99 protein-coding genes, 4 tRNA genes and 2 pseudogenes are annotated in these 99,926 nt (G+C 58.1%); 24 read left to right on the forward strand and 81 right to left on the reverse strand.

Annotation, left to right across the window (positions count from 1 at the left end):
• Positions 1–509: 509 nt before the first annotated feature.
• The 7 genes and pseudogenes from KRR23_RS24750 to KRR23_RS24780 form a co-directional block, all read right to left on the reverse strand.
• Entirely contained in the window at positions 510–1,790 is a 1,281-nt protein-coding gene (locus KRR23_RS24750; RefSeq protein WP_216744629.1) for a glycoside hydrolase family 68 protein, read from the reverse strand.
• A gap of 241 nt (positions 1,791–2,031) precedes the next feature.
• A pseudogene (locus KRR23_RS24755) lies at positions 2,032–2,202 on the reverse strand (DUF1016 N-terminal domain-containing protein); the annotation flags it as partial.
• A gap of 208 nt (positions 2,203–2,410) precedes the next feature.
• Entirely contained in the window at positions 2,411–5,515 is a 3,105-nt protein-coding gene (locus tag KRR23_RS24760; protein WP_216744631.1) for a type I restriction endonuclease subunit R, read from the reverse strand.
• The gene (locus KRR23_RS24765; protein WP_216744632.1) at positions 5,512–6,564 is read right to left on the reverse strand and encodes a YhcG family protein; all 1,053 of its coding nucleotides are present in this window, start codon (positions 6,562–6,564) and stop codon (positions 5,512–5,514) included. The genes KRR23_RS24760 and KRR23_RS24765 overlap by 4 nt, the downstream gene beginning before the upstream one ends.
• Positions 6,561–7,892 carry a restriction endonuclease subunit S gene (locus tag KRR23_RS24770; protein WP_216744633.1) on the reverse strand — a complete coding sequence of 444 codons (1,332 nt, stop codon included), beginning with the start codon at positions 7,890–7,892 and terminating at the stop codon, positions 6,561–6,563. Before KRR23_RS24770 ends, KRR23_RS24765 begins: the two co-directional genes overlap by 4 nt.
• A complete protein-coding gene (locus KRR23_RS24775; RefSeq protein ID WP_216744634.1) occupies positions 7,882–9,603 on the reverse strand; it encodes a class I SAM-dependent DNA methyltransferase in 1,722 nt (573 codons plus the stop codon). The genes KRR23_RS24770 and KRR23_RS24775 overlap by 11 nt, the downstream gene beginning before the upstream one ends.
• Before the next feature lie 161 nt (positions 9,604–9,764).
• Positions 9,765–10,588 (reverse strand): annotated as a pseudogene (locus tag KRR23_RS24780) (nuclease); the annotation flags it as partial.
• Between the two features lie 431 nt (positions 10,589–11,019).
• Between KRR23_RS24780 and KRR23_RS24785 the strand changes: the two are divergent.
• Complete coding sequence (locus KRR23_RS24785) at positions 11,020–11,469, forward strand: DUF3828 domain-containing protein (RefSeq protein WP_216744635.1); 450 nt, start codon at positions 11,020–11,022, stop codon at positions 11,467–11,469.
• A gap of 138 nt (positions 11,470–11,607) precedes the next feature.
• Positions 11,608–12,756: a Fic family protein gene (locus KRR23_RS24790; protein ID WP_216744636.1), complete on the forward strand. Its 1,149-nt coding sequence runs from the start codon at positions 11,608–11,610 to the stop codon at positions 12,754–12,756.
• On the opposite strand, the gene KRR23_RS24795 is transcribed toward KRR23_RS24790, so the two are convergent.
• The 6 genes from KRR23_RS24795 to KRR23_RS24820 are packed head-to-tail and all read right to left on the reverse strand — an operon-like array spanning position 12,743 to position 22,965.
• A complete protein-coding gene (locus KRR23_RS24795) occupies positions 12,743–13,555 on the reverse strand; it encodes a YfaP family protein (protein WP_216744637.1) in 813 nt (270 codons plus the stop codon). The two genes, KRR23_RS24790 and KRR23_RS24795, sit on opposite strands and share 14 nt — an antisense overlap.
• A gap of 3 nt (positions 13,556–13,558) precedes the next feature.
• The gene (locus KRR23_RS24800) at positions 13,559–15,190 is read right to left on the reverse strand and encodes a DUF2300 domain-containing protein (protein ID WP_216744638.1); all 1,632 of its coding nucleotides are present in this window, start codon (positions 15,188–15,190) and stop codon (positions 13,559–13,561) included.
• A 1-nt stretch (position 15,191) separates the two neighbouring features.
• The gene (locus tag KRR23_RS24805) at positions 15,192–19,766 is read right to left on the reverse strand and encodes an alpha-2-macroglobulin (protein WP_216744639.1); all 4,575 of its coding nucleotides are present in this window, start codon (positions 19,764–19,766) and stop codon (positions 15,192–15,194) included.
• Positions 19,763–20,413 (reverse strand): DUF1175 domain-containing protein, encoded by a 651-nt coding sequence (locus KRR23_RS24810; protein ID WP_216744674.1) that lies wholly within the window; start codon positions 20,411–20,413, stop codon positions 19,763–19,765. Before KRR23_RS24810 ends, KRR23_RS24805 begins: the two co-directional genes overlap by 4 nt.
• A complete protein-coding gene (locus KRR23_RS24815) occupies positions 20,398–22,122 on the reverse strand; it encodes a DUF2138 domain-containing protein (protein ID WP_216744640.1) in 1,725 nt (574 codons plus the stop codon). The genes KRR23_RS24810 and KRR23_RS24815 overlap by 16 nt, the downstream gene beginning before the upstream one ends.
• Before the next feature lie 51 nt (positions 22,123–22,173).
• Positions 22,174–22,965 (reverse strand): YfaP family protein, encoded by a 792-nt coding sequence (locus KRR23_RS24820; protein ID WP_054594235.1) that lies wholly within the window; start codon positions 22,963–22,965, stop codon positions 22,174–22,176.
• 342 nt (positions 22,966–23,307) lie between these two features.
• On the opposite strand from KRR23_RS24820, the gene KRR23_RS24825 reads away from it, so the two are divergent.
• From KRR23_RS24825 to KRR23_RS24840, 4 genes are all read left to right on the forward strand, one after another.
• On the forward strand, positions 23,308–23,550 hold the full coding sequence (locus KRR23_RS24825; RefSeq protein ID WP_216744641.1) for an exodeoxyribonuclease VII small subunit: 243 nt from the start codon (positions 23,308–23,310) through the stop codon (positions 23,548–23,550).
• Positions 23,547–24,434: a (2E,6E)-farnesyl diphosphate synthase gene (ispA, locus tag KRR23_RS24830; RefSeq protein WP_216744642.1), complete on the forward strand. Its 888-nt coding sequence runs from the start codon at positions 23,547–23,549 to the stop codon at positions 24,432–24,434. The genes KRR23_RS24825 and ispA overlap by 4 nt, the downstream gene beginning before the upstream one ends.
• Positions 24,435–24,544: 110 nt before the next feature.
• Positions 24,545–26,443 carry a 1-deoxy-D-xylulose-5-phosphate synthase gene (gene dxs, locus KRR23_RS24835; protein ID WP_216744643.1) on the forward strand — a complete coding sequence of 633 codons (1,899 nt, stop codon included), beginning with the start codon at positions 24,545–24,547 and terminating at the stop codon, positions 26,441–26,443.
• A gap of 169 nt (positions 26,444–26,612) precedes the next feature.
• Entirely contained in the window at positions 26,613–28,496 is a 1,884-nt protein-coding gene (locus tag KRR23_RS24840) for a TonB-dependent receptor (RefSeq protein WP_216744644.1), read from the forward strand.
• Between the two features lie 151 nt (positions 28,497–28,647).
• Here the strand turns inward: KRR23_RS24840 and KRR23_RS24845 are convergent, their stop codons facing one another.
• The 12 genes from KRR23_RS24845 to nrdR form a co-directional block, all read right to left on the reverse strand.
• Positions 28,648–29,445 carry a cobalamin-binding protein gene (locus KRR23_RS24845; RefSeq protein ID WP_216744645.1) on the reverse strand — a complete coding sequence of 266 codons (798 nt, stop codon included), beginning with the start codon at positions 29,443–29,445 and terminating at the stop codon, positions 28,648–28,650.
• Positions 29,445–29,864 carry an MFS transporter gene (locus KRR23_RS24850; protein WP_216744646.1) on the reverse strand — a complete coding sequence of 140 codons (420 nt, stop codon included), beginning with the start codon at positions 29,862–29,864 and terminating at the stop codon, positions 29,445–29,447. Before KRR23_RS24850 ends, KRR23_RS24845 begins: the two co-directional genes overlap by 1 nt.
• Entirely contained in the window at positions 29,861–30,478 is a 618-nt protein-coding gene (ribA, locus tag KRR23_RS24855) for a GTP cyclohydrolase II (protein WP_019693842.1), read from the reverse strand. The genes KRR23_RS24850 and ribA overlap by 4 nt, the downstream gene beginning before the upstream one ends.
• A 111-nt stretch (positions 30,479–30,589) precedes the next feature.
• A complete protein-coding gene (locus tag KRR23_RS24860) occupies positions 30,590–31,345 on the reverse strand; it encodes an ABC transporter substrate-binding protein (protein WP_216744647.1) in 756 nt (251 codons plus the stop codon).
• A 39-nt stretch (positions 31,346–31,384) separates the two neighbouring features.
• Positions 31,385–31,888: a phosphatidylglycerophosphatase A gene (locus KRR23_RS24865; RefSeq protein WP_216744648.1), complete on the reverse strand. Its 504-nt coding sequence runs from the start codon at positions 31,886–31,888 to the stop codon at positions 31,385–31,387.
• Positions 31,885–32,850 carry a thiamine-phosphate kinase gene (thiL, locus tag KRR23_RS24870; RefSeq protein ID WP_216744649.1) on the reverse strand — a complete coding sequence of 322 codons (966 nt, stop codon included), beginning with the start codon at positions 32,848–32,850 and terminating at the stop codon, positions 31,885–31,887. Before thiL ends, KRR23_RS24865 begins: the two co-directional genes overlap by 4 nt.
• A 23-nt stretch (positions 32,851–32,873) precedes the next feature.
• Entirely contained in the window at positions 32,874–33,374 is a 501-nt protein-coding gene (gene nusB, locus KRR23_RS24875) for a transcription antitermination factor NusB (RefSeq protein ID WP_019693846.1), read from the reverse strand.
• Positions 33,371–33,847 (reverse strand): 6,7-dimethyl-8-ribityllumazine synthase, encoded by a 477-nt coding sequence (gene ribE / locus KRR23_RS24880; protein ID WP_003228649.1) that lies wholly within the window; start codon positions 33,845–33,847, stop codon positions 33,371–33,373. Before ribE ends, nusB begins: the two co-directional genes overlap by 4 nt.
• A gap of 90 nt (positions 33,848–33,937) precedes the next feature.
• The gene (gene ribBA, locus KRR23_RS24885) at positions 33,938–35,029 is read right to left on the reverse strand and encodes a bifunctional 3,4-dihydroxy-2-butanone-4-phosphate synthase/GTP cyclohydrolase II (protein WP_054594246.1); all 1,092 of its coding nucleotides are present in this window, start codon (positions 35,027–35,029) and stop codon (positions 33,938–33,940) included.
• Between the two features lie 31 nt (positions 35,030–35,060).
• Positions 35,061–35,723 carry a riboflavin synthase gene (locus KRR23_RS24890; RefSeq protein ID WP_216744650.1) on the reverse strand — a complete coding sequence of 221 codons (663 nt, stop codon included), beginning with the start codon at positions 35,721–35,723 and terminating at the stop codon, positions 35,061–35,063.
• 47 nt (positions 35,724–35,770) lie between these two features.
• Entirely contained in the window at positions 35,771–36,904 is a 1,134-nt protein-coding gene (ribD, locus tag KRR23_RS24895) for a bifunctional diaminohydroxyphosphoribosylaminopyrimidine deaminase/5-amino-6-(5-phosphoribosylamino)uracil reductase RibD (RefSeq protein WP_216744651.1), read from the reverse strand.
• A complete protein-coding gene (gene nrdR / locus KRR23_RS24900) occupies positions 36,901–37,365 on the reverse strand; it encodes a transcriptional regulator NrdR (protein ID WP_003228656.1) in 465 nt (154 codons plus the stop codon). The genes ribD and nrdR overlap by 4 nt, the downstream gene beginning before the upstream one ends.
• Positions 37,366–37,493: 128 nt before the next feature.
• Between nrdR and KRR23_RS24905 the strand changes: the two genes are divergently transcribed.
• The 3 genes from KRR23_RS24905 to trxA all read left to right on the forward strand — a co-directional run bounded on the left by KRR23_RS24905 (position 37,494) and on the right by trxA (position 39,667).
• Complete coding sequence (locus tag KRR23_RS24905; RefSeq protein WP_216744652.1) at positions 37,494–37,958, forward strand: hypothetical protein; 465 nt, start codon at positions 37,494–37,496, stop codon at positions 37,956–37,958.
• The gene (locus KRR23_RS24910) at positions 37,955–38,611 is read left to right on the forward strand and encodes a methyltransferase (protein WP_216744653.1); all 657 of its coding nucleotides are present in this window, start codon (positions 37,955–37,957) and stop codon (positions 38,609–38,611) included. Before KRR23_RS24905 ends, KRR23_RS24910 begins: the two co-directional genes overlap by 4 nt.
• 183 nt (positions 38,612–38,794) lie before the next feature.
• Positions 38,795–39,667, forward strand: coding sequence for a thioredoxin (trxA, locus tag KRR23_RS24915; RefSeq protein WP_216744654.1), 873 nt, complete (start codon positions 38,795–38,797; stop codon positions 39,665–39,667).
• On the opposite strand, the gene KRR23_RS24920 is transcribed toward trxA, so the two are convergent.
• Positions 39,664–40,023: a hypothetical protein gene (locus tag KRR23_RS24920; RefSeq protein ID WP_216744655.1), complete on the reverse strand. Its 360-nt coding sequence runs from the start codon at positions 40,021–40,023 to the stop codon at positions 39,664–39,666. The two genes, trxA and KRR23_RS24920, sit on opposite strands and share 4 nt — an antisense overlap.
• Before the next feature lie 133 nt (positions 40,024–40,156).
• Between KRR23_RS24920 and KRR23_RS24925 the strand changes: the two genes are divergently transcribed.
• The 5 genes from KRR23_RS24925 to KRR23_RS24945 all read left to right on the forward strand — a co-directional run bounded on the left by KRR23_RS24925 (position 40,157) and on the right by KRR23_RS24945 (position 44,277).
• Complete coding sequence (locus KRR23_RS24925; protein ID WP_216744656.1) at positions 40,157–40,768, forward strand: DUF2796 domain-containing protein; 612 nt, start codon at positions 40,157–40,159, stop codon at positions 40,766–40,768.
• Positions 40,769–40,917: 149 nt separating this feature from the next.
• Positions 40,918–41,628, forward strand: coding sequence for an ABC transporter ATP-binding protein (locus tag KRR23_RS24930; RefSeq protein WP_216744657.1), 711 nt, complete (start codon positions 40,918–40,920; stop codon positions 41,626–41,628).
• A 1-nt stretch (position 41,629) separates the two neighbouring features.
• Positions 41,630–42,895, forward strand: a complete 1,266-nt coding sequence (locus KRR23_RS24935; protein ID WP_216744658.1) for an ABC transporter permease — start codon at positions 41,630–41,632, stop codon at positions 42,893–42,895.
• A gap of 11 nt (positions 42,896–42,906) precedes the next feature.
• Entirely contained in the window at positions 42,907–43,425 is a 519-nt protein-coding gene (locus KRR23_RS24940; protein ID WP_216744659.1) for a DUF3299 domain-containing protein, read from the forward strand.
• Between the two features lie 153 nt (positions 43,426–43,578).
• Positions 43,579–44,277: an OmpW family protein gene (locus KRR23_RS24945; RefSeq protein WP_123584559.1), complete on the forward strand. Its 699-nt coding sequence runs from the start codon at positions 43,579–43,581 to the stop codon at positions 44,275–44,277.
• Between the two features lie 56 nt (positions 44,278–44,333).
• Here the strand turns inward: KRR23_RS24945 and KRR23_RS24950 are convergent, their stop codons facing one another.
• Both KRR23_RS24950 and KRR23_RS24955 read right to left on the reverse strand, forming a co-directional pair.
• Positions 44,334–45,263, reverse strand: a complete 930-nt coding sequence (locus KRR23_RS24950; protein WP_216744660.1) for an NAD-dependent epimerase/dehydratase family protein — start codon at positions 45,261–45,263, stop codon at positions 44,334–44,336.
• A complete protein-coding gene (locus KRR23_RS24955; protein WP_054594260.1) occupies positions 45,256–46,140 on the reverse strand; it encodes a sugar nucleotide-binding protein in 885 nt (294 codons plus the stop codon). Before KRR23_RS24955 ends, KRR23_RS24950 begins: the two co-directional genes overlap by 8 nt.
• A 343-nt stretch (positions 46,141–46,483) precedes the next feature.
• Here KRR23_RS24955 and KRR23_RS24960 point away from each other — a divergent pair, with 343 nt between their 5' ends.
• Positions 46,484–50,791: a DEAD/DEAH box helicase gene (locus KRR23_RS24960; protein WP_216744661.1), complete on the forward strand. Its 4,308-nt coding sequence runs from the start codon at positions 46,484–46,486 to the stop codon at positions 50,789–50,791.
• A 149-nt stretch (positions 50,792–50,940) separates the two neighbouring features.
• Here the strand turns inward: KRR23_RS24960 and KRR23_RS24965 are convergent, their stop codons facing one another.
• On the reverse strand, positions 50,941–51,930 hold the full coding sequence (locus tag KRR23_RS24965) for a GlxA family transcriptional regulator (protein WP_216744662.1): 990 nt from the start codon (positions 51,928–51,930) through the stop codon (positions 50,941–50,943).
• 98 nt (positions 51,931–52,028) lie between these two features.
• Between KRR23_RS24965 and KRR23_RS24970 the strand changes: the two genes are divergently transcribed.
• The 8 genes from KRR23_RS24970 (at position 52,029) to KRR23_RS25005 (ending at position 58,122) form a co-directional block, all read left to right on the forward strand.
• Positions 52,029–52,583 carry a cysteine hydrolase family protein gene (locus tag KRR23_RS24970; protein ID WP_216744663.1) on the forward strand — a complete coding sequence of 185 codons (555 nt, stop codon included), beginning with the start codon at positions 52,029–52,031 and terminating at the stop codon, positions 52,581–52,583.
• 165 nt (positions 52,584–52,748) lie between these two features.
• A complete protein-coding gene (locus KRR23_RS24975; RefSeq protein ID WP_216744675.1) occupies positions 52,749–53,426 on the forward strand; it encodes a YjfI family protein in 678 nt (225 codons plus the stop codon).
• A gap of 19 nt (positions 53,427–53,445) precedes the next feature.
• Positions 53,446–54,147: a PspA/IM30 family protein gene (locus KRR23_RS24980; protein ID WP_054594266.1), complete on the forward strand. Its 702-nt coding sequence runs from the start codon at positions 53,446–53,448 to the stop codon at positions 54,145–54,147.
• 366 nt (positions 54,148–54,513) lie between these two features.
• Positions 54,514–55,098, forward strand: a complete 585-nt coding sequence (locus KRR23_RS24985) for a rhomboid family intramembrane serine protease (protein WP_216744676.1) — start codon at positions 54,514–54,516, stop codon at positions 55,096–55,098.
• Between the two features lie 13 nt (positions 55,099–55,111).
• The gene (locus tag KRR23_RS24990) at positions 55,112–55,762 is read left to right on the forward strand and encodes a DUF2491 family protein (protein WP_216744664.1); all 651 of its coding nucleotides are present in this window, start codon (positions 55,112–55,114) and stop codon (positions 55,760–55,762) included.
• A 13-nt stretch (positions 55,763–55,775) separates the two neighbouring features.
• Positions 55,776–56,204, forward strand: coding sequence for a DUF350 domain-containing protein (locus KRR23_RS24995; RefSeq protein WP_216744665.1), 429 nt, complete (start codon positions 55,776–55,778; stop codon positions 56,202–56,204).
• Between the two features lie 19 nt (positions 56,205–56,223).
• Positions 56,224–56,952 carry a DUF1190 domain-containing protein gene (locus KRR23_RS25000; RefSeq protein ID WP_216744666.1) on the forward strand — a complete coding sequence of 243 codons (729 nt, stop codon included), beginning with the start codon at positions 56,224–56,226 and terminating at the stop codon, positions 56,950–56,952.
• Positions 56,953–56,964: 12 nt separating this feature from the next.
• Positions 56,965–58,122 (forward strand): glutathionylspermidine synthase family protein, encoded by a 1,158-nt coding sequence (locus tag KRR23_RS25005; RefSeq protein WP_216744667.1) that lies wholly within the window; start codon positions 56,965–56,967, stop codon positions 58,120–58,122.
• An 87-nt stretch (positions 58,123–58,209) separates the two neighbouring features.
• On the opposite strand, the gene KRR23_RS25010 is transcribed toward KRR23_RS25005, so the two are convergent.
• Together KRR23_RS25010 and KRR23_RS25015 are read right to left on the reverse strand one after the other, a co-directional pair.
• Positions 58,210–58,731: a single-stranded DNA-binding protein gene (locus KRR23_RS25010; RefSeq protein ID WP_216744668.1), complete on the reverse strand. Its 522-nt coding sequence runs from the start codon at positions 58,729–58,731 to the stop codon at positions 58,210–58,212.
• A gap of 9 nt (positions 58,732–58,740) precedes the next feature.
• Complete coding sequence (locus KRR23_RS25015; RefSeq protein ID WP_054594273.1) at positions 58,741–60,138, reverse strand: MFS transporter; 1,398 nt, start codon at positions 60,136–60,138, stop codon at positions 58,741–58,743.
• Positions 60,139–60,328: 190 nt separating this feature from the next.
• Here KRR23_RS25015 and uvrA point away from each other — a divergent pair, with 190 nt between their 5' ends.
• Complete coding sequence (gene uvrA, locus KRR23_RS25020) at positions 60,329–63,163, forward strand: excinuclease ABC subunit UvrA (RefSeq protein WP_216744669.1); 2,835 nt, start codon at positions 60,329–60,331, stop codon at positions 63,161–63,163.
• Positions 63,164–63,228: 65 nt separating this feature from the next.
• On the opposite strand, the gene bfr is transcribed toward uvrA, so the two are convergent.
• The 50 genes from bfr to birA all read right to left on the reverse strand — a co-directional run bounded on the left by bfr (position 63,229) and on the right by birA (position 99,786).
• Complete coding sequence (bfr, locus tag KRR23_RS25025; protein ID WP_054594275.1) at positions 63,229–63,693, reverse strand: bacterioferritin; 465 nt, start codon at positions 63,691–63,693, stop codon at positions 63,229–63,231.
• Positions 63,694–63,848: 155 nt separating this feature from the next.
• Entirely contained in the window at positions 63,849–65,297 is a 1,449-nt protein-coding gene (locus tag KRR23_RS25030; protein WP_216744670.1) for a catalase, read from the reverse strand.
• A gap of 228 nt (positions 65,298–65,525) precedes the next feature.
• On the reverse strand, positions 65,526–65,912 hold the full coding sequence (gene rplQ / locus KRR23_RS25035; RefSeq protein ID WP_007924175.1) for a 50S ribosomal protein L17: 387 nt from the start codon (positions 65,910–65,912) through the stop codon (positions 65,526–65,528).
• Positions 65,913–65,954: 42 nt separating this feature from the next.
• Positions 65,955–66,956 (reverse strand): DNA-directed RNA polymerase subunit alpha, encoded by a 1,002-nt coding sequence (gene rpoA / locus KRR23_RS25040; protein WP_007924176.1) that lies wholly within the window; start codon positions 66,954–66,956, stop codon positions 65,955–65,957.
• Positions 66,957–66,978: 22 nt separating this feature from the next.
• Positions 66,979–67,599: a 30S ribosomal protein S4 gene (gene rpsD, locus KRR23_RS25045; protein ID WP_003210056.1), complete on the reverse strand. Its 621-nt coding sequence runs from the start codon at positions 67,597–67,599 to the stop codon at positions 66,979–66,981.
• Positions 67,600–67,617: 18 nt separating this feature from the next.
• Positions 67,618–68,007: a 30S ribosomal protein S11 gene (rpsK, locus tag KRR23_RS25050; RefSeq protein WP_002555466.1), complete on the reverse strand. Its 390-nt coding sequence runs from the start codon at positions 68,005–68,007 to the stop codon at positions 67,618–67,620.
• 30 nt (positions 68,008–68,037) lie between these two features.
• A complete protein-coding gene (gene rpsM, locus KRR23_RS25055) occupies positions 68,038–68,394 on the reverse strand; it encodes a 30S ribosomal protein S13 (protein ID WP_003186020.1) in 357 nt (118 codons plus the stop codon).
• Between the two features lie 130 nt (positions 68,395–68,524).
• A complete protein-coding gene (rpmJ, locus tag KRR23_RS25060) occupies positions 68,525–68,641 on the reverse strand; it encodes a 50S ribosomal protein L36 (RefSeq protein WP_002555468.1) in 117 nt (38 codons plus the stop codon).
• A gap of 24 nt (positions 68,642–68,665) precedes the next feature.
• Positions 68,666–69,994: a preprotein translocase subunit SecY gene (gene secY, locus KRR23_RS25065; protein ID WP_003228718.1), complete on the reverse strand. Its 1,329-nt coding sequence runs from the start codon at positions 69,992–69,994 to the stop codon at positions 68,666–68,668.
• The gene (rplO, locus tag KRR23_RS25070; RefSeq protein WP_003228720.1) at positions 69,995–70,432 is read right to left on the reverse strand and encodes a 50S ribosomal protein L15; all 438 of its coding nucleotides are present in this window, start codon (positions 70,430–70,432) and stop codon (positions 69,995–69,997) included.
• Positions 70,433–70,435: 3 nt separating this feature from the next.
• Positions 70,436–70,612: a 50S ribosomal protein L30 gene (gene rpmD, locus KRR23_RS25075; RefSeq protein WP_003186033.1), complete on the reverse strand. Its 177-nt coding sequence runs from the start codon at positions 70,610–70,612 to the stop codon at positions 70,436–70,438.
• A gap of 2 nt (positions 70,613–70,614) precedes the next feature.
• Positions 70,615–71,115 carry a 30S ribosomal protein S5 gene (gene rpsE, locus KRR23_RS25080; protein WP_003186035.1) on the reverse strand — a complete coding sequence of 167 codons (501 nt, stop codon included), beginning with the start codon at positions 71,113–71,115 and terminating at the stop codon, positions 70,615–70,617.
• Between the two features lie 3 nt (positions 71,116–71,118).
• Complete coding sequence (rplR, locus tag KRR23_RS25085) at positions 71,119–71,469, reverse strand: 50S ribosomal protein L18 (RefSeq protein WP_003186037.1); 351 nt, start codon at positions 71,467–71,469, stop codon at positions 71,119–71,121.
• 10 nt (positions 71,470–71,479) lie between these two features.
• Entirely contained in the window at positions 71,480–72,013 is a 534-nt protein-coding gene (gene rplF / locus KRR23_RS25090) for a 50S ribosomal protein L6 (protein WP_007896774.1), read from the reverse strand.
• A gap of 12 nt (positions 72,014–72,025) precedes the next feature.
• Positions 72,026–72,418 carry a 30S ribosomal protein S8 gene (rpsH, locus tag KRR23_RS25095; protein ID WP_003186040.1) on the reverse strand — a complete coding sequence of 131 codons (393 nt, stop codon included), beginning with the start codon at positions 72,416–72,418 and terminating at the stop codon, positions 72,026–72,028.
• Positions 72,419–72,626: 208 nt separating this feature from the next.
• Positions 72,627–72,932 (reverse strand): 30S ribosomal protein S14, encoded by a 306-nt coding sequence (rpsN, locus tag KRR23_RS25100; protein WP_003176414.1) that lies wholly within the window; start codon positions 72,930–72,932, stop codon positions 72,627–72,629.
• Between the two features lie 13 nt (positions 72,933–72,945).
• Entirely contained in the window at positions 72,946–73,485 is a 540-nt protein-coding gene (rplE, locus tag KRR23_RS25105) for a 50S ribosomal protein L5 (protein WP_003210069.1), read from the reverse strand.
• A gap of 20 nt (positions 73,486–73,505) precedes the next feature.
• A complete protein-coding gene (gene rplX / locus KRR23_RS25110; protein WP_007896770.1) occupies positions 73,506–73,820 on the reverse strand; it encodes a 50S ribosomal protein L24 in 315 nt (104 codons plus the stop codon).
• Between the two features lie 11 nt (positions 73,821–73,831).
• Complete coding sequence (rplN, locus tag KRR23_RS25115; RefSeq protein ID WP_002555479.1) at positions 73,832–74,200, reverse strand: 50S ribosomal protein L14; 369 nt, start codon at positions 74,198–74,200, stop codon at positions 73,832–73,834.
• A 23-nt stretch (positions 74,201–74,223) separates the two neighbouring features.
• On the reverse strand, positions 74,224–74,490 hold the full coding sequence (rpsQ, locus tag KRR23_RS25120; RefSeq protein WP_003176419.1) for a 30S ribosomal protein S17: 267 nt from the start codon (positions 74,488–74,490) through the stop codon (positions 74,224–74,226).
• A 2-nt stretch (positions 74,491–74,492) separates the two neighbouring features.
• The gene (gene rpmC, locus KRR23_RS25125; RefSeq protein WP_008030901.1) at positions 74,493–74,684 is read right to left on the reverse strand and encodes a 50S ribosomal protein L29; all 192 of its coding nucleotides are present in this window, start codon (positions 74,682–74,684) and stop codon (positions 74,493–74,495) included.
• Entirely contained in the window at positions 74,684–75,097 is a 414-nt protein-coding gene (gene rplP, locus KRR23_RS25130) for a 50S ribosomal protein L16 (protein WP_003186052.1), read from the reverse strand. Before rplP ends, rpmC begins: the two co-directional genes overlap by 1 nt.
• Positions 75,098–75,109: 12 nt before the next feature.
• Positions 75,110–75,796 carry a 30S ribosomal protein S3 gene (gene rpsC / locus KRR23_RS25135; protein WP_003176422.1) on the reverse strand — a complete coding sequence of 229 codons (687 nt, stop codon included), beginning with the start codon at positions 75,794–75,796 and terminating at the stop codon, positions 75,110–75,112.
• A gap of 13 nt (positions 75,797–75,809) precedes the next feature.
• A complete protein-coding gene (gene rplV, locus KRR23_RS25140; protein WP_003103908.1) occupies positions 75,810–76,142 on the reverse strand; it encodes a 50S ribosomal protein L22 in 333 nt (110 codons plus the stop codon).
• An 11-nt stretch (positions 76,143–76,153) separates the two neighbouring features.
• A complete protein-coding gene (gene rpsS / locus KRR23_RS25145; RefSeq protein ID WP_002555486.1) occupies positions 76,154–76,429 on the reverse strand; it encodes a 30S ribosomal protein S19 in 276 nt (91 codons plus the stop codon).
• Positions 76,430–76,445: 16 nt separating this feature from the next.
• Positions 76,446–77,270, reverse strand: a complete 825-nt coding sequence (gene rplB / locus KRR23_RS25150) for a 50S ribosomal protein L2 (RefSeq protein ID WP_003186055.1) — start codon at positions 77,268–77,270, stop codon at positions 76,446–76,448.
• A gap of 14 nt (positions 77,271–77,284) precedes the next feature.
• Complete coding sequence (gene rplW / locus KRR23_RS25155) at positions 77,285–77,584, reverse strand: 50S ribosomal protein L23 (protein WP_002555488.1); 300 nt, start codon at positions 77,582–77,584, stop codon at positions 77,285–77,287.
• Positions 77,581–78,183: a 50S ribosomal protein L4 gene (rplD, locus tag KRR23_RS25160; protein WP_003186057.1), complete on the reverse strand. Its 603-nt coding sequence runs from the start codon at positions 78,181–78,183 to the stop codon at positions 77,581–77,583. Before rplD ends, rplW begins: the two co-directional genes overlap by 4 nt.
• 12 nt (positions 78,184–78,195) lie before the next feature.
• Complete coding sequence (rplC, locus tag KRR23_RS25165; protein WP_003186059.1) at positions 78,196–78,831, reverse strand: 50S ribosomal protein L3; 636 nt, start codon at positions 78,829–78,831, stop codon at positions 78,196–78,198.
• A gap of 80 nt (positions 78,832–78,911) precedes the next feature.
• The gene (gene rpsJ, locus KRR23_RS25170; protein ID WP_003186070.1) at positions 78,912–79,223 is read right to left on the reverse strand and encodes a 30S ribosomal protein S10; all 312 of its coding nucleotides are present in this window, start codon (positions 79,221–79,223) and stop codon (positions 78,912–78,914) included.
• A 139-nt stretch (positions 79,224–79,362) separates the two neighbouring features.
• A complete protein-coding gene (gene tuf, locus KRR23_RS25175; RefSeq protein ID WP_054594277.1) occupies positions 79,363–80,556 on the reverse strand; it encodes an elongation factor Tu in 1,194 nt (397 codons plus the stop codon).
• A 31-nt stretch (positions 80,557–80,587) separates the two neighbouring features.
• Complete coding sequence (fusA, locus tag KRR23_RS25180) at positions 80,588–82,693, reverse strand: elongation factor G (RefSeq protein WP_019693879.1); 2,106 nt, start codon at positions 82,691–82,693, stop codon at positions 80,588–80,590.
• A gap of 30 nt (positions 82,694–82,723) precedes the next feature.
• Positions 82,724–83,194, reverse strand: a complete 471-nt coding sequence (rpsG, locus tag KRR23_RS25185; RefSeq protein WP_002555493.1) for a 30S ribosomal protein S7 — start codon at positions 83,192–83,194, stop codon at positions 82,724–82,726.
• A gap of 118 nt (positions 83,195–83,312) precedes the next feature.
• Positions 83,313–83,684: a 30S ribosomal protein S12 gene (rpsL, locus tag KRR23_RS25190; protein ID WP_002555494.1), complete on the reverse strand. Its 372-nt coding sequence runs from the start codon at positions 83,682–83,684 to the stop codon at positions 83,313–83,315.
• A gap of 216 nt (positions 83,685–83,900) precedes the next feature.
• Positions 83,901–88,100, reverse strand: coding sequence for a DNA-directed RNA polymerase subunit beta' (gene rpoC, locus KRR23_RS25195; RefSeq protein ID WP_054594278.1), 4,200 nt, complete (start codon positions 88,098–88,100; stop codon positions 83,901–83,903).
• Between the two features lie 63 nt (positions 88,101–88,163).
• A complete protein-coding gene (gene rpoB, locus KRR23_RS25200) occupies positions 88,164–92,237 on the reverse strand; it encodes a DNA-directed RNA polymerase subunit beta (protein ID WP_054594279.1) in 4,074 nt (1,357 codons plus the stop codon).
• A 220-nt stretch (positions 92,238–92,457) separates the two neighbouring features.
• Positions 92,458–92,823 carry a 50S ribosomal protein L7/L12 gene (rplL, locus tag KRR23_RS25205; RefSeq protein ID WP_003206098.1) on the reverse strand — a complete coding sequence of 122 codons (366 nt, stop codon included), beginning with the start codon at positions 92,821–92,823 and terminating at the stop codon, positions 92,458–92,460.
• A 75-nt stretch (positions 92,824–92,898) separates the two neighbouring features.
• The gene (gene rplJ / locus KRR23_RS25210; RefSeq protein WP_019693882.1) at positions 92,899–93,399 is read right to left on the reverse strand and encodes a 50S ribosomal protein L10; all 501 of its coding nucleotides are present in this window, start codon (positions 93,397–93,399) and stop codon (positions 92,899–92,901) included.
• Positions 93,400–93,597: 198 nt separating this feature from the next.
• Entirely contained in the window at positions 93,598–94,293 is a 696-nt protein-coding gene (gene rplA / locus KRR23_RS25215; RefSeq protein ID WP_019693883.1) for a 50S ribosomal protein L1, read from the reverse strand.
• Complete coding sequence (gene rplK, locus KRR23_RS25220; protein WP_008008888.1) at positions 94,293–94,724, reverse strand: 50S ribosomal protein L11; 432 nt, start codon at positions 94,722–94,724, stop codon at positions 94,293–94,295. The genes rplA and rplK overlap by 1 nt, the downstream gene beginning before the upstream one ends.
• A 117-nt stretch (positions 94,725–94,841) precedes the next feature.
• The gene (nusG, locus tag KRR23_RS25225) at positions 94,842–95,375 is read right to left on the reverse strand and encodes a transcription termination/antitermination protein NusG (RefSeq protein WP_010443972.1); all 534 of its coding nucleotides are present in this window, start codon (positions 95,373–95,375) and stop codon (positions 94,842–94,844) included.
• 9 nt (positions 95,376–95,384) lie between these two features.
• On the reverse strand, positions 95,385–95,753 hold the full coding sequence (gene secE, locus KRR23_RS25230) for a preprotein translocase subunit SecE (protein WP_019693884.1): 369 nt from the start codon (positions 95,751–95,753) through the stop codon (positions 95,385–95,387).
• A 45-nt stretch (positions 95,754–95,798) separates the two neighbouring features.
• Positions 95,799–95,874, reverse strand: a tRNA-Trp gene (locus tag KRR23_RS25235).
• Positions 95,875–95,927: 53 nt separating this feature from the next.
• A complete protein-coding gene (tuf, locus tag KRR23_RS25240; RefSeq protein ID WP_103318372.1) occupies positions 95,928–97,121 on the reverse strand; it encodes an elongation factor Tu in 1,194 nt (397 codons plus the stop codon).
• An 84-nt stretch (positions 97,122–97,205) separates the two neighbouring features.
• Positions 97,206–97,281 (reverse strand) — tRNA-Thr (locus KRR23_RS25245).
• A gap of 26 nt (positions 97,282–97,307) precedes the next feature.
• A tRNA-Gly gene (locus tag KRR23_RS25250) sits at positions 97,308–97,381 on the reverse strand.
• 25 nt (positions 97,382–97,406) lie between these two features.
• Positions 97,407–97,491: transfer RNA gene (locus KRR23_RS25255), tRNA-Tyr, on the reverse strand.
• Between the two features lie 142 nt (positions 97,492–97,633).
• Positions 97,634–98,080 (reverse strand): hypothetical protein, encoded by a 447-nt coding sequence (locus tag KRR23_RS25260; protein WP_216744671.1) that lies wholly within the window; start codon positions 98,078–98,080, stop codon positions 97,634–97,636.
• A 7-nt stretch (positions 98,081–98,087) separates the two neighbouring features.
• Positions 98,088–98,837: a pantothenate kinase gene (locus tag KRR23_RS25265; RefSeq protein WP_216744672.1), complete on the reverse strand. Its 750-nt coding sequence runs from the start codon at positions 98,835–98,837 to the stop codon at positions 98,088–98,090.
• Positions 98,827–99,786: a bifunctional biotin--[acetyl-CoA-carboxylase] ligase/biotin operon repressor BirA gene (gene birA / locus KRR23_RS25270; protein ID WP_216744673.1), complete on the reverse strand. Its 960-nt coding sequence runs from the start codon at positions 99,784–99,786 to the stop codon at positions 98,827–98,829. The genes KRR23_RS25265 and birA overlap by 11 nt, the downstream gene beginning before the upstream one ends.
• Between the last annotated feature and the right edge of the window lie 140 nt (positions 99,787–99,926).

Consider the following 99,926-nt stretch of genomic DNA (forward strand, 5'->3'; position numbering starts at 1 on the left):
AGTCCAGCGGGAGCAAGCTCCCTCGCCACAGATACTTCTCAGGCCTCCAGACTTCCTTAAGTGAACAGCATTGGCCCACAAGCCGGCTTTTTAATGCCCGGAATAATCCTGCCCCGTCTACAACCTTTCCTGCCTGGATAAAACAAAGGCTACAGCCACATCGAAGAGCCGTTCACCTGGGGTTGTGAATCCGTGCTACATCGCTGGGCTAGCGGTTTGCTGAACCGTTGACGGTATTGTCTGCGTGGGCGGACGAGAATGCGGATGCATTGGATGAGTTGCTGGGGAACAGGGGAAGGGTTGATCGTTAGATAAGCGTTGCGCTTAGGGGGGAGCCCCGTTACTGGCTGCATCCTTGCAGCCAGTTTCGAAGGGTCGATGCTACGCATTGTTCAATGCGGCTCCCGATCAAGTCGCAATGAGTCAGGCGAGGATATCTCGATCATATCCACAACGAGTTTGTTATCGAGTTCAAACCCGGTGCCTGAAGGCCCTGTGTAGCTTCAATACTATTTCAGCGTTACATCAATCATCGGGGGAATGTAACCGTAGTCATACTCGGCCACCACGAAAGTCTGCAGCCCTTTCACCTTGATGCCCACTGTCGGCGCTTCAGTGCCGCCGACCCGGAACTTCATTCCGGTGTCGCTTTCCTTTGTGGGTACGGTGTCGATGAACGAAGTCACCAGGCCGTTAGGCATCACGTAATGTGAATAGGTTTGAAATGGCTGGGAAGAGGGGTTGCCCAGCACCAGACCGGAACCGTTCAGCGGCACGTAAGGGCCGAAGAGCGAATCCGCCACGAAACCGTACACCCCGTCCGGACCGGTCACACCGTCGGCATAAGTAAACTTATGGCTGATGGTGAACAAATAGTATTTACCGTCCTGAAACAGGAAGTGCGGACGTTCGGTCTGGTCATTGACGCCTACTGCAGTCAGCAGTGGCGGCAACATTTCCCAGTCGTCGCCATCTTCGTCATTCGCTACGGCGATACCGACACAGGCGGTTTGGAAGCGCGAGTTACCGACATCTTCATAGCCCGGCGGTACGTCGCCGATTTCAGCTTCGCCGACCTTGTGCGAACCACGCTCACCGGCCACGTTGCCCTCAAACAGCATGTACAACTTGCCGTCTTTCGGATCGCGGAACGGCCATGGATCACGGAAGCCCCAGTACGGATTCTGCGCTTCGGTCTGGTACATCTTGCCGTCAGCTTCAAACAGCGACGTAACCTTTTTGAAGCCCACCATGCTGACGCCATGTTCAGTCGTCACCACGCGGCCACGCACCTTGACGATCGTGGCGCCCGGCGTGACGGCGGTGTAATACAAATCCACATCGCCCTGGTCGTTCAACAGAATCGGGGAGCCAGCCCATTCACGGGCGGTTGGCGAAACCCCTTCGGCCATCACGCGACCACCCCACTGCCAGTCTTTACCGGTGCGGGAAAACCAGTAATACATCTTTGCCCGACCGTGGCGACCGTTCCAGTCGCGGTCGATGTCGTAGTTACCGTTTTTATCGATGTATTCCGGGTCGTTCGAATGACGATCTGCGGTCAAGGTGAAAATGACCGACCAGCCGTCGACAGAAGCCACGTTACCGTCCATATCGCGCAGCGGCATGGTGTCCCAGATGAACACCTCGTTGCTCAATACCGGGAAATCCGCACTGACCAGAGGCTGGGTAGTGGTCGGATCATCCGCATGAACTTTCAGCGCGTCGGCGCGGGTCCACAAGCTGGGTTGACGGGGAAGCTGACCAAGTTTTTCAGTGTTGCTTTTCATAGGGAGTACCTCATCCATGAATATATTTAAATGAATCTTCGTTAGTTACTGTATATCCATACAGTGATTTCACTGTAAGTCAGTGAATTTTCAAGATCAAGTAAAAATTCCAATTTTTTGGATTTATGGGTTTTTTGTTGCTAGCTGATACGTTTCATCAGGTTATTTTTTGCACAAAAAAGGCCTACCCCTCGGCAAGCCTCTTTTCATTCCAATATGAAAGCTGGACAGGCTGATCACAGCTTGGCCACGGCTCCTGAATCGCCATACGCAGGTAAAACTCGCGCTCTTGCGGGCGTTTGCTTCGATTGAGGTTGATCAGGTCTTGGGGCCAGGGTAATTGTGTCGGCACTGCTGACATATTTACGTCATGCGTGTACGCCTCGTAAAACTGGCGCATGCAGAAGAGATTGGGTCAGATAGAAAGTGAATCGGTCCCGAGCCTTCTCGAAAAAAGGGGCCTTGGGTGCAATTGTCCAACAACCTGTTGGACAATCATCTGTCTCTCGGCAAGGGCCCTACCATCCGGTGGGACGCCTCACGAAACAATGCTTGAGCATGCGCATTGCGCGCCTGTGATTGAGCACGGACTACGATTAGAGGGGTTACGAGCCCAGAGCTCACCCCCAAGCTTCGCAGAGCGCCTCTGCCTGCTCCAGAATCAGCTTGGTCGCTTCATCTTGCTGGTCCGGTGGATACTTGTATTTGCGCAGGATCCGCTTGACCAGCAGACGGAGCTTGGCCCTGACGCTTTCGCGATTGTTCCAGTCCACCGTGACGTTTTTACGCAAGCTATCCGTCAGCTCGTGAGCAATATCAGCCAGTACCTTGTCGCCGAGCTCGCGCACTGATGACTCGTTATTTGCCAAAGCATCGTAGAACGCCAGTTCATCATCATTCAGGCCGAGTTCATCGCCACGCTTGCTGGCTACAGCGAATTTCTTTGCCATCTCGATCAGCTCTTCGATGACTTGTGCCGTTTCGATCGAGCGGTTCTGGTAACGCTTGATCACATTGTCGAGCAGCTCGGAGAACTTTTTGTCCTGAGCCAGGTTAGTACTGAAGCGGCTCTTGATTTCACCCTCAAGCAACCGTTCAAGCAGCTCTACCGCGAGGTTTTTTTCTGGCAGGTTACGGACCTCGGCGAGAAAGTCGTCGTCCAGCAAGCCAATGTTGGGTTTATCCAGACCGACCGCCTGGAACACATCAACCACTTCACCCGAGACCACCGCGTTGCCGATGATTTGGCGGATCGCCAACTCACGCTCTTCGTCGGTCTTTTTCTGTTGGCTCACATCGCGCTTGATCAAAATGACTTTGATCGCTTGAAAAAAGGCCACCTCCTCGCGCACCGCCTTGGCCTCGTCCAAAGTGCAGCACAAGGTGAACGCCTTGCTCATGGCCAGCGCCGTATCAGCAAAACGCTTTTTCCCGTCCTTGAGACCCAGCACATGGTTGGCGCCACCCGCCAACAATTTATGACCGCCCTTCAGGAAGTCGCTGTAGTCAAAGCCATGCAGGAAGCTACGAAGCAGGTCGAGCTTTTCCTCAAGCACCGCATAGGCCTCATGAGCATCAACTGTTGGTCGCCCCCTACCCTTACTCGCGGTGTATTCCTTGAGCGCGGCTTTCAACTCGTTGGCGATACCGATGTAATCGACCACCAACCCACCCTGCTTGTCCTTGAACACCCGATTGACCCGTGCAATGGCCTGCATCAGGTTGTGGCCCTTCATCGGTTTATCCACGTACAAGGTATGCACACAAGGGGCGTCGAAACCGGTCAGCCACATGTCGCGCACGATCACCAATTTGAGCGGATCCGCGGGGTCCTTGAATCGCTTCTCCAGGCGCTTTTTCACCTGCGCCGGGTAAATATGCGGACGCAACAGAGCCTTGTCCGAAGCACTGCCGGTCATGACGACCTTGATTGCACCCTTTTCCGGGTCTTCGTCGTGCCATTCCGGGCGTAACGCCACAATCTCGTTGTACAAATGCACGCAGATATCGCGACTCATCGCCACGATCATGGCCTTGCCATTCTGAGCCTGACTCCGTTCTTCGAAGTGGGCCACCAGATCCTTGGCCACACTTCGAATTCGTGGCTCGGCACCCACTACTTTTTCCAGCGCCGCCCAACGGCTCTTAAGGCGTGACTGCTGATCCTCTTCTTCGTCTTCAGCCAACTCGTCGACTTGATCATCAATCGTCGGCAGCTCACTGGCTTTCAGCGACAACTTGGCCAGACGTGACTCGAAGTAAATGGCGACGGTGGCGCCATCGTCCTTAGCCTGTTGCATGTCATAGACGTGGATGTACTCGCCAAACACCGAGCGAGTATCTCGATCCTCACTGGACACCGGCGTACCGGTAAACGCCACGAAGGTAGCGTTCGGCAACGCATTACGCAGATGCTGGGCGTAGCCGACCTGGTAACGGGTTCTGGTATGGGCGATCTTATTGATATCAGGTACTTTCAGCTCGGCATTAAACCCATATTGGGTGCGATGAGCCTCATCAGCGATAACCACGATGTTCGGGCGCAGAGACAGCACGGGAAAGCTGTCTTCATCCACTCCGGGCATGAACTTCTGGATCGTCGCGAACACGATGCCGCCACTGGGGCGGTTGGCCAGTTTGGTTCGCAAGTCACCACGCGTCTCTACCTGCACCGGTTGCTCGCGCAGCAAATCCTGCGAGAGCGAAAATACGCCAAACAACTGACCATCCAGATCATTGCGATCCGTGATCACCACAATGGTCGGGTTCTCCATCGCCGTCTCTTGCATTACCCGAGCGGCGAAACAGGTCATGGTGATGCTTTTGCCTGAGCCCTGGGTATGCCAGACCACGCCTCCCTTGTGGGTTCCACCGGGACGGGACGCGATCACCACTTGCTGAATGGCCGCACGCACCGCATGGAACTGGTGATAACCGGCAATTTTCTTCACCAGGCAACCGTCGTCCTCGAACAGTACGAAGTAACGCAGGTAATCCAGCAGCATCTCCGGGGCGAACACACCGCGGATTAAAGTCTCCAGCTCGTTGAACTGCCCCAGCGGGTCCAGATCCTGGCCGTCGATGGTGCGCCAATTCATGAAGCGTTCAGCGTCCGCTGACAGCGAGCCCATGCGCGCTTCCGTGCCGTCAGTGATAACCAGAATCTCGTTGTACTGAAACAGATCCGGGATCTGTTCCTTATAGGTCTGAATTTGCTCGAAGGCTTTCCAAATGTCAGCGTTCACATCAGCCGGATTTTTCAGCTCCAGCAACACCAGCGGCAATCCGTTGACGAACAGAATGATGTCTGGCCGCCGAGTGTTCTTGGGGCCCTGGACCGGAAATTGATTGACCGCGATCCAGTCGTTGGCCTTCACCTGAGCCCAATCGATCAGACGAACAAAATCGCCCCGGGTCTCGCCGTCCTTCTGGTACTGCACCGGCACACCACCAACCAACAAACGGTGAAATGCTCGATTCGCCGACATCTGCACCGGAACACCCAAGTCCAGTACCTGCTTGAGCGCATCTTCGCGAGCAGCTAAAGGTACCTTGGGATTGAGCCGATCAATTGCGCTACGCAGACGCCCCACCAGCACCACCTCGCGATAGCTGTCACGCTCGGGGCTATCGCCGTCAGGGGCAATCGTAGGTCCATAGACGTGGGTGTAGCCCAGTTCGCCCAACCATCCGAGGGCTTCTTGCTCCAACTGGTCTTCGGTCATTCCAATTCACTTCCTGTGTCCATGTCACCGGCCAGTTCCGCTTCGATCTCAGCGATACTCGGTAGTTTGCCGCCCAGTGTTTCGGGCAGATCACGCAATAGTTGGTATTCAGCCACACCAATCGGTTTATCGATGCCCGACAGTGCGTATTCGGCGACCAACCGGTTCTGTTGTTTGCACAGCAACAGGCCAATGGTGGGATTGTCATCCTCAGCCTTGATCTGTGCGTCGACGGCAGCCAGATAGAAATTCAATTGGCCGGCATGTTCCGGTTTGAATGCAGTCGCCTTGAGTTCCACCACCACATAGCGTTTGAGCCGAATGTGGTAGAACAGCAAGTCGATGAAGAACTCGTCGCCACCCACCTCCAAACGAAACTGTCGACCGACAAACGCGAAACCTGCACCCAGTTCCAGCAGAAAGCGAGTGATGTGGCGGATCAGGCCCTCCTCGATTTCCCGTTCCTGAGCGTCATGCCCCAGACCGAGGAAGTCGAACAGGTAAGGATCCTTCAGTGTTTCATGAGCCAGCGCTGAATCGGCAGCTGGTAAACGAGCGACAAAATTGGTGACCGCCGCGCCTTGACGCTGCTGCAGACGACTCTTGATGTTCAGCTCCAGCGTGCTGCGCGACCAGCCGTGCTGCACGGTTTGTTGTGCATACCACTCGCGCTCGGTGGGGCTGTCCAGCTTGGTCAGCAGGGTTACTACATGGAACCACGGTAATTGGGCAGCAGGCTGCTGCCCAAATTGACCCTCCGGGCAATGCTGCGCGAAGAAGGCCATGTACTTGAGGTTGCGGCTGGAAAAACCACGAACCTCAGGGAACGCATCCGTCAGATCGCTGGCCAGGCGCTCAATGACTTTAGCGCCCCAACCTTGGGACTCCTGCCGCTGCCGAATCTCGCCCCCAATGCGGTGATAGAGCTGAACCAACTCGGCATTGACCGCCAACGCTGCCCGTTGCCGGGCATGGGCGATGTCACCCTTTAACTGGGCCAGCCAGGTGGCGTAGCCCTCGGGTAGTGCGGGGGGCGAATTTTTGGTCATGCACAGGCCTCCTCGACCAGTTCCTCGGCTTCGGGTAGGCGGAGTTGGCCGGAGATTAGACGAGGGAGTAGGGTGTCGCGGAGTTGGGTTAGGGTTTGGGCTTTTTGAATCCCTGCGAGAATACGCTGAAATAGAGGCGCAGCAGCACTTTCAAAGCAAGCCAGTAATATATTTGGAATCAACAAAATTTTTGACGCAGCAAATGTGCTAGTTGTAATCGTATCAAATACAGAGCCATGGGCTTTTTGTGTTAGCGCTTCGATTTCTTTCCTCAAAATCAAATAAAGCGCAATCGGTACTCCACCCTTAGACTCCAACGCATAACAAGTTTGATTCATAGCCATGGCTTTACCAAACATAACCATGCGTCCAGTTGTAGCACCTCGTGCAACAACAACTGAGCTATATGCCGGAATCATCTTTGTAGAGCTTTTCTGAAGTCCAAGGCTCGTAATAGTTCGCTCTGTTCCAGTAAGAATTGAACTAGACGCTTGAGACACATCTTTCGCACTAGCCCACGGAATATTCCCCCCCCAATATTCCGCACGATCAGTCTTAGGTGTGCCTCCGCTGATTATATTTGCCATGTCGAGAATCGATCCAACCTCCCACCCCTTTGGCACGATCCCAAGTTCAGACTCTTGAAAGCCATCCGGAAACAGTGCAGCGGTGGCAGTATCCATACCTTCGGGTTGTCGGTCTTCGGCCTTGGCGCGCACTGGATCAAAATCGACGAACCAGGATTTGAACAACGCTTGGGCAATGGCTTCCAGGGTGGCGTTGGTTTCGCGTAGCAGGGTGATGCGCTCGTCAATTGGTTTCAGGCACTCAACGACATGAAGCTGCTGCTGCATCGAAGGAATAGTCACGGCCATCCGTCGCTGATCTCGTAGGCTGACGTAGTCAGCCATATCTGTTTGACCTTTTAGATAGCTAACCTGATGTAGGAACTCTTGACTGCTCATCCAGTAGTACAGGTACTCAGGAAGGACATTTCCTGAATCAAGGGACCGCCAAAAGCATAACTGGGGTGAGTACACAAAACGTTGGCTATGTTGTTCAACTAAAGCAAAACGGCCAACAGTACCCTTAGACGTAAAGACAACATCGCCGGGGCGACTAACCTTCGCTCCTACTCGTGACAGCTCCGACTCTGGGAAGAAATCAGCGTCATCAAATTTGAACCCATTGTTAATGTTTCCCGCTCGCGCAAACGGGATGCCTGTTTCGGCCAACTCAGAGTTTTTTGCTCGATAGCCATCTCCAATTTCAAGCAGTCCCGCACTGATTAACTCTTCAACGCGATAGGTTCTAGACTCAGAACTCATACCCCAGCCCTCCTAGCTTCTGGCGGATCAACTGATCAAGCTCCGCGCCCTTGACCATCTGCTCTCCCAACAAAACCGTGAGATTCTGCATCTTGTCGGCAAAAGCTTCGTCATCGTCCTCTACCGCCTCGGCACCAACGTAGCGACCCGGAGTCAGTACATGGCCGTGCTCGGCGATTTCGCTGAGGGTCACGCTGCGGCAGAAACCGGCCACGTCAACGTACTCGGCAATATCACCGCCAACGTCCAACGGTTCACCGCGCCAATTGGCCACGGTTTGAGCGATCAATTCGATGTCGCTTTCCAGAAACTCAATCTGCACACGACTAACGCTGGTCCCAAGCTTGCGCGCATCGATAAACAGCACTTCACCGGGACGGGCTGTTTTTTGTTTGGCAAGGAACCACAAACACGCCGGAATCTGCGTGTTTAGAAACAGCTGCCCCGGCAAGGCAATCATCACCTCCACCACATCCGCCTCGACCATGGCACGGCGAATTTCACCTTCAGTGTTCTGGCTCGAACTCATCGAACCATTGGCCAGGACGATCCCCGCCCGCCCAGTCGGTTTAAGGTGGTGAAGCATATGCTGCAACCACGCGTAGTTGGCATTGCCTTGCGGCGGTGTGCCATATACCCAGCGTGGATCACCTTCCAAACTACCGTGCCACCAATCGCTGATATTGAACGGCGGGTTGGCCAACACGAAATCAGCGCGCAGGTCCGGGTGCTGGTTACGAACGAAGCTGTCTGCCGGTTCCTTGCCGAGGTTACCCTCGAAGCCATGAATCGCAATGTTCATGGCCGCCAAACGCCAAGTCGTAGGGTTGGACTCCTGGCCATAAATGGACGCGTCGCCCCGCTTACCACCGTGGGCTTCGATGAACTTTTCCGACTGGACAAACATACCGCCAGAGCCACAGCACGGATCGTAAACCTTGCCGTGGTGTGGATTGAGCACGGCCACCAAGGTTTTGACGATACTGGCCGGTGTATAGAACTGGCCGGCATTCTTGCCTTCGGCGCGGGCAAACTGGCCGAGGAAATATTCATACACCTGCCCTAGCAGGTCGCGTGCTTTGCTGACGTCCGAGCCGAAGCCGATGGTCGAGATCAGGTCGACCAGTTCACCCAACTTGCCGTCCGGCAATTCAGCACGGGCAAATCGCTTGTCGAGCATGTTTTTGAGCTTGGGGTTTTCCGCCTCGATGGCGCTCAGGGCTTCGTCGATGCGTTTACCGATATCGACCTGTTTGGCCGCTGCACGGATCGACTCCCAGCGCGCCACTTCCGGCACCCAGAAAACGTTGACCTCGCGGTAGTAATCGCGATCTTCCAGCTCGTCGGCCATTAACTCGGACGCATCGGTGCCCAGATAGTAATCGTCGTTGGCGTCGGTAAATTTGCCTTCCAGCTCGGCACGACGACCGGCAAAGCTGTCGGAAATGTACTTGAGGAAAATCAGCCCCAGCACAATGTGCTTGTACTCGCCGGCGTCCATGTTGGCGCGCATTTTATCGGCCGAGGCCCAGAGTGTTTTCTCCAGATCCGGCATCGTTGTCGTGGCTTGAACCTTCGGTTTTTTAACTTTAGAAGCTGGGACAGGAGGCACTTCCACAACAGAATCAAAACGCTCCCGCGCCTTATTCAGCGCCTGCTCGGCCAGGCTCATCGCACTGCCCGTAGCGCGAAGGGTGGTGATATCAGTCATTTACTGCTCCAACGGCCCCTGCGTTGGCAGGGACTACAAATTATGCGTACTCACGGATGAATGTGAGTACGTCGTCAATACGCTTGCGCGAACGAAAAAACGCTGATTATCGTGCATCTGAGAGCTCTCGGGGTGATTAACCGTCCGATTACGCCGATACGCTATGGCATTTTCGAATCGCCAATAGCCACCACCTCATCAAACCGCGGAAACCGCTGCTTCAACCGTTCAATCGTCCACCGCCACTTCGGCGTTGTCGGGCGACACACCGTATTCTGATTACCAAACATCCCAATCTCTCGCACTGCCTGGCTCACAGGCACGCTCTGCAACCATTGGATCGGAACAAAATAGTCGCAACGCTCTGGGTCATCGGCAAACTCAGCGTGATAATTGGCACGCGTCGCGACCTCAAGTACTGGTCGCTCCACACCGTATTGCATCACCGTGAATTCACTTGCAGGTGTGGATGTTCCAAGAACACGCCCAACTCCGACATAGCCTTGTTGCGGAATGTTGACCCAGACCCGATCGCCCGGAGACAAGAGCTGTAGCGTCTTGCTGTACCACGCTCCACCGCCACCGGAAATGAAACCGAACTCCACGGCGTCTGCCCAAGAGCGCGAAGCGGAGTCTCCAAACGAACAGTAGAATTCACCATTCCAAGGCTCGTTATGCCCCTCGCTCGTCGACACGGCATTCACTTGGGTCTGAACGGGATCGAGCAACCAGGATCGACTCAGCAGCTGTTGATCGCCCGTTTGGAAAATCTGAAAGCAGAGCACATTGATTGGAATATCCCGTTTGCTGAGGTACTCAACGATGCGCTCACTGCTGGAATCCAACTCAGTGGCAACGATGATCAGTTGGTGACTTTTGTTCAACTCATCGTCATCCAGCTCACGACCGAAACGCGCCAGAAAATCTACATCCAGACTGCATCCCGGTTGGAAGCGCTTGTAGATCGCTGCTGACGCAGTTTGTTCGGGGCGAGGCCAACGGTCCAGACATCCGTTTTGATAGGCAACTCGATCATCCTTAATTGAATGGTTTACAAGGGAAACTGTAATTTCGCCGCTAGAGTGCCTTGAGGGTGCCGCGACTTCATACGGACTTCCATGGTAACAACCCCGTCGCCCCCAGCGAGCGAATGAATTCGTCGCCAAGCTCACCAAGAGCTGGGACTGTTAACCGCCGAGCCTTTAGGCTCCATGCCGAGCAACTGCTGACCGACTACGTAATCAGGTCAGCCGACATCCCGGCATCGCCAAACGCAGGTGGACCATTCCCGTCCCCCCACCATCAGCCATCCATTGACTGCCCTCCCCCAAAGCGCTCAACCTATCCCGCGCCTGAACGGGCTCGGCGAATACCTCACGTCTTTCCCAAACCCATCGCATCTGTAAGGACACAACCATGAGAAAGTGGCTTTCCCTGCTGTTCGCCGCCGCGGTTTTTCATCCCCCTGTTGCCTTCGCCGACTGCGCCAGCTCCCCCAAGCCCGTGGCCGAAGCTTTCTATAACGGGTACCTGCAAAGCTTCAGCGCTGGAAAAGATCCGTTGAGCGATGATGTTGCGCAGATGAAGCAGTACGTTTCCGATGAGCTGATTGACAAGATCAAAAAGCAGATCGCCAGCCCGGACGGGCTGGAAGAGGACTATTTCATCAAGGCTCAAGACTACATGGAAGAATGGCTCACCCACATCAAGGTCAGTGAGCCACTCGTGCAGGGAGCCTCAGCCAGGGAGCAGGTGACATTGGGCAATACGCCCGATACAACCCAGATCGTTGATGTGTTGCTGGTCAAGAACAATGGCTGCTGGAAGATCAATGACGTGCTGTCCACAGCGGATCAGAGTGACTGATCGATGGCCGATCGTTTCTTCTGAATCGCCAGGCGCACTGACGATCTACTGGACGGTGAGCCGAATAGATCACACAATCGGCTCACTAAATGAGCCGAATAACCTCCTTATTCGGCTCATACTCAAGAGCCCTTCCCCATGGACCATCCTCGCTGGATCTGGCAACAGCCCGATTGGCCGCACTTTCACTGGCAGTCCGAGCGCTTGTCGCCGCTGTTGCGCGAGTGCGTGCTGGCGCAAGGTCGCTTACTGGGGATGTCCAGTTATGTGGGGGCGGAACTGACCGCACAAAGTGAGCTGGATTCGTTACTTCAGAACATCGTGACCTCATCCGCCATCGAAGGCGAACAGCTTAATGCAGGTTCGGTGCGCTCTTCGCTGGCCCGACGTCTGGGCCTGGAAGACGAAGGCGACAGTCGCGTGAGCAAGCGCAGTGAAGGGTTGGCGGAGTTGATGCTGGATGCCACCCAGCATTTCGCCGAGCCGCTGAACCTTGAACGTCTGCTGCGCTGGCATGAGTGGTTGTTCCCTGCTCAGGAAGAAGACTTCAGTGCACGAAATAACCGTGTCGGCGCCTTGCGTGGAGATGAGCCGATGCAGGTGGTTTCCGGTCGCCTGGATAAGCCGACCGTTCATTTCGAGGCCCCTGCGCGGGACGGCTTGGAGCAGCAGTTGGATGCCTTCCTCGACTGGTTCGAAACCAGCCGCGCCAAGACACAACTCGATCCATTGCTCCGTGCAGGCATCGCGCACTTCTGGTTTGTGACCCTCCATCCGTTCGACGATGGCAACGGGCGTTTGACCCGTGCCCTCACTGACTTGGCGCTCGCTCAAGGCGAAAACCAGGCCATCCGTTTCTACGCCATGTCCGCCAGTATCCTGGATGATCGCGCCGGTTATTACCGGGTGCTGGAGACCTCTCAGAAAGCCACGCTTGATATCACCGAGTGGCTGGAGTGGTTTCTGCAAACACTATTGCGCAGCCTTCAACAGGCTATGGTTCGTATCGACCGCGTGCTCGGCAAAGCGCGTTTCTGGCAACAGCATCGAGAACATCCGCTGTCTTCAGAACAAGTCAAAGTACTCAATCGCTTGCTCGATGGCGGCGAGAACGGCTTTGAGAACGGCATCAGCGCCGCCCAGTATCAAGCCGTGGCAAAAGTATCCAAAGCCACCGCAACCCGACACTTGACGGAGTTGCTGGAGAAAGGCTGCCTGATGCGTTTGCCAGGGGGTGGTCGTAGTACTCGGTATCAAATCAGCTACCTCCCCCTCACGGATAACTAAACGCCCGAACCAGCGTCAACTCCCCCACCGCCCGCATCGGCACGACAAACGTCTGCATCTTCTCGTCAGGCGTTCCCTCTTCTGTAATCACCGTCACCTGCGCGGTCGTCAGCGGCTGAACAGCATTCTCCTGGCCATCCTCGCCACTGCGATACCCGCCTCCAAAGTAATTCAGATACACCAGGTATTGCCCTTTGATCGGCGCCGGCATGGAAAAAATCTCCGGCCCGTATCCGGTGGTGACGTCGACATCCAGCGCCGCGCCATTGGGCGCCACGCGGTCGCCGTACCAGATGTGTGCGCCATCGGGGGTGATGAGGTGCAAATCCAGATCGGTGTTATCGCTGTCCCAGGACAGCAGGACCCGCAATTTGGCCGGGGTCGCACCGCCGCTGAGGTGGAGGAATTGAGTGCGGTGGCGTTGTTGGCCGTCCGGGCTGCGGACTTCGACGCTATTGCTGCCATTGGGGAATGAAAACGGGCGGTCAAAATGTCCGGCGGGATCGACTTTCAGCGGCATGCTGACGCCGTTGACGATGAGTTTTCCGGGCTCGTTGCGTTTGGGAGTGGCTTTGATTTGACCGGTAATGCGAGCGGTGTTGGCCTGGCCCACCGGGGTGTTGACCGAGGAAGCCGGGTAGTTGACGGTCTGACGGAAGTTTTCGCCTTCACCTTCGGCGGCACCGATGCGCCAGCCGCCGACAGGGGTGTCGAGTTTGACGGCATCGGCTGCCATCGCCATAGGCAACGCAGTCAAAGCGCAGAGGAACAGGATGACCTGTGGATAACGATGTTTCATGGCCTATTCCAGTAAAAGGTGACGGGCGAGCCCTTCGATGTAGGTTTCGTCCTGGCCGTTGGGGTGTGCATCGAAGGCCAGGTGCAAGTATTCGTGAGTCAGGTCCAGGCGATCCTGTAGCGACAGCACGCCGCGCACGTAAATGCGCTGGCGTTCGCGGTCGACATAAGGGTGACCGAAAGCAAGGCGGCAGACGGCGAAGGTGCCGACTTCGTTGTAGCCGACTTCGCTTTCAAGGCGTTGGCGCCAGCCGCGGCGCTGCTTCTGCAGCCAGTCTTGTGCGGCGGGCAGGGCCTCGCAGGAGGCGACGGGATTGTCCCAACGGCTGAGGCTCGCACGCGGGTAGGCATGAAGCAGGATCGCGTCATAGCGCTGGCCGGCACTGGCTTGTTCGACGGCTTGCTGCCAGGAGAGTTTGTCTATGCCGGGCTGATCGGAGTGGTAAGTGACGGTGCTGCCGGCAAGCACCAGGTCGCTGGTCCAGGCGGCAATGTTGCGCGAGTCCGCCGCGGCCGGGCGCGGGGCGACGCGCTGACGACTGCTGCTGTCGTCGATGCTCAGGCAGTCACCGCTGCGGGTGGCATTTTGCAGCAGGTAGGTGCGGATCGCGACGGCCAGGGCTTTGGCCGCTTCGGCGGGCTCGGGACTGGCTTCGCGCTGGAGGACGCGAGCGACGTATTCTTCGCGGTCCAGACGGGCGACCAGCTTTTGTGAAGGGCCGTCCTTCAACAGAAACAGCTCGCCATCGCTGTGGATGTCGAGTTGGTTACCGTTGACGAACTCGACGCGGTAGTCGCCCTGCAAGGGGCCGGGGGGCGCGACGCGATCACCTGAGAGCACGCGTTGCAGTGGATAGCGGGAGAACAGGCTGACTTCGACGCATCGCCCCGCTTGCGCAGGCCAAGTGGACGGCAACACGCTGGATAGCGCCTCTGCGTAGTTGCGAAGGACCTTCTGGCTTGTGCCCCGCCCGCCGGCCCAGATCGGCGTTCCGTCCGCCAGCCATCCGGCGAACCCGCCCTGACGCGACGAAGGGTCCTGATCCCCCAGCCAGCTCCAGGTTTTCACTCGCAGGCGGCCTCCGAGTTCACCCACGGCATTGCCATCAGCAGCGTTCAACACCACATCCAGCAACACTCGACGGGCCTGATCCTGCGCCGGCATCAGCGCCAGAGCCTTTAACAACTCAGCCACCGAAACCCGGGTTTGTGGCTGCAACGACGGCAAATCCAGCAACCACTCCGGCGCCTGACGCGCCTGCCAATATTCCCGCCAACCGGCGTCAGTAATACCCAACCGCTGCGGCTCGAAATACAGCCCGCAGGATTTCGCCAACGCCTGATCCCGCCCAATGCTCCCGCCAGCGGTGCAGCAATACACTTCTTCTTTCGACTGCCCGCGACACTCATAAACCGGCTCACGAGCGCCGGTATCGACCAGCCACCCGTAAACGAACAGCTTCCACACACTCCCCAACGGCGTCTGCAACGTCTTCGGCAACGGCTCGCGCGCCATCACCTGAGTCCGGCTCAACTGCAGCAACTCACCCTTCAAAGCCAGGCGCAGCGGCTCGTCCTGCGCCGTGGCCAGCGCAGGGATCAGACACAGCAGCCACCAGACCAGAGGCCGGATCATGTCATTTAACCGTGATCTGGCCGAGGGCCGGCTTCTGTTCCAGGGCCTGGTGCTGTGGCGCATATACCTGGGTGAAGCGTACCGGCGGCAGGTTGAACTGACCTTTTTGCGAGAAGCGCACCAGATGACGCAGGCGCAATTCACCGCTCAGGGCATCGACCGGAATCGCGTAGGCCAATTGTCCCGGTTCGAAACGGGCCTTTTCCAGCGTGCTCGGCTCGCTGCCTGCCTTGCCCACGAGCTTGATGCCCCAGGTCGTACGCTCCACATCCGCACCTGGTGGCAGCGGCACTTCGAGCATGCCGTAGCGCAGTGGCTTCGCGGCGTTGCTGGCGATGATCACTTCGTCCAGGTACAGGCTGTCACTGGACAACGGCTTGGTGCCGACCGCTTCGAGTTTGAATTCGAACGCTTCGTCCCCCGGCACCAGTCGCGACAGGCGACGGGTGATGGTCACGGCCATCGGGTCGATTGCCGGTTGCCTGGTCTGATAGCTCAGCGCCGCACGCAACGGACGTTCTTGTGTTCCGGTCAGCGACAACACGGCCGGCACGGGCGAGGCGCCCTGCCACGTCCAGTACATTTCGCCGGTATCACCGTAGCGTTTCTTCCAGCCATCACCCGGTGCCAGGGCGATGGTCGGCGAAGCCTGCTCGATGCTGCGTTGCAACCAGGTCAGCGCCAAGGCGCGTTCCAGGGTCGATTGCTGTGGCAACAGACGTTGCAACAACGCTGCCGCGTGAGCCTGATCGAAGGTTTGCAGCGACAGGTTCAATGCTTCGGCGAATGGCTGCGAACTCACGGCCAATCGTTGTTGCGCATCCGGCAACTGGCGATTGAACGCATCCGGCAGAGCCACTTTGGACTGCTTGGCCAAAGAAGCCGTCAACGCACGCGCCGCCGCCAACCCCAGCGCCGAATCCGGATCGCTCATCACGATGCTGTCCTCGCCATCGTCCATCAGATTTGCGGCATTGCCGTCGCCGGCCTTCACCAGGTCATCCATCAAACCACTGAGCAAGGTGTTCACCGGCAACTGCATCTGTTTGGCGAACGACAGGATCAGCGCGCGCTGCAACAGCGGTGTGTTTTTGGCCTGTTTGGAATAGACCTCAAGCACCTGCTGCCAATGCTCCGGCGGCAAGCTCAGTTCCAGTGCTTTACTGGCGTACCAGTCGGCGTAATAGGCGTAAGCGGTGAGGAATGCATCTGGCTCACCGTCCTGGCCCCACCAGGTGAAGCTCGCGGACGGACCAGCCATTTGCACCAGGCGCAGACGGCTGTTTTGCATGATCAGGCGCAAGCGATCACGAACCTGCGGGTTCGACGACAGCGATGGATAGGCAATGCTCAGCGGCAGCAAACGACTGGCCGTCTGCTCAACGCCGCCGTACGGATAGCTGAGCAAATCATCGAGGGCCGAACGGAACAACGCTTGCGCACTGTCATCCAGGCGTAGGCGAATATCGCTGGCGTCTGCCGGCAAGGTCAGCGTTGTATCACCGCTGAGCGCGTCCACCACTTGGCTCTGGGTTACCTGCCAACCGTCACCGGTCGCGGTCAGGCGCACGGCTAACGCGTCGGCGGTTTTGCCGTCCTGCACCAGCTCTGCCGTCCACTCGCCACTGGTCAATGCGAAGGCGGGTAGCGCGATGTAGTTGATGCCGTTGTTCAGGCTCACCGGCACACGCTGATCGGCGCCGCCGTAATGAATCACCAGCTCAGCCTTGACCGGTTTCCCGGCCTGACTGAAAGCGAATACACCGAGATCCGGTTTGTCGCCGGTACGGAATTTGGTCGGGCCGCTCCACTTCAGGTACAGCGGTTTTTCCGAACGCACGAATTGCTTTTTCTGCCCAACCTGACCGTCATCGGCGATGGCCCGGGCGGTGATGCGCCAGCGGGTCAGCGAGTCCGGCATTTTGAAGGTGAAGCGGGTTTTGCCGTTGGCGTCGGTCACCAGTTCTGGCTGCCATGCGGCGGTGTCGACATCTTCACGACGCGGCCGCTCCAGCACTTTCACGCCCCGTTCGCTGCGGTTGGCCTTACCCGGCGCACCTGGGCTGCCCGGCAGTGCCACGTCGTAGCTGATGAACGACAGGCTGGCGCTGGTGCGCACGTTGTTGCGGCGCGGGTGGTAGAAGAATTGGTCAATGGTCGGCGCGACTTCCGGTTGCAGCGCGTAGATCATTTCGTCGACGACACTGACCGTCAGGTGTGCCGCAATTGGCTTGCCGGCGAACTGAGTGGTCAGGTCAACCGACACGGTATCGCCCGGCTGATACGCCTCTTTGTCGGTGGCAATCGCCACGTCGATTTGCGGCGTAACTACCTTGATGCCAGCGTTCTGGAAGCTGTACTGACCGCCCTTGGTGTAGAGCACGGAGAAGGTCAGGTTCGGCGCGAAGTTATCCTTCACCGGAATCCGCGCGCGGTATTGGGTTTCGCTGAGTTTTTCCATCTTCAGCCAGTCGCCGCCCTTGGACAGCAGCGCCGTAGCCTCGACCTTGTCCCGCTCCAGGGACAGCAGTGCATCGCTGACCGGTTCAGGGAAAGTGATCAACGCCAGCGCTTCGTCGCCAGCCTTGTACTCGGGTTTGTCGAGGACGATTTCCACAGTGCCCGGCACGGCTTTGACGCCATCGCCGGTGACCGAATGACCGGTGGCGCCAACCACGCGGCCATGGTCATCCTTCAACGTCAGGTTGTAAGTACCCGGACGGTCGAAGTCCAGGCTGAAGCCTTTGTCTTTCGGTGTGAGTTTGCCGTCGCCAGTGGTCTGGTCTTCCAGGCGTACCCAGCTGTAGCTGCTCGCAGTGACGGCTTTGCTTTGCTCACTGCCACCTTCGTTAGCGTAGCTAAACGTAACCTTGTCGCCGACCGCGCTGAAGCGCTGCGGCGCGCTCAAGCGGAAACTTGCGGCGCCGCGGTCGATGAGGATTTCCTTGGTGGTCTTGACCCGATACGCCGCGCCGTCGCTGGCGAACACCGTGAGCATGTAGCGACTCGGTTTCTCGGCGGCCGGCAGGTCGAGCGTGGCGTTGCCCTTGGCATCGGTGGTCAGTTCGGTGCTGGTCAGCTCCACCGGGAATTGCCCGAGGTATTGCAGCTCGTTATCGACCATCGACAGTTGCTGGGCGCGCAGGCTCAGGCTCAACTTGGCGTTGGCCACGGGCTTGCCGTCCGGGTACAGCAGCACGAGGCTACCCTTGACCGGTTCGCCGGTGCGGTAATCCTGTTTGGCCAGACTCAGGGAAATCTCGAAGTGCGGCTTGATGTATTCAGCAACGCGAAAGGCACTGCTGTAGGCCTGATCCTTGTAGCTGAAGCGCAGCTCATAACCACCGGCCACAGCGTTTTCCGGCAACTGGAAGCGGCCCTGGGTACCGGCCTTGGAATCCAGCTTCAACGCCAACGATTGCAGCACGGTGCCGGTGGCATCCAGCACGCTGACGTTGACGTCGGCAGCCGCTGGCAGCACCGAATCCCGGGCGTTCTTGAACTCGCGACCAACGATTTTCAGCGACACCCAATCCCCCGGCCGATAGAGCGGACGGTCGGTGAATGCATAGAGTTTGGTGTCGTAGATCTCACTGTCGTAATAGAAGTTCTCGGAGACAAACACCCCGCCCTCTTCGTCTTCGCCGATCACGAAGGAACGCTCCGGGCTGACGTGTTTCAGACGCAGCAAACCATCGGCATCCGTGGCGCCACTGCTCATGACACCCAGGCCATCGGTCCACAACACATTGACCTTGGGCACCGAACTGCCTTCATGTTTGCGTGCAGCCCAGACCAGTAGTTCATCGCCAGCAATCTTGCTCACGGCCACGGTGTTGGAGACGAACACCATAGTGGTCGCACGGTACTTGCCGATCAGCGCCTCCACCAGATACAGCCCCGGCTTCAGGTTACCCAACGGGATGTAGACATTACCCGGCGCGACACTGATGAACTCGCTGGAAGAACCCGCCAGGTTCACACCCGCAGGCGGCTGTATCGGCTTGGCCTCCCACAGCGGATAACGAAATTGGCTGACCACCGGCAAACCCGGAATCAAGGCAAATTGCGGCTGCGCGTCGTAAGGCGTTCGCGCGACGATGGCGGTGCCCATCTTCAGTTCCGGCACTTGCTCGGTGACCTGTTTGCGAGACTCGTAAGAAAACGCTCGCTGCATCACCCGACGGGATTTGCGGTACCAGCTGTCCCACAGGTAGGCGAGGGTGTTCGACAGGCCTTCGCCCTTGAACTGGCCGTTGCTGACTACGCGGTGCAGGTTTTTCTGACGCTTGAGGAAATCCAGCGGCTTGTCGATCCGATAGACCCGAATGTCCGCGCCGCCGTAGGGCTCCATGCGGTACCGGCGATAGTCGCGGCCCGGCGCTTCGAGGCGAACCATCGCCTGCTCGTCACTGGCAAAACTGCTGTCGGCCAACAGGAAAAAACTTTCACCGGCCACCGCCGTGTAGCCGCTGGGCTCGACGGAATCATCGGCATTGACCGTGGCCAAAGGGGCCAGCAAGGCCAACAACAGGGGCAGTCTTGAACAAATGCGCAACATGCGGGCACCGATCATTGGGAGAGAAAGCTCAGTCGATAGACGCCGATGAAGTTGGGGTTGGCTGCGTCGGGAATCCATCGGGTGTCCTTCCATGTCATGAGTTGCTGCAGGCTTGCGGAGCGCATGCCGTTGTCGGTAGGGGTGGTGGTGCCGGTGTGATAGGCGATGTAGCGGCCCATCCAGATCATCAGGTGCTGGTCGTCGCCCTGATCGAAAAACATCAGATCGCCAGGCCGGGCCTGGGCCAGGTCGCGGCCCACCAGACGGCTGTTGAACTGGATCAGCTTGATGGCATTGACGTAAGGCCCGACCTTGCCACCGCCCTGCTGCCATTGCTGCGCGAGGCCGCGCTGGGCGTCGCTCAATGGCAGTTCCGGCGGCAGGTAGCGGTTGGACAGGCCATTGCTACGTAGCCATTTGTCATCGTGGACTTTCAGCGCTTCGTTGGCGGCGAAACGTACCAGCCCGGCACAGTCCTGCTGAAACCAGCGCGGGCTCGGGCCCTGGGTCAATTGCTCTTGGGCGATGCGCACGAACCAGGCGCGAAAGACCTGGGATTGCTGCGGGTCAAGCGGCGCGGCTTCGCTGGCAAATGCCCGCGTGCCGAGCAGCAGCGCCAGCAGGCCAAGGCCTCGGATGAGTGCCGTCACAGGGCTTTCCATTCCAGCGGCAGCCATTGCCAGTGGCCATCGGGCTCGCTGCCTTTGGGCAACGTCAGGGCGTATTTGCCGTAACCGCCGAGCGTGCGCAGTTTCGGAATCAGGTAGGTTTGCGCGGCGTTGTAGAAAACCGGCTCCATGTCTTGCGGCAGGCTATCCAGGGTTTCCCGCTGCATCAGCTGTGCCATGGAATCCGGGCCGAAGTAGAGCGGCGTCAGCTGATCTTTCGGCAACACGTCGGCCAGTGGCGGGAAACGTTTGTCGAGGGTGCCGAGGGCCTTGTCCACCAGTGTGTCGTCAAGGGAGAACAGCAGCGTCGAGCCGTGGCGCGCCAGGCTCACCCGCAGGAACGCCTTAGCGGCGATTGCGGCAGGCTGCTCGGCTGCCTTGGCCGGGTATTGGCCAAAGTTGGAGCTGACCTGGCGCTGCCACCGATGGGTTTCGCCTTCCTGCTTCTCGACCACCGTAAAGGCGTGCTCGGCGACGTTGCGTTCATAAGCGCCCACCATCGAGCCAAACAGCTTGCCCAGATCGCCGTCGAGCTTGGCACTGTCCTTGTCATTCAGGCTGGCGACCAGCAACGGCGTGTACAACCGTGAGTCGGCGTACCAGCAGAGGCCGGCGGCACCGGCCACATGGTCGGTCAGGGCCTGGGCCACCGCTTCGTCGGCGCCGAGTTTCACCAGCAGCGGTTTTTGTTGTTCGGCGGCCAGCGGCAGGGCCACGCAAGCGCTGGCGCCCATGGGCATGGCTTGCCAGATCGGTTTGAAATCGAAGTCCGGCTGGTTTTCCAGCTCATCCATGGCCAGGAAACTGTGCCAGCCCTTGTCGTCCATGTCGAAACGCAGCCCGGCGAAGTTCGGGATGAAGCGCTGGTACCCCATGGCTAATACGCTGGAGTTGACCGAGAGGCGTTGTTTGACCTCCGGGGCTTTAGGTTGCAGCCCAAAGGCTTCGGGGAAGAGTTTTTCACCACCCAGCAGTGCTTCCAGCGCCTGGGTCGAGACCATGCCGTGCTCGTCGGTCGGACCATGGCCCATGTCATACAGCTTGCGCGGGTTGGACAGCACCACCAGTTTGTCGCCGTGAGAAGCAAACACCAGGGCTTTGCCGGCGTTGTAGGTGAGTTGATAAACCGGCACCACATCGCCGGCGACGTTCATCTCGCCGAGCTGGCTCAACTGCGAATCATCCAGCGCCACTTTAGCCAACGGCTCCAGCACCTTGGCCAGGCCACCGCGATCCATCACCAACAGGAAGTCCTTCAGGCGACCATCCGCCCCACGCCACAGCGCCACGTCTGCTGGCTGATCGAATAGCTGTTCGATCAGGCTGTCCTGCAACTTGAGGTCATGCTCGTAAATGATCCGGCGCAGACTGCCAATCAACCCGAGGCGATCCGCATGGGCTTCGTAATAGAAGACGAAATCTTCGGTCAGGGTTTCCTTGAGAAATGGCACCGTCAGCAAGTCCTTGGGCAACTGGCTCAAGGAACGGGTTTCGAGCAAACCGTCCGGCCGGCTCATGCCCAGTTTGTCACTGGCCAACTGCGCAGGCGGCGCCTTGGGTTTGTGCATGAACCAGCCCAACCCGCCCGCCACGCCGACCACCAGGCACAGCCCGATCAGCAGCGCCGGCCAACGACGAGAGGTGTTGGCCGCAGGTCCGCCGGCGGCCGGGGAATCGGCTGGTGAAATCGTGTTATCGCTCATGTTCACGCTCATGTTCCCAAAGCTCGGCAATTCATCCGTGGTGCGGGATGTTCAATAGTTGAAAGTCTTGACCAGCAACAGATCACCGATGGCCCGCAAGGGTACGATGAACGTCTCGCGTTTTTCGTCGACGGTGTTTTCGTTGAGCACCAGATTGATCTGCGAGGTGATCACCTCGTTCTGGTTGCTGGACTCATCGAAGTTATAGCCGCCGCTGCCGAAGTTGCCCCAATAGTTCACGTAAACCAGATAGGTGCCATGCATCGGTGCAGTCATGGTGAACATTTCCGGACCAGGGCCATCGACACCATCCGGGTCGAGGCCGCCGCCGTTGGTCAGCGTCGTGTGGGCGAAAAATGCATGCTGGCCGTCGGGGGTAATAATGTGCAGATCGAGTTCGGCCTTCGGATCGTCCCAACCCAGCACCACGCGAATCCGCGCCGGGGTGCGCAGGTTATTCGCTTCATAGAACTGCACGCGCTTGAGCGACTTGCCTTCGGAACTACGAACTTCGACGCTGTTGGAACCGGCACCGAACGCATACGGGCGGGTGAAACGCCCGTTGTCATCGGTGTACAGATTCAGGGGATTGCCGTTGACCGCGAGGGTGTGAGGCCCGCGTAGCGTGCCAATGGCCTTGAGCTGCCCCTCGATCATCGTGCGATTGCGCTGCACGCCCCGATCGATGGGCGGTGTGGGATAGGCGACTTGAGGGTTTTCACTGCGGTCCAGCAGGCCGTTATAGCGCCAGCCACCCACCGGTTCCGACACTTCGGCCGTGGGCCCCGCCCAGGCAGCCGATGCGCAGACCAGTGTGATCAGCAGTGAAAGAAAACAACGCATGTGACGCCTCCTGCCATGCATAACGAAACCTTGCGCCCGGTCCTCGGCGCGTTACAGATCAAAAAACTGTGTTTCGTCAGAAAGACCCGTGGCTATTGGGTCGTAGAAAGCGCGAAGGTTAGCGATATGGACGACTTTTAACAATCAGATACAACTAAATTTGCGGCAAGGATCACGCCAGCGGCTGGACGACCGACCGAAGAGTGGATCGATCGTCAGCAGGTTCTGACATCAACGTGTTTTTTACCCCGCAACGGCTGCGCCAAATACCCCGCCCATTTGCCCCTCTCCCCCCTATCTGCTAGTGTCGCGCCGGTTTAACGTCTACCGGAAATCGCCGCCATGGCCCGCAAAAAAGCTGCACTGGATTTCGAACAATCGCTCGCTGACCTGCAAACGCTGGTCGAGCGCCTGGAGAACGGCGAGCTGTCGCTGGAAGACTCGCTGACCGCTTTCGAGCAAGGCATCGGTCTGACCCGTGATTGCCAGGCTGCGCTGGCGCAGGCCGAGCAGAAGGTTCAGGTGCTGCTTGAGCGTGATGGCGAGCTGACCGAGACTCCCTTTGACGCGGAACAGCCAGAATGATCGCGGCGTATTCGGCCACCAGCCAGGCCCGGGTCAACGCGGCACTCGAAACCCTGTTCACCGCGCCGAGCCCTGAACTCGCACGTTTATATGAAGCCATGCGCTACAGCGTGATGAATGGCGGCAAACGCGTTCGGCCGTTGCTGGCCTATGCGGCCTGCGAAGCGCTGGGCGGTGAGGCGGAGCAAGCCAACGGCGCGGCCTGTGCGGTGGAGTTGATCCACGCGTACTCGCTGGTGCACGACGATTTGCCGGCGATGGACGACGACGATTTGCGTCGCGGCCAACCGACCACCCATAAAAAATTCGACGAGGCCTGCGCGATTCTCGCCGGGGACGGCCTGCAAAGCCTGGCGTTCAGCGCCCTGCTCGACCCGCGCCTGAATTCAGCCGACGCTGAAATCCGCCTGCAAATGGTCAGCGCCCTGGCGCTGGCGGCGGGCCCGGCCGGAATGGTCGGCGGCCAGGCCATCGACCTGGGGTCGGTCGGCTTGAAGCTTGATCAAAAAGCCCTCGAATACATGCACCGGCACAAGACCGGCGCGCTGATCGAAGCCAGCGTCAAGCTTGGCGCCCTGGCCAGTGGCCGCGCCGAGAAAGACCAACTGAAATCCTTGCAGACCTATGCACAGGCCATTGGCCTGGCGTTTCAGGTGCAGGACGACATTCTCGATGTCGAAAGCGATACCGAAACCCTCGGCAAGCGCCAGGGCGCCGATATTGCCCGGGACAAACCGACTTACCCGGCGCTGCTCGGCCTCGATGCGGCCAAGGCCTATGCCCTGGAACTGCGCGATCAGGCCCTGCACGCACTGCGACCGTTTGACGCGTCGGCCGAGCCGCTGCGTGATCTGGCGCGCTATATCGTCGAACGCCGCAACTGATCCGGCGCTCGTTGCCCACTGCAAATCGGCCAAGTTCCGAGCTCTGCGTGGGCAGCGTGCGATGCATCAGGTAAACTGCCGCCTCTTTTATACCTATAACGATTCGCCTGATGCCCACGACGTTTCATGAGATTCCCCGCAAGCGCCCGACCACGCCCCTGCTCGACCGTGCCAACACGCCGGACGGCCTGCGCCGGTTAGGCGAAGCCGAGCTGGAAACCCTGGCGAATGAGTTGCGCCTGGAATTGCTCTACACGGTCGGTCAGACCGGCGGGCATTTCGGTGCTGGCCTGGGTGTCATCGAGCTGACTATCGCGTTGCATTACGTTTTCGACACCCCGGACGACCGGCTGGTGTGGGACGTAGGTCATCAGGCCTATCCGCACAAGATCCTCACCGGTCGCCGCGAACGCATGGCCACCCTGCGCCAGAAGGATGGCCTTGCGGCCTTCCCGCGTCGCTCCGAGAGCGAATACGACACCTTTGGCGTCGGCCACTCCAGCACCTCGATCAGCGCAGCGCTGGGCATGGCGATTGCCGCCCGCCTGCAAAACAGTGATCGCAAGGCGATCGCAGTGATCGGCGACGGCGCACTGACCGCTGGCATGGCATTCGAAGCGCTGAACCATGCGCCGGAAGTCAACGCCAACATGCTGGTGATCCTCAACGACAATGACATGTCGATCTCGCGCAACGTTGGCGGGCTGTCGAATTACCTGGCGAAGATCCTTTCCAGCCGCACTTACGCCAGCATGCGTGAAGGCAGCAAAAAGGTCCTGTCGCGCCTGCCCGGCGCCTGGGAAATCGCCCGTCGTACCGAAGAATACGCAAAAGGCATGCTGGTGCCCGGCACCCTGTTCGAAGAACTCGGCTGGAACTACATCGGCCCGATCGACGGCCATGACCTGCCGACCCTGATCGCCACCCTGCGCAACATGCGTGACCTCAAGGGCCCGCAGTTCCTGCACGTGGTGACCAAGAAAGGCAAAGGCTTCGCCCCGGCGGAAGTCGATCCGATCGGTTACCACGCGATCACCAAGCTCGAACCGCTGGACGCTCCTGCCGCCGCGCCGAAAAAAGCCGGCGGGCCAAAGTACTCCGGCGTGTTTGGCGAGTGGCTGTGCGACATGGCCGCGGCTGACCCGCGCCTGGTCGGCATTACCCCTGCGATGAAAGAAGGCTCCGACCTGGTGGCCTTCAGCGAGCGCTTTCCGCTGCGCTACTTCGACGTGGCGATTGCCGAGCAACACGCGGTCACTTTCGCGGCCGGCATGGCCTGCGAAGGCGCCAAACCGGTGGTGGCGATCTATTCGACGTTCCTGCAACGCGGTTACGACCAACTGATCCATGACGTCGCGGTGCAAAACCTCGACGTGCTGTTCGCCATCGACCGTGCAGGCCTGGTGGGCGAAGACGGCCCGACTCACGCCGGCAGTTTCGACCTGTCGTTCCTGCGCTGCATCCCCGGCATGGTGGTGATGACCCCGAGCGACGAAAACGAACTGCGCAAGATGCTCAGCACCGGCCATCTGTACAACGGCCCGGCGGCAGTGCGTTACCCGCGCGGCACCGGCCCGAATGCTCCAATCGAGAAGAACCTCGAACCGATCGAAATCGGCAAAGGCGTGATTCGTCGCCAGGGCAGCGTCGTCGCCCTGCTGGTGTTCGGCGTGCAATTGGCCGAAGCACTGAAAGTCGCTGAAAAACTCGATGCGACCGTGGTCGACATGCGCTTCGTCAAACCGCTCGATGAAGCGCTGGTACGCAAGATCGCCGGCAGCCACGAATTGCTGGTGACCATCGAAGAAAACGCCATCATGGGCGGTGCCGGTGGCGCGGTCAGCGAGTTCCTCGCCCGCGAGAACATCCTCAAGTCGATGCTGCATCTAGGCCTGCCGGACGTCTACGTCGAGCACGCCAAGCCAGCGCAAATGCTCGCCGAGTGTGGTCTGGATGAAGCGGGTATCGAAGCGTCCATTCGCGAGCGCCTGCAACTGCTGAACATCTAAATTTCTGGATTCATGCAAAACCCTGTGGGAGCGGGCTTGCTCGCGAAAGCGGACTGATAGTCGACATCCATGTTGGCTGACATACCGTCTTCGCGAGCAAGCCCGCTCCCACATTGGTTTTCGCCCCCCCGCGAATTTGTATCCGCTCCAAAATGCCAATGGATTGCCCATGAAACTCCCTCGTCTCGCCCTGACGTTGTCCCTTTTGCCTGCCGGACAGCTTTTGGCTGACAGCTTCGAACGCGAACAAGCCCTGAAACTGCCCGACGTACTGATCAGCGCCAATCGCGAGGTCGAAGCACGCAACGACAGCAGCGCCGCCAGCACCGTGTTCACCCGTGAAGACATCGACCGCCTGCAACCGAGCAGCGTGACGGACCTGCTGCGCCGAGTGCCGAGTGTACAAGTCGCGCAAAGTGGCGGACGCGGCAGCCTGCCGGGGATTTACATTCGCGGCACCAATTCAGCGCAAACGCTGGTGTTGGTGGACGGTCAACGCATCGGTAACTCGACGTCCGGCGACAGCAACCTGCAACACCTGAACATCCAGCAGATCGAGCGCGTGGAAGTGCTACGCGGTTCACGCTCGGTGATTTACGGCAGTGACGCGATTGGCGGAGTGATTCAGATCTTTACCCGTCGCGGCGCCGAGTCAGGCCTGCAACCGCGCATGCACATGGGCTTTGGCAGCAACCAGACCTGGGAGCGCAGCCTGGGCTTGTCCGGGGGCGACGTGCAAACCCGTTTCAACCTCGGTGCCAGCCTCGATGACACGGCTGGGATCAATCGCACTCATACGTCCTACCCCAGCGATGACGACCATGATGCCTATCGCAACCAGTCCGTCAGCCTGGGCCTGAGCCATGCCGTCAATGACGATATCGAGGCCGGCCTGAACCTCCTCGATAACCGTGGCAAAAACGAGTTCGACAACCCGTTCGGTCGCTACGACATGAACTCCGGCAACAGTGTCCAGCAAAAGCCCTACAACGATTTCACCGTAAGTAGCGTCAGCAGTTATGTCGACGCACGCATCAACGATGCGTGGAAGTCCCGCGTGGAACTGGGCCACAGCGAAAACCGCGAAGAGACCTTCGACAAACTCAGCAACGATCACAGCGTGTTCAACACTTACCGCAACTCGCTGAACTGGCAGAACGACCTGACGCTGAACCAGCAGAACAGCCTGATTCTTGGCGGCGATTGGTATGAAGACCGGGTCAACAGCAGCACAGCGTTTGCCGAAGACAGTCGCTGGAACCGCGCGGTGTTTATCCAGCATCGTTTCCAGGCGGAAAGTTTCTCCACCGAACTGGGTCTGCGTCGCGATCAGAACCAACAGTTTGGCGGCCAGAATAGCTGGAGCGGCACCTTCACCCTGCCATTGAACCCGGACAACGACGTGCTGCTGAGCTACAGCGAAGGCTTCCGCGCGCCGACCTTCAACGACCTCTACTACCCGGACTTCAGCAACCCGCACCTGAAACCCGAAACCTCGAAAAGCTACGAGGTGCAGTGGCGTAGTCAGCTGAGCGAAACCAGTCGGCTGGAAGCCTCGCTGTACCGCACCGACCTTGAAGACGCGATCATCCTCGGCAGCCATTCACGCCCGGAAAACATCGCGGCGGCGCGGATCAATGGTTTCGAAGCCGCCCTCAAGCAGGAGTGGTTCGGCTGGCAGAGCAACCTCGGCGTTGCGATCATCGACCCGCGGGATCAAGACAGCGGCCACACGCTGGCCCGCCGTGCACGACGGACCTTGAGCCTGGATCTGGACCGTCAGTTTGATCGGCTCGGCCTCGGCGCCAGCTGGCAAGCGGTGAGTGGCAGCTATGACGACAAGGACAACCGCCAGCCGCTGGGCGGTTACGCCCTGCTCGGGTTACGCAGCCGTTGGGCGGCGAGTCACGAGGTCACGCTGGAGATGAAAGTCGATAACCTGCTGAACAAGAATTACAGCCGCGCGCTCTACGAGCATGATGGTAGCCAGTATGGGTATCGGGAAGAAGGTCGGGCGTTGATGTTTGGCGTGACGTGGATGCCGGAAATCTAACAAACAACACTGGCCACTGTGGCGAGGGAGCTTGCTCCCGTTCGGGTGCGCAGCAACCGTAATCCAGTTGATGCGGTGTGCCTGATTAGAACCGGTTGCTGAATTTGGGGCTGCTTCGCAGCCCAGCGGGAGCAAGCTCCCTCGCCACAGGTCAACGCTGCGGTGCAATGAGTCGGCACAACTTGGCGGTCGCCGCGATCATCTGCCCGCTCGGCCGCTCCAGGCCTTTATCCGCCACCAACAGCAATTGCCCCTGAGCCACCGCGGTCATCTGCGGCCAGGCTTTCCAGGCGTCGAGCTGTGCCTGGCTGCTGGCGAGGATCACCTGGGGATTACGCGAAAGCACTGACTCCACACTGACCTGCGGCGCTGGCAAGGTCATGTCGGCGAACACGTTGCGCGCACCGCACACTTCAAGCGCATCGCTGATGATCTGCCCGCCGCCCACGGTGTAGAGCGGCTGATCCCAGACCTGATAAAACACCCGAAGCGGTTCTTTGCGCTGATAGCGCTGGCGTAAATCGTCGAGCTGCTTGCGCAAATCAACCGCAAGCATGCGCCCACGTTCGGGTCGGCCGAGCTGCTGGGCGATCGCTTCGATTTGGCGGGTCAGTTGTTTGAGGTTATGCGGTTCGGCGACGTAGGTCGGGATCCCCAATCGGCTCAGTTGCTCACGCTGCGCCGGGCCGACACTGCCAGGCCAGAGCAACAGTAAATCCGGTTTGAGACTGAGCAGGCGCTCAATATCCAGCTGACCGTAACGACCAACAGAAGGAATGGAATTGAGTTCTGCAGGACGCTCGCCAGCATCGAGCACGCCCACCAGCAGGTCGGCCGAGCCCAGTTCAACGACGATTTCCGAGAGTGACGGCGCGAGGCTGACCACCCGCTCTACCGCGACCGCCGAGCCACTGACGGCCAGCAGCAGAACCGCCAGCCAACGGCGCATCAGCCGAGTTGACGCGGAATACGGTAAAGGTAGAACAGCACCGTGGTCGACAGCGCCAACAGCACCAAAGGCACCGCTTCGAGGCCGACGAATACCGCCAGTGCACCGATCCAGGCCGGCAAGGCCGCGACGAGGAATGCCATACGGCGTTTAGCCGCCAAGGCAACCCAGGCTGCGGGTTCTTCCGGGGTATCGAGGGCTTTCTGGGTGGCGATCAAGGCGTGTTTGTAGCCGCCGAAAAACCGCAGGCTGACAAACATCGAGGCCACGCCGGCAATGAAAAACGGCATCGCCAGCACGGGCAGAAACGCCTCGCTCTGGCCGAACACGCCGTTGATCACCAGCAGCGGCAGCAAGGCCAGCGCAAAATATTGCCACCAGTTGACGGACAGCCTCCGCCGGACCTGGCCGCGAGTCACGCCCGATCTGCCTCGCCCTGATGCTCGTTGCCCATCATGTGGTCGAGCTTGCTGGCCTTGGTCGCCAGGTAGAGCTTGTTGTGCGGATTATGGCCAGTGTGCAGCGGCACGCGCTCGGCGACCACGATGCCCATGTCGGTCAAGGCTTTGACCTTGCGTGGGTTGTTGGTCATCAGGCGCAGGGATTTCACGCCCAGGTGCTCAAGCATCGGCAGGCACATGGCGTAGTCGCGCTGGTCAGCGGCAAAACCCAGACGCTCGTTGGCTTCAACGGTGTCGGCGCCGCCATCTTGCAATTCATACGCGCGGATCTTGTTCAGCAGGCCAATGCCACGACCTTCCTGACGCAGGTAAAGCAACACGCCACGACCTTCGCGGGCGATCGCCTGCAACGCCGCCTCGAGTTGCGAACCGCAGTCGCAACGCTGGCTGAACAAGGCGTCGCCGGTCAGGCATTCGGAGTGCAACCGGCCGAGTACCGGGGCACCGTCGGCGACATCACCCAGGCTCAGTACGACGTGCTCGCGGCCAGTAGCCTCATCGAGAAAGCCATGCATGGTGAATTGCGCAAAAGGCGTGGGCAGCTTGGAAGCGGCGACAAAAACGACAGGCACCGGTGTGCTCCTGATCTGTATGTACTGGAGATTCGCAGAGGCGGCATTGTAACAGCAGGTTCCTACAGACGCTTAGGCTGAATTATCGGCCATAACGATCAAAAAGTTTGATCACTGCCCTGCCGGCTTGGCACTCTCATCAAACGGGTAAGGTTGTTTCCAATGCTCGAAAATCGGCTTCAACTGGCCGGTTTTGACCAGCAACGCCATGCGCTTGTCGTACAGCGCCATCAGGGCACGGGCCCGTGGTGTATCGGCGAAACCAAGGTACAACGGCAGTTCGGTCAAGTGTGTGCGTCGGTACAGGGACGGATCCTCAGCTTCTGCGAGCACTTCATTGATTTCCATCAGCGCGTCGATATAGAAGTCCGCCCGAGCCTGTTTGAGCATCGGCAAAATTCCGCTGCGGCGTTCGATCTGGTTATAGCGGTGGATGTTCGGCAGGTAACTTTCGTAGCGATAGCCACGGACCCAGGCCAGCCGGTACGCACCCAGAGTCTCCAGAGTCGGTGCCGGGTTGCTCGCAAGGCCCAGGGCATAGATATGATCGGAGTCGAATTTCCAGTGGGGATACAGGACCTGATCGGCCTCATTGGAATAGGAGCCAACCAGCGCGTCCACTTCACGACGCTGCACCAGTCCCACCGAACGGGTGTAAGGCACGGTGCGAATATCCAGTTTCACCCCGGCCGGCTCGAACACGGCGCGCAAAATGTCCCAGGCCAGCCCATGACCATCGGCGGCGGTGTAGTCATCCCAGTCCTCGCTGGCCAGATGAATCACGGCCGGTGTCGTCGGCACATCCGCCGCACGGGCGAGCGAACAGAACACCCCAAAAACCAGAACCCACAGCCAGCGTCCGACCATCCCCCAGCCCCTCAATCCATTCGCCCCTCAATCAGCCAATCAGGCGAAGTACCGGACCAGCCCCTGCAGCGCCAACCAGGCAAACACGCCTGCCAGCACGTCGTCGAGCATGATCCCGACGCCGCCATGCACATGTCGGTCGATCCAGCGAATCGGCCATGGCTTGAGAATGTCGAAGAAGCGGAACAGCAGGAACCCCGCCAATAGCCAGTACCAACCTGCCGGCACCAGCCACAGGGTGATCCACATCCCGACCATTTCGTCCCAGACGATGCCTTCGTGGTCGTGCACCCGCAAATCGTCGGCAACCTTGCCGCACAGCCAGAAGCCGAACAGCATCGTGATGCCGAGCATCAGCCAGTAACCCCAGTCAGGCAACATCTGCCATAACGGGATAAAGGGTAGCGCAACCAGCGAGCCCCAGGTGCCCGGCGCCTTGGGCAAGGTGCCTGAGCCGAAGCCGAATGCCAGGAAATGCCAGGGATTACGCCAGACCGATGGCGGCACGCGTCCTGCCGGGCTCTGCTTGGGATGATCTGTCACGGTGTCTCCCGAAAATGTTGATAACCCTGGGCTTGCGGGGTGATGTCTTGCCCGTTCGCGTCCAGCAGCATCACGCCCTGCCCGGCCACGACCCGCCCGACAACGTGAATCGGCCAGCCGTCGGCGAGCAGTCCCGGTAGTTGCGCGGGTGGCAGAGTGAACGCCAGCACGTAGTCGTCGCCACCACTCAAGGCTGCCACGCGGGCGGCATTCTCACCGAGAAAGCTCACCAGTGCCGTGGACAGCGGCAGCTTTTCGCTTTCGATCAGCAAGCCGACAGCCGAGGCCTTGGCGATATGCCCGCAATCGGCGAGCAAACCGTCAGAGATATCCAGTGCCGCAGTGGCTTTGCCGCGCAACGCCATGCCCAATTCAAGCTGCGGCTGTGGCGACCAATAATGCGCCAACAACGGCTCGGCAACATCGGCGGGCGCAACGCGCTTACCCAACACCAACGACAATGCACCGGCGGCGTTGCCCAGTTCACCGCCCACGCACACCAGATCACCGGGTTGCGCACCGCTACGGGTCAGTGCCTTGCCTGTCGGGACCCGACCGAACACGGTCATGGTCAGGCTCAGCGGGCCGCGTGTGGTATCGCCACCCACCAGCCGTACACCGCAGTGTTGCGCCATGGCGTTCAAGCCACGGGCAAAGGCGTCCAGCCAATCGGCGGTTACCGTCGGCAAGGTCAGGGCAAGGGTAAAGGCAATGGGGGTGGCGCCCATGGCAGCCAGATCGCTGACCGCCACAGCCAGCGAACGCTGACCGAGCAGAAACGGGTCGCAAGGGTCTGCGAAATGCACACCGGCCACGAGCGTGTCGGTGGAAATTGCCAGCTGCTCCCCTGCGGGAACAGCGAGCAAGGCGCAGTCGTCGCCGATTCCCAGGTCAACGCCTTCGCCGCCTTGCGCACAAGGCGCGACGGCAAAGTAATTGCGGATCAGCTCAAACTCGCCCATGGCAATGGCAGCTCAAGCGCCGATCAGCGCTTGAACGCCTTCACTTCAGCTTCACGCAGGCGCGGGGCCAGCTTGTCGAGTACACCGTTGACGAACTTGTGGCCATCGGTGGAACCGAAGACTTTAGCCAGCTCGATGCCTTCGTTGATCACCACGCGGTAAGGCACGTCGACACGCTTGAGCAGTTCCCAGGTGGACAGGCGCAGAACCGCCAGTTCAACCGGGTCCAGCTCTTCGATTTCGATGTCCAGGCATGGCTTGAGCGCGGTGTCGATCTCGGTGCGATGCGCCGGAACCCCGTGGAGGATTTCGCGGAAGTACGCGGCATCGACATCGGTGAAATCGTTATCGACCCGAAACTGCGCTTCGATCTCGTTCAGCGATTGCTTGGCCATGTGCCATTGATACAGCGCCTGGGTCGCGAGCTGACGGGCTTCGCGACGCTTGACGCTTTTCGATGGTTTGCCAGCATCCGCAGGCTTTGGATCGCGCGGGTTGAAACGATCGCTTTCGTCGCTAATCACTTGGCCTCCAACTGCGCCAGCAGGCTGACCATTTCCAGAGCGGACAAGGCAGCTTCAGCACCTTTGTTGCCGGCCTTGGTGCCGGAACGTTCGATGGCTTGCTCGATCGAGTCGACGGTCAGTACGCCGAAAGCGACCGGTACGCCGAATTCCATGGACACCTGGGCCAGGCCCTTGGTGCACTCGCCAGCCACGTATTCGAAGTGCGGAGTACCGCCACGAATGACCGCGCCCAGTGCGATGATTGCCGCGAACTCGCCCTTCTGAGCGACTTTCTGCGCAACCAGCGGGATTTCGAAGGCGCCAGGGGCACGGATGATGGTGATGTCGCTTTCGCTCACGCCATGGCGAACCAGGGCATCAACAGCACCGCTTACCAGGCTTTCAACAACGAAGCTGTTGAAGCGGCCAACAACCAAAGCGTAGCGGCCTTTGGGGGCGATGAAGGTACCTTCGATGGTCTTCAGGGTCATTCGACAAATCTCTTAAAGAGCCGGGACGCGTTCAGTACGCGTCCCTCAGTGATATTTGAACCGCGAATTCAAGACAAAAACAGCCGGTCTTTATTCGGAGGGCACGTATTCTACAACTTCCAGATCGAAACCGGATATCGCATTAAATTTCATTGGCGCACTCATCAGGCGCATTTTGCGTACGCCCAGGTCACGCAGGATCTGCGAGCCGGCACCGACAATGCTGTAGGTGGTCGGTTTTTTCGGCTGTGCGTGATCGGCGGTTTCGCGGATATGCGCCAGCAACACGTCGCCATCGAGCGGGTGACCGAGCAGCAGCACCACACCGCTGCCAGCCTCGGCAACCGCGGCCATGGCGGCGCGCAGGCTCCAGCGGCCTGGCTGCTTGACCATCAACAGGTCGCGCAGCGGGTCCATGTTGTGCACGCGAACCAGGGTCGGTTCTTCGGCGCAAATGGTGCCCAGGGTCAGTGCCATGTGCACGTCGCCTTCCACCGAATCACGATAGGTCACCAGATTGAACTGGCCCAGTTCGCTGTCCAGCGGCTGCTCGGCAATCCGCTGAACGGTACGTTCGTGGATCATCCGGTAGTGAATCAGGTCGGCGATGGTGCCGATCTTGATGTTGTGTTCAGCGGCGAAGGTTTCCAGTTCGGCGCGACGGGACATGGTGCCGTCGTCGTTCATCACTTCGCAGATCACTCCGCTCGGCTCGAAACCGGCCATGCGCGCCAGGTCGCAAGCCGCTTCGGTGTGGCCGGCGCGGGCCAGGGTGCCGCCGGCCTGGGCCATCAGCGGGAAGATGTGGCCGGGGCTGACGATGTCTTCGGCCTTGGCGTCTTTGGCGGCGGCCGCTTGCACGGTGCGCGCACGATCAGCCGCAGAGATACCGGTGGTGACGCCGACAGCGGCTTCGATCGACACGGTGAACTTGGTGCCGAAACCTGAGCCGTTGCGCGGTGCCATCAATGGCAGCTTGAGCAGCTCGCAGCGCTCGCGGCTCATCGGCATGCAGATCAGGCCACGGGCGTGCTTGGCCATGAAGTTGATATGTTCTGGCTGGCAACACTCGGCGGCCATGATCAGGTCGCCTTCGTTCTCGCGGTCTTCGTCATCCATGAGGATGACCATCTTGCCTTGGCGGATGTCTTCAACCAGTTCTTCGATGCTATTGAGCGCCACGCGGCACCCCCCTTCTTTCAAAAATTGAGTTTCAGGAATTGAGGTAGCCGTTCTCGGCCAGAAAGCTTTCGGTAATGTTGCCCTTCGAGGATTCTGCGGCCTTGTCACCCAGCAATAGACGCTCCAGGTAACGGGCCAGCAGATCGACCTCAAGGTTGACCCGGCGACCTGGCTGGTAAGACGCCATGATGGTTTCGCTCAGGGTGTGCGGAATGATCGTCAGCAAGAACTCGGCGCCATCGACCGCATTCACCGTCAAGCTGGTGCCGTCGACCGTGATCGAGCCTTTATGGGCGATGTATTTGGCCAGGTCTTTCGGCGCACGAATGCGGAACTCCACGGCACGGGCATTCTCGGTACGCGCAACCACTTCGCCGACACCGTCGACGTGACCGCTGACCAGGTGCCCACCGAGGCGGGTGGTCGGGGTCAGGGCTTTTTCCAGGTTGACCGGGCTGCCGCTTTTCAGGTCACTCATGGCGGTGCAGTCGAGGGTTTCGCGACTGACGTCCGCTGCAAAGCCATTGCCCGGTAGTTCAACCGCCGTCAGGCAAACGCCGTTGACCGCGATGCTGTCGCCGAGCTTGACGTCGCTCAGGTCGAGCTTGCCGGTTTCTACGTGAACCCGCACATCACCACCTTTTGGGGTCAATGCACGGATGCTGCCGATGGATTCGATGATGCCGGTAAACATGGAGTCCTCCTCGAGAACTGGGCCAGTGCTGTAGCAATGGCCGAGAATTATACGCTCGCCGATGGCATGGGGATGGCAATGACTCGCCAGTCATCGCCCACCGCGCGGATTTCTGTGATTTTCAGCTCTGGCGCATCCTTCATTTGCGCGAGTGGCCAGTCCAGCAATGGTCGCGCCGTGGAGCCAAGGAACTTGCCCGCGATGAAGATCTGGAATTCGTCCACCAACCCTTGCTGGGCAAACGCTCCAGCTAGACGCGGGCCGGCTTCCACCAGCACTTCGTTGACACCACGGGCAGCGAGTTCGACCAGCAGCTTGCGCAGGTCGACCTGGCCATCATCGCCGGGCACGATCAGGCATTCAGGGCCGTTGGCGTATTGTTCTTCCACCGCGACACAGGTGGCGACCAGCGCCGGGCCAGCCTTGAAAAACGGCGCATCGAGCGGCACGCGCAGGCGGCCGTCGATCAGCACGCGAAGCGGCGGGCGGCTCATGGCGAGCGCAGTTTGCTCGGCATCCAGGCCCAACTCGTCGGCACGCACGGTCAAGCGCGCGTCATCGGCCAGCACCGTGTCGGCACCGGTCAACACGACGCTGGCCTGAGCCCGCAGACGCTGCACGGCAGAGCGGGCGGCGGGGCCGGTGATCCATTGGCTTTCGCCGCTGGCCATGGCGGTGCGACCGTCGAGGCTCATCGCCAACTTCACCCGCACGAACGGCAAGCCGTGTTCCATGCGTTTGAGAAAACCTTCATTGAGCTTGCGCGCCTCGCCTTCGAGCACGCCGCTGCGGGTCTCGATGCCCGCCTGCTCCAGACGCTGCAGGCCGCGGCCGGCAACCTCCGGGTTCGGATCCTGCATCGCCGCAACCACTCGCGCCAGGCCGGCGTTCACCAGCGCATCGGCGCACGGCGGTGTGCGGCCATGATGGCTGCACGGTTCCAGCGTGACGTAGGCGGTGGCACCGCGGGCGTTTTCGCCGGCGTCGCGCAAGGCGTGGACTTCGGCATGCGGTTCGCCGGCGCGCACATGCCAGCCTTCGCCGACAATCTGCCCGTCACGCACGATCACGCAACCCACTCGAGGGTTGGGATGGGTGGTGTAGTGACCTTTGCGCGCCAGTTCCAGCGCACGCGCCATGTAATGGGCGTCGAGGACCTGTTGTTCCGGGGAGATGCTCATTCTTTTACCGGCTCACGGGCCAGGCGATCGATCTCTTCGCGGAACTCATTGAGGTCCTGGAAGCGGCGATACACCGAAGCGAAACGAATGTAGGCGACTTCATCGAGCTTTTGCAGCTCGGCCATCACCAGTTCACCGACCACGAGGGATTTGACCTCGCGCTCGCCGGTGGCGCGCAGTTTGTGTTTGATGTGTACCAGCGACGATTCAAGACGCTCGACGCTCACCGGGCGCTTCTCCAGCGCACGCTGCATGCCGGCGCGAAGTTTTTCTTCGTCGAACGGCTGACGGCTGCCGTCGGTTTTGATCAGGCGCGGCAACACCAGTTCGGCGGTTTCGAACGTCGTGAAACGTTCGCCGCAGGCCAGGCATTCGCGCCGACGGCGCACCTGTTCGCCCTCGGCGACCAGACGCGAGTCGATGACCTTGGTGTCGTTGGCACCGCAGAAGGGACAGTGCATGGTGGCAGGCAACAAAAAAAGGGAGGGCCATGGTAGCGCATCCCACTGGCAAGACAAGCCATAGGGTTTGCGGTATACAGACGAGCTATATTGTCTGATCGATGGATTTCACTTTGCTGGAGCCGCAAATGCCGCTACGACCGCTTGTTTTACTCAGTCTCGTCGGCCTGCTGGTCGCGTGTAGCAGTAGCGCACCCAAACCGGCGGCACCGACCCCAGGCCCTGCGCCGGAGATGGCCCAGAAGAAAGCCCAGGCCTCAGCCGACCTCGGACCGCTACCCGCGTATCAACGAGAATTGAGCGGCACCTTGCAGGGCGTGCCGGCCGGCGCCGAGGTTGAACTGGCGTTGCTGGTGATCGACGAACGCTCCCGGCCGCAGCAATTGCTCGCCAGCGCCAACCTGATCGGCAACAACAAGGCTCTGCCATTCCATCTGCGATTCAATCCCGACTCGTTCCCGGTCGGTGCACGCGTCGAACTGCGGGGTCGCGCCAGCCAGTCCGGGCAGTTGATCCTGCACCTGCCGGCGCAACGCATCTTTGAGCCGAAGACCCAGGCCCTGGGCCAATTGCAGTTCCTCAAAGCGCCATGAATGCACCGCTCGACCTGCAACAGGCGTTAAGTGAACTGCTCGGCGATGCCCAGCTGGTCCGGTGTCCGCTGCCTGAGACCACGTTGAAACTCTGGCTGATCGACGGCGACAACATGGACCGCGCCTTCAGCCCGGAAGAAACCCGGCGCATTCTGCACGAGCCACCGTACTGGAGCTTTTGCTGGGCCAGCGGCCTGGCGATGGCCCGTTACCTGGCGGAGCATCCGCAGTGGGTTGCCGGCAAGCGCGTGCTGGATTTCGGCGCCGGCTCCGGGGTGGCGGGGATTGCAGCGGTCAAGGCCGGGGCGCTGGAAGTGGTGGCCTGTGATCTTGATCCATTGGCAATTGCAGCCTGCCGGGCGAATGCCGAACTTAATGACGTCCAGCTCAGCTACTCGACAGACTTTTTTGCCGAGGCCGATCGTTTTGATCTGATTCTGGTGGCCGACGTGTTGTACGACCGGGCCAACCTGCCGTTACTCGATGAGTTTCTCAGCCGTGGCCGCGAGGCGTTGGTGGCGGATTCACGAGTTCGGGATTTCCGTCATCCGTTGTACCAGCGGCTGGAAATGCTTGAGGCAATGACATTGCCGGACCTGGCCGAACCAGAAGAATTTCGGCATGTGAGCCTGTACCACGCTTCCCGGAGATGATTGCTCCCACGCTCTACGTGGTAACGCGCAGCCCGGGACGCTCCGCGTCCCTTTGACGGCGTGACGCAGAGCGTCACAGGAGGCATTCCCGCGCAGAGCGTGGGAACGATCAGTGCGCCCCGCTTTCAGCGCCCCCCGCCAAGCCTTATAGTTCCCCCATTCACGTTTTCTTCGAGATTCCCCATGAGTCAAGACACGCCGTATATCTTCGACGCCACTACTGCCGATTTCGACCAGTCGGTGATCGAGAACTCGTTCCACAAGCCGGTGCTGGTGGATTTCTGGGCTGAATGGTGTGCGCCGTGCAAGGCGCTGATGCCGATGCTGCAAACCATCGCCGAGAGCTATCAGGGCGAGTTGCTGCTGGCCAAGGTCAACTGCGACGTCGAGCCGGACATCGTTTCGCGCTTTGGCATTCGCAGCCTGCCGACAGTAGTGCTGTTCAAGGACGGTCAGCCGGTGGACGGCTTTGCCGGCGCGCAGCCTGAATCCGCTGTCCGCGCACTGCTTGAGCCGCACGTGCAAATGCCACCGCCGGCCGCCGCTGACCCATTCGAACAGGCTCAGGCGCTGTTCGACGAAGGTCGTTTCGCGGATGCCGAAGCCATGCTGAAAGTGCTGCTGGGTGAGGACAATACCAACGCCCGCGCGTTGATCCTCTACGCGCGCTGCCTAACCGAACGTGGCGAGCTGAGTGAAGCCCAGGCCGTGCTCGATGCGGTGAAAAGCGATGAACACAAAGCCGCATTGGCCGGCGCCAAGGCGCAGATCAAGTTTCTCGGCCAGGCCGCTGACTTGCCGGATGTCGCCGACCTGAAATCGCGCCTGGCGCAAAACCCGCAGGACGATGAAGCCGTCTATCAGTTGGCGATACAGCAACTGGCCCGCCAACAATACGAACCGGCACTGGACTCTCTGCTCAAGCTGTTCATCCGCAATCGCAGTTACAGCGAAGGGTTGCCGCACAAGACCCTGCTGCAAGTGTTCGAACTGCTGGGCAACGATCACCCGTTGGTGACCGTTTATCGCCGCAAGCTGTTTGCAGCGCTCTACTAGGCCTGCTCGATCCAACTGTAGAGCGGCGTATCCCCGCCGCTCACGACCTTGACCTCTGCACTATGGCGCAAGCGCACCAGCAGACGTTTACCGGCGAAGGTGTTGCCGGTCAAACCCTCCAGTTGCTCCAGCAAATCCGGCCCCGTCAGTTGGCCGGACTTGCGCAGCAGATCCTTGGCGAGCTGCCACAGCAGCTCATCCTGATTGACCGGTTTGACCACCGGTTCGGCCACCGCTGCACCGCTTTCTGATTTGCTTACCAGCAACTGCGCGCCAAGCCGCGCCCAGTCCCCATCGTCCAATTCCAGGGTCAAATCCACCGGCCAATCGCCGATGCTTCCACGAATGCGCAACATTGGGGTTTCCTCAGGTTTATGACGAACATGCTCCCACGCGTCTTGCGCAACGCCAAGCGGACAGTCAAACTCTCGCCATTCTTGTTATAAGATTACATAACAAAATTTTCATCTTCCTTCCCGGAGAGATTCCATGCGCCGTCTGTTACTCGCTTTGCCGTTTGCCCTGTTGCCGCTGGCTATCGCTCAGGCCGCTGAAGTTCATGATCACGAACATGAACACGGCAGCCTGGGCGCCCACGAACACGGCGTCGGGCGTTTGAACGCGGCGCTGGACGGTCAGACCCTGGAACTGGAGTTGGAAAGCCCGGCGATGAACCTGGTGGGCTTCGAACACGTTGCCAGCACTGATGCAGACAAGGCCAAAGTCGCCGCCACCCGTGCGCAACTGGAGAAACCGCTGGTGCTGTTCAGTCTGCCAAAAGCGGCCAACTGCGTAGTCAGTCAGCAAGAACTGAACAGCCCGCTGTTCGGTGATAAACCGGATACCGATGATCATGACGACGATGACGACCACGCGACTGACGGTAAAGGCGCAGCCGCCGAAGAGCATCACCACGATCACAGCGAAATCCACGCGCACTACCAATTCACCTGCGCCGCCCCTGGCGCGCTGAAGACCCTGGACTTGTCGCAAGTGTTCATGACCTTCCCCGCGACGCAGAAAATTCAGGTACAACTCATCAGCCCAAGCGGCCAGCAAGGGGTTGAAGTGACCTCGAAGGCTGCGGCGCTGAAATTCTGATCCACCCCAAAACTAATGTGGGAGCGGGCCGGGCGGCGTTCCGATGCTCGCGAAGGCGATTTATCATTCAGCATTGATGTTGACTGACCCACCGCTTTCGCGAGCAAGCCCGCTCCCACAGGGTTCACTTCCAATCTGGCCGGTTTCACATGACCCAAGCACTCATCGAACTGTCAGACCTGGGCTTCAACTGGCCCGGTCATCCGCCTTTACTGGATATCCCGGCGTTTCGCCTGGAGCCCGGTGAAACGCTGTTTCTCAAAGGCCCCAGCGGCAGTGGCAAGACCACCCTGCTCGGCCTGCTCGGTGGCGTGCAGAAGCCCAATCGCGGGAGCATTCGCCTGCTCGGCCAGGAGCTGACCGAACTGTCGGCCGGCGCCCGCGATCACTTTCGGGTCGACCACACGGGCTACATCTTCCAGCAGTTCAACCTGCTGCCGTTTCTCTCGGTGCGCGAGAACGTCGAACTACCGTGTCACTTCTCCAAACTGCGCGCCAGCCGCGCGACTCAGCGCCACGGCAGCATTGACCAGGCCGCTGCGACCTTACTCGCGCACCTGGGGCTCAAGGATGAAAACATGCTCGGCCGCCGCGCCGACTCGTTGTCCATCGGCCAACAGCAACGGGTCGCCGCTGCCCGCGCGCTGATCGGTCAGCCAGAGCTGGTGATCGCCGACGAACCGACCTCGGCGCTCGACTACGACGCCCGTGAGGCATTTATCCGTTTGCTGTTCGCCGAGTGCCGCGAAGCCGGTTCCAGCCTGCTGTTCGTCAGCCACGACCAGAGCCTGGCGCCGCTGTTCGATCGTCACCTGTCGCTGGCCGAACTCAATCGCGCCGCCACGCCGCTCGAGGTCTGAAATGTATTTGTTTCGTCTAGCCATGGCCAGCCTGGCTAACCGCCGCTTCACCGCGATCCTCACCGCGTTCGCCATCGCCCTGTCGGTCTGCCTGCTGTTGGCGGTGGAACGGGTGCGCACCGAAGCCAAGGCCAGCTTTGCCAGCACCATCAGCGGCACCGACCTGATTGTCGGCGCGCGCTCAGGCTCGGTGAACCTGTTGCTGTACTCAGTGTTCCGCATCGGCAACGCCACCAACAACATCCGTTGGGACAGCTTCGAGCACTTCGCCAACAACCCGAAAGTGAAATGGGCGATCCCGATTTCCCTCGGTGACTCGCATCGCGGTTATCGAGTGATGGGCACCACCGATGCCTACTTCCAGCATTACCAGTACGGCCATCAGCAAAACCTGCAACTGGCCAGCGGCCGGGCGTTTGCCACGGATCCGTTCGAAGTGGTGCTGGGTGCCGAAGTGGCCGATGCGCTGCATTACAAACTCGGCGACAAACTGGTGCTGGCTCACGGCGTGGCAGTGATCAGCCTGGTCAAGCACGATGACAAACCGTTCACCGTGGTCGGCATCCTCAAACGCACCGGCACTCCGGTCGACCGCACGTTGCACATCAGCCTCGGCGGTATGGAGGCGATTCACATCGATTGGCACAACGGTGTACCGGCTCAGGGCAACGGTCGTATCAGCGCCGATCAGGCGCGCAACATGGACCTCACGCCGCAAGCCATCACCGCGTTCATGCTCGGTCTCAACAACAAGATTTCGACCTTCGCCGTGCAACGCGAGATCAATGAATTCCGTGGCGAGCCAATGCTGGCGATCCTCCCGGGCGTCGCCTTGCAGGAGCTCTGGAGCCTGATGGGCACCGCTGAAAAAGCGCTGTTCGTGGTGTCGCTGTTCGTCGTGCTGACCGGGTTGATCGGCATGCTCACGGCGATTCTCACCAGCCTCAACGAACGTCGCCGAGAGATGGCGATCCTGCGTTCGGTCGGCGCCCGGCCGTGGCACATTGCAACGCTGCTGGTGCTGGAAGCCTTTGCGTTGGCGCTGTCCGGGGTGATTGCGGGCCTGGCGCTGCTGTATGTGTGCATCGCTACGGCTCAGGGTTACGTGCAATCGACCTACGGCTTGTACCTGCCGCTGGCCTGGCCAAGCGAGTATGAATGGACGCTGCTCGGTGGCATCCTGATCGCCGCGCTGCTGATGGGCAGCGTGCCGGCCTGGCGCGCCTATCGCCAATCGTTGGCCGATGGTCTGTCGATCCGTTTATGAGGACACTGAAGATGCTCCGCGCCCTGCCTGCGCTGTTGATGCTGGTCGCCCTGCCCCTGTGGGCGGCTGCACCGAAAGACCTGACCTGGGCGCAAATGATCCCGCCCGACGCGCCGGCAGAAGTGCCGAACATGAAACCGCTGCACGACCTGTCGCAGATGAGCAGCGCGCTGTCCGCCGAGTCCGCACCGGCGGCCAAGCAAGACATGCCCAATGCGCCAGTGGTGAAAAACCTCGACGGCCAGAACATACGCTTGCCGGGTTACATCGTGCCGCTGGAAGTCAGCGAGGAAGGTCGCACCACCGATTTTCTGCTGGTGCCGTATTTCGGCGCATGCATCCACGTGCCACCTCCGCCGTCGAACCAGATCGTCCACGTCAAAAGCAAGGTTGGGGTGAAGCTCGACGAGCTCTACCAGCCGTACTGGATTGAAGGTGCAATGCAGGTCAAGGCGTCGACCAGCGAATTGGCGGATGCCGGGTATCAGATGGATGCGGACAAGATCTACGTGTACGAATTGCCGGAGTGAATCCGGTAGTCATTCGTATCGTTGGTACCGCCAAGATCGCAGGCTGCGATCTTTCAGGGGCCATCACTGTTTCATTGAGCTGAGTCAAAAGCGTCGTTCCTGACGCTTCGTACCATTGGAGATACAGAATTTGAATCTTCCTTTGGAGCCCCCATGCACAAGTCATTGCTCAGCGCGTCCCTCATTGCATTCGCGCTTGCAACCCCCTTCGCCCAGGCCCATGAAGCCGGTGACATCATCGTTCGGGCCGGTGCGATCACCGTCAACCCGACAGCCGGCAGTTCCAGCGTCAAGGTTGATCGCGGTCCATTGGCGGGTGCCGATCTGGGTGGCAAGGCGACCATGGACAGCAACACGCAGCTGGGCCTGAACTTCGCGTACATGCTCACCCCCGATATCGGCATCGAGCTGCTCGCCGCCTCGCCGTTCCAGCATGATGTGAACCTCAAAGGCACCTCCCTGGGCGCGGCCAACGGTAAGCTCGGCACCCTCAAACACCTGCCGCCAACCCTGAGCGTGGTTTACTACCCGCTCAACAACAAGTCTGCATTCCAGCCGTATGTGGGCGCCGGTATCAACTACACCTGGATCTACGACGAAAAGCTCAGTAACGAAGCGCAAGCCAACGGCTTCAGCAACTTCAAGACGAAAAACTCCTGGGGCCTCGCATGGCAGGTCGGTGCCGATTACATGCTGACCGACCACATCATGCTCAACGGCCAGGTGCGCTACATTGACATCGACACCACCGGCTACGTGGACAACAACGCAGTCGCCCCCGGCACCCGCGCCAAGGTCAACATCGACGTGGACCCGTGGATCTACATGGTGGGTCTGGGTTACAAGTTCTAAACCCGCTGCATAAAAAAGGCGCCTCGAAAGGCGCCTTTTTCATGACTGCGAAAAACTCAGCGCCCCAACAACCGCGCCAGCCCGACGCTCATTGGCGTCTGCTCGGGAAAGGTGAAGCGCTGCAACAGACGCTGGTTGTTCGCTCGCGAATGGCGGATGTCACCGGAGCGTGCCGGGCCGTAGGCAATCGGTGGCAACTGCCCCACCACTTCCTCCAACGCCTGGAGCATTTGCTTGAGGGTCGTCGCCTGGTTCCAACCGACATTCACCGCGCCCACTTCAAGCGTCGGCATTTCAATCGCCTGCACCAGCAGGTCGACCAGGTCTTCGACATAGACAAAATCGCGGGTCTGTTCACCGTCACCAAACACGGTGATTGGCAGGCCTTTGCGCGCCCGCTCGCTGAAAATGCTGATCACCCCGGAGTACGGCGATGACGGATCCTGACGCGGGCCGAAGATGTTGAAGAAACGGAAAATTGCCGGTTCCAGACCGTGCTGACGACGGTAGAAGTCGAGGTAGTACTCGCCTGCCAGTTTGTCTGCGGCATACGGCGTGAGCGGCGACTTGGTGGTCTCTTCGTCGATCGACTCGCCTTCACCGTTATTGCCGTAGACCGCTGCGCTTGAGGCGAACAGCACGCGCTTGACGCCGACCTGACGCATCGCTTCGCAGACGTTCAAGGTGCCGATGAAATTGCTCTGGTGAGTGCGCACCGGATCATCCACCGATGCCTGAACCGACGCCACAGCGGCCAAATGCGCCACCGCGCTGCAACCGACCATTACCTGCGCCACCAGAGCGGCATCGGCGACGTCACCTTCGATCAGTTCGACCCGTGGATTGTCCAGTGGCAGGTTGCTGCGTTTACCGGTGGACAGGTCGTCGAGGATACGCACCGAATGCCCCTTGGCGAGCAAAGCGTCAGCAAGGTGCGAACCAATGAAACCGGCACCGCCGGTGATCAAAACAGGGCCATCAGCCATGACGATAAAACCTATCCAGTAAGCCCGGGAGCGCTGCGCGCCAGGCGCGCGGCTTGATCCCGAAGGTGTGCAGAATTTTCTTGCAGGCGAGTACCGCGTGCTGCGGTTCTTCGGCGGCATCCGGCCGCGCGGCGTGAGCCTGCGCGGTCGGTGCTTCAATGGCCAGCGGGTGCAGAGTGCGCGCTTCGGCGAGGATCGCCTGCCCCAGCGCCAGCGGCGTGGTCGCCTCATGCCCGGCGTAATGGTAAGTGCCCCACAGTGGCGCTGCGCAATCGAGTTGCTTGAGCACCGAAATGATCACCCGCGCAGCATCGTCCACCGGTGTCGGGTTGCCACGCCGGTCATCGGCCATCAGCAGTTCTTCAGGCAGCTCGGCACGCGCGAGGAAACGCCCCAGGGTGCCGTCGACGCTGTCATCGAGCAGCCAGCCAAAACGCAGCATCACATGTTGCGGACAGGTCGCGCGCACGCTTTGCTCGATACGCCACAAGGCCTGGCCACGCAGCCCCAGCGGCACCGGTTCGTCTTTTTCGCTGTAGGCCGTCGCTCGCGAGCCATCGAATACCCGATAGCTGGAAGGCTGCACCAGGACAATATTGTGATGCTGGCACAACTCGGCCAGCCGCTCGACCGCCCGCTCCTGAGCGGCCAAACGCGCCTCGGCCACGCTCTCCGCCTGAAACCAGTCGAAGTAGTAGGCGAGATTGATCAGCGCGTCCGGACGAGTATCGTCAAGCAGCTGCGTCAGGCTAGCGGCGTCCCAGCCGTCTTGCGGTGGACGGGGGGCGAGGAAACCGATGTCTTCCTCTGCACCGAGGCGAATCAGCGCCTGCCCAAGGGCATTTCCGCCACCCAGTAACATAAGGCGCATTCGCATAGAGTCAGCAGGCCCAGTCTGTTTGGAACGATGATTTTATCGGCACAGCCCGCAGGCCTTGCCGTTGAGAATTGCCAGAATCGTTGCATTTTGCGGGTTTAAAGCGCAACCGTCACTCGTAAAGTGTAGATCCTCCGGTTTGACGCCCCCCTTGTGGCGAGGGAGCTTGCTCCCGTTCGGCTGCGAAGCAGGCGCAATGGGCCGATGCGGTGTGCCTGACAAATCGCGATGACAAGCTTTGGGGCCGCTTCGCAGCCCAGCGGGAGCAAGCTCCCTCGCCACGGGGTCACCAATCAGCCACAGAAACTTGCATCTTCAGCCACCCAGCCGCATAAATTACCCCATGAACCTCCCCGTATCAGCCGACAGCGCCCTGGCAGGCTTTCACCCTGCCGTCCGCGCCTGGTTCAACAGCACCTTCCCGGCGGTCACCGCCGCGCAAGCCGGCGCGTGGCCGTTGATTCGCCAACGCCGTTCGACGCTGGTCGCCGCACCCACCGGCTCCGGCAAAACCCTCACGGCGTTTCTTGCGGTCATCGATGACCTGGTCCATCAAGGCCTGGCCCACGGTGGCGAATTACCCGACGAAACCCTGGTGGTTTACGTCTCGCCCCTCAAGGCGCTGTCCAACGACATTCAGATCAACCTGCAAAACCCGCTGGCCGGTATCACCGAGCAACTGCGACAACTGGGCTTCCCCGAATTACAGATCAACACCGCCGTGCGCACTGGCGACACTCCGCAAAAGGACCGCTCGGCGATGCGCAAAAGCGCGCCGCACATTCTGGTTACCACCCCGGAGTCGCTGTACGTGCTGCTCGGCTCCGACTCTGGCCGGCGCATGCTCGCCAGCACCCGCACAGTGATCGTCGACGAAATCCACGCCATCGCCGGCAGCAAACGCGGCAGCCACCTGGCCCTGAGCCTGGAGCGTTTACAGGCCTTGTGCTGCGAGCCACTGATGCGCATCGGCCTGTCTGCCACGCAAAAACCCATCGAAGCGGTTTCGCGCTTTCTGGTGGGCACAAACCGTCCGTGCGAAATCGTCGATATCGGCCACGCCCGCCGGCGGGACCTGGGCATCGAAGTGCCGCCGGTGCCGCTGTCGGCGGTGATGGCCAACGATGTCTGGGAGCTGGTCTACGACCGGATCGCCACACTGGCACGCGAGCACCGGACCACGCTGATTTTCGTCAACACCCGACGCTTGGCCGAACGCTTGAGCCGTCATCTCAGCGAGCGTCTGGGCAAAGACGCAGTCGCCGCCCACCACGGCAGCCTGGCCAAGGAGTTTCGCCTCGATGCCGAACAGCGGCTCAAGCGTGGCGATCTGCAAGTGCTGATCGCCACCGCGTCGCTGGAACTGGGCATCGACATCGGCGATGTCGATCTGGTCTGCCAGATCGCCTCACCACGTTCGATCGCCGGGTTTCTGCAACGGGTTGGACGCTCCGGGCACCAGGTCGGCGGCACACCCAAGGGCCGCCTGTTCGCCACCACCCGCGATGACCTGATCGAATGCGCTGCCCTGCTCGACTGCGTGCGCCGGGGCGAACTCGATACCTTGCTGATCCCCACCGCGCCGCTGGACGTACTGGCACAGCAGATCGTCGCCGAGGTCAGTTGCCAGGAATGGCAGGAGCAGGCCCTGCTCGAAATGGTACGCCGCGCATCGCCCTATACCGATCTCGACGACACACACTATCAAGCGCTGCTGCAGATGCTCGCCGAAGGCTATAACGGCCGCCAGGGAGTCCGCAGCGCTTACCTGCACCGCGACGCGGTGACTCGCACATTACGTGGCCGGCGCGGCGCCAAACTGACGGCGGTGACCAGTGGCGGGACGATTCCCGACAACGCCGATTACAGTGTGCTGCTGGAGCCGCAAGGGCTGAACATCGGCAGCGTCAACGAAGACTTCGCCGTGGAAAGCATCGCTGGCGATGTCTTTCAGCTGGGCAACACTTCGTACCGGATCCTGCGGGTCGAAACCGGCAAGATCCGCGTCGAGGACGCTCAGGGACAGCCGCCGACCATCCCCTTCTGGCTCGGTGAGGCGCCAGGGCGCAGTGCCGAATTGTCGCTCGCCGTGGCGCGCCTGCATGCGTATCTTGATGAGCTGCTGGGTGCCACGCCCGGCGATGTACAACCGAGCATCGACTGGCTGACCGAAACCCTCGGCCTGAACCTCGCCAGCGCCGAACAACTGGTGGAATACCTCGCCCGCGCCCGGCTGACGCTCGGTGCCCTGCCGTCTCAGGACACGCTGCTGATGGAGCGGTTTTTCGACGAGTCCGGCGGCACTCAACTGATCATTCACTCGCTGTTCGGCAGCCGCATCAACCGCGCTTGGGGCCTGGCCCTGCGTAAGCGCTTTTGCCGCACCTTCAACTTCGAACTGCAGGCTGCCGCCAGCGAAGACGCAATCGTCTTGTCGCTGTCCACCAGCCACAGTTTCGAGCTGGACGAGGTCTGGCGTTATCTGCACAGCAACACTGCCGAACAGATCCTGATTCAAGCCGTACTCGACGCGCCGCTATTCGGCGTGCGCTGGCGCTGGAACGCCGGCGTTGCCCTCGCGTTGCCGCGGTACAGCGGCGGACGCAAAGTGCCGCCGCAGATCCAGCGGATGAAAAGCGAAGACCTGATCGCCAGCGTGTTTCCCGACCAGATCGCCTGCCTGGAAAACCTCGTCGGCGAGCGCGAAATTCCCGACCACCCGCTAGTCGAGCAAACCCTCGACGATTGCCTGCACGAAGCCATGGACTGCGATGGCTGGCTGGCGCTGTTGCGGCGCATGGAACGCGGTGAAGTGCGCTTGATCAGCCGCGACTTGCCCGCGCCCTCGCCGCTGGCGGCGGAAATTCTCAGCGCTCGGCCCTACACCTTTCTCGACGATGCGCCATTGGAAGAACGTCGCACACAGGCGGTGCTCAATCGCCGCTGGAGCGACCCGCAATCGACCGATGACCTCGGCGCGCTGGATGCCGAGGCCATTCAATCGGTGCGCGATGAGGCCTGGCCGCAGCCCACCAGCGTCGATGAAATGCATGAAGCGCTGATGAGCCTGGCCGCCATCAGCGACGCCGAAGCGCAGGCCAATCCGCAGTGGCCGCACTGGCTGCAAACCCTGGCGAATGGAGGGCGCGCCAGCCGCTTGCGGATCAACGCAGATCAAGCGATATGGCTGGCACTGGAGCGCCTGACCTGCCTGCAAGCAATCTACCCACACGCCGTGTTGTTACCGCCGTTGCAGGCCTTGCCGGGTTTCGATGAAGCCTGGGGCACCGACGAGGCGCTGGTCGAACTGATCCGCGCTCGCCTCGGTGCATTTGGTCCGCTGCCGATTCATGCGATTGCTCAACCGCTGGGGCTTTCGACTGCTCACGTCACTCAAGCGCTGGCGCAACTGGAGCGCGAAGGTTATGTGCTGCGCGGGCGCTTCAGCCCTGCGGCCACGCAGGAAGAATGGTGCGAACGGCATTTGCTGGCGCGCATTCATCGCTACACGGTCAAACGCCTGCGGCGGGAAATCGAGCCCGTGGCATTGCAGGACTTCATGCGTTTTCTGTTTGACTGGCAGCATCTGTCGCCAGCAACCCAAGGCCAGGGCAGCGCGGTGTTGCCGGCGATTGTCAGTCAGTTCGAAGGCTACCCAGCGGCCGCGTCTGCCTGGGACAGCGATCTTCTGCCGGCGCGGCTCAAGAACTATTCATCGACGTGGCTGGATGAGCTGTGCCGCAGCGGCAAACTGGTCTGGACCCGGCTGACGGTGCGCAACAAAGCCACTAGCGCAGCGCTGCGCAGCACGCCGATTGTGTTGTTGCCACGGGCGCAGGTCCCGCTCTGGAGCAGCCTGACCGAGCCACCGGAGGTCAGCGAGCTGTCGCCCAAAACGCAGAAAGTCCATCAAGCGCTGAGCCAACATGGCGCGCTGTTCTTCGATGAGCTGCTACACGAAGCCCATCTGCTACGCAGTGAACTGGAGATCGCCTTGCAGGAACTGGTCGGCGCCGGGCTGGTCAACGCCGACAGCTTCGCCGGCCTGCGCGCGTTGATTACACCGGCCAGCAAACGCCAGGCGCGCAGCAGCCGACGGGGACGCGGGGCGTTTGTCGGTGGAATGGACGATGCCGGGCGCTGGGCCTTGTTGCGCCGTCAATCGACGCCGCCGGTTGTGGATAACCGTGGCACCCCGAGCGAAACCCTCGAACACATCGCCCTGACCTTGCTCAGGCGTTACGGCGTGGTGTTCTGGCGGCTACTGGAACGCGAGGCCGACTGGCTGCCGAGCTGGCGCGAATTGCTGCGCACCTTTCACCGGCTGGAGGCACGTGGAGAGATTCGCGGCGGGCGTTTTGTCAGCGGTCTGGCGGGGGAACAATTTGCCTTGCCCGAAGCGATCCCGCTGCTGCGCGAAGTGCGCCGCCGCCCGCATGACGGCAGCCTGATCAGTGTTTGCGGCGTCGACCCGTTGAACCTTGCCGGCACTCTGCTGCCGGGGCACAAAGTCCCCGCCCTCGCCAGCAACCGGCTGGTGTACCGCGATGGCCTGCCGGCCGCCGCCGAGATCGCCGGTGCGCAGCATTACTGGCTGGAACTGGATCAAGCAGCAGCGACCGAAGTTCGCAGAAAGCTGATACAACACTGATCTACAGACCGATCGTTCCCACGCTCTGCGTGGGAATACCTCAATGGACGCTCTGCGTCCGCTTTGTGACGCGGAGCGTCATGGGCTGCATTCCCACGCAGAGCGTGGGAACGATCGAGCAATGCAGGCTGCTACGGGGGCCGTGTTGCTTATACCCGTGCAGGGGCGGTCACTCCAAACCGTGCTCGATAATCGCTCGGTGCCAGGCCGGTGATTTTTTTGAACGTGGCGCGAAACGCACTCGGGTCCGAGTAGCCGACGTTCCAGGCGATGTGATCGATGGTGCCGTTGGTGAATTCGAGCATTTCCCGGGCCTTGCCGACTCGCAGGTGCTGGCAGTACTCGGTCGGTTTCAAACCGGTCGCGGCTCGAAAGCGCCGCAGGAACGTCCGCTCTTCCAGCCCTGCCTGCTGCGACATGACGCTCAGCGACACTTCAACCGCCCCGTTGGCTTGCAGCCAGTGCTGGACCTTGAGAATCGCTGCATCGCCATGGCTCAGAATCGGTGCGAAGTTGCTCCCGCATTCGCTCGCACTGTCGCTGTGTTCGATCACCAGAAAGCGCGCGGTACTGGTGGCGATGCTCGGACCGAGCAAACGGTCGACCAGACGCAAACCCAGCTCCGACCAGGCCATTAATCCGCCAGTGGTGATCAGGTCGCCATCGTCGACGATGGGCTTGTCGGCGTTGAGCGCGACCTTCGGGTAACGCTCGGCGAACTTTTTCGCCGAGGTCCAGTGAGTGGTGGCGCGACGACCGTCGAGCAGACCGCTTTCGGCCAACAGAATAGACCCCACGCACACCCCACCAAGGGTCGCGCCGGCCGCGTGTTGCTGGCGAATCCACTGGATCAGCGCAGGCGATGCCTGACCTTCGGAAAAGCCGCCAATCGAGGGCGGGATCAACAGCGCTATCAGTGCGCCGTCGGCAGCGGGATGACTGTCGTAAATGCGTTGGGGCGCATGCTCGGCATCAGCCTGCCAGTGGCTGACTCGCAACAATGGCAGTTGCGCGCTCTGATGCTCGGCGGCGATGCGATTCGCGACACCGAACAGATCCGTCAAACCATGAACCGCCGCCATCTGCGCGCCGGGATAGATCAGCACGCCCAATTCGGCGACTGCGCGTTCTATGCCCATTGTCAGTTTTCCCCCTTCTATTGTCGGTGCGGCCAATCCTCGAACAGCCGGCGAAACCTAATACTTCGTTCCACACCAACCCATCCGAGGAAACACCCATGGCCAAGCAAGCGCTCATCGTAGTCGATATCCAGAATGACTACTTCCCTCAAGGCAAATGGCCGCTGGTCGGCGCCGACGCGGCTGCCGACAACGCCGCGCGGGTGATCCAGGCCTTCCGTGATGCCGGTGATCAGGTGGTGCATATCCGCCACGAATTCACCTCTGACACCGCGCCGTTTTTCACACCGGGCTCGGAGGGTGCGCAGCTGCACCGCAAAGTCCTCAACCGCGGCCATGAGCCGGTCGTACTCAAACACTTCGTCAACGCGTTCCGCGAAACCGAACTGGAGGCGATCCTTGACCAATACGGCATCGAGAGCCTGGTGATCGTCGGTAGCATGAGCCACATGTGCATCGACGGCGCAGCACGTGCCGCGGCCGATCTTGGCTACGGCGTCACGGTGATCCACGACGCCTGCGCCACCCGTGACCTGGAGTTCAACGGGGTTATCGTTCCGGCGGCCCAGGTACACGCGGCCTTCATGTCGGCCCTTGGATTTGCCTATGCAACGGTGGTGTCCACCGATGACTTCCTGACGACCAGTCACTGAATCTGTCTCCATCAAAACCCGAAGGCCCGTAGCGCTGACACGCTACGGGCCTTTTTTCGTGATGAAAATCAGTCGATTAAAAATCTCACGCGTGAGTTGTTGAGAGTGCCTGAATTTATCTGTAGTGTTCTCACGCGTGATACAAAACAAAGCGGAGCCACTGCAATGAAACGTCGCTCTCCAGCAGCCTCAGACACAACACCCGCGAGCAGCCAGGGAGAGCGCTCGAAACCTTCCGCGAAAAAACCGTCGAGCTTCTACATGAAGCAGATGCGTGGAGGACTTAGCGCCGCCGGCTATGTGAAACATGAAACTTGGGTGCTTCCCGAAAACCGGAGCCTGCTCAAGCAAATGGAGAAACAGCTACGCCAGCCGATCCTGGCTGGTTCATTCATGGTGGAGGATTACATGAGCGCAGGTAACAACTGGAACATCGATCGCCTCTTCAGCGCCCTGCAGGCCCTTGATGAGGTGGTATCCAACGAAATCACCCTGACGTTGATTCAAGGCTCCGAGCAGAGCATCAAGCTTGAAATGAACGAGTTTGGCGGGCTGCCGATTTACATCGCCGTCGTCGGCGAGCAAATCATCGTCGACACGGTGCTGGTCGATCTCGAATCCATCAAGGACGTGCAGCGCTTCAACGATGCCGTGCTGCGCAGCCGGGAAATGTTCCCGCTGTCGTCGATCGGTATTGAATCCATGCCCAACGGCCAGACCGTCTACAACATGTTCGGTGCGCTCAGTTCCGAGTCCAGCCTGACCAACGTCGTGACCGAAATCAAAACGCTCGTCGACAACGTTCAGCGCGCCAGCGAAGCCTTCGAAAGCTTCTTCAACTAATTTTCGGGAGTACCGACGCATGCAAAACCAATCGATCTGGAGCAAGTTGTTCACCGCACTGCGCGGCGGCGCCAGCGAAGTCGGCGAAGCCATCGCCGATCAACAGGCCCTGCGCATCCTCGATCAGGAAATCCGCGACGCCGACAGCGCCCTGGCAAACGCCAAGCGCGAACTGGTCACCATCATGGCCAAGCACAAACTCTCGGCCGAGCGCGTGGCGCAGTACAACGCCAAGATCAAGGACCTGGAATCCAAGGCCATGGCCGCGCTCCAGGCCAACCGTGAAGACCTGGCTCTGGAAGTGGCCGAAGCCATTTCGACCCTGACCAACGAACACGACGCCGAACAGAAGCAAACCACCGAGTTCGGTGCCTACGCCGACAAAATGCGCAAGGACATCACCAAGGCCGAAGCTCGCATCAAGAGCCTGCGCCAACAAGTGGACATGGCCAAGGCCCGTGAAAGCGTGCAGAAAGCGCAGGTCAGCGCCTCCATCGCCAGCGGCGGCGCCAACGGCAAACTGGAAACCGCCGTCGGCACCCTGAATCGTCTGCAAGCCAAGCAGGAACAACGTGCTGCCGAGCTGGAAGCGAGCGACGAACTGGCGGACGCGTCCACCGGCAACGACCTGGAGCGCAAGCTGCGCGAAGCCGGCATCACTCCGGACCAGGGCAGTGCGAACTCGATTCTGGACCGCCTGAAAAAACAATCGGCCGAGTAACCGGCTTACGCAAGCATTCAAAAGGAAGGGCACCGGTGTAATGCCGGCCAGTTAACGTTACTTTTGCGAGGAATGCTTCGGGCTGTTCGCCAGGCTCAAGAACCACCCCTCACCCTAACCCTCTCCCCACGGGGCGAGGGGACTGACTGAGGTGTTCTTTCGAGTTACATCGACCTGAAAGTCCGAGTCGAACTCAGGTTTTGAAAGGCGTGGAGATTGGCTCCCTTTCCCCTCTCCCCTGTGGGGAGAGGGCTGGGGTGAGGGGTGGATTTCGGATCAGAACAGAGCATTCAGGCGCTGAGTTTTCTTAACTGGCTGGCATCAGGGCACCGGCGTGCCCTTCTTTTTGTTGATTCGAGGACAAGGATGGACAGGGTAACCGGCTTCAAGATCATCGCAGGCCTGGCTATGCTGATGGTCGCGATCCACCTGCTGAATATGCTGACAGGCTACAGCCTGACGATGTTCGGCCTGGTCCCCCGAACAGCCCACGGCCTCGTCGGAATTGTGACCTCACCGTTTCTGCACGTATCCTTTGCGCACTTGATCGCCAATCTGGTGCCGTTCCTGGTGCTGGGAACCCTGGTGATCGCCGAGGGCTTCAAACGCTTTGCGGCGGTCAGCGCAATCATCATTCTGCTCGGCGGCTCGCTGGTCTGGCTGTTCGGTTTCAACGGCGTTCATGTGGGCGCCAGCGCCTGGGTCTTTGGCCTCTGGGCGTACCTTCTGGGACGCGCCTGGTACCACCGCAGCTGGAGCAACGTACTGATCGCGGGCATTGTCGCCCTCCTCTACGGAGGTCTGATTTTCGGCTTTATTCCGCGCCAGGGCGTTTCAATTGAAGGGCACATTGGCGGCGCTTTCGCCGGTTTTATTGCAGCCAGGCTACTTCTCTCTGCGCCACCCGCGTCCAGGGCGGCGAATTCATCTAAATTGCCTCCACCCGCCTGAAAGGAAATCACCAATGGGATGGTTTAAACAGTTGATGGGCCTTGAGGCCCCGACACCCAAGGACAGCGCACCGGTTGCCGGCCCCCTCGGGCTCGGCCAGGGCAAAGCGCTGGTGTTCGACACTACCCTCAAGCTGTTGCTTGACGAAAAAACCAGCGTGGTCATTCCCGACACCCAGCAGATCTGGAGCGTCGGCACCATCGACCTTGGCCAGTCGACCTGGCTTTCGCGCTACTACATGGACGACGAAGACTACTGGCTGCAGGTCCACACCACCGGCGCCATCGCCGACCAGGTCGAGTCGGTGATCCTGTTCAACTACCAGAGCTACGTCACCCTCAACAGTGAAGCCGAACTGCGCAGGCTCGCGGGGCCGGACAGCCTGATCGGCCTGCCGACCTACACCCATGACGGCGTCGAATACACCCGCGAATGGGGCACCGAGGCCGGGCAGACCGAGCTGGTGGCCTTCACTGAGCAGGTCAGCAATCCGGATCAGTCCTACGTCGTGGAACATCGCTCGATGCTCTACGCCCGCGAGACCGGTCTGACCGATCGCCGCGAATTCCTGCTGTTCTCGGTCGAAGAAGACGCCGAAGGCAGCATCAGCCTGAGCACCTCACTGGGCATCTCGCTGTACACCACCGACCTCACTACTCTTTAAAAAGGAACAGCCAATGCTAGAAGCACTCTCCGTCTCGCTGAACAAAGCCGCCGTCCTGGGATTTGTTTCGTACATCATCGGTGCCGCCCTGCTGTTCGCGATTTTCCAGTTCGTCTACACCCGCATCACGCCGCACAAAGAGTTCGAACTGATTCGCTCCGGCAACACCGCGGCCGCCATCGCCCTGTCCGGCGCCATCATCGGCTTCGCGATCCCGGCGAGCAATGTGATTGCCTACTCGGTCAGCCTGCTGGACTTCGCCGTGTGGGCGCTGATTGCCGCAGCGGTACAACTGCTGGCATTCCTGATGACCAACCTGGTGCTCAAAGGCACCTCCGAGCGCATCCGTAACGGTGAAATCGCAGCAGCAATCTACGTCGCAGCGGTGGCCATCAGCGTTGGCCTGCTCAATGCCGCATGCATGACCCCTTCCCAGAACTGATCGCGACACGGAGACGTCGATGAAACGAAGCAAGTACGTTCAACTGTCCCTGGCGGCATCGGTCGCCGTCGCGATATCAGGCTGCGGGCCGACAGAAAAAACCTACGCAGTGAATCAAAAATTCAACTTTCAATCCGTGCAGCAGTGCGTGGATCAAAAAATCCCGGTGAATGTCTGCTCCGACGCCTACATGACCGCCATCGCCGAACACCGTCGCCTCGCGCCTATGTATGACAGCCAGGCTGATTGCGATGCCGACTTTGTCGCCGACTGGTGCCAGCAGGACTCCACCGGCAAGTTCATTCCAAAACTCGGCGGCTTCGAGCTGGCAGCCAATGGCCAGGTCACACAGACCCAGCTGGACGCCGCCAGGGCACAACTGCCCGCCTCCGAAGTGAGCTCAGGCGGTTCAGGCGGAATGGTCAACGGTCTTCTGGCCGGTATGTTGATCAGCAATATGCTGAACAGCAACCGGGGCAGCTATAACTCCGAACCGGTTTACCGCTACCGCGATTCACGCGGTGACTACTCATCGTCGACGCTCAGCCAGCGCATCGCCACGGGCTCGAGCTTCACCAAATCCGACCAGGCGAAATACGGTAGTGGTTACAGCAGCTCTACGTTCAGGTCGAGCAGCTCCAAGCCCATCTCGGTATCGTCGTCCACCTCCCGAGGCGGTTTTGGCAGCCAGGCCAGCGCACGCAGTGGCTGGGGTGGCTCGAGCAGTTCGGGTGGATCGAGCAGTTAAGGAGCGAGTGCCATGAAGAAAATCCTCTGCCAGGAACGTCACGACTGGAAGCAGACCGCCGAAAACCTCGGCTTTATGTTTCATACCATCGACGACGAACCCTATTGGGACGAGAGCGCGTATTACCAATTCACGCTCAAGCAGATCGAGAATGATCTCGAAGACCCCACCACCGAGATCCATGAGATGTGCATGGACCTGGTCGACCGCGTGGTGCAGAGCGAAGAACTGCTGGAGCGCCTGAGCATTCCAGCGCCCTTCTTCGACATGATTCGTACGTCATGGCGTGAAGGCCATCCACACCTTTACGGTCGCCTGGACTTCTCCTACAACGGCAACAGCCCCGCCAAATTGCTGGAACTCAACTACGACACGCCCACCAGCCTGTACGAGGCGTCGGCATTTCAGTGGGGCTGGCTGGAGCAATGCATCGAGCGCGGCTTGCTGCCCAGCCATGCCGACCAGTTCAACAGCATCGACACCAAGCTGCATCAGGCCTTTGCGCAATTGCAGATCAAACAGCCTTTCTACTTCGCCTCGATGAAACAGTCGGTCGAAGACAAAGGCACCACCGACTACTTGCGGCTGATCGCGGAAAAAGTCGGGATCGAATCACGCCATATCGATATCGAAGACATCGGCCTCAACAGCGAAGGACGCTTCGTCGATCTCGAAGAGCGCTGGATTCCTCACCTGTTCAAACTGCACGCCTGGGAGTTCATTTTCCACGAGCCGTTTGGTGAAGCCATCGCCCAGAGTGACACGCAGTTTTTCGAGCCCGCCTGGAAATCGATCATCTCGAACAAAGGCATCCTGCCCCTGCTGTGGGAATTCAACAAAGGGCACCCGAACCTGCTCGCCACCCACCTGGACCTCGAGCCCGGCAAAGCGGTGCCGAAAGGCTGGGTGCGCAAGCCGTTCTTCTCCCGCGAAGGCGCCAACATCGAACTGCACACCCAGGAGGGTCTGGTCGTGAAGGAAGACGGGCCGTACACCGATGCGCCGTTCATCCTCCAGGAGTTCGCCCCGCTGCCGAAGTTCGGTGACAGCTACACGCTGATCGGCTCCTGGGTGATCGGCGATCAGGCCGCCGGCATCGGTGTGCGCGAGGACAACAGCCTGATCACCAAAGACTCAAGCCGTTTTTTGCCGCACCTGATACTTGATTGAACGACTTCCACCTCCGGAAAGCACCCAAAGAAAAAGGCCCGTAGCGTTTGCTACGGGCCTTTTGTCCATATCCGGCGGATCTGATGATCAGAACGGAATATCGTCATCAAAGCTGTCGAAATCCGGAGCTGGCTGCGGTGCGGCCTGCTGTGGTGCCGGAGCCGAACGCTGTTGCGGAGCCGACTGCTGCGGACGCGGAGCTTGCGGACGCGGAGCGGATTGCTGGTAGTTGTTACCGCCGCCCTGACCTTGTTGGTCGCCCTGTGGACGGCCGCCCAGCAGCTGCATGGTGCCTTGCATGTCGACCACGATTTCAGTGGTGTAACGCTTGATACCGTCTTTTTCCCACTCGCGGGTTTGCAGCTTGCCTTCGATGTAGACCTGCGAACCTTTACGCAGGTATTCGCCGGCGATTTCCGCAACCTTGCCGAACATCGATACACGGTGCCATTCGGTCTTTTCGACTTTCTGGCCGGTTTGCTTGTCGGTCCATTGTTCGCTGGTCGCCAGACTCAGGTTGGTCACGGCGTTACCGTTAGGCAAGTAGCGAACTTCGGGATCCTGGCCGCAAGTGCCGACCAATATGACTTTGTTAACCCCACGGGCCATAACGTTCTCCTAGGCTTCGCACGCAGTCGGGGCCGGGTTGTTGACCAGGCTCTCGAGGGTCGTGCGATCCAATAGTTCGGTGTCCAATTTGATGTAAATGGCCGCTTCATCAGCAACCACCACTGCATCTGTTACCCCAACGACGGCCAGCAGGCGCTCGACCAAACCAGCTTCGCGGATCGCTTCAGGCGATAACGGCAAGCGCAGGCTCGTCACATAGGGAGGTTCACGCATGGTAACAGCAAAGGCCAACCAGAGGGCAGCCAGTCCTGCGCATCCAAGGAACACAGCCGACAGACCGCCATGCTGGAACATCCAGCCGCCCATGATCCCGCCCAATGCCGAACCGAGGAACTGACTGGTGGAATAAACCCCCATGGCCGTGCCTTTGCCGCCTGCCGGTGAAACCTTGCTGATCAGCGACGGCAACGAAGCTTCGAGCAGATTGAACGCGGTGAAGAACACCACCGTACCAATCACCAAAGCCCGCAAGCTGTCGCCGAACTGCCAGAAGAATAGCTCAGTGAGCATCAGCGTACTGACCGCACCGAGTAAAACTCGTTTCATTTTGCGTTTCTTCTCGCCGTAGATAATGAACGGGATCATGGCGAAGAACGAAATCAGCAGCGCGGTCAGGTACACCCACCAGTGCTGCTCCTTGGGCAGCCCGGCTTTTTCGACCAGCGCCAATGGCAACGCGACGAAGCTCGACATCAACATCGCGTGCAACACAAAAATTCCCAGGTCCAGGCGCAGCAGGTCCGGATGCTTGAGCGTCGGGATCAGCGCCTGACGGGCAACGCCGGATTCGCGGTGATGCAACGGGCTGGTGGCGCGCGGCACCATGAACATCACGATCACGATGCCAAACAGCGCCATGCCGCCCGTCGCCAGGAACAAGCCGGACAGACCAAAGGCGCGGGTCAGCAGCGGCCCGACCACCATGGCCACGGCGAACGACAGACCGATGGTCATGCCGATCATGGCCATGGCTTTGGTGCGGTGCTGTTCGCGGGTCAGGTCCGACAGCAAGGCCATGACCGCCGCGGAAATCGCCCCGGCGCCTTGCAGGATTCGTCCGGCGATCACACCCCAGATCGAGTCGGCATTGGCGGCCAAAACGCTACCGAGGGCGAAGACGATCAGCCCCAGGTAAATCACCGGGCGGCGGCCGATACGGTCGGAAATGATCCCGAACGGAATCTGAAAAATCGCCTGAGTCAGGCCGTAAGCGCCAATCGCCAGACCGATGAGGGCCGGGGTCGCTCCTGCGAGATCCATTCCATAGGTCGCCAACACCGGCAACACCATAAACATGCCAAGCATACGGAAGGCGAACACCAGGGCCAGACCGCTTGCTGCGCGGGTCTCGCCACCACTCATGCGTTCGCTGTGGGGATCGTGCATGGAATAACCTCATGTGAACCGGCGGCGATTCTACCAGTCCCATCGGTTGACGGGGTATAGGGCGACGCTTTGACGCGCACGGCTGACACAGTCTTCATGTAAGTCGGCGACACATGATTTGATAGTGTGCATCCATCCAGTATTTGGCCGTATACTCCTACGTTTTCGACGCCCGCCAAGCGAGGCCACCTTGGACAAGATCCTGATTCGTGGGGCTCGAACCCACAACCTGAAGAACATCGACCTGACCCTGCCACGGGACAAACTGATCGTCATCACCGGTTTGTCCGGGTCCGGCAAGTCTTCCCTGGCATTCGACACCTTGTACGCCGAGGGTCAGCGACGCTATGTCGAGTCGCTGTCGGCCTATGCCAGGCAGTTCCTGTCGATGATGGAAAAGCCTGACGTCGACACCATAGAAGGTCTGTCGCCAGCCATCTCTATCGAACAGAAGTCGACCTCGCACAACCCGCGCTCGACAGTCGGCACCATCACCGAGATCTACGACTACCTGCGCCTGCTTTATGCTCGCGTGGGTATTCCGCGCTGCCCGGATCACGACATTCCGCTGGAAGCGCAGACCGTCAGTCAGATGGTCGACCTGGTCCTCGCCGAGCCCGAAGGCAGCAAGTTGATGCTGCTGGCGCCAGTGATCCGCGAGCGCAAGGGTGAACACCTTTCGGTCTTCGAAGAACTGCGTGCCCAGGGCTTTGTCCGGGCTCGGGTCAACGGCAAGCTCTTCGAACTGGACGAATTGCCGAAGCTGGATAAACAAAAGAAGCACTCGATCGATGTCGTGGTCGACCGCTTCAAGGTCCGCGCCGACCTGCAACAGCGGCTGGCCGAGTCATTCGAGACGGCGCTGAAGCTGGCAGACGGAATTGCCCTGGTCGCGCCGATGGACGACGAGCCGGGCGAAGAAATGATCTTCTCCGCACGCTTCGCCTGCCCGATCTGCGGCCATGCGATCAGCGAACTTGAACCCAAGCTGTTCTCCTTCAACAATCCAGCAGGCGCCTGCCCGACCTGCGACGGCTTGGGGGTTAAGCAGTTCTTCGACATCAAGCGCCTGGTCAATGGCGAGCTGACCCTGGCTGAAGGGGCGATTCGCGGGTGGGACAGGCGTAACGTCTACTACTTCCAGATGCTCGGTTCACTGGCCTCGCATTACGGCTTTAGCCTGGAAGTGCCGTTCAACCAGCTGCCGGCCGATCAGCAGAAGGTCATCCTGCACGGCAGCGGCACGCAGAACGTCGATTTCAAATATTTGAACGACCGTGGCGACATCGTCAAACGCTCGCACCCGTTCGAAGGCATCGTGCCGAACCTGGACCGTCGCTACCGCGAAACCGAGTCCGCGTCGGTGCGCGAAGAACTGGCCAAGTTCCTCAGCACCCAGCCTTGCCCGGATTGCCGCGGTACTCGCCTGCGCCGTGAAGCGCGGCATGTGTGGGTCGGCGAGAAGACACTGCCGGCGGTGACAAACCTGCCGATTGGCGATGCGTCCGATTACTTCGGCACGCTGAAACTGACTGGCCGCCGTGGCGAAATTGCCGACAAGATCCTCAAGGAAATCCGCGAGCGCTTGCAGTTCCTGGTCAACGTCGGCCTCGATTACCTGTCGCTGGACCGCAGTGCCGACACCCTCTCTGGCGGTGAAGCGCAACGTATTCGTCTGGCCAGCCAGATCGGCGCCGGCCTGGTAGGCGTGTTGTACATCCTCGACGAACCGTCGATTGGCCTGCACCAGCGCGACAACGACCGACTGCTGGGAACGCTCAAGCATCTGCGCGATATCGGCAACACAGTGATCGTGGTCGAGCACGACGAAGATGCGATTCGTCTGGCCGACTACGTAGTGGATATCGGCCCGGGAGCCGGTGTACACGGCGGACATATCGTTGCCGAAGGCACACCAGCCGAGGTCATGGCGCACCCTGACTCGCTGACCGGTAAATACCTGTCCGGCCGCGTGAAGATCGAAGTCCCGGCCAAACGCACGCCGCGCAACAAGAAGCTCTCGTTGTCGCTCAAGGGCGCCCGGGGCAACAACTTGCGCGACGTCGACCTGGAGATTCCGATTGGCTTGCTGACCTGCGTGACCGGCGTGTCCGGCTCTGGCAAGTCGACGCTGATCAACAACACCCTGTTCCCGCTCAGCGCCACCGCACTGAATGGTGCAACCACCCTGGAAGCCGCAGCCCACGACAGCATCAAGGGCCTTGAGCATCTGGACAAAGTCGTCGACATCGACCAAAGCCCGATCGGCCGTACGCCGCGCTCCAACCCGGCGACTTATACCGGGCTGTTCACACCGATTCGTGAATTGTTTGCCGGCGTTCCGGAATCCCGCTCACGCGGCTATGGTCCGGGGCGTTTCTCCTTCAACGTGAAGGGCGGACGCTGCGAGGCTTGTCAGGGCGACGGCCTGATCAAGGTGGAAATGCACTTTCTGCCGGACATCTATGTCCCGTGCGACGTTTGCAAGAGCAAGCGCTACAACCGCGAAACCCTGGAGATCAAGTACAAGGGCAAGAGCATCCACGAAACCCTGGAAATGACCATCGAAGAAGCCCGAGTGTTTTTCGATGCGGTTCCGGCGCTGGCGCGAAAGCTTCAGACGTTGATGGATGTGGGCCTGTCGTACATCAAGCTGGGGCAATCGGCTACCACCCTGTCGGGCGGTGAAGCCCAGCGGGTGAAACTGTCCCGCGAGTTGTCCAAGCGCGATACCGGCAAAACCCTGTACATCCTCGATGAGCCGACCACTGGCCTGCACTTCGCGGATATCCAGCAGTTGCTTGATGTACTCCATCGCCTGCGCGATCACGGCAACACCGTGGTGGTGATCGAGCACAACCTGGACGTGATCAAGACCGCTGACTGGCTGGTGGACCTTGGGCCGGAAGGTGGTTCCAAGGGCGGGCAGATCATTGCCGTGGGTACACCGGAGGAAGTCGCCGAGATGAAGCAGTCGCATACCGGTTTCTACCTCAAGCCGTTGCTGGAACGCGATCGGGCTTAACGTCCACGCATGAAAAAGCCCCGATCACTTCATCAGTGACCGGGGCTTTTTTGTAGCCGGCAGAATCAGAACTGCGATTGCAGGTAGTTTTCCAGGCCGACCAGTTTGATCAGACCCAACTGCTTCTCCAGCCAGTACGTGTGATCTTCTTCGGTGTCAGCCAATTGGACCCGCAGGATCTCGCGACTGACGTAATCCTTGTGCAACTCGCAGAGTTCGATGCCTTTGCAGAGCGCGGCACGAACTTTATATTCCAGGCGCAAGTCGGCAGCGAGCATCTCAGGCACCGTGGTGCCAACGTCCAGATCGTCCGGGCGCATGCGTGGCGTGCCTTCCAGCATGAGGATTCGGCGCATCAGCGCATCAGCGTGCTGGGCCTCTTCTTCCATCTCGTGATTGATGCGCTCGTAGAGCTCGGTAAAGCCCCAGTCCTCATACATCCGCGAATGGATGAAATATTGATCACGCGCTGCCAGTTCGCCGGTGAGCAACGTGTTGAGGTAATCGATTACGTCTGGGTGGCCTTGCATCGCCCCACATCTCCCTGCTTGAAAGGCTGTAGTTTGAACCAAGCGGACTGATAGGTCACTCGAATAGCGCGATAAAAGCGAAGATACTCCGAGAAAAGTAGCTTAAATAACGCAAAAACCGCCCAAATGAGGGCGGTTCTGCTTATCGTTTAGACTTAGTTAAGCTGTACACCCAAGGCCTTTGCGATGCCTTCTCCGTAAGCAGCATCTGCCTTGTAGAAGTGCTGCAACTGACGCTGAACCACATCACTGGAAACTCCCGACATAGCACCGGCAATGTTGTTGATCAGCAGGGTTTTCTGCTCATCGCTCATCAAGCGGAACAACGCACCGGCGTGACTGTAGTAATCCGTATCTTCACGGTGATCGTAACGATCGGCCGCGCCGTTCAGGGCCAGTGCTGGCTCTGCGTATTGTGGAGCTTGCTTCGGCGCACCGGCGTAGCTGTTAGGCTCGTAGTTCGGTGTACTGCCACCGTTGCTGCCAAATGCCATGGAGCCGTCGCGCTGATAGCTGTTGACCGGACTACGTGGCGCATTCACCGGCAACTGCTGGTGATTGGTGCCAACACGGTAGCGATGCGCATCAGCGTAGGCGAATACCCGACCTTGCAGCATACGGTCTGGTGACAAGCCCACACCGGGCACCATGTTGCTTGGACCAAACGCCGCCTGCTCGACTTCAGCGAAGTAGTTTTGCGGATTGCGATTAAGCTCAAGCTCACCAACTTCGATCAACGGAAACTCTTTCTGCGACCAGGTTTTGGTCACATCGAACGGGTTCTCGTAATGCGCCGCGGCCTGGGCCTCGGTCATGATCTGGATGCAAACACGCCATTTCGGGAAGTCACCGCGCTCGATTGCACCGAACAGGTCGCGTTGAGCGTAATCCGGATCAGTACCCGCCAGGCGTGCAGCCTCTGCCGGCGCCAGGTTCTTGATGCCCTGCTTGGTCTTGTAGTGCCATTTAACCCAGTGACGCTCGCCTTTGGCGCTGATCAGGCTGTAGGTGTGGCTGCCAAAACCGTGCATGTGACGATAGCCATCAGGGATGCCGCGATCCGAGAACAGGATGGTGACCTGGTGCAACGCCTCAGGCGAGTGCGACCAGAAGTCCCACATCATCTGTGCGCTTTTCAGGTTGCTTTGCGGCAAACGTTTTTGGGTGTGGATAAAGTCCGGGAACTTCAACGGATCACGGATGAAGAACACTGGAGTGTTGTTGCCAACGATGTCCCAGTTGCCTTCCTCGGTGTAGAACTTCAGCGCAAAACCACGCGGGTCGCGCTCGGTATCTGCCGAGCCGCGCTCGCCACCCACGGTGGAGAATCGCAGGAAGGTCGGGGTTTGCTTGCCAACGGACTCAAACAGCTTGGCACTGGTGTATTGGGTAATATCGCGAGTAACGGTGAACGTACCGTAAGCACCCGAACCTTTGGCGTGTACGCGGCGCTCCGGGATGTTTTCACGGTTGAAGTGGGCAAGCTTCTCGATCAGGTGAAAGTCGTCGAGCAGCAGCGGACCACGAGGGCCAGCGGAACGGGAATTCTGGTTGTCGGCGACTGGTGCGCCACTGGCGGTAGTAAGCGTTTTACTCTGGCTCATGCTCAATCTTCCTCTTCCGTCTTGGAAACTGCCGGCTAATCGGCTGGGAGGGAGTATTGACCATGAACATGACACCATCTAATTCATTAAATTGTCTTGATCGATAGAAATTAACTAATGATCAACCCTTGCAGACAGTAAGGGTATCGGCATAACGCTTCAGCGCACTTTTCTTGCAGGCACAAAAAACCGGGCACTAGGCCCGGCTCTTCGTTTCAGACTGACGTCTTACTCAGCGGATACAGCTTCACCGCCGACAGCACGATCAACCAACTCGACGTACGCCATAGGCGCGTTGTCGCCAGCGCGGAAACCGCACTTGAGGATGCGCAGGTAGCCACCCTCACGGGTAGCGTAACGCTTGCCCAGGTCGTTGAAGAGCTTACCAACGATAGCTTTCGAACGAGTACGGTCGAAAGCCAGACGGCGGTTAGCCAGGCTGTCTGTCTTGGCCAAAGTGATCAGCGGCTCAGCAACGCGACGCAGTTCTTTAGCTTTTGGCAGTGTAGTTTTGATCAGCTCGTGCTCGAACAGCGACACCGCCATGTTTTGAAACATGGCCTTGCGGTGCGAGCTGGTGCGGCTCAGGTGACGACCACTTTTACGATGACGCATGGTTCATTCCTTACCAAACACAACGTTCGGTGATTACGACGATCAGGCAGTCGCCTTGTCGTCCTTCTTAAGACTTGCAGGCGGCCAGTTGTCGAGGCGCATGCCGAGGGACAGACCGCGGGAGGCCAGAACGTCCTTGATTTCAGTCAAGGATTTCTTGCCAAGGTTCGGAGTCTTCAACAGTTCTACTTCGGTACGCTGAATCAGGTCGCCGATGTAGTAAATGTTTTCCGCCTTAAGGCAGTTAGCCGAACGTACAGTCAGTTCCAGATCGTCAACCGGGCGAAGCAGGATCGGATCGATCTCGTCTTCTTGCTCGATTACCACTGGTTCGCTGTCACCTTTGAGGTCGACGAACGCAGCCAACTGCTGTTGCAGAATGGTTGCAGCGCGGCGGATAGCCTCTTCAGGATCCAGAGTACCGTTGGTTTCCAGATCAATAACCAGCTTGTCCAGGTTAGTACGCTGTTCGACACGGGCGTTTTCCACCACGTATGCGATACGGCGAACCGGGCTGAACGAAGAGTCAAGCTGCAAGCGACCGATGCTGCGGCTTTCGTCTTCATCGCTCTGACGCGAGTCGGCCGGTTCATAACCACGACCACGAGCTACTACTAGCTTCATGTTCAGGGCGCCGTTAGACGCCAGGTTAGCGATTACGTGATCGGGATTAACGATCTCGACATCATGATCCAGCTGAATATCGGCAGCGGTAACCACCCCCGAACCCTTCTTCGACAAGGTCAGCGTAACTTCGTCACGGCCGTGCAGCTTGATAGCCAGACCTTTAAGGTTCAACAGGATTTCAATTACGTCTTCCTGTACACCTTCGATGGCGCTGTACTCGTGGAGCACACCGTCAATCTCGGCCTCGACTACTGCACAGCCGGGCATTGAGGACAACAGGATGCGGCGCAGCGCGTTGCCCAGGGTGTGGCCAAAACCACGCTCGAGAGGCTCGAGAGTGATCTTGGCGCGGGTTGGACTGACAACCTGCACATCAATATGGCGGGGTGTCAGGAACTCATTTACCGAAATCTGCATGGATGCACCTATTTTCTAGCCCTTACTTGGAGTAGAGCTCGACAATCAGGCTTTCGTTGATGTCGGCGGACAGATCACTGCGAGCTGGAACGTTCTTGAAAACGCCCGACTTCTTCTCAGTGTCTACTTCTACCCATTCTACGCGGCCACGTTGGGCACACAGATCGAGAGCTTGGACAATGCGAAGTTGGTTCTTTGCTTTCTCGCGAATCGCGACCACGTCACCAGCACGAACCTGGTAGGACGGAACGTTTACGGTCTGACCGTTAACGCTGACGGATTTGTGCGATACCAGCTGACGGGATTCGGCACGAGTCGAACCAAAGCCCATACGGTATACAACGTTGTCCAGACGGCATTCGAGCAGCTGCAACAGGTTTTCGCCAGTTGCGCCTTTCTTGCCAGCAGCTTCTTTGTAGTAGCCGCTGAATTGACGCTCGAGAACGCCGTAGATACGACGGACCTTCTGCTTTTCACGCAGTTGGGTGCCGTAATCGGACTGGCGACCGCGGCGTTGGCCGTGGATACCAGGTGCTGCTTCAATGTTGCACTTCGATTCGATCGCGCGCACGCCGCTCTTCAGGAAGAGATCGGTGCCTTCGCGACGAGCGAGTTTGCATTTTGGACCAATGTAACGAGCCATTCTTTACAATCTCCTGGATTACACGCGGCGCTTCTTCGGCGGACGGCACCCGTTGTGCGGGATTGGCGTCACGTCGGTGATGCTGGCGATCTTATAGCCACAGCCGTTCAAAGCACGGACAGCGGACTCACGACCTGGACCTGGACCTTTGACGTTAACGTCGAGGTTTTTCAGGCCATATTCCAGCGCAGCTTGACCAGCACGTTCTGCAGCTACTTGAGCAGCAAACGGGGTGGACTTGCGGGAACCGCGGAAACCCGAACCACCGGAGGTAGCCCAGGAAAGAGCGTTACCTTGACGGTCGGTGATGGTCACGATTGTGTTGTTAAAAGACGCGTGGATGTGGGCGATGCCATCAACCACTGTCTTTTTGACTTTTTTACGAGGACGAGCAGCAGGTTTTGCCATGATTAAATTCCTGTCGATTCGCTGGGGCGATTACTTGCGGATCGGCTTACGCGGACCTTTACGGGTACGCGCGTTGGTCTTGGTACGCTGACCGCGTACTGGCAGACCACGACGATGACGCAGACCGCGATAGCAACCGAGGTCCATCAAGCGCTTGATTTTCATGTTGATTTCGCGACGCAGGTCACCTTCAGTGGTGAACTTCGCCACTTCGCCACGCAGCTGTTCAATCTGCTCGTCGCTCAGATCCTTGATCTTTGCGGCTGGGTTTACCCCAGTCACTGCACAGATCTTCTGTGCAGTTGTGCGACCAACACCATAGATGTAGGTCAGCGAGATAACAGTATGCTTGTTATCTGGAATGTTGACGCCTGCAATACGGGCCATTCAGTGGGACTCCAATTGACAGCTACCTACGCCCCGGAAGCCAAGAAATAGGGCGCGAGATAATATCGCTGTAATAACAAATAATCAACCCAGCAGCGCACTAGCTGCTGGGCTTGAAGCACAATCACACTCAGCCTTGGCGCTGTTTGTGACGCGGTTCCGCGCTGCAAATTACTCGAACAACACCTTCGCGGCGAATAATCTTGCAGTTACGGCACAGCTTTTTCACCGATGCACGAACTTTCATCACCAACTCCTCGAACCTTATGGGTCAGCGCAGCATGCCGCTGCCGTAACCCTTCAGGTTGGCTTTCTTCATCAGGGATTCGTACTGGTGCGAAACGAGGTGCGATTGTACTTGGGACATGAAGTCCATCACAACCACGACCACGATCAGCAACGAGGTCCCGCCAAGGTAGAACGGAACGTTTGCTGCAACCACCAGGAACTGGGGCAACAAGCACACGGCCGTCATATAAAGAGCACCGAACATGGTCAAGCGAGTCAGAACGCCATCAATATAGCGCGCAGACTGCTCACCTGGACGGATACCCGGAATAAAGGCACCGGACTTCTTCAGGTTTTCCGCTACGTCTTTCGGATTGAACATCAACGCCGTATAGAAGAAGCAGAAGAAAATAATCCCTGCACTAAACAGCAGAATATTCAACGGCTGACCAGGAGCGATCGACTGCGAGATGTCCTGCAACCAGCCCATACCTTCAGACTGACCAAACCAGGCACCCAACGAAGCCGGGAACAGCAAAATGCTGCTCGCGAAAATAGCCGGAATAACACCGGCCATGTTCACTTTCAGCGGCAAGTGGCTAGTCTGCGCAGCAAACACCTTGCGGCCCTGCTGACGCTTGGCGTAGTGAACAGCAATACGACGCTGACCACGCTCAATGAACACCACGAAACCGATAATCGCTACTGCCAGCAAACCGATGGCAACCAAGGCGAAGATGTTGATATCACCCTGACGCGCAGACTCGAAAGACTGCCCGATTGCTCTCGGAAGACCGGCGACGATACCCGAAAAAATCAACATCGAGATACCGTTGCCAACACCACGCTCAGTAATCTGCTCACCCAGCCACATCATGAACATCGCACCAGCCACAAACGTGGATACCGCGACGAAATGGAAGCCAAAGTCACCAGTGAACGCAACGCCCTGCCCCGCCAGGCCAATGGACATACCAATAGCCTGAACGAGAGCGAGGACGACAGTGCCGTAGCGGGTGTACTGGCTGATCTTGCGACGGCCAGCTTCACCTTCCTTCTTCAACTGCTCCAGCTGCGGGCTGACGGCTGTCATCAACTGCATGATGATCGATGCCGAAATGTACGGCATGATCCCCAGTGCAAAGATGCTCATCCGCTCCAGCGCGCCGCCGGAAAACATGTTGAACAAGCTAAGAATGGTCCCCTCATTCTGTCGAAACAGGTCTGCGAGTCGGTCCGGGTTGATACCTGGAACCGGGATGTGTGCGCCTATTCGGTAGACGATAATCGCCAGGAACAGAAAACGCAGACGAGCCCAGAGTTCAGACATACCGCCTTTGCCGAGCGCAGAGAGAGCACCTTGCTTAGCCATTTATTCCTCGAACTTGCCGCCAGCTGCTTCGATAGCCGCACGCGCACCTTTGGTGGCGCCGATTCCCTTTCCGATGGTGACAGCGCGAGTAACTTCGCCGGACAGCATGATTTTCACACGCTGAACGTTGACGTTAATTACGTTGGCATCTTTCAGGGACTGCACGGTGACGATGTCGCCTTCCACTTTAGCCAGCTCGGACAAACGCACTTCTGCGCGATCCATGGCCTTCAGGGAAACGAAACCGAACTTCGGCAGGCGACGATGCAGCGGCTGTTGACCGCCTTCAAAGCCTGGAGCAATGGTGCCACCGGAGCGGGAGGTTTGACCTTTGTGACCACGGCCACCAGTCTTACCCAAACCACTACCGATACCACGGCCCGGACGATGCTTTTCGCGACGGGAACCCGGCGCTGGACTCAGATCATTGAGTTTCATCGATTAACCCTCGACACGCAGCATGTAGTAAGCCTTGTTGATCATCCCGCGATTCTCGGGAGTATCCAGTACTTCTACAGTGTGACCGATGCGACGCAGACCCAGACCCTTAACGCACAGTTTGTGGTTAGGGATGCGGCCGGTCATGCTTTTGATCAGCGTTACTTTAACGGTAGCCATGATCAGAAGATCTCCTTGACGCTTTTGCCACGCTTGGCGGCAATGGATTCAGGAGACTGCATAGCTTTCAAACCTTTGAAAGTGGCGTGAACCACGTTTACCGGGTTAGTCGAGCCGTAGCACTTGGCCAGAACGTTCTGAACGCCAGCAACTTCGAGGACAGCACGCATAGCGCCGCCAGCGATGATACCGGTACCTTCAGAAGCAGGCTGCATGTACACCTTCGAAGCGCCATGGGCGGACTTCATTGCGTACTGCAGAGTGGTGCCGTTCAGATCAACTTGGATCATGTTGCGGCGAGCAGCTTCCATTGCCTTCTGGATCGCAGCAGGCACTTCACGCGACTTGCCACGGCCGAAGCCAACGCGCCCTTTACCATCACCAACCACGGTCAACGCGGTGAAAGTGAAGATACGGCCGCCTTTAACGGTTTTGGCTACGCGGTTAACTTGAACCAGCTTCTCGATGTAGCCTTCGTCGCGCTTTTGGTCGTTATTTGACATAACTTAGAACTCCAGCCCAGCTTCACGAGCAGCATCAGCCAGCGCCTTGACGCGGCCGTGGTACTTGAAGCCAGAGCGGTCGAAAGCCACCTGCGAGACGCCAGCGGCTTTAGCACGCGTAGCGACCAGCTGGCCAACCTTAGTGGCCGCGTCGATGTTGCCAGTGGCGCCATCACGCAGTTCTTTATCCAAAGTCGAGGCACTTGCCAGGACTTTGTTGCCGTCGGCCGAAATGACCTGGGCGTAGATGTGCTGCGACGAACGGAACACGCAGAGACGCACGACTTCGAGTTCGTGCATTTTCAGGCGTGCTTTGCGAGCGCGACGCAGTCGAGTAACTTTTTTGTCGGTCATTTGCTATGCCCTACTTCTTCTTGGCTTCTTTACGACGGACGACTTCGTCCGCGTAGCGCACACCTTTGCCTTTGTACGGCTCTGGTGGACGGAAGTCGCGGATCTCGGCGGCCACTTGACCTACCAGCTGCTTATCGATACCCCGGATCAGGATGTCGGTTTGGCTAGGAGTCTCAGCGGTGATGCCTTCCGGCAGTTCGTAATCCACTGGGTGCGAGAAGCCAAGAGCCAGGTTCAGCACTGTGCCTTTTGCTTGCGCTTTGTAACCAACACCGACCAGCTGGAGCTTGCGCTCGAAGCCTTGGCTTACGCCTTGGACCATGTTGTTTACCAACGCACGAGTGGTACCGGCCATTGCGCGAGTTTGTTGATCGCCATTGCGAGCAGCGAAACGCAGCTCACCAGCTTCTTCAACGATCTCAACGGACGAATGGATGTTCAGTTCAAGAGTACCCTTGGCACCCTTCACCGAAAGCTGTTGGCCTGCGAATTTTACTTCGACACCGGCTGGCAGCTTAACGGGGTTCTTAGCGACGCGAGACATGCTTATCCCCCCTTAGAACACAGTGCAAAGAACTTCGCCGCCGACACCGGCAGCGCGCGCAGCACGATCCGTCATCACACCTTTGTTGGTGGAGACGATAGACACACCGAGACCGCCACGAACTTTTGGCAGATCATCGACGGACTTGTACTGACGCAGGCCTGGACGGCTAACGCGCTTCACTTCCTCGATGACCGGACGGCCTTCGAAGTACTTCAGCTCGATGGACAGCAGTGGCTTGATTTCGCTGCTGATCTGATAACCCGCGATGTAACCTTCGTCCTTCAGGACTTTAGCTACAGCCACCTTCAACGTGGAAGACGGCATGCTTACGACGGACTTTTCAGCCATCTGGGCATTACGGATTCGAGTTAGCATGTCCGCTAACGGGTCCTGCATACTCATGGGCTAGACGCTCCTAATACAAAAAAATAAGCCTTGCGGCTACTACCTTCGCCGAGAAACTCCGTGCGAAAAAAGCACGGGCTCAGGCGAGCCGGGTATTCTAGACACACCCCACAAATGAATCAAGCCCCAATAGGGGCTTGATTCAAGTTCAAGGTCACCGGCGGTCAGGATCTTTCGATCCCGAACACCGAGACTTTGATAGTGCTTACCAGCTGGCTTTAACCAGACCAGGTACGTCACCACGCATTGCCGCTTCACGCAGCTTGTTACGGCCGAGGCCGAACTTGCGGTAAACGCCGTGTGGACGACCGGTCAGGCGGCAGCGGTTACGCATGCGCGAAGCGCTTGCGTCACGTGGCTGCTTCTGCAGAGCTACCGTAGCTTCCCAACGCGCTTCTGGACTTGCGTTCAGATCGACGATGATAGCTTTCAGTGCTGCACGCTTCTTGGCGTACTTGGCAACCGTGAGCTGACGCTTCAGCTCGCGGTTTTTCATGCTCATCTTGGCCATTTTCCTACTCCAATCAGTTGCGGAACGGGAATTTGAAAGCACGCAGCAGTGCGCGACCTTCATCATCGTTCTTGGCAGTGGTGGTCAGGGTAATGTCCAGACCGCGGAGAGCATCGATCTTGTCGTAATCGATTTCCGGGAAAATGATCTGCTCTTTTACGCCCATGCTGTAGTTACCACGACCATCGAAGGACTTGGCATTCAGGCCGCGGAAGTCGCGAACCCGAGGCAGGGAGATCGACAGCAGACGATCCAGGAACTCGTACATACGCTCACGGCGCAGGGTCACTTTGACGCCGATCGGCCAACCTTCACGGACTTTAAAGCCAGCGATGGATTTCCGAGCGTAGGTCACAACGACTTTCTGGCCGGTGATCTTTTCCAGGTCAGCAACAGCGTGCTCGATGACTTTTTTGTCGCCGATCGCTTCGCCCAGACCCATGTTCAGGGTGATTTTGGTAACGCGCGGAACTTCCATCACGTTCGAAAGCTTAAGTTCTTCCTTAAGTTTCGGTGCGATTTCCTTCCGGTAAATCTCTTTTAGTCGTGCCATGGTCTTCTACCTAGCAGTGTTCAAGCATCAACCGCTTTTTGGGTCGACTTGAAGACACGAATTTTCTTGCCGTCTTCTACTTTGAAACCAACGCGGTCAGCCTTGTTGGTTTCGCCGTTGAAAATGGCGACGTTGGAAGCGTGCAGTGGCGCTTCTTTTTCGACGATACCGCCTTGTACGCCCGACATCGGGTTAGGCTTGGTATGACGCTTAACCAGGTTCAGACCACCAACGACCAGACGGTCGTCAGCGAGAACCTTAAGCACCTTACCGCGCTTACCTTTGTCTTTGCCGGCGATCACGATGATCTCGTCGTCACGACGAATCTTTTGCATGTCGGATCTCCTTACAGCACTTCTGGGGCGAGCGAGACGATCTTCATGAACTTCTCAGTACGAAGTTCACGGGTCACTGGCCCAAAGATACGGGTGCCGATCGGCTCTTGCTTGTTGTTCAGAAGAACAGCAGCGTTGCCATCAAAGCGGATAATGGAGCCATCAGCACGACGTACGCCGTGACGAGTGCGGACTACAACAGCAGTCATCACTTGGCCTTTTTTCACTTTACCGCGAGGAATTGCTTCCTTGACGGTAACTTTGATGATGTCACCGATACCAGCGTAACGACGATGGGAGCCACCCAGCACCTTGATGCACATAACACGGCGAGCGCCGCTGTTATCGGCCACATCGAGCATGGATTGAGTCTGAATCATATAATTTCTCCGACCCCTAGTCCTTAGACTTCCACAGCGCGTTCGAGAACATCAACCAGTGCCCAAGACTTGGTCTTGGCCAAAGGACGAGTTTCACGAATAGTGACTTTGTCGCCGATGTGGCACTGATTGGTTTCGTCGTGCGCGTGCAGCTTAGTCGAACGCTTAACGTATTTACCGTAGATCGGGTGCTTTACGCGACGCTCGATCAGAACGGTGATGGTCTTGTCCATTTTGTCGCTGACAACACGGCCAGTCAGCGTACGGACGGTTTTTTCGGCTTCAGCCATGATTACTTACCTGCCTGCTGTTTGAGCACAGTCTTCACGCGAGCGATGTCACGCTTAACTTGCCGGAGCAGGTGAGACTGCCCCAACTGGCCAGTTGCTTTCTGCATACGCAGATTGAACTGGTCGCGCAACAGGCCGAGCAGTTGCTCGTTTAGCTGTGGCGCGTCTTTTTCACGAAGTTCATTCGCTTTCATCACATCACCGTCCGTTTAACAAAGGAGGTGGCGAGCGGCAGCTTTGCAGCAGCCAGGGCGAAAGCCTCACGCGCCAGCTCTTCAGAAACGCCCTCGATTTCATACAGGACTTTGCCTGGCTGAATCTGGGCAACCCAGTACTCCACGTTACCCTTACCTTTACCCATCCGAACTTCGAGTGGCTTCTTGGTGACAGGCTTGTCCGGGAATACACGGATCCAGATCTTGCCGCCACGTTTTACGTGACGGGTCAGAGCACGACGCGCTGACTCGATCTGACGAGCGGTGAGACGACCACGAGCAACAGACTTCAGCGCGAACTCGCCGAAGCTGACTTTGCTACCGCGCAATGCCAGACCACGGTTGTGGCCAGTCATCTGCTTGCGGAACTTCGTACGCTTTGGTTGCAACATTTGGCGTACCCCTTACTTAGCAGCTTTTTTACGAGGCGCTGGTGCTTGTGGTTTCAGCTCTTCTTGGCGACCACCAATTACTTCGCCTTTGAAGATCCAAACCTTTACACCGATCACACCGTAGGTGGTGTGAGCTTCGTAGTTGGCATAGTCGATGTCGGCACGCAGGGTGTGCAGTGGCACACGACCTTCGCGATACCATTCAGTACGTGCGATTTCAGCACCGCCGAGACGACCGCTCACTTGGATTTTGATGCCTTTGGCACCAATGCGCATGGCGTTCTGAACAGCGCGCTTCATAGCGCGACGGAACATTACGCGACGCTCCAGCTGCTGAGCTACGCTCTGCGCAACCAGCATACCGTCGAGTTCCGGCTTGCGGATCTCTTCGATATTGATGTGCACAGGCACACCCATTTGCTTGGTCAGGTCCTGACGCAGTTTCTCAACATCTTCACCTTTCTTCCCGATAACGATACCTGGACGAGCGGTGTGGATGGTGATACGTGCAGTTTGGGCCGGACGATGGATATCGATACGGCTTACGGACGCGCTTTTTAGTTTGTCTTGGAGATACTCACGCACCTTCAGATCAGCGAACAAATAGTCCGCATAAGTCCGACCGTCTGCGTACCAGACGGAGGTGTGCTCCTTGACGATTCCCAGGCGAATGCCAATGGGATGTACTTTCTGACCCATCTCTTCGACTCCGTTACTTGTCAGCAACCTTGACAGTGATATGGCAAGACCGCTTGACGATGCGATCAGCACGGCCTTTGGCACGTGGCATGATGCGCTTCAGCGAACGCCCTTCGTTGACGAAAACGGTGCTGACTTTAAGATCATCAACGTCTGCGCCTTCGTTATGCTCGGCGTTGGCTACGGCCGACTCCAGCACTTTCTTCATGATCTCGGCGGCTTTCTTACTGCTGAAAGCCAACAGGTTGAGCGCTTCGCCCACCTTCTTCCCGCGGATCTGGTCGGCGACCAAGCGGGCTTTCTGGGCGGAGATTCGAGCGCCCGACAACTTAGCGGCTACTTCCATTTCCTAACCCCTTAACGCTTGGCTTTCTTGTCAGCCACGTGCCCACGATATGTGCGGGTACCGGCGAACTCGCCCAGTTTGTGGCCGACCATGTCTTCGTTAACGAGAACTGGGACGTGTTGACGACCGTTGTGTACTGCGATGGTCAGACCGACCATTTGTGGCAGGATCATGGAACGGCGCGACCAGGTTTTAACTGGTTTGCGATCGTTCTTTTCCGCCGCCACTTCGATCTTCTTCAGTAGGTGAAGATCGATAAAAGGACCTTTTTTCAGAGAACGTGGCACTGTCGTATCCCTCTATTTACTTGCGACGACGGACGATCATTTTGTCGGTACGCTTATTACCACGAGTCTTCGCGCCCTTAGTCGGGAAGCCCCATGGCGATACCGGATGACGACCACCAGAGGTACGACCTTCACCACCACCATGTGGGTGGTCAACCGGGTTCATGGCAACACCACGAACGGTTGGGCGAACGCCACGCCAGCGTTTTGCACCAGCTTTACCCAGCGAACGCAGGCTGTGCTCGGAGTTCGAGACTTCGCCCAGGGTCGCACGGCATTCAGCCAGCACTTTACGCATCTCACCAGAACGCAGACGCAGGGTCACGTAGACACCTTCACGAGCGATCAGCTGAGCCGAAGCACCAGCGGAACGAGCGATTTGCGCGCCTTTACCTGGCTTCAATTCGATGCCGTGTACGGTGCTACCAACTGGAATGTTACGCAGTTGCAGAGCGTTGCCCGGCTTGATCGGTGCCAGAGCACCTGCGATCAGCTGGTCGCCAGCGCTCACGCCTTTAGGGGCGATGATGTAGCGACGCTCGCCATCTGCGTACAGCAGCAGAGCGATGTGAGCAGTACGGTTTGGATCGTATTCGATACGCTCGACAGTGGCAGCGATGCCATCTTTGTCGTTACGACGGAAGTCGACCAGACGATAATGCTGCTTATGACCACCACCGATGTGACGAGTAGTAATACGGCCATTGTTGTTACGACCACCAGACTTCGATTTTTTCTCGAGCAGCGGTGCGTGAGGAGCGCCTTTATGCAGCTCCTGGTTGACCACCTTGACCACAAAACGGCGGCCAGGGGAAGTCGGTTTGCATTTAACGATTGCCATGATGCACCCCTTCCTTACTCAGCACTGCTGCTGAAATCGAGATCTTGGCCTGGCTGAAGGGAGATAACTGCCTTCTTCCAGTCATTACGCTTGCCCAGACCGCGAGCAGTGCGCTTGCTCTTACCCAGAACATTCAGGGTAGTAACACGCTCTACTTTCACGCTGAACAGGCTTTCGACGGCCTTCTTGATTTCCAGCTTGGTTGCGTCAGTAGCAACCTTGAAAACGAACTGGCCTTTCTTGTCTGCCAGAACCGTAGCCTTCTCGGAAACGTGCGGGCCAAGCAGAACTTTAAATACGCGTTCCTGGTTCATCCCAGCAGCTCCTCGAATTTCTTCACGGCCGACACGGTGATCAACACCTTGTCGTATGCGATCAGACTAACTGGATCGGAACCTTGCACGTCACGTACATCAACGTGTGGCAGGTTACGAGCAGCCAGGTACAGGTTCTGATCAACAGCATCGGACACGATCAGGACATCAGTCAGACCCATGCCATTCAGCTTGTTCAGCAGATCTTTGGTTTTCGGTGCTTCAACAGCGAAGTCCTGAACCACGACCAGACGATCAGTACGCACCAGCTCAGCAAGGATGGAACGCATTGCTGCGCGATACATCTTCTTGTTCAGCTTTTGGGAGTGATCCTGTGGACGAGCTGCGAAAGTGGTACCGCCGCCGCGCCAGATTGGGCTACGGATAGTACCAGCACGAGCACGGCCAGTACCTTTCTGACGCCATGGGCGCTTACCGCCACCAGAAACGTCGGAACGGGTCTTTTGCTGCTTGCTACCTTGACGGCCGCCAGCCATGTAGGCCACGACTGCCTGGTGAACCAGCGTCTCGTTGAACTCGCCGCCAAATGTCAGTTCGGAAACTTCGATCGCTTGAGCGTCATTTACATTTAATTGCATGTCAGCTTCCCCTTAACCGCGAGCCTTGGCTGCTGGACGTACAACCAGGTTGCCGCCAGTAGCGCCAGGAACAGCGCCCTTGACCAACAACAGATTGCGTTCAGCGTCCACGCGCACTACTTCCAGGGACTGCACGGTCACGCGCTCAGCGCCCATATGACCGGACATTTTTTTGCCCTTGAATACACGACCAGGAGTCTGGCACTGGCCGATAGAGCCTGGGACGCGGTGGGATACGGAGTTACCGTGGGTGTTATCTTGCCCGCGGAAATTCCAACGCTTGATCGTACCCTGGAAGCCTTTACCCTTGGACTGACCGGTTACATCAACCAGTTGACCAGCGGCGAAGATTTCAGCGTTGATCAGATCGCCGGCCTGGTACTCGCCTTCTTCAAGACGGAATTCCATTACGGTACGACCAGCGGCAACGTTCGCTTTAGCGAAGTGGCCAGCCTGAGCAGCTGTTACACGCGAAGCACGACGCTCGCCGACAGTGACTTGCACTGCACGATAGCCATCGGTCTCTTCAGTTTTGAACTGGGTGACGCGATTCGGCTCGATCTCAATGACCGTGACCGGAATGGAGACACCTTCTTCGGTGAAAATACGGGTCATACCGCATTTACGACCGACTACACCAATAGTCATGTTGTAAACCTCATGAGTGTACGGGGCTTTCACCCGCTATGGCCGCCCATTTCAGAGCGTTACACGACTAAGACCGAGTCTTAGCCGAGGCTGATCTGCACTTCCACACCGGCCGCAAGATCAAGCTTCATAAGTGCATCAACGGTTTTATCCGTTGGCTGAACGATGTCCAGAACGCGCTTATGAGTACGGATCTCGTACTGGTCACGCGCGTCTTTGTTGACGTGCGGGGAGACCAGAACGGTGAACCGCTCTTTACGGGTAGGCAGTGGAATTGGACCACGCACTTGAGCACCAGTACGTTTCGCGGTTTCCACGATTTCCTGGGTGGATTGGTCGATCAGGCGATGGTCAAAAGCCTTCAACCTGATACGGATTTGCTGATTTTGCATTGGATTTCAGACTCCGGCTGCTATTCCCACCGGGCGCACTGCGCCCGTTAAAAGGAGGCGCAATTCTATAGACGGGCCAACATAGTGTCAACCCAATAAAAAAGCCCCCGCAAGCGGAGGCTTTTTATCAAATCAACGATTACTCGATGATTTTGGCTACGACGCCAGCGCCGACGGTACGACCGCCTTCACGGATAGCGAAACGCAGACCATCTTCCATTGCGATGGTTTTGATCAGGGTAACAGTCATCTGAATGTTGTCACCTGGCATTACCATTTCAACGCCTTCTGGCAGCTCGCAGTTACCAGTCACGTCAGTAGTACGGAAGTAGAACTGTGGACGGTAGCCTTTGAAGAACGGAGTGTGACGACCGCCTTCTTCCTTGCTCAGAACATAAACTTCTGCAGTGAACTTGGTGTGCGGCTTAACCGAACCTGGCTTAACCAGAACCTGACCACGCTCAACGTCGTCACGCTTGGTGCCACGCAGCAGCACGCCGCAGTTCTCGCCAGCACGACCTTCGTCGAGCAGCTTGCGGAACATTTCAACACCGGTGCAGGTGGTGACGGTAGTGTCACGCAGACCAACGATTTCCAGTGGATCCTGAACGCGAACGATACCGCGCTCGATACGACCAGTCACAACAGTACCGCGACCCGAGATCGAGAATACGTCTTCGATTGGCATCAGGAACGGCTTGTCGATAGCACGCTCAGGCTCTGGGATGTAGCTGTCCAGAGTCTCAACCAGCTTCTTGACGGCAGTGGTGCCCATCTCGTTATCGTCCAGACCTTCCAGCGCCATACGGGCAGAGCCGATGATGATTGGAGTGTCGTCGCCCGGGAAGTCGTAAGTGCTCAGCAGATCGCGCACTTCCATCTCAACCAGCTCCAGCAGCTCAGCGTCGTCTACCAGGTCAGCCTTGTTCAGGAAAACCACGATGTACGGAACGCCTACCTGACGGGACAGCAGGATGTGCTCACGGGTTTGTGGCATCGGACCATCAGCGGCCGAGCAAACCAGGATAGCGCCGTCCATTTGAGCAGCACCGGTGATCATGTTCTTCACGTAGTCAGCGTGACCTGGGCAGTCAACGTGAGCGTAGTGACGGATCTTCGAGTTGTACTCAACGTGTGCGGTGTTGATGGTGATACCGCGAGCTTTCTCTTCTGGTGCGCTGTCGATCTTGTCGAAGTCAACACGAGCCGAACCGAAAACTTCGGAGCAGACACGAGTCAGAGCAGCAGTCAGAGTGGTTTTACCGTGGTCAACGTGACCGATGGTGCCAACGTTGACGTGCGGTAGGGAACGATCAAATTTTTCTTTAGCCACGACAATTAACTCCTAGCCTAAAGGGGCTGAATCAGCCTTGTTTTTTGGTTACAGTTTCGACGATATGCGACGGAGCTGTATTGTATTTTTTGAATTCCATAGAGTAGCTTGCGCGACCCTGAGACATGGAGCGGACGTCGGTCGCATAACCGAACATCTCACCCAACGGAACTTCAGCACGAATTACTTTGCCGGAGACCGTGTCTTCCATACCCAAGATCATGCCGCGACGACGGTTAAGGTCGCCCATCACGTCACCCATATAGTCTTCAGGCGTAACAACCTCTACCGCCATGATCGGCTCAAGCAATTCACCACCGCCCTTCTGGGCCAGTTGCTTGGTCGCCATGGAAGCAGCCACCTTAAACGCCATCTCGTTGGAGTCGACGTCGTGGTAGGAACCATCAAACACGGTAGCCTTCAGGCCGATCAGCGGATAGCCGGCAACAACGCCGTTCTTCATCTGCTCTTCGATGCCCTTCTGGATAGCCGGGATGTATTCCTTAGGAACCACACCACCCACTACTTCGTTCAGGAATTGCAGACCTTCCTGACCTTCGTCAGCAGGAGCAAAACGGATCCAGCAATGACCGAACTGGCCACGACCGCCGGACTGACGAACGAACTTGCCTTCGATTTCGCAGCTCTTCGTGATGCGCTCACGATAGGAAACCTGAGGCTTACCAATGTTGGCTTCGACGTTGAACTCACGGCGCATCCGGTCAACCAGGATGTCCAGGTGCAGCTCGCCCATGCCAGAGATGATCGTTTGACCAGTCTCTTCATCGGTTTTAACGCGGAAAGACGGGTCTTCCTGAGCCAGTTTGCCCAGAGCGATACCCATTTTTTCCTGGTCATCCTTGGTCTTAGGCTCAACGGCAACCGAAATAACCGGCTCCGGGAAGTCCATGCGAACCAGGATGATTGGCTTGTCAGCGTTGCACAAGGTTTCACCAGTGGTGACGTCCTTCATGCCGATCAAGGCCGCGATGTCGCCAGCGCGTACTTCCTTGATTTCTTCACGGGCGTTTGCGTGCATTTGCACCATACGACCCACGCGCTCTTTCTTGCCTTTAACCGAGTTGATCACGCCGTCGCCGGAAGCCAACACGCCCGAGTAAACACGGACGAAGGTCAAGGTACCCACGAATGGGTCGGTAGCGATCTTGAACGCCAGAGCCGAGAACGGCTCGTCGTCGCTCGCATGACGCTCCATCTGCTTTTCCTCGTCATCCGGGTCAGTACCCTTGATGGCAGGAATATCGGTAGGAGCAGGCAGGTAGTCGATAACGGCGTCGAGAACCAGGGGAACACCCTTGTTCTTGAAGGAAGAACCGCAAACAGCCAGAACGATCTCACCAGCGATAGTACGCTGACGCAGAGCGGCCTTGATTTCCTCGATGGAGAGCTCTTCCCCTTCGAGGTACTTGTTCATCAGCTCTTCGCTGGCTTCAGCCGCAGCTTCAACCATGTTGCTACGCCACTCTTCAGCCAGTTCCTGCAGCTCAGCAGGGATAGCTTCGCGACGAGGCGTCATGCCCTTGTCAGCATCGTTCCAGTAAACCGCTTCCATGGTCATCAGATCGATCTGACCCTGGAAGTTGTCTTCGGAACCGATAGCCAACTGGATTGGCACTGGAGTGTGACCCAGACGCTGTTTGATCTGAGCGATCACGCGCAGGAAGTTCGCACCGGCACGGTCCATCTTGTTCACGTAAACGATACGTGGAACACCGTACTTGTTGGCCTGACGCCATACGGTTTCGGACTGAGGCTCAACACCCGAAGTACCACAGAACACAACGACCGCGCCGTCGAGTACACGCAGGGAACGCTCAACTTCAATGGTGAAGTCTACGTGGCCCGGAGTGTCAATGACGTTGAAACGGTATTGGTCCTTGTGCTGCTTCGCAGAACCCTGCCAGAAGGCGGTGATAGCAGCAGAAGTAATGGTAATACCACGCTCCTGCTCCTGCACCATCCAGTCCGTGGTCGCGGCGCCGTCATGCACCTCGCCCATCTTGTGACTTTTGCCGGTGTAAAAAAGGACGCGCTCGGTGGTAGTGGTTTTACCAGCATCCACGTGAGCAACGATACCGATGTTACGGTAGCGGCTAATCGGAGTAGTACGAGCCATAAAGCCCTCGCAAAATTAGTGAAGCTAAAATTAGAAGCGGTAGTGCGAGAAAGCTTTGTTAGCTTCAGCCATACGGTGCACGTCTTCACGCTTCTTAACAGCAGCACCTTTACCTTCAGCAGCGTCCAACAGTTCGCCAGCCAAACGCAGAGCCATAGACTTCTCGCCGCGCTTACGGGCGAAGTCTACCAACCAGCGCATTGCCAGAGCGTTACGACGGGACGGACGAACTTCGACCGGAACCTGGTAAGTAGCACCGCCTACACGGCGCGACTTCACTTCGACCAGCGGAGCGATGGCGTCGAGAGCTTTCTCGAAGATTTCCAGGGGATCGCTGTTCTTGCGTTCTTTAACCTTTTCCAGCGCGCCATAAACGATACGCTCGGCAACGGCTTTCTTGCCGCTTTCCATCACGTGGTTCATGAACTTGGCCAGGATTTGGCTTCCGTATTTTGGATCGTCAAGCACTTCGCGCTTGGCTGCTACGCGTCTTCTTGGCATGGATAAGCCCTCAAACGGTCTTCAGGTTCGCTCGGAATCGGTGCCCTTTCGGGACGCCTCCGACCTTACTCTTATCGACTCAGAAAAATAGATAATTCAGTTTTACAAAAAGCCGCTACTACTTAGGCTTCTTGGTACCGTACTTCGAACGACCCTGGTTACGACCTTTAACGCCGGAAGTATCCAAAGAACCGCGTACGGTGTGGTAACGAACACCTGGCAAGTCTTTTACACGACCGCCGCGGATCAGTACCACGCTGTGCTCTTGCAGGTTGTGGCCTTCACCGCCGATGTACGAGGAAACCTCGAAACCGTTGGTCAGACGCACACGGCATACTTTACGCAGTGCCGAGTTAGGTTTTTTCGGCGTGGTGGTATACACACGGGTGCATACGCCACGACGTTGCGGGCAGTTCTGCAGCGCAGGCACGTCGGATTTCTCGACGATACGCTTACGCGGCTGACGTACCAGCTGGTTGATAGTTGCCATCTACTAGCTCCACTGTTGTCTTGCGACGCTATTGTCTTGCAAGAAAAGCAAAATGGCAGGAACGAATTCCCGCCAAATTTAGGGGTACAAGAGTCTAAAGAGGATCTTGTCCCCAGTCAAGGCAAGGCCCCGACCTCCCCGCTCATCCAACCTCGACAAATTGTCTCGATTCGATGAACGGGGGCGCCAGGGCCCCACACTTATTTATCGCAGAACTCAGTTACCGCTTGAGTTCAGCGCTTCGGTCAGTGCAGCTTCCACTTCACTGGCGCTTACGCGCAACGGTTTGTCAGCATCACGGCGGCGCTTGCGCTCGCTGTGATAAGCCAGACCGGTACCTGCCGGGATCAAACGACCCACGACCACGTTTTCTTTCAGGCCGCGCAGGTAATCGCGCTTGCCGGTTACCGCCGCTTCGGTCAGTACGCGAGTGGTCTCTTGGAAAGAGGCCGCCGAGATGAACGATTCGGTGGACAACGACGCCTTGGTGATACCCAGCAGAACGCGAGTGAACTTGGAGACGAACTTGTCGTCTGCAGCCAAACGCTCGTTCTCTACCAGTACGTGAGTCAATTCCATCTGGTCGCCCTTGATGAAAGTGGAATCGCCGGATTCAGCGATTTCAACTTTACGCAGCATCTGACGCAGGATGGTCTCGATGTGCTTATCGTTGATCTTCACGCCTTGCAGACGGTAAACGTCCTGGATCTCGTTAACAATGTACTTGGCCAGCGCACTCACACCCAGCAGACGCAGGATGTCGTGTGGATCGCTCGGGCCGTCGGAGATAACTTCGCCGCGGTTTACCTGTTCGCCTTCGAAGACGTTCAGGTGACGCCACTTCGGAATCAGCTCTTCATACGGATCGCTACCGTCGTTCGGGGTAATGACCAGACGGCGCTTGCCTTTGGTCTCTTTACCGAACGCGATGGTGCCGCTGACTTCAGCCAGAATCGAGGCTTCTTTCGGACGACGAGCTTCGAACAAGTCGGCAACACGCGGCAGACCACCGGTGATGTCACGGGTCTTCGAAGTCTCTTGCGGAATACGAGCGATAACATCACCGATCGCGATTTTCGCACCGTCCGCCACACCCACCAGGGCGTTGGCAGGCAGGAAGTACTGAGCGATTACGTCAGTACCCGGCAGCAAGAGATCCTTGCCGTTGTCATCAACCATCTTCACGGCAGGACGGATGTCTTTGCCGGCAGCTGGACGGTCTTTGGCGTCGAGTACTTCAATGTTGGTCATACCGGTCAATTCGTCGGTCTGACGCTTGATCGTGATGCCCTCTTCCATGCCCACGTAGGTCACGGTACCTTTCATTTCGGTAACGATTGGGTGAGTGTGCGGATCCCACTTGGCCACGATTGCGCCAGCGTCGACCTTGTCACCTTCTTTAACCGAAATCACGGCACCGTACGGCAGCTTGTAACGCTCGCGCTCACGACCGTAGTCATCAGCGATTGCCAGCTCACCGGAACGGGACACAGCAACCAGGCAACCATCCACTCGCTCAACGTGCTTCAGGTTGTGCAGACGGACGGTACCGCCATTCTTCACCTGAACGCTATCGGCTGCAGAGGTCCGGCTTGCCGCACCACCGATGTGGAACGTACGCATTGTCAGCTGGGTACCCGGCTCACCGATCGACTGGGCAGCGATTACGCCGACAGCTTCACCGATGTTCACCTGGTGACCACGAGCCAGATCACGGCCGTAGCACTTGGCGCAAATGCCATAACGGGTTTCGCAGCTGATCGGCGAACGCACGATCACTTCGTCGATGCTGTTCAGCTCGATGAATTCAACCCACTTCTCGTCTACCAGAGTGCCGGCAGGAACGATGATTTCCTCGGTACCTGGCTTGAATACGTCACGGGCGATAACACGACCCAATACGCGCTCACCCAACGGCTCTACAACGTCACCGCCTTCAATGTGCGGAGTCATCAGCAGACCGTGTTCGGTGCCGCAATCGATCTCGGTTACAACCAGATCCTGCGCCACGTCTACCAGACGACGAGTCAGGTAACCGGAGTTCGCAGTTTTCAACGCGGTATCCGCCAAACCTTTACGAGCACCGTGAGTGGAGATGAAGTACTGAAGTACGCTCAAACCTTCACGGAAGTTCGCAGTAATCGGCGTTTCGATGATGGAACCGTCCGGCTTGGCCATCAGGCCACGCATACCGGCGAGCTGACGGATCTGCGCAGCAGAACCCCGTGCACCCGAGTCGGCCATCATGTACATCGAGTTGAAGGACTCTTGCTCGACTTCGACGCCATGACGGTCGATGACTTTCTCTTTCGAGAGGTTGGCCATCATCGCCTTGGAAACTTCGTCGTTCGCCTTGGACCAAAGGTCGATCACCTTGTTGTACTTCTCGCCCTGGGTTACCAGGCCGGAGGCGTACTGACTTTCGATCTCTTTCACTTCGTCGGTGGCTGCACCGATGATGCGGGCTTTTTCATCCGGGATAACGAAGTCGTTAACACCGATGGAAACGCCGGAAATGGTCGAATAGGCAAAACCGGTGTACATCAACTGGTCAGCGAAGATCACGGTCTCTTTCAAACCAACCACGCGATAGCACTGGTTGATCAGCTTGGAGATCGCCTTTTTCTTCATCGGCAGGTTGACGACGTCGTACGACAGACCTTTTGGCACAACCTGGAACAACAGCGCACGGCCGACAGTGGTGTCGACGATACGGGTGTTGGTCACGCTGCCGCCATCACGATCGTTGACGGTTTCGTTGATCCGCACTTTAACCTTGGCGTGCAGTGCGGCTTCGCCGGCACGGAACACACGGTCAACTTCTTGCAGATCCGCGAATACACGACCTTCGCCTTTGGCGTTGATCGCTTCACGAGTCATGTAGTACAGACCCAATACAACGTCCTGCGACGGAACGATGATTGGCTCACCGTTGGCTGGCGACAGAATGTTGTTGGTCGACATCATCAACGCGCGCGCTTCCAACTGGGCTTCCAGTGTCAGCGGTACGTGCACGGCCATTTGGTCGCCGTCGAAGTCGGCGTTGTACGCGGCGCAGACCAGCGGGTGCAGCTGGATAGCCTTACCTTCGATCAGAACCGGTTCAAATGCCTGGATACCCAGACGGTGAAGGGTCGGTGCACGGTTGAGAAGCACTGGGTGTTCGCGGATAACTTCAGCGAGAACGTCCCAAACTTCCGGCAGCTCGCGCTCAACCATCTTCTTGGCAGCTTTGATGGTGGTAGCGAGACCACGCATTTCCAGCTTGCCGAAAATGAACGGCTTGAACAGCTCGAGAGCCATTTTCTTCGGCAGACCGCACTGGTGCAGACGCAGGGTCGGACCTACGGTAATTACCGAACGACCGGAGTAGTCAACACGCTTACCGAGCAAGTTCTGACGGAAACGACCTTGTTTACCCTTGATCATGTCAGCCAGGGATTTCAGAGGACGCTTGTTGGAACCGGTGATAGCGCGGCCACGACGACCGTTATCGAGCAAGGCGTCGACGGCTTCCTGCAACATACGCTTTTCGTTGCGCACGATGATGTCCGGAGCGGACAGATCAAGCAGGCGCTTCAAGCGGTTGTTACGGTTGATCACTCGACGATACAGGTCGTTGAGGTCGGAAGTCGCGAAACGACCGCCATCCAATGGGACCAGTGGACGCAGATCTGGCGGCAGAACCGGCAGAACGGTCAGCACCATCCACTCTGGCAAGTTGCCGGAACCCTGGAAGGCTTCCATCAACTTCAGACGCTTGGACAGCTTCTTGATTTTGGTTTCGGAGTTGGTTTGCGGAATTTCTTCACGCAGACGGCCAATCTCGTGCTCCAGATCGATAGCGTGCAGCAGTTCACGGACAGCTTCGGCACCCATGCGGGCATCGAAATCGTCGCCGAACTCTTCCAGCGCTTCGAAGTACTGCTCGTCGTTGAGCAGCTGACCTTTTTCAAGGGTGGTCATGCCTGGATCGATAACGACATAGCTCTCGAAGTAGAGAACGCGCTCGATATCACGCAGGGTCATGTCCATCAGCAAGCCGATACGCGACGGCAGCGATTTCAGGAACCAGATGTGGGCAACTGGCGAGGCCAGTTCGATGTGCGCCATGCGCTCACGACGAACTTTTGCCAGCGCGACTTCAACGCCGCACTTCTCGCAGATCACACCACGGTGCTTCAAGCGCTTGTACTTACCGCACAGGCACTCGTAATCCTTTACCGGGCCAAAGATCTTGGCGCAGAACAGGCCGTCACGCTCAGGTTTGAACGTACGGTAGTTGATGGTTTCCGGCTTTTTAACTTCACCGAACGACCACGAACGGATCATCTCAGGCGAGGCCAATCCGATACGGATGGCGTCGAACTCTTCGACTTGACCCTGGTTTTTCAGCAAATTCAGTAGGTCTTTCAAGGCCTTTCCTCCTGGCGGAGCAGAGAGCGGGCAATCCTGCCCCGCTCTCATTCGCGTCACGTGTTATTCGGTTTCCAGATCGATATCGATGCCGAGGGAACGAATTTCCTTGATCAACACGTTGAAGGACTCGGGCATGCCCGGCTCCATACGGTGATCGCCGTCCACGATGTTTTTGTACATCTTGGTCCGGCCGTTCACATCGTCCGACTTCACTGTGAGCATTTCTTGCAGAGTGTAAGCAGCACCGTATGCTTCCAGTGCCCAGACCTCCATCTCCCCGAAACGCTGACCACCGAACTGCGCCTTACCACCCAGCGGCTGCTGGGTAACCAGGCTGTACGAACCGGTAGAACGAGCGTGCATCTTGTCGTCTACCAAGTGGTTCAGCTTCAGCATGTACATGTAGCCAACGGTAACCGGGCGCTCGAACTTGTTGCCGGTACGGCCGTCAGTCAGCTGCATCTGGCCGCTTTCCGGCAGGTCTGCCAGTTTCAGCATGGCCTTGATTTCGCTTTCCTTGGCACCGTCGAACACCGGAGTGGCCATCGGTACGCCGCCGCGCAGGTTCTTCGCCAGATCCAGGATTTCCTGGTCGGAGAAGGTATCCAGCTCTTCGTTGCGGCCGCCGATCTCGTTGTAGATCTCGTGCAGGAACTTGCGAAGGTCAGCAACCTTGCGCTGCTCTTCGATCATACGGTTGATCTTCTCGCCCAGACCTTTGGCCGCGAGGCCCAGGTGGGTTTCAAGGATCTGACCAACGTTCATACGCGAAGGTACGCCCAACGGGTTGAGGACAACGTCGACCGGGGTGCCATTGGCATCGTGCGGCATGTCTTCAACCGGCATGATCACGGAGACCACACCCTTGTTACCGTGACGACCGGCCATCTTGTCGCCCGGCTGGATGCGGCGACGGATTGCCAGGTAAACCTTGACGATTTTCAGCACGCCTGGAGCCAGGTCATCGCCCTGCTGCAGTTTGCGCTTCTTGTCTTCGAACTTGTCGTCCAGCAGACGGCGGCGATCAACGATGTAGGCCTGAGCCTTCTCGAGCTGCTCGTTCAGAGCATCTTCAGCCATGCGCAGTTTGAACCACTGGCCGTGCTCAAGACCGTCGAGAACTTCGTCGGTGATTTCCTGACCTTTCTTCAGACCGGCGCCGCCTTCGGCTTTGTGGCCGACCAGTGCGGAACGCAGACGTTCGAAAGTAGCGCCTTCAACAATACGGAACTCTTCGTTCAGGTCCTTGCGGATCTCGTCGAGTTGAGTCTTCTCGATCGACAGAGCACGAGCATCACGCTCAACGCCGTCACGAGTGAAGACCTGTACGTCGATGACAGTACCCTTGGTACCGGTAGGTACGCGCAGGGAAGTGTCTTTAACGTCGCTGGCTTTTTCACCGAAGATCGCACGCAACAACTTCTCTTCCGGAGTCAGTTGGGTCTCGCCTTTCGGAGTGACCTTACCAACCAGAATGTCGCCTGCGCCAACTTCAGCACCTACGTAAACGATACCGGCTTCGTCCAGCTTGTTCAGTGCAGCTTCACCCACGTTCGGGATGTCTGCAGTGATTTCCTCTGGCCCAAGCTTGGTGTCACGCGCCACACAGGTCAGTTCCTGGATGTGGATCGTGGTGAAGCGGTCTTCCTGAACCACACGCTCGGACAGGCAGATGGAGTCTTCGAAGTTGAAGCCGTTCCATGCCATGAACGCGATGCGCATGTTCTGACCCAGAGCCAGTTCACCCATGTCGGTGGACGGACCGTCAGCCATGATGTCGCTACGCTGAACCCGATCACCCTTGCTCACCAGCGGACGCTGGTTGATGCAGGTGTTCTGGTTGGAGCGGGTGTACTTGGTCAGGTTGTAGATGTCGACACCAGCTTCGCCGGTTTCAACTTCATCATCAGCAACACGAACCACGATACGGCTGGCATCAACGGAATCGATCACGCCGCCACGACGAGCCACGACGCAAACGCCGGAGTCGCGAGCCACGTTACGCTCCATGCCGGTACCTACCAGCGGCTTGTCAGCGCGCAGGGTTGGTACAGCTTGACGCTGCATGTTCGAACCCATCAACGCACGGTTGGCGTCGTCGTGCTCGAGGAACGGGATCAGCGACGCTGCAACCGAAACTACCTGCTTCGGCGATACGTCCATCAAGGTGACGTCTTCCGGCGCCTTGACGGTGAACTCGTTCAAGTGACGAACAGCTACCAGCTCGTCGATCAGGACTTTCTTGTCGTTCATCGTGGCCGAAGCCTGAGCGATCACGTGATCAGCTTCTTCGATGGCGGACAGGAACACGATCTCGTCGGTGACCAGAGCGTCTTTCACCACACGGTACGGGCTCTCGAGGAAGCCGTACTGGTTGGTGCGCGCATAGGCGGCCAGGGAGTTGATCAGACCGATGTTCGGACCTTCCGGTGTTTCAATCGGGCATACACGACCGTAGTGAGTCGGGTGTACGTCACGAACTTCAAAGCCGGCACGCTCACGCGTCAGACCGCCAGGGCCGAGTGCAGAGACACGACGCTTGTGGGTGATCTCGGACAGCGGGTTGTTCTGGTCCATGAACTGGGACAGCTGGCTCGAACCGAAGAACTCTTTCACCGCAGCAGCCACTGGCTTGGCGTTGATCAGGTCTTGCGGCATCAGGCCTTCGCTTTCAGCCATCGACAGACGCTCTTTGACCGCACGCTCAACACGTACCAGGCCAACGCGGAACTGGTTCTCGGCCATTTCGCCTACGCAGCGAACACGACGGTTACCCAGGTGGTCGATGTCATCGACGATGCCCTTACCGTTACGGATGTCGACCAGAGTCTTCAGTACCGCGACGATGTCTTCTTTGCACAACACGCCCGAACCTTCGATCTCGGTACGACCGATACGACGGTTGAACTTCATCCGGCCGACCGCAGACAGGTCATAGCGCTCAGGGCTGAAGAACAGGTTGTTGAACAGAGTCTCGGCAGCGTCTTTGGTTGGCGGCTCGCCAGGACGCATCATGCGATAGATCTCGACCAGCGCTTCCAATTGGTTGCTGGTGGAATCGATCTTCAGTGTGTCGGAGACGAACGGACCGCAGTCGATATCGTTGGTGTACAGAGTCTCGATGCGAACGACCTGAGCCTTGGCGATTTTCGCCAGGATCTCGGTGTTCAGCTCGGTGTTGCACTCTGCCAGGATTTCGCCGGTTGCCGGATGCACGATGACCTTGGCGGTAGTGCGACCCAGGACGTAGTCCAGAGGCACTTGCAGCTCTTTGATCCCGGCCTTTTCCAGCTGGTTGATGTGGCGAGCGGTGATACGGCGACCTTGCTCGACAATAACCTTGCCTTTGTCATCCAGGATATCCAGGACAGCAATTTCACCACGCAGGCGCTGAGGCACCAGTTCCAGGCTGAGGTTTTCACCTTGCACGTGGAAGACGTTAGTGGTGTAGAACGCGTCCAGCACTTCTTCAGTGGTATAGCCGAGCGCGCGCAGCAGTACCGATGCAGGCAGCTTGCGACGACGGTCAATACGCACGAATACGCAGTCTTTCGGGTCGAACTCGAAGTCCAGCCACGAACCGCGGTAAGGAATGATCCGCGCGGAGTACAGCAGTTTGCCGGAGCTGTGCGTCTTGCCACGGTCGTGGTCGAAGAACACGCCCGGGGAACGGTGCAGCTGGGAAACGATTACACGCTCGGTACCGTTGATTACGAAGGTACCGTTCTCAGTCATCAGGGGGATTTCACCCATGTAGACTTCTTGCTCTTTGATGTCCTTAATCGCTTTGTTCGACGATTCTTTGTCGAAAATGATCAGGCGCACTTTTACCCGCAAAGGTACGGCGTAAGTCACACCGCGCAATACGCATTCTTTGACATCAAATGCCGGTTCGCCCAGGCGATAACCGACGTACTCCAGCGCAGCATTGCCGGAGTAGCTGATGATCGGGAAAACGGATTTGAAGGCCGCATGCAGGCCCACGTCGCGGAACTGATCTTTAGTCGCTCCCGCTTGCAAGAATTCACGATACGAATCCAGCTGGATGGCCAGGAGGTACGGCACATCCATGACGTCCGGCAACTTGCTAAAGTCCTTGCGGATACGTTTTTTCTCAGTATATGAGTAAGCCATCAGCGTTCCCCAGCTTGGTCACCTGCTTGTTTGGCCCCTCCCGACGGGAGCAGCCAGAAAATCGTGCAAACCCCATGGTTTGCGCCACCGCATCGGGTGGTTACAGCTCGTTATCAGCACCGACCCAGTCGGCTGCCAATAACGGAAAAAGGCCGGTGGCAAGAGCCACCAGCCATCAGCCTTTCGCTTAACGCTCGGGCTGGAGACGCAAAGTCGAAGCTTACTTCAGCTCGACTTTAGCGCCTGCTTCTTCCAGAACTGCTTTGGCTTTGTCAGCTGCGTCTTTGGCAACAGCTTCCAGAACCATGGCAGGAGCGCCGTCAACTACAGCCTTGGCTTCTTTCAGGCCCAGACCGGTCAGTTCACGTACAGCCTTGATCACGTTAACTTTCTTCTCGCCAGCTTCGGTCAGCATGACGTTGAATTCGGTTTGCTCTTCAGCAACGGCAGCAGCAACAGCTGGGCCAGCCGATGCAGCAGCAGCGGTAACGCCGAATTTTTCTTCGAAAGCTTTGATCAGTTCAACAACTTCCATTACGGACATGTTGCCAACGGCTTCAAGGATATCGTTTTGAGAGATAGACATGACTCTAATTCCTGAATTGGGGGACGGCCTACGCGACCATCGAAATAAACAAAAAACGCGAGAAGATGGCGAGCCTTAGGCTGCAGCAGCTTCTTTCTGGTCGCGAATTGCCGCCAGAGTACGAGCCAATTTGCTGGTAGCGCCTTGAATCACGCTCATCAGCTGAGAAATTGCTTCGTCACGGGTCGGCAGAGTTGCCAGTACGTCGATTTGGTTAGCTGCGAGGAACTTGCCCTCGAACGCAGCTGCCTTGATCTCGAACTTGTCCTGACCTTTTGCGAATTCCTTGAAGATACGAGCAGCAGCGCCCGGATGTTCTTTGGAGAATGCAATCAAGGTCGGGCCAGTGAACACGTCGTTGAGAACACTGTATTCAGTGTCAGCAACAGCGCGCTTGAGCAGGGTGTTACGTACAACACGTACGTAAACGCCGGCTTCACGAGCCTCTTTACGGAGTCCGGTCATAGCGCCTACTGTTACGCCACGGGCATCAGCCACGACAGCGGACAGAGCAGCTTTGGCAGCCTCGTTGACTTCAGCGACGATGGCCTTCTTGTCTTCGAGTTTAATTGCCACGGGTTTAACTCCTGCTTGTTACCGTTTCATCCAGCCGAGGCCGGATGTCGTTTTGGTGTCTGATTCGGTAAGGAACCGGGAGCACCATCTGCGTAGGCTTGAGGTTTAAGACTTGCGTCGCCTACGGTCTTGGATAGCCCCCGCCAGGCAGGGACCCCAATTTTTCAACTGGCGCAATTACTCGCGCCAATCTGTGTCTTACGCGTCGAGCGAACCCTGGTCGATGACCAGACCTGGGCCCATAGTGGTGCTCAGGGTAACGCGCTTGACGTAAATACCTTTCGAGGAAGCTGGCTTGATTCGCTTCAGATCAGCGATCAGGGCTTCAACGTTTTCCTTCAGCTTGACGGCATCAAAGCCGACTTTGCCAACGGAGGTGTGGATGATGCCGTTTTTGTCGGTGCGATAACGAACCTGACCAGCTTTTGCGTTTTTAACCGCGGTAGCTACGTCTGGAGTTACGGTGCCGACTTTAGGGTTAGGCATCAGGCCACGTGGACCGAGGATCTGACCCAACTGACCTACAACGCGCATTGCATCCGGGGACGCAATAACTACGTCATAGTTCAGGTCGCCGCCTTTCATTTCGGCAGCCAGGTCGTCCATACCTACGCGATCAGCGCCGGCGGCCAGAGCAGCTTCAGCTGCTGGGCCCTGGGTGAACACAGCAACGCGAACGGTCTTGCCAGTGCCGTGTGGCAGCACAGTAGCGCTACGAACAACCTGGTCAGATTTACGCGGGTCAACACCCAGGTTCACAGCAACGTCGAACGACTCACTGAACTTGACAGTCGACAGCTCAGCCAGCAGAGCAGCGGCGTCTACAAAGTTGTAGGCCTTGCCCGCTTCGATTTTGCCGGCGATAGCCTTTTGGCGCTTGGTCAGCTTAGCCATTACACACCCTCCACGTTAAGGCCCATGCTACGAGCAGAACCGGCGATAGTACGCACGGCTGCTTCCATATCAGCTGCAGTCAGATCCGCGTTTTTGGTTTTCGCGATTTCTTCCAGCTGAGCACGAGTTACGGTGCCAACCTTAACGGTGTTTGGACGAGCGGAACCGCTAGTCAAACCAGCAGCCTTCTTCAGCAGAACCGAAGCCGGGGTGCTTTTCGTTTCGAAAGTGAAGCTACGATCGCTGTAGACAGTGATGATCACTGGAGTCGGCAGACCTGGCTCAATACCCTGAGTACGGGCGTTGAAAGCCTTGCAGAATTCCATGATGTTCACGCCGTGCTGACCCAGAGCAGGACCAACAGGTGGGCTTGGGTTAGCCTGAGCGGCCTTCACTTGCAGCTTGATGTAAGCGGTAATCTTCTTGGCCATGAGGCACTCCAATTACGGGTTCGAACGCCTCGAAAGGCTCCCCGGTTACTTGCGCGTTTATCCCAGTGACGACAAAACCCCACAGCCTAGGGCTGCGGGGTTGGGATGCTTGTTCGGCTAGACCTTTTCGACCTGGCTGAACTCTAGCTCTACCGGAGTAGAGCGACCGAAAATGAGCACTGCGACTTGGATCCGGCTCTTTTCGTAGTTAACTTCTTCGACCGTGCCATTAAAATCAGCGAACGGACCGTCGGTAACACGAACCACTTCACCCGGCTCGAACAGAGTCTTGGGCTTCGGCTTGTCGCTACCATCAGCAACACGACGCAGAATTGCTTCTGCTTCTTTGTCAGTGATAGGTGCAGGTTTATCGGCGGTACCGCCGATGAAGCCCATCACCCGAGGAGTATCCTTGACCAAGTGCCAAGTACCCTCATTCATATCCATCTGAACCAGCACGTAACCTGGGAAGAATTTACGCTCGCTTTTGCGTTTCTGGCCATTACGCATTTCAACCACTTCTTCAGTGGGAACCAGAATTTCGCCGAAGCCATCTTCCATGCCAGCCAGCTTTACGCGCTCGATCAACGAGCGCATGACATGCTTCTCGTAACCCGAGTAAGCATGCACAACGTACCAACGCTTAGCCACGGGACACCCTTAGCCAACAATCAAGGAAACAAGCCAGCCGAGCAGGGAATCAAGCCCCCACAACAGCAACGCCATAACCAGGACAACAGCCACCACAATAAGGGTGGTCTGCGTGGTTTCTTGGCGAGTTGGCCACACGACTTTACGAATCTCGGTGCGAGCTTCCTTAACCAGTACAAAGAAAGACTTGCCCTTGACGGTCTGCAGGCCTACAAAGGCAGCTACAGCAGCAATAACAAGCAAAGCAAGTACACGGTACAGGATCGGCGCAGCATGGTAATACTGATTGCCGACAACGCCAACAACCACCAAAGCGACTACTACAAGCCACTTGAGCAGATCGAAGCGAGAGCCTTGAGCTTCAGCTTTAGGAGTCATCTATGAAGATCCTGTGAAAAGAAAGCCAGACACACTGAGTGAATCTGGCAGGTCAGGAGGGAATCGAACCCCCAACCTACGGTTTTGGAGACCGTCGCTCTGCCAATTGAGCTACTGACCTAAAACAAAATTAGGCCGACCATTATGCCGGCCTAAAAAAGACATTACAACAACTTACTCGATGACTTTGGCTACGACACCAGCACCGACGGTACGACCGCCTTCACGGATAGCGAAACGCAGACCATCTTCCATCGCGATGGTTTTGATCAGGGTAACAGTCATTTGAATGTTATCGCCTGGCATCACCATCTCAACACCTTCTGGCAGCTCGCAGTTACCGGTCACGTCAGTCGTACGGAAGTAGAACTGCGGGCGGTAGCCTTTGAAGAACGGAGTATGACGCCCGCCTTCTTCCTTGCTCAGAACGTAAACTTCTGCAGTGAACTTGGTGTGCGGCTTGACCGAACCCGGCTTGACCAGCACCTGACCACGCTCAACGTCATCACGCTTGGTACCGCGCAACAGAACACCGCAGTTCTCACCTGCACGACCTTCATCGAGCAGCTTGCGGAACATTTCAACACCAGTACAGGTGGTAGTGGTGGTATCACGCAGACCGACAATTTCCAGCGCATCCTGAACGCGAACGATACCGCGCTCGATACGCCCGGTCACAACAGTACCGCGACCCGAGATCGAGAATACATCTTCGATCGGCATCAGGAACGGCTTGTCGATAGCACGCTCAGGCTCTGGGATGTAGCTATCCAGAGTCTCAACCAGCTTCTTGACAGCAGTGGTGCCCATCTCGTTTTCATCATTACCTTCCAGCGCCATACGCGCGGAGCCGATGATGATTGGAGTGTCGTCGCCCGGGAAGTCGTAAGTGCTCAGCAGATCGCGCACTTCCATCTCAACCAGCTCCAGCAGCTCAGCGTCGTCTACCAGGTCAGCCTTGTTCAGGAAAACCACGATATACGGAACACCAACCTGACGGGACAACAGGATGTGCTCACGAGTTTGCGGCATCGGACCATCAGCGGCCGAGCAAACCAGGATAGCGCCATCCATTTGAGCAGCACCGGTGATCATGTTCTTCACGTAGTCAGCGTGACCCGGGCAGTCAACGTGTGCGTAGTGACGCACGGCCGAGTCATACTCAACGTGAGCAGTGTTAATGGTGATGCCACGAGCTTTTTCTTCTGGGGCGCTATCGATCTTGTCGAAGTCAACCTTAGCCGAACCGAAAACTTCGGAACAGACGCGAGTCAGAGCGGCAGTCAGAGTAGTTTTACCGTGGTCGACGTGACCAATGGTACCTACGTTGACGTGCGGCTTATTACGTTCGAACTTTTCCTTAGCCATCGAAATCACCCCTAGGAGAAGAATTAAGCAAGTCACACTAGCCATTAAAACAAAGGCAGATATTTTCATATCTGCCTTGTTATATGGAGCTCTTGAGCGGATTTGAACCGCTGACCTCACCCTTACCAAGGGTGTGCTCTACCAACTGAGCTACAAGAGCGAAACACTTTGCACAACCTGCAAACTTGGAGCGGGTAGCGGGAATCGAACCCGCATCATCAGCTTGGAAGGCTGAGGTTCTACCACTAAACTATACCCGCATAAGCTTGCAGCTCACGCTAAAAATGGTGGAGGGGGAAGGATTCGAACCTTCGAAGTCGTAGACGTCAGATTTACAGTCTGATCCCTTTGGCCGCTCGGGAACCCCTCCTAAGCGAGCCGGCATTCTACATCATGCCGACCTTCTGTCAAGCATTTTCTCATTAAAAACCTGAGGTTAGCTGCGTTGACCTCGCTTCGCACTGTTGACCGCTAAAGGTCTTCACTGCGAAGCGGGCGCCATTCTATGCAACCTATTCAGCAGTTGCAACCCCCTCGCACGGCATTATTTTATGTTTTAACTCATTGAATTCTTTAGCAAGGTTCTGCAATACCGAATCGTCAGCCAATCGGCGGCTTTCCGGGGTCACACGCATCCAATATCCAACAGAATCAGGAAGAGAAACCGATAGCTGCTGAACCTTGATATCGAGTGCAGCCAATCGCTGCTCGAGCGCCTTCGCCGTTTCCTGACGAGCAAAACCGCCCAGATAAAGACAACTGTTATCCGCCTGCGCAAATTTACCCTTGTCACGCGCAGCTACCGCATCAGGCGTTTCACTCAACAGGCGAATGTCCTGCTGCGAACCTTTATACAAACTCAACGGAGTGACGTCCTTCGCACGCAAGGGCGCCTCCTGCTGATGCCAAACGTAATAAAAGACATTCAGGACCAGCAACAACAGAAACAACCAGCGCATAAAAACCTCAGGACAATGGGCACGCCATGGCCAAACCTACAAATACGAGATCTGGTACTACCCGCGCTTCTGGCACGACTCCAGAAACCAGGTCCGCATCGCCACCAGTGAGGAACACCGAAAACTCCTGCCCCCAATAGCTGCGCGCCAACTCCAGCTGCGTCAGGACAAACCCTCTCAACATCAATGAACAGCCACGCTCGACGGCCTCCACCGTATTTCGCCCTGGCTCAAAGCTCTCGAGCGCCCTGGATGCCGCGATATCGTCATAGCGAATCCGTCGGGTATGGGTGCGCAACTGGTTACGCATCAAGGGCATTCCGGGACAAATGAACCCTCCCAGGTGCTCGCCATCCGCCGCAATAAAATCTGCGGTAAGCGCAGTACCAAAATCGAGAACCAGACAAGCCCCCGAGGCAAGATGAAATGCGCCAAGCATCGCAAGCCAGCGATCAAGCCCCAGCCGCTTATAATCCTCGTAACCGTTGCGGACTCCAGACATTTCACGAGCCGGCGCCGCACAGGACACCGTTACACCGAATGCCTCGACCAGCAAGGAAACTAGCGCAGCGGTCTCTTCATTGGTTCTTACGCTTACCAGCCGACAATGCTTGAGATTCAAACCATCACAGCCGCGCAAACTTTCCAACAAAGCCAGGTCCGAGTCGACAACCCCCTCAGCAACCAACCGCGCCGCATCTGCGTGCAACACACGCCATTTGATAAAGCTATTCCCGCAGTCGAGCTCAAGAATCATTACGCAACCTCAGACTTAGCTCACCACCACTAAACACTTTTTCTACGCCGTCCACGCTCAAACGCAATGCACCCTGGCCATCAATCCCTGTCACCTCACCATCAATCCGATTCACTCCAGCAATCAGCGAAACCGCACGCCCCTGCCATAGGTGGCCTTGCTCCCACTCCGCCCGAAGCGCTGAAAAACCCGCCAACTGATGACGACTCAGGTACCCCTGGAGAACAATCCCCAAACGCGCCACTAGAAGATTACGATCGAACGCCCTACCTGCTTCGAGACGCATAGAGGTCCACTGCTGATCGACCTCATCAGCGATCTGCATATTTACATTGATTCCCACACCCAGAACGACATGACACACATCCGCAGGATCCCCAACCAACTCCAACAATATGCCAGCGATTTTCTTCTCACCCACCAGGACATCGTTAGGCCACTTCAAACCAGCTCCGGCAATGCCCAGATCGCGCAGTGTTTGCATAACGGCAAGGCCGACGACCAGGCTAAGCCCCTCGAGCTGGCGCATGCCACCATCGATTCGCAGCACGAGGCTATAGTAGACATTTTCGGCAAACGGGCTCACCCACTTGCGGCCGCGTCGGCCGCGACCAGCAGCTTGTCGCTCTGCAAGCACAAGAAATGGCGCAGCCATACCGCGCTCTATAGAGCGCAAAGCTTCAGCGTTAGTGGAATCAATCGAATCAAAGACCAGTACGGGCCAATCGCAAGCAGGCGAATGCTCAGCGATCTCCGCGGAGTTGAGCAGAGTCAACGGCGTACTCAATTGATAACCACGGCCACGCACCTTGTGAATAGAAAGACCCAACTCAGCCTCAAGGTGCTGGAGTTGCTTCCACACAGCGCTGCGACTAATACCTAGAGCAGCGCCCAGCGCTTGGCCGGAGTGGAAACGACCGTCCTTCAGGAGCTTTAACAACGTCAGCATGCAAGTATCGCCTCACAATGAGGCCCGCATGATAGCCATGCCCCGAGCCGTTGCATAGAAATCGCAAGATTCCGGAATCAACTTTCTCGCAGGCAAAACAAAACCCCAACTGCTTTCGCAATTGGGGTTTCGGAATTTAA

Origin of the sequence: Pseudomonas sp. CVAP#3, from assembly GCF_018986375.1 — a bacterium.
Taxonomy (GTDB): domain Bacteria; phylum Pseudomonadota; class Gammaproteobacteria; order Pseudomonadales; family Pseudomonadaceae; genus Aquipseudomonas; species Aquipseudomonas helvetica.

What these genes read in the sequence shown, in the direction of transcription:
- KRR23_RS24750 (WP_216744629.1), bottom strand. Translation starts at nt 1,790, where the DNA reads ATGAAAAGCAACACTGAAAAACTTGGTCAGCTTCCCCGTCAACCCAGC.
- KRR23_RS24760 (WP_216744631.1), bottom strand. Translation starts at nt 5,515, where the DNA reads ATGACCGAAGACCAGTTGGAGCAAGAAGCCCTCGGATGGTTGGGCGAA.
- KRR23_RS24765 (WP_216744632.1), bottom strand. Translation starts at nt 6,564, where the DNA reads ATGACCAAAAATTCGCCCCCCGCACTACCCGAGGGCTACGCCACCTGG.
- KRR23_RS24770 (WP_216744633.1), bottom strand. Translation starts at nt 7,892, where the DNA reads ATGAGTTCTGAGTCTAGAACCTATCGCGTTGAAGAGTTAATCAGTGCG.
- KRR23_RS24775 (WP_216744634.1), bottom strand. Translation starts at nt 9,603, where the DNA reads ATGACTGATATCACCACCCTTCGCGCTACGGGCAGTGCGATGAGCCTG.
- KRR23_RS24785 (WP_216744635.1), top strand. Translation starts at nt 11,020, where the DNA reads ATGAGAAAGTGGCTTTCCCTGCTGTTCGCCGCCGCGGTTTTTCATCCC.
- KRR23_RS24790 (WP_216744636.1), top strand. Translation starts at nt 11,608, where the DNA reads ATGGACCATCCTCGCTGGATCTGGCAACAGCCCGATTGGCCGCACTTT.
- KRR23_RS24795 (WP_216744637.1), bottom strand. Translation starts at nt 13,555, where the DNA reads ATGAAACATCGTTATCCACAGGTCATCCTGTTCCTCTGCGCTTTGACT.
- KRR23_RS24800 (WP_216744638.1), bottom strand. Translation starts at nt 15,190, where the DNA reads ATGATCCGGCCTCTGGTCTGGTGGCTGCTGTGTCTGATCCCTGCGCTG.
- KRR23_RS24805 (WP_216744639.1), bottom strand. Translation starts at nt 19,766, where the DNA reads ATGATCGGTGCCCGCATGTTGCGCATTTGTTCAAGACTGCCCCTGTTG.
- KRR23_RS24810 (WP_216744674.1), bottom strand. Translation starts at nt 20,413, where the DNA reads ATGGAAAGCCCTGTGACGGCACTCATCCGAGGCCTTGGCCTGCTGGCG.
- KRR23_RS24815 (WP_216744640.1), bottom strand. Translation starts at nt 22,122, where the DNA reads ATGAGCGATAACACGATTTCACCAGCCGATTCCCCGGCCGCCGGCGGA.
- KRR23_RS24820 (WP_054594235.1), bottom strand. Translation starts at nt 22,965, where the DNA reads ATGCGTTGTTTTCTTTCACTGCTGATCACACTGGTCTGCGCATCGGCT.
- KRR23_RS24825 (WP_216744641.1), top strand. Translation starts at nt 23,308, where the DNA reads ATGGCCCGCAAAAAAGCTGCACTGGATTTCGAACAATCGCTCGCTGAC.
- ispA (WP_216744642.1), top strand. Translation starts at nt 23,547, where the DNA reads ATGATCGCGGCGTATTCGGCCACCAGCCAGGCCCGGGTCAACGCGGCA.
- dxs (WP_216744643.1), top strand. Translation starts at nt 24,545, where the DNA reads ATGCCCACGACGTTTCATGAGATTCCCCGCAAGCGCCCGACCACGCCC.
- KRR23_RS24840 (WP_216744644.1), top strand. Translation starts at nt 26,613, where the DNA reads ATGAAACTCCCTCGTCTCGCCCTGACGTTGTCCCTTTTGCCTGCCGGA.
- KRR23_RS24845 (WP_216744645.1), bottom strand. Translation starts at nt 29,445, where the DNA reads ATGCGCCGTTGGCTGGCGGTTCTGCTGCTGGCCGTCAGTGGCTCGGCG.
- KRR23_RS24860 (WP_216744647.1), bottom strand. Translation starts at nt 31,345, where the DNA reads ATGGTCGGACGCTGGCTGTGGGTTCTGGTTTTTGGGGTGTTCTGTTCG.
- thiL (WP_216744649.1), bottom strand. Translation starts at nt 32,850, where the DNA reads ATGGGCGAGTTTGAGCTGATCCGCAATTACTTTGCCGTCGCGCCTTGT.
- ribE (WP_003228649.1), bottom strand. Translation starts at nt 33,847, where the DNA reads ATGACCCTGAAGACCATCGAAGGTACCTTCATCGCCCCCAAAGGCCGC.
- KRR23_RS24890 (WP_216744650.1), bottom strand. Translation starts at nt 35,723, where the DNA reads ATGTTTACCGGCATCATCGAATCCATCGGCAGCATCCGTGCATTGACC.
- ribD (WP_216744651.1), bottom strand. Translation starts at nt 36,904, where the DNA reads ATGAGCATCTCCCCGGAACAACAGGTCCTCGACGCCCATTACATGGCG.
- nrdR (WP_003228656.1), bottom strand. Translation starts at nt 37,365, where the DNA reads ATGCACTGTCCCTTCTGCGGTGCCAACGACACCAAGGTCATCGACTCG.
- KRR23_RS24905 (WP_216744652.1), top strand. Translation starts at nt 37,494, where the DNA reads ATGCCGCTACGACCGCTTGTTTTACTCAGTCTCGTCGGCCTGCTGGTC.
- KRR23_RS24910 (WP_216744653.1), top strand. Translation starts at nt 37,955, where the DNA reads ATGAATGCACCGCTCGACCTGCAACAGGCGTTAAGTGAACTGCTCGGC.
- trxA (WP_216744654.1), top strand. Translation starts at nt 38,795, where the DNA reads ATGAGTCAAGACACGCCGTATATCTTCGACGCCACTACTGCCGATTTC.
- KRR23_RS24920 (WP_216744655.1), bottom strand. Translation starts at nt 40,023, where the DNA reads ATGTTGCGCATTCGTGGAAGCATCGGCGATTGGCCGGTGGATTTGACC.
- KRR23_RS24925 (WP_216744656.1), top strand. Translation starts at nt 40,157, where the DNA reads ATGCGCCGTCTGTTACTCGCTTTGCCGTTTGCCCTGTTGCCGCTGGCT.
- KRR23_RS24930 (WP_216744657.1), top strand. Translation starts at nt 40,918, where the DNA reads ATGACCCAAGCACTCATCGAACTGTCAGACCTGGGCTTCAACTGGCCC.
- KRR23_RS24935 (WP_216744658.1), top strand. Translation starts at nt 41,630, where the DNA reads ATGTATTTGTTTCGTCTAGCCATGGCCAGCCTGGCTAACCGCCGCTTC.
- KRR23_RS24940 (WP_216744659.1), top strand. Translation starts at nt 42,907, where the DNA reads ATGCTCCGCGCCCTGCCTGCGCTGTTGATGCTGGTCGCCCTGCCCCTG.
- KRR23_RS24945 (WP_123584559.1), top strand. Translation starts at nt 43,579, where the DNA reads ATGCACAAGTCATTGCTCAGCGCGTCCCTCATTGCATTCGCGCTTGCA.
- KRR23_RS24950 (WP_216744660.1), bottom strand. Translation starts at nt 45,263, where the DNA reads ATGGCTGATGGCCCTGTTTTGATCACCGGCGGTGCCGGTTTCATTGGT.
- KRR23_RS24955 (WP_054594260.1), bottom strand. Translation starts at nt 46,140, where the DNA reads ATGCGAATGCGCCTTATGTTACTGGGTGGCGGAAATGCCCTTGGGCAG.
- KRR23_RS24960 (WP_216744661.1), top strand. Translation starts at nt 46,484, where the DNA reads ATGAACCTCCCCGTATCAGCCGACAGCGCCCTGGCAGGCTTTCACCCT.
- KRR23_RS24965 (WP_216744662.1), bottom strand. Translation starts at nt 51,930, where the DNA reads ATGGGCATAGAACGCGCAGTCGCCGAATTGGGCGTGCTGATCTATCCC.
- KRR23_RS24970 (WP_216744663.1), top strand. Translation starts at nt 52,029, where the DNA reads ATGGCCAAGCAAGCGCTCATCGTAGTCGATATCCAGAATGACTACTTC.
- KRR23_RS24975 (WP_216744675.1), top strand. Translation starts at nt 52,749, where the DNA reads ATGAAACGTCGCTCTCCAGCAGCCTCAGACACAACACCCGCGAGCAGC.
- KRR23_RS24980 (WP_054594266.1), top strand. Translation starts at nt 53,446, where the DNA reads ATGCAAAACCAATCGATCTGGAGCAAGTTGTTCACCGCACTGCGCGGC.
- KRR23_RS24985 (WP_216744676.1), top strand. Translation starts at nt 54,514, where the DNA reads ATGGACAGGGTAACCGGCTTCAAGATCATCGCAGGCCTGGCTATGCTG.
- KRR23_RS24990 (WP_216744664.1), top strand. Translation starts at nt 55,112, where the DNA reads ATGGGATGGTTTAAACAGTTGATGGGCCTTGAGGCCCCGACACCCAAG.
- KRR23_RS24995 (WP_216744665.1), top strand. Translation starts at nt 55,776, where the DNA reads ATGCTAGAAGCACTCTCCGTCTCGCTGAACAAAGCCGCCGTCCTGGGA.
- KRR23_RS25000 (WP_216744666.1), top strand. Translation starts at nt 56,224, where the DNA reads ATGAAACGAAGCAAGTACGTTCAACTGTCCCTGGCGGCATCGGTCGCC.
- KRR23_RS25005 (WP_216744667.1), top strand. Translation starts at nt 56,965, where the DNA reads ATGAAGAAAATCCTCTGCCAGGAACGTCACGACTGGAAGCAGACCGCC.
- KRR23_RS25010 (WP_216744668.1), bottom strand. Translation starts at nt 58,731, where the DNA reads ATGGCCCGTGGGGTTAACAAAGTCATATTGGTCGGCACTTGCGGCCAG.
- KRR23_RS25015 (WP_054594273.1), bottom strand. Translation starts at nt 60,138, where the DNA reads ATGCACGATCCCCACAGCGAACGCATGAGTGGTGGCGAGACCCGCGCA.
- bfr (WP_054594275.1), bottom strand. Translation starts at nt 63,693, where the DNA reads ATGCAAGGCCACCCAGACGTAATCGATTACCTCAACACGTTGCTCACC.
- KRR23_RS25030 (WP_216744670.1), bottom strand. Translation starts at nt 65,297, where the DNA reads ATGAGCCAGAGTAAAACGCTTACTACCGCCAGTGGCGCACCAGTCGCC.
- rplQ (WP_007924175.1), bottom strand. Translation starts at nt 65,912, where the DNA reads ATGCGTCATCGTAAAAGTGGTCGTCACCTGAGCCGCACCAGCTCGCAC.
- rpoA (WP_007924176.1), bottom strand. Translation starts at nt 66,956, where the DNA reads ATGCAGATTTCGGTAAATGAGTTCCTGACACCCCGCCATATTGATGTG.
- rpsD (WP_003210056.1), bottom strand. Translation starts at nt 67,599, where the DNA reads ATGGCTCGTTACATTGGTCCAAAATGCAAACTCGCTCGTCGCGAAGGC.
- rpsK (WP_002555466.1), bottom strand. Translation starts at nt 68,007, where the DNA reads ATGGCAAAACCTGCTGCTCGTCCTCGTAAAAAAGTCAAAAAGACAGTG.
- rpsM (WP_003186020.1), bottom strand. Translation starts at nt 68,394, where the DNA reads ATGGCCCGTATTGCAGGCGTCAACATTCCAGATAACAAGCATACTGTT.
- rpmJ (WP_002555468.1), bottom strand. Translation starts at nt 68,641, where the DNA reads ATGAAAGTTCGTGCATCGGTGAAAAAGCTGTGCCGTAACTGCAAGATT.
- secY (WP_003228718.1), bottom strand. Translation starts at nt 69,994, where the DNA reads ATGGCTAAGCAAGGTGCTCTCTCTGCGCTCGGCAAAGGCGGTATGTCT.
- rplO (WP_003228720.1), bottom strand. Translation starts at nt 70,432, where the DNA reads ATGAAACTCAATGATCTGAGTCCAGCGCCGGGTTCCCGTCGCGAAAAG.
- rpmD (WP_003186033.1), bottom strand. Translation starts at nt 70,612, where the DNA reads ATGGCTACCGTTAAAGTAACGCTGATCAAAAGCATGACCGGCCGCATC.
- rpsE (WP_003186035.1), bottom strand. Translation starts at nt 71,115, where the DNA reads ATGTCAAATAACGACCAAAAGCGCGACGAAGGCTACATCGAGAAGCTG.
- rplR (WP_003186037.1), bottom strand. Translation starts at nt 71,469, where the DNA reads ATGACCGACAAAAAAGTTACTCGACTGCGTCGCGCTCGCAAAGCACGC.
- rplF (WP_007896774.1), bottom strand. Translation starts at nt 72,013, where the DNA reads ATGTCTCGCGTCGCTAAGAACCCCGTTAAGCTGCCAGCCGGTGTCGAA.
- rpsH (WP_003186040.1), bottom strand. Translation starts at nt 72,418, where the DNA reads ATGAGTATGCAGGACCCGTTAGCGGACATGCTAACTCGAATCCGTAAT.
- rpsN (WP_003176414.1), bottom strand. Translation starts at nt 72,932, where the DNA reads ATGGCCAAGATGAGCATGAAAAACCGCGAGCTGAAGCGTCAGCTCACG.
- rplE (WP_003210069.1), bottom strand. Translation starts at nt 73,485, where the DNA reads ATGGCACGACTAAAAGAGATTTACCGGAAGGAAATCGCACCGAAACTT.
- rplX (WP_007896770.1), bottom strand. Translation starts at nt 73,820, where the DNA reads ATGCAAAAGATTCGTCGTGACGACGAGATCATCGTGATCGCCGGCAAA.
- rplN (WP_002555479.1), bottom strand. Translation starts at nt 74,200, where the DNA reads ATGATTCAGACTCAATCCATGCTCGATGTGGCCGATAACAGCGGCGCT.
- rpsQ (WP_003176419.1), bottom strand. Translation starts at nt 74,490, where the DNA reads ATGGCTGAAGCCGAAAAAACCGTCCGTACGCTGACTGGCCGTGTTGTC.
- rpmC (WP_008030901.1), bottom strand. Translation starts at nt 74,684, where the DNA reads ATGAAAGCGAATGAACTTCGTGAAAAAGACGCGCCACAGCTAAACGAG.
- rplP (WP_003186052.1), bottom strand. Translation starts at nt 75,097, where the DNA reads ATGTTGCAACCAAAGCGTACGAAGTTCCGCAAGCAGATGACTGGCCAC.
- rpsC (WP_003176422.1), bottom strand. Translation starts at nt 75,796, where the DNA reads ATGGGTCAGAAAGTACATCCCATTGGCATTCGCCTGGGAATCGTCAAG.
- rplV (WP_003103908.1), bottom strand. Translation starts at nt 76,142, where the DNA reads ATGGAAGTAGCCGCTAAGTTGTCGGGCGCTCGAATCTCCGCCCAGAAA.
- rplB (WP_003186055.1), bottom strand. Translation starts at nt 77,270, where the DNA reads ATGGCAATCGTTAAATGCAAACCGACTTCCCCTGGCCGCCGTTTTGTG.
- rplW (WP_002555488.1), bottom strand. Translation starts at nt 77,584, where the DNA reads ATGAACCAGGAACGCGTATTTAAAGTTCTGCTTGGCCCGCACGTTTCC.
- rplD (WP_003186057.1), bottom strand. Translation starts at nt 78,183, where the DNA reads ATGCAATTAAATGTAAATGACGCTCAAGCGATCGAAGTTTCCGAACTG.
- rplC (WP_003186059.1), bottom strand. Translation starts at nt 78,831, where the DNA reads ATGACTATTGGTGTAGTCGGTCGTAAATGCGGTATGACCCGTATTTTC.
- rpsJ (WP_003186070.1), bottom strand. Translation starts at nt 79,223, where the DNA reads ATGCAAAATCAGCAAATCCGTATCAGGTTGAAGGCTTTTGACCATCGC.
- fusA (WP_019693879.1), bottom strand. Translation starts at nt 82,693, where the DNA reads ATGGCTCGTACTACTCCGATTAGCCGCTACCGTAACATCGGTATCGTT.
- rpsG (WP_002555493.1), bottom strand. Translation starts at nt 83,194, where the DNA reads ATGCCAAGAAGACGCGTAGCAGCCAAGCGCGAAGTGCTTGACGATCCA.
- rpsL (WP_002555494.1), bottom strand. Translation starts at nt 83,684, where the DNA reads ATGGCAACTATCAACCAGCTGGTACGTCAGCCGCGTAAGCGTATCGTC.
- rpoB (WP_054594279.1), bottom strand. Translation starts at nt 92,237, where the DNA reads ATGGCTTACTCATATACTGAGAAAAAACGTATCCGCAAGGACTTTAGC.
- rplL (WP_003206098.1), bottom strand. Translation starts at nt 92,823, where the DNA reads ATGTCTATCTCTCAAAACGATATCCTTGAAGCCGTTGGCAACATGTCC.
- rplA (WP_019693883.1), bottom strand. Translation starts at nt 94,293, where the DNA reads ATGGCTAAGCTGACCAAGCGCCAAAAGGCTATCGCCGGCAAAATCGAA.
- rplK (WP_008008888.1), bottom strand. Translation starts at nt 94,724, where the DNA reads ATGGCCAAGAAGATTACCGCTTACATCAAGCTGCAAGTGAAGGCCGCT.
- secE (WP_019693884.1), bottom strand. Translation starts at nt 95,753, where the DNA reads ATGACTCCTAAAGCTGAAGCTCAAGGCTCTCGCTTCGATCTGCTCAAG.
- tuf (WP_103318372.1), bottom strand. Translation starts at nt 97,121, where the DNA reads ATGGCTAAGGAAAAGTTCGAACGTAATAAGCCGCACGTCAACGTAGGT.
- KRR23_RS25260 (WP_216744671.1), bottom strand. Translation starts at nt 98,080, where the DNA reads ATGCGCTGGTTGTTTCTGTTGTTGCTGGTCCTGAATGTCTTTTATTAC.
- KRR23_RS25265 (WP_216744672.1), bottom strand. Translation starts at nt 98,837, where the DNA reads ATGATTCTTGAGCTCGACTGCGGGAATAGCTTTATCAAATGGCGTGTG.
- birA (WP_216744673.1), bottom strand. Translation starts at nt 99,786, where the DNA reads ATGCTGACGTTGTTAAAGCTCCTGAAGGACGGTCGTTTCCACTCCGGC.